Annotated in this window: 121 protein-coding genes (2 of these 121 running past the window's edge); 60 read left to right on the top strand and 61 right to left on the bottom strand. The window is 41.9% G+C overall.

Features of this window, described 5'->3' with window-relative positions; genetic code table 11:
* From DW125_RS04250 to DW125_RS04165, 18 genes are all read left to right on the top strand, one after another.
* Nucleotides 1-451: the 3' portion of a redox-sensing transcriptional repressor Rex gene (locus DW125_RS04250; RefSeq protein ID WP_021861098.1), read on the top strand. 206 nt of this gene lie to the left of the window's left edge; the window shows 451 of its 657 coding nt (coding positions 207-657); the start codon falls outside the window, past its left edge; it ends in the stop codon at nucleotides 449-451.
* A gap of 173 nt (nucleotides 452-624) precedes the next feature.
* A complete protein-coding gene (locus tag DW125_RS04245; RefSeq protein WP_117537214.1) occupies nucleotides 625-2,124 on the top strand; it encodes an NAD(P)H-hydrate dehydratase in 1,500 nt (499 codons plus the stop codon).
* A gap of 12 nt (nucleotides 2,125-2,136) precedes the next feature.
* Complete coding sequence (gene alr, locus DW125_RS04240; RefSeq protein ID WP_117537213.1) at nucleotides 2,137-3,303, top strand: alanine racemase; 1,167 nt, start codon at nucleotides 2,137-2,139, stop codon at nucleotides 3,301-3,303.
* Between the two features lie 76 nt (nucleotides 3,304-3,379).
* Nucleotides 3,380-3,727, top strand: coding sequence for a type II toxin-antitoxin system PemK/MazF family toxin (locus tag DW125_RS04235; RefSeq protein WP_021861095.1), 348 nt, complete (start codon nucleotides 3,380-3,382; stop codon nucleotides 3,725-3,727).
* Nucleotides 3,728-3,751: 24 nt separating this feature from the next.
* Nucleotides 3,752-4,543: a hemolysin family protein gene (locus DW125_RS04230; RefSeq protein ID WP_021861094.1), complete on the top strand. Its 792-nt coding sequence runs from the start codon at nucleotides 3,752-3,754 to the stop codon at nucleotides 4,541-4,543.
* A 57-nt stretch (nucleotides 4,544-4,600) separates the two neighbouring features.
* Complete coding sequence (locus DW125_RS04225; RefSeq protein ID WP_117537212.1) at nucleotides 4,601-5,332, top strand: YebC/PmpR family DNA-binding transcriptional regulator; 732 nt, start codon at nucleotides 4,601-4,603, stop codon at nucleotides 5,330-5,332.
* A gap of 27 nt (nucleotides 5,333-5,359) precedes the next feature.
* Nucleotides 5,360-6,118, top strand: a complete 759-nt coding sequence (locus tag DW125_RS04220; RefSeq protein WP_207722374.1) for a CFI-box-CTERM domain-containing protein — start codon at nucleotides 5,360-5,362, stop codon at nucleotides 6,116-6,118.
* Nucleotides 6,119-6,158: 40 nt separating this feature from the next.
* A complete protein-coding gene (locus DW125_RS04215; RefSeq protein ID WP_117537210.1) occupies nucleotides 6,159-7,439 on the top strand; it encodes an O-acetylhomoserine aminocarboxypropyltransferase/cysteine synthase family protein in 1,281 nt (426 codons plus the stop codon).
* Between the two features lie 71 nt (nucleotides 7,440-7,510).
* The gene (locus DW125_RS04210) at nucleotides 7,511-8,197 is read left to right on the top strand and encodes a ClpP family protease (RefSeq protein ID WP_021861035.1); all 687 of its coding nucleotides are present in this window, start codon (nucleotides 7,511-7,513) and stop codon (nucleotides 8,195-8,197) included.
* A 68-nt stretch (nucleotides 8,198-8,265) separates the two neighbouring features.
* On the top strand, nucleotides 8,266-10,695 hold the full coding sequence (locus DW125_RS04205; protein ID WP_021861034.1) for an FtsK/SpoIIIE family DNA translocase: 2,430 nt from the start codon (nucleotides 8,266-8,268) through the stop codon (nucleotides 10,693-10,695).
* Nucleotides 10,696-10,777: 82 nt separating this feature from the next.
* Nucleotides 10,778-12,319: a chitobiase/beta-hexosaminidase C-terminal domain-containing protein gene (locus tag DW125_RS04200; protein ID WP_021861033.1), complete on the top strand. Its 1,542-nt coding sequence runs from the start codon at nucleotides 10,778-10,780 to the stop codon at nucleotides 12,317-12,319.
* A gap of 348 nt (nucleotides 12,320-12,667) precedes the next feature.
* On the top strand, nucleotides 12,668-13,849 hold the full coding sequence (locus DW125_RS04195; RefSeq protein WP_021861032.1) for an iron-containing alcohol dehydrogenase: 1,182 nt from the start codon (nucleotides 12,668-12,670) through the stop codon (nucleotides 13,847-13,849).
* Nucleotides 13,850-14,131: 282 nt separating this feature from the next.
* Nucleotides 14,132-15,019, top strand: coding sequence for a sulfide/dihydroorotate dehydrogenase-like FAD/NAD-binding protein (locus DW125_RS04190; protein ID WP_021861031.1), 888 nt, complete (start codon nucleotides 14,132-14,134; stop codon nucleotides 15,017-15,019).
* Complete coding sequence (gene gltA, locus DW125_RS04185; protein ID WP_021861030.1) at nucleotides 15,019-16,404, top strand: NADPH-dependent glutamate synthase; 1,386 nt, start codon at nucleotides 15,019-15,021, stop codon at nucleotides 16,402-16,404. The genes DW125_RS04190 and gltA overlap by 1 nt, the downstream gene beginning before the upstream one ends.
* A 158-nt stretch (nucleotides 16,405-16,562) precedes the next feature.
* Nucleotides 16,563-17,336, top strand: coding sequence for a ZIP family metal transporter (locus tag DW125_RS04180; protein WP_021861029.1), 774 nt, complete (start codon nucleotides 16,563-16,565; stop codon nucleotides 17,334-17,336).
* 49 nt (nucleotides 17,337-17,385) lie between these two features.
* Nucleotides 17,386-19,425 (top strand): HelD family protein, encoded by a 2,040-nt coding sequence (locus DW125_RS04175; RefSeq protein ID WP_117537209.1) that lies wholly within the window; start codon nucleotides 17,386-17,388, stop codon nucleotides 19,423-19,425.
* Nucleotides 19,426-19,442: 17 nt separating this feature from the next.
* Nucleotides 19,443-19,922 (top strand): 23S rRNA (pseudouridine(1915)-N(3))-methyltransferase RlmH, encoded by a 480-nt coding sequence (rlmH, locus tag DW125_RS04170; RefSeq protein ID WP_021861027.1) that lies wholly within the window; start codon nucleotides 19,443-19,445, stop codon nucleotides 19,920-19,922.
* Nucleotides 19,923-20,024: 102 nt separating this feature from the next.
* Nucleotides 20,025-21,383 (top strand): MATE family efflux transporter, encoded by a 1,359-nt coding sequence (locus tag DW125_RS04165; RefSeq protein ID WP_117537208.1) that lies wholly within the window; start codon nucleotides 20,025-20,027, stop codon nucleotides 21,381-21,383.
* Between the two features lie 57 nt (nucleotides 21,384-21,440).
* Here the strand turns inward: DW125_RS04165 and DW125_RS04160 are convergent, their stop codons facing one another.
* Together DW125_RS04160 and DW125_RS04155 are read right to left on the bottom strand one after the other, a co-directional pair.
* Complete coding sequence (locus DW125_RS04160) at nucleotides 21,441-22,058, bottom strand: hypothetical protein (RefSeq protein WP_117537207.1); 618 nt, start codon at nucleotides 22,056-22,058, stop codon at nucleotides 21,441-21,443.
* A complete protein-coding gene (locus DW125_RS04155) occupies nucleotides 22,055-22,387 on the bottom strand; it encodes a PadR family transcriptional regulator (RefSeq protein WP_117537206.1) in 333 nt (110 codons plus the stop codon). Before DW125_RS04155 ends, DW125_RS04160 begins: the two co-directional genes overlap by 4 nt.
* 220 nt (nucleotides 22,388-22,607) lie before the next feature.
* Here DW125_RS04155 and DW125_RS04150 point away from each other — a divergent pair, with 220 nt between their 5' ends.
* On the top strand, nucleotides 22,608-23,927 hold the full coding sequence (locus DW125_RS04150; protein WP_021861023.1) for a M18 family aminopeptidase: 1,320 nt from the start codon (nucleotides 22,608-22,610) through the stop codon (nucleotides 23,925-23,927).
* 140 nt (nucleotides 23,928-24,067) lie between these two features.
* On the opposite strand, the gene DW125_RS04145 is transcribed toward DW125_RS04150, so the two are convergent.
* Nucleotides 24,068-24,346: a type II toxin-antitoxin system HicB family antitoxin gene (locus tag DW125_RS04145; protein WP_021861022.1), complete on the bottom strand. Its 279-nt coding sequence runs from the start codon at nucleotides 24,344-24,346 to the stop codon at nucleotides 24,068-24,070.
* Between the two features lie 325 nt (nucleotides 24,347-24,671).
* Between DW125_RS04145 and DW125_RS04140 the strand changes: the two genes are divergently transcribed.
* The 31 genes from DW125_RS04140 to DW125_RS03995 all read left to right on the top strand — a co-directional run bounded on the left by DW125_RS04140 (nucleotide 24,672) and on the right by DW125_RS03995 (nucleotide 54,823).
* Nucleotides 24,672-25,115, top strand: coding sequence for a GNAT family N-acetyltransferase (locus tag DW125_RS04140; RefSeq protein ID WP_021861021.1), 444 nt, complete (start codon nucleotides 24,672-24,674; stop codon nucleotides 25,113-25,115).
* A 94-nt stretch (nucleotides 25,116-25,209) separates the two neighbouring features.
* A complete protein-coding gene (locus tag DW125_RS04135; RefSeq protein ID WP_117537205.1) occupies nucleotides 25,210-25,896 on the top strand; it encodes a SanA/YdcF family protein in 687 nt (228 codons plus the stop codon).
* An 82-nt stretch (nucleotides 25,897-25,978) separates the two neighbouring features.
* The gene (locus DW125_RS04130; protein WP_021861019.1) at nucleotides 25,979-26,227 is read left to right on the top strand and encodes a YabP/YqfC family sporulation protein; all 249 of its coding nucleotides are present in this window, start codon (nucleotides 25,979-25,981) and stop codon (nucleotides 26,225-26,227) included.
* A gap of 16 nt (nucleotides 26,228-26,243) precedes the next feature.
* Nucleotides 26,244-27,551 carry a sporulation protein YqfD gene (locus DW125_RS04125; protein ID WP_117537204.1) on the top strand — a complete coding sequence of 436 codons (1,308 nt, stop codon included), beginning with the start codon at nucleotides 26,244-26,246 and terminating at the stop codon, nucleotides 27,549-27,551.
* Nucleotides 27,526-28,524 (top strand): PhoH family protein, encoded by a 999-nt coding sequence (locus DW125_RS04120; protein WP_021861017.1) that lies wholly within the window; start codon nucleotides 27,526-27,528, stop codon nucleotides 28,522-28,524. Before DW125_RS04125 ends, DW125_RS04120 begins: the two co-directional genes overlap by 26 nt.
* Nucleotides 28,524-29,018 carry an rRNA maturation RNase YbeY gene (ybeY, locus tag DW125_RS04115; protein WP_117537203.1) on the top strand — a complete coding sequence of 165 codons (495 nt, stop codon included), beginning with the start codon at nucleotides 28,524-28,526 and terminating at the stop codon, nucleotides 29,016-29,018. The genes DW125_RS04120 and ybeY overlap by 1 nt, the downstream gene beginning before the upstream one ends.
* A 13-nt stretch (nucleotides 29,019-29,031) precedes the next feature.
* Nucleotides 29,032-30,690 carry a putative polysaccharide biosynthesis protein gene (locus tag DW125_RS04110; RefSeq protein WP_021861015.1) on the top strand — a complete coding sequence of 553 codons (1,659 nt, stop codon included), beginning with the start codon at nucleotides 29,032-29,034 and terminating at the stop codon, nucleotides 30,688-30,690.
* Between the two features lie 58 nt (nucleotides 30,691-30,748).
* Nucleotides 30,749-31,099 (top strand): hypothetical protein, encoded by a 351-nt coding sequence (locus DW125_RS04105; RefSeq protein ID WP_021861014.1) that lies wholly within the window; start codon nucleotides 30,749-30,751, stop codon nucleotides 31,097-31,099.
* Nucleotides 31,100-31,160: 61 nt separating this feature from the next.
* Nucleotides 31,161-31,394 (top strand): DUF896 domain-containing protein, encoded by a 234-nt coding sequence (locus tag DW125_RS14195; RefSeq protein ID WP_021861013.1) that lies wholly within the window; start codon nucleotides 31,161-31,163, stop codon nucleotides 31,392-31,394.
* Nucleotides 31,372-31,929 carry a 5-formyltetrahydrofolate cyclo-ligase gene (locus DW125_RS04100; RefSeq protein WP_226976221.1) on the top strand — a complete coding sequence of 186 codons (558 nt, stop codon included), beginning with the start codon at nucleotides 31,372-31,374 and terminating at the stop codon, nucleotides 31,927-31,929. Before DW125_RS14195 ends, DW125_RS04100 begins: the two co-directional genes overlap by 23 nt.
* Nucleotides 31,929-32,105: a DUF4250 domain-containing protein gene (locus DW125_RS04095; protein ID WP_021861011.1), complete on the top strand. Its 177-nt coding sequence runs from the start codon at nucleotides 31,929-31,931 to the stop codon at nucleotides 32,103-32,105. The genes DW125_RS04100 and DW125_RS04095 overlap by 1 nt, the downstream gene beginning before the upstream one ends.
* Nucleotides 32,106-32,120: 15 nt before the next feature.
* The gene (miaB, locus tag DW125_RS04090) at nucleotides 32,121-33,566 is read left to right on the top strand and encodes a tRNA (N6-isopentenyl adenosine(37)-C2)-methylthiotransferase MiaB (protein ID WP_021861010.1); all 1,446 of its coding nucleotides are present in this window, start codon (nucleotides 32,121-32,123) and stop codon (nucleotides 33,564-33,566) included.
* An 82-nt stretch (nucleotides 33,567-33,648) separates the two neighbouring features.
* A complete protein-coding gene (locus DW125_RS04085) occupies nucleotides 33,649-34,068 on the top strand; it encodes a putative ABC transporter permease (RefSeq protein ID WP_021861009.1) in 420 nt (139 codons plus the stop codon).
* Between the two features lie 78 nt (nucleotides 34,069-34,146).
* Nucleotides 34,147-36,792 (top strand): DNA mismatch repair protein MutS, encoded by a 2,646-nt coding sequence (gene mutS, locus DW125_RS04080; RefSeq protein ID WP_021861008.1) that lies wholly within the window; start codon nucleotides 34,147-34,149, stop codon nucleotides 36,790-36,792.
* A gap of 3 nt (nucleotides 36,793-36,795) precedes the next feature.
* A complete protein-coding gene (gene mutL, locus DW125_RS04075) occupies nucleotides 36,796-38,916 on the top strand; it encodes a DNA mismatch repair endonuclease MutL (protein WP_021861007.1) in 2,121 nt (706 codons plus the stop codon).
* Nucleotides 38,916-39,866, top strand: coding sequence for a tRNA (adenosine(37)-N6)-dimethylallyltransferase MiaA (miaA, locus tag DW125_RS04070; protein WP_021861006.1), 951 nt, complete (start codon nucleotides 38,916-38,918; stop codon nucleotides 39,864-39,866). Before mutL ends, miaA begins: the two co-directional genes overlap by 1 nt.
* A 24-nt stretch (nucleotides 39,867-39,890) precedes the next feature.
* Nucleotides 39,891-41,174, top strand: a complete 1,284-nt coding sequence (locus DW125_RS04065) for a methionine gamma-lyase family protein (protein WP_021861005.1) — start codon at nucleotides 39,891-39,893, stop codon at nucleotides 41,172-41,174.
* A gap of 22 nt (nucleotides 41,175-41,196) precedes the next feature.
* Nucleotides 41,197-42,462: an NAD(P)/FAD-dependent oxidoreductase gene (locus tag DW125_RS04060; protein WP_021861004.1), complete on the top strand. Its 1,266-nt coding sequence runs from the start codon at nucleotides 41,197-41,199 to the stop codon at nucleotides 42,460-42,462.
* A 29-nt stretch (nucleotides 42,463-42,491) separates the two neighbouring features.
* Nucleotides 42,492-44,117, top strand: a complete 1,626-nt coding sequence (locus DW125_RS04055; RefSeq protein WP_117537201.1) for an NAD(P)/FAD-dependent oxidoreductase — start codon at nucleotides 42,492-42,494, stop codon at nucleotides 44,115-44,117.
* 96 nt (nucleotides 44,118-44,213) lie between these two features.
* Entirely contained in the window at nucleotides 44,214-44,474 is a 261-nt protein-coding gene (locus DW125_RS04050; RefSeq protein ID WP_021861002.1) for a DUF4321 domain-containing protein, read from the top strand.
* 42 nt (nucleotides 44,475-44,516) lie between these two features.
* Nucleotides 44,517-45,218 (top strand): RadC family protein, encoded by a 702-nt coding sequence (gene radC / locus DW125_RS04045; protein ID WP_117537200.1) that lies wholly within the window; start codon nucleotides 44,517-44,519, stop codon nucleotides 45,216-45,218.
* A gap of 17 nt (nucleotides 45,219-45,235) precedes the next feature.
* Nucleotides 45,236-46,258: a rod shape-determining protein gene (locus tag DW125_RS04040; RefSeq protein ID WP_021861000.1), complete on the top strand. Its 1,023-nt coding sequence runs from the start codon at nucleotides 45,236-45,238 to the stop codon at nucleotides 46,256-46,258.
* A 1-nt stretch (nucleotide 46,259) separates the two neighbouring features.
* Nucleotides 46,260-47,129 carry a rod shape-determining protein MreC gene (gene mreC, locus DW125_RS04035; protein WP_021860999.1) on the top strand — a complete coding sequence of 290 codons (870 nt, stop codon included), beginning with the start codon at nucleotides 46,260-46,262 and terminating at the stop codon, nucleotides 47,127-47,129.
* Between the two features lie 16 nt (nucleotides 47,130-47,145).
* Nucleotides 47,146-47,664, top strand: a complete 519-nt coding sequence (gene mreD / locus DW125_RS04030; RefSeq protein WP_021860998.1) for a rod shape-determining protein MreD — start codon at nucleotides 47,146-47,148, stop codon at nucleotides 47,662-47,664.
* The gene (locus DW125_RS04025) at nucleotides 47,657-50,596 is read left to right on the top strand and encodes a penicillin-binding transpeptidase domain-containing protein (protein ID WP_199537820.1); all 2,940 of its coding nucleotides are present in this window, start codon (nucleotides 47,657-47,659) and stop codon (nucleotides 50,594-50,596) included. Before mreD ends, DW125_RS04025 begins: the two co-directional genes overlap by 8 nt.
* A gap of 19 nt (nucleotides 50,597-50,615) precedes the next feature.
* The gene (locus tag DW125_RS04020) at nucleotides 50,616-51,278 is read left to right on the top strand and encodes a septum site-determining protein MinC (protein ID WP_021860996.1); all 663 of its coding nucleotides are present in this window, start codon (nucleotides 50,616-50,618) and stop codon (nucleotides 51,276-51,278) included.
* A complete protein-coding gene (gene minD / locus DW125_RS04015) occupies nucleotides 51,260-52,051 on the top strand; it encodes a septum site-determining protein MinD (protein WP_021860995.1) in 792 nt (263 codons plus the stop codon). Before DW125_RS04020 ends, minD begins: the two co-directional genes overlap by 19 nt.
* A gap of 12 nt (nucleotides 52,052-52,063) precedes the next feature.
* A complete protein-coding gene (locus DW125_RS04010) occupies nucleotides 52,064-52,276 on the top strand; it encodes a cell division topological specificity factor MinE (RefSeq protein ID WP_021860994.1) in 213 nt (70 codons plus the stop codon).
* A complete protein-coding gene (locus DW125_RS04005) occupies nucleotides 52,273-53,397 on the top strand; it encodes an FtsW/RodA/SpoVE family cell cycle protein (RefSeq protein ID WP_021860993.1) in 1,125 nt (374 codons plus the stop codon). Before DW125_RS04010 ends, DW125_RS04005 begins: the two co-directional genes overlap by 4 nt.
* Before the next feature lie 12 nt (nucleotides 53,398-53,409).
* Complete coding sequence (gene mgsA / locus DW125_RS04000) at nucleotides 53,410-53,805, top strand: methylglyoxal synthase (protein WP_021860992.1); 396 nt, start codon at nucleotides 53,410-53,412, stop codon at nucleotides 53,803-53,805.
* Nucleotides 53,789-54,823 carry a D-alanyl-D-alanine carboxypeptidase family protein gene (locus DW125_RS03995; protein WP_021860991.1) on the top strand — a complete coding sequence of 345 codons (1,035 nt, stop codon included), beginning with the start codon at nucleotides 53,789-53,791 and terminating at the stop codon, nucleotides 54,821-54,823. Before mgsA ends, DW125_RS03995 begins: the two co-directional genes overlap by 17 nt.
* A 51-nt stretch (nucleotides 54,824-54,874) precedes the next feature.
* On the opposite strand, the gene DW125_RS03990 is transcribed toward DW125_RS03995, so the two are convergent.
* Nucleotides 54,875-55,078, bottom strand: coding sequence for a DUF378 domain-containing protein (locus DW125_RS03990; protein ID WP_021860990.1), 204 nt, complete (start codon nucleotides 55,076-55,078; stop codon nucleotides 54,875-54,877).
* 94 nt (nucleotides 55,079-55,172) lie between these two features.
* On the opposite strand from DW125_RS03990, the gene DW125_RS03985 reads away from it, so the two are divergent.
* From DW125_RS03985 to DW125_RS03950, 8 genes are all read left to right on the top strand, one after another.
* Nucleotides 55,173-56,123 (top strand): TIGR01212 family radical SAM protein, encoded by a 951-nt coding sequence (locus tag DW125_RS03985; RefSeq protein WP_021860989.1) that lies wholly within the window; start codon nucleotides 55,173-55,175, stop codon nucleotides 56,121-56,123.
* A gap of 11 nt (nucleotides 56,124-56,134) precedes the next feature.
* A complete protein-coding gene (locus DW125_RS03980; protein WP_021860988.1) occupies nucleotides 56,135-57,514 on the top strand; it encodes an HlyD family efflux transporter periplasmic adaptor subunit in 1,380 nt (459 codons plus the stop codon).
* 12 nt (nucleotides 57,515-57,526) lie between these two features.
* Nucleotides 57,527-58,222, top strand: a complete 696-nt coding sequence (locus tag DW125_RS03975) for a YggS family pyridoxal phosphate-dependent enzyme (RefSeq protein ID WP_021860987.1) — start codon at nucleotides 57,527-57,529, stop codon at nucleotides 58,220-58,222.
* A 24-nt stretch (nucleotides 58,223-58,246) separates the two neighbouring features.
* Complete coding sequence (locus DW125_RS03970) at nucleotides 58,247-58,798, top strand: cell division protein SepF (protein WP_021860986.1); 552 nt, start codon at nucleotides 58,247-58,249, stop codon at nucleotides 58,796-58,798.
* A gap of 20 nt (nucleotides 58,799-58,818) precedes the next feature.
* On the top strand, nucleotides 58,819-59,574 hold the full coding sequence (locus DW125_RS03965) for a YlmH family RNA-binding protein (protein ID WP_117537199.1): 756 nt from the start codon (nucleotides 58,819-58,821) through the stop codon (nucleotides 59,572-59,574).
* 18 nt (nucleotides 59,575-59,592) lie between these two features.
* Nucleotides 59,593-60,114 carry a signal peptidase II gene (gene lspA, locus DW125_RS03960; RefSeq protein ID WP_021860984.1) on the top strand — a complete coding sequence of 174 codons (522 nt, stop codon included), beginning with the start codon at nucleotides 59,593-59,595 and terminating at the stop codon, nucleotides 60,112-60,114.
* Nucleotides 60,080-61,000, top strand: coding sequence for an RluA family pseudouridine synthase (locus tag DW125_RS03955; RefSeq protein ID WP_021860983.1), 921 nt, complete (start codon nucleotides 60,080-60,082; stop codon nucleotides 60,998-61,000). Before lspA ends, DW125_RS03955 begins: the two co-directional genes overlap by 35 nt.
* Nucleotides 61,001-61,117: 117 nt before the next feature.
* A complete protein-coding gene (locus DW125_RS03950; RefSeq protein WP_021860982.1) occupies nucleotides 61,118-61,762 on the top strand; it encodes a cytidylate kinase-like family protein in 645 nt (214 codons plus the stop codon).
* Nucleotides 61,763-61,833: 71 nt separating this feature from the next.
* On the opposite strand, the gene DW125_RS03945 is transcribed toward DW125_RS03950, so the two are convergent.
* From DW125_RS03945 to DW125_RS03935, 3 genes are all read right to left on the bottom strand, one after another.
* Nucleotides 61,834-62,889 carry a tyrosine-type recombinase/integrase gene (locus DW125_RS03945; RefSeq protein ID WP_021860981.1) on the bottom strand — a complete coding sequence of 352 codons (1,056 nt, stop codon included), beginning with the start codon at nucleotides 62,887-62,889 and terminating at the stop codon, nucleotides 61,834-61,836.
* 444 nt (nucleotides 62,890-63,333) lie between these two features.
* Complete coding sequence (locus tag DW125_RS03940; protein ID WP_021860980.1) at nucleotides 63,334-64,329, bottom strand: dipeptidase; 996 nt, start codon at nucleotides 64,327-64,329, stop codon at nucleotides 63,334-63,336.
* A gap of 344 nt (nucleotides 64,330-64,673) precedes the next feature.
* The gene (locus tag DW125_RS03935) at nucleotides 64,674-65,033 is read right to left on the bottom strand and encodes a LysM peptidoglycan-binding domain-containing protein (RefSeq protein ID WP_021860979.1); all 360 of its coding nucleotides are present in this window, start codon (nucleotides 65,031-65,033) and stop codon (nucleotides 64,674-64,676) included.
* A gap of 271 nt (nucleotides 65,034-65,304) precedes the next feature.
* Here DW125_RS03935 and lexA point away from each other — a divergent pair, with 271 nt between their 5' ends.
* Nucleotides 65,305-65,922: a transcriptional repressor LexA gene (gene lexA, locus DW125_RS03930; protein WP_021860978.1), complete on the top strand. Its 618-nt coding sequence runs from the start codon at nucleotides 65,305-65,307 to the stop codon at nucleotides 65,920-65,922.
* Nucleotides 65,923-66,126: 204 nt separating this feature from the next.
* On the opposite strand, the gene rsfS is transcribed toward lexA, so the two are convergent.
* From rsfS to DW125_RS03745, 37 genes are all read right to left on the bottom strand, one after another.
* Nucleotides 66,127-66,468, bottom strand: a complete 342-nt coding sequence (gene rsfS, locus DW125_RS03925) for a ribosome silencing factor (RefSeq protein ID WP_021860977.1) — start codon at nucleotides 66,466-66,468, stop codon at nucleotides 66,127-66,129.
* 2 nt (nucleotides 66,469-66,470) lie between these two features.
* Nucleotides 66,471-67,055 carry a bis(5'-nucleosyl)-tetraphosphatase (symmetrical) YqeK gene (yqeK, locus tag DW125_RS03920; protein WP_021860976.1) on the bottom strand — a complete coding sequence of 195 codons (585 nt, stop codon included), beginning with the start codon at nucleotides 67,053-67,055 and terminating at the stop codon, nucleotides 66,471-66,473.
* Complete coding sequence (gene nadD, locus DW125_RS03915) at nucleotides 67,045-67,653, bottom strand: nicotinate-nucleotide adenylyltransferase (protein WP_021860975.1); 609 nt, start codon at nucleotides 67,651-67,653, stop codon at nucleotides 67,045-67,047. Before nadD ends, yqeK begins: the two co-directional genes overlap by 11 nt.
* Nucleotides 67,654-67,699: 46 nt before the next feature.
* Nucleotides 67,700-67,990 (bottom strand): ribosome assembly RNA-binding protein YhbY, encoded by a 291-nt coding sequence (gene yhbY, locus DW125_RS03910; RefSeq protein WP_021860974.1) that lies wholly within the window; start codon nucleotides 67,988-67,990, stop codon nucleotides 67,700-67,702.
* A 25-nt stretch (nucleotides 67,991-68,015) separates the two neighbouring features.
* Nucleotides 68,016-69,299 carry a GTPase ObgE gene (gene obgE / locus DW125_RS03905; RefSeq protein WP_021860973.1) on the bottom strand — a complete coding sequence of 428 codons (1,284 nt, stop codon included), beginning with the start codon at nucleotides 69,297-69,299 and terminating at the stop codon, nucleotides 68,016-68,018.
* A gap of 126 nt (nucleotides 69,300-69,425) precedes the next feature.
* Nucleotides 69,426-69,710 (bottom strand): 50S ribosomal protein L27, encoded by a 285-nt coding sequence (gene rpmA / locus DW125_RS03900; RefSeq protein ID WP_021860972.1) that lies wholly within the window; start codon nucleotides 69,708-69,710, stop codon nucleotides 69,426-69,428.
* Nucleotides 69,711-69,715: 5 nt separating this feature from the next.
* Nucleotides 69,716-70,048: a ribosomal-processing cysteine protease Prp gene (locus DW125_RS03895; protein ID WP_021860971.1), complete on the bottom strand. Its 333-nt coding sequence runs from the start codon at nucleotides 70,046-70,048 to the stop codon at nucleotides 69,716-69,718.
* Between the two features lie 15 nt (nucleotides 70,049-70,063).
* Entirely contained in the window at nucleotides 70,064-70,372 is a 309-nt protein-coding gene (rplU, locus tag DW125_RS03890) for a 50S ribosomal protein L21 (RefSeq protein ID WP_021860970.1), read from the bottom strand.
* 95 nt (nucleotides 70,373-70,467) lie between these two features.
* Nucleotides 70,468-71,271, bottom strand: coding sequence for an amidohydrolase family protein (locus tag DW125_RS03885; protein ID WP_021860969.1), 804 nt, complete (start codon nucleotides 71,269-71,271; stop codon nucleotides 70,468-70,470).
* Nucleotides 71,261-71,683: a CBS domain-containing protein gene (locus tag DW125_RS03880; protein WP_021860968.1), complete on the bottom strand. Its 423-nt coding sequence runs from the start codon at nucleotides 71,681-71,683 to the stop codon at nucleotides 71,261-71,263. The genes DW125_RS03885 and DW125_RS03880 overlap by 11 nt, the downstream gene beginning before the upstream one ends.
* 15 nt (nucleotides 71,684-71,698) lie before the next feature.
* On the bottom strand, nucleotides 71,699-73,051 hold the full coding sequence (locus DW125_RS03875) for an aspartate kinase (protein ID WP_021860967.1): 1,353 nt from the start codon (nucleotides 73,049-73,051) through the stop codon (nucleotides 71,699-71,701).
* A 48-nt stretch (nucleotides 73,052-73,099) separates the two neighbouring features.
* On the bottom strand, nucleotides 73,100-73,708 hold the full coding sequence (locus DW125_RS03870; RefSeq protein WP_021860966.1) for an HAD-IA family hydrolase: 609 nt from the start codon (nucleotides 73,706-73,708) through the stop codon (nucleotides 73,100-73,102).
* 79 nt (nucleotides 73,709-73,787) lie between these two features.
* Nucleotides 73,788-74,273, bottom strand: a complete 486-nt coding sequence (gene ybaK, locus DW125_RS03865) for a Cys-tRNA(Pro) deacylase (protein WP_021860965.1) — start codon at nucleotides 74,271-74,273, stop codon at nucleotides 73,788-73,790.
* A gap of 54 nt (nucleotides 74,274-74,327) precedes the next feature.
* Nucleotides 74,328-75,074 carry a TIGR03936 family radical SAM-associated protein gene (locus DW125_RS03860; protein WP_021860964.1) on the bottom strand — a complete coding sequence of 249 codons (747 nt, stop codon included), beginning with the start codon at nucleotides 75,072-75,074 and terminating at the stop codon, nucleotides 74,328-74,330.
* Complete coding sequence (locus DW125_RS03855; protein ID WP_021860963.1) at nucleotides 75,058-76,923, bottom strand: TIGR03960 family B12-binding radical SAM protein; 1,866 nt, start codon at nucleotides 76,921-76,923, stop codon at nucleotides 75,058-75,060. Before DW125_RS03855 ends, DW125_RS03860 begins: the two co-directional genes overlap by 17 nt.
* A gap of 202 nt (nucleotides 76,924-77,125) precedes the next feature.
* A complete protein-coding gene (locus tag DW125_RS03850) occupies nucleotides 77,126-78,097 on the bottom strand; it encodes a dipeptidase (RefSeq protein ID WP_021860962.1) in 972 nt (323 codons plus the stop codon).
* A 140-nt stretch (nucleotides 78,098-78,237) separates the two neighbouring features.
* A complete protein-coding gene (locus tag DW125_RS03845; RefSeq protein ID WP_021860961.1) occupies nucleotides 78,238-79,497 on the bottom strand; it encodes a DUF819 family protein in 1,260 nt (419 codons plus the stop codon).
* Nucleotides 79,498-79,872: 375 nt separating this feature from the next.
* Nucleotides 79,873-80,433, bottom strand: coding sequence for a chromate transporter (locus tag DW125_RS03840; protein WP_021860960.1), 561 nt, complete (start codon nucleotides 80,431-80,433; stop codon nucleotides 79,873-79,875).
* Entirely contained in the window at nucleotides 80,430-80,996 is a 567-nt protein-coding gene (locus tag DW125_RS03835) for a chromate transporter (RefSeq protein WP_021860959.1), read from the bottom strand. Before DW125_RS03835 ends, DW125_RS03840 begins: the two co-directional genes overlap by 4 nt.
* A gap of 9 nt (nucleotides 80,997-81,005) precedes the next feature.
* Nucleotides 81,006-81,989: a biotin synthase BioB gene (bioB, locus tag DW125_RS03830; protein WP_021860958.1), complete on the bottom strand. Its 984-nt coding sequence runs from the start codon at nucleotides 81,987-81,989 to the stop codon at nucleotides 81,006-81,008.
* A gap of 21 nt (nucleotides 81,990-82,010) precedes the next feature.
* Nucleotides 82,011-83,300: a dicarboxylate/amino acid:cation symporter gene (locus DW125_RS03825; protein ID WP_021860957.1), complete on the bottom strand. Its 1,290-nt coding sequence runs from the start codon at nucleotides 83,298-83,300 to the stop codon at nucleotides 82,011-82,013.
* Nucleotides 83,293-84,150: a dTDP-4-dehydrorhamnose reductase gene (gene rfbD / locus DW125_RS03820; protein ID WP_117537198.1), complete on the bottom strand. Its 858-nt coding sequence runs from the start codon at nucleotides 84,148-84,150 to the stop codon at nucleotides 83,293-83,295. Before rfbD ends, DW125_RS03825 begins: the two co-directional genes overlap by 8 nt.
* A gap of 39 nt (nucleotides 84,151-84,189) precedes the next feature.
* Nucleotides 84,190-84,492, bottom strand: coding sequence for a hypothetical protein (locus DW125_RS03815; protein ID WP_117537197.1), 303 nt, complete (start codon nucleotides 84,490-84,492; stop codon nucleotides 84,190-84,192).
* Between the two features lie 75 nt (nucleotides 84,493-84,567).
* Nucleotides 84,568-85,851, bottom strand: a complete 1,284-nt coding sequence (gene hisIE, locus DW125_RS03810) for a bifunctional phosphoribosyl-AMP cyclohydrolase/phosphoribosyl-ATP diphosphatase HisIE (RefSeq protein ID WP_021860454.1) — start codon at nucleotides 85,849-85,851, stop codon at nucleotides 84,568-84,570.
* A gap of 18 nt (nucleotides 85,852-85,869) precedes the next feature.
* Nucleotides 85,870-86,457: an imidazoleglycerol-phosphate dehydratase HisB gene (gene hisB / locus DW125_RS03805; RefSeq protein WP_117537196.1), complete on the bottom strand. Its 588-nt coding sequence runs from the start codon at nucleotides 86,455-86,457 to the stop codon at nucleotides 85,870-85,872.
* Between the two features lie 14 nt (nucleotides 86,458-86,471).
* On the bottom strand, nucleotides 86,472-87,767 hold the full coding sequence (gene hisD / locus DW125_RS03800; protein WP_117537195.1) for a histidinol dehydrogenase: 1,296 nt from the start codon (nucleotides 87,765-87,767) through the stop codon (nucleotides 86,472-86,474).
* A 19-nt stretch (nucleotides 87,768-87,786) separates the two neighbouring features.
* Complete coding sequence (hisG, locus tag DW125_RS03795) at nucleotides 87,787-88,422, bottom strand: ATP phosphoribosyltransferase (protein ID WP_021860457.1); 636 nt, start codon at nucleotides 88,420-88,422, stop codon at nucleotides 87,787-87,789.
* Between the two features lie 25 nt (nucleotides 88,423-88,447).
* On the bottom strand, nucleotides 88,448-89,707 hold the full coding sequence (gene hisZ, locus DW125_RS03790) for an ATP phosphoribosyltransferase regulatory subunit (RefSeq protein ID WP_117537194.1): 1,260 nt from the start codon (nucleotides 89,705-89,707) through the stop codon (nucleotides 88,448-88,450).
* Nucleotides 89,708-89,813: 106 nt separating this feature from the next.
* Nucleotides 89,814-90,359 carry a Holliday junction resolvase RecU gene (locus DW125_RS03785; RefSeq protein ID WP_021860459.1) on the bottom strand — a complete coding sequence of 182 codons (546 nt, stop codon included), beginning with the start codon at nucleotides 90,357-90,359 and terminating at the stop codon, nucleotides 89,814-89,816.
* Nucleotides 90,317-91,339: an RluA family pseudouridine synthase gene (locus DW125_RS03780; RefSeq protein WP_117537193.1), complete on the bottom strand. Its 1,023-nt coding sequence runs from the start codon at nucleotides 91,337-91,339 to the stop codon at nucleotides 90,317-90,319. Before DW125_RS03780 ends, DW125_RS03785 begins: the two co-directional genes overlap by 43 nt.
* A gap of 23 nt (nucleotides 91,340-91,362) precedes the next feature.
* A complete protein-coding gene (locus tag DW125_RS03775) occupies nucleotides 91,363-91,938 on the bottom strand; it encodes a hypothetical protein (RefSeq protein ID WP_021860461.1) in 576 nt (191 codons plus the stop codon).
* A 63-nt stretch (nucleotides 91,939-92,001) separates the two neighbouring features.
* A complete protein-coding gene (locus DW125_RS03770) occupies nucleotides 92,002-92,763 on the bottom strand; it encodes an SDR family NAD(P)-dependent oxidoreductase (RefSeq protein ID WP_117537192.1) in 762 nt (253 codons plus the stop codon).
* Nucleotides 92,764-92,767: 4 nt separating this feature from the next.
* Nucleotides 92,768-94,729, bottom strand: coding sequence for a YgiQ family radical SAM protein (locus DW125_RS03765; protein ID WP_117537191.1), 1,962 nt, complete (start codon nucleotides 94,727-94,729; stop codon nucleotides 92,768-92,770).
* Between the two features lie 74 nt (nucleotides 94,730-94,803).
* Entirely contained in the window at nucleotides 94,804-95,517 is a 714-nt protein-coding gene (locus DW125_RS03760; RefSeq protein WP_117537190.1) for a pseudouridine synthase, read from the bottom strand.
* The gene (locus DW125_RS03755; protein ID WP_117537189.1) at nucleotides 95,517-96,902 is read right to left on the bottom strand and encodes an RsmF rRNA methyltransferase first C-terminal domain-containing protein; all 1,386 of its coding nucleotides are present in this window, start codon (nucleotides 96,900-96,902) and stop codon (nucleotides 95,517-95,519) included. Before DW125_RS03755 ends, DW125_RS03760 begins: the two co-directional genes overlap by 1 nt.
* A 128-nt stretch (nucleotides 96,903-97,030) precedes the next feature.
* Nucleotides 97,031-97,696: a M23 family metallopeptidase gene (locus tag DW125_RS03750; RefSeq protein ID WP_242992899.1), complete on the bottom strand. Its 666-nt coding sequence runs from the start codon at nucleotides 97,694-97,696 to the stop codon at nucleotides 97,031-97,033.
* A 337-nt stretch (nucleotides 97,697-98,033) separates the two neighbouring features.
* A complete protein-coding gene (locus DW125_RS03745) occupies nucleotides 98,034-99,482 on the bottom strand; it encodes an aminoacyl-histidine dipeptidase (protein WP_021860467.1) in 1,449 nt (482 codons plus the stop codon).
* Between the two features lie 111 nt (nucleotides 99,483-99,593).
* Between DW125_RS03745 and DW125_RS03740 the strand changes: the two genes are divergently transcribed.
* A complete protein-coding gene (locus DW125_RS03740) occupies nucleotides 99,594-100,511 on the top strand; it encodes a nucleoside recognition domain-containing protein (protein WP_021860468.1) in 918 nt (305 codons plus the stop codon).
* Nucleotides 100,512-100,547: 36 nt separating this feature from the next.
* On the opposite strand, the gene DW125_RS03735 is transcribed toward DW125_RS03740, so the two are convergent.
* The 17 genes from DW125_RS03735 to ruvB all read right to left on the bottom strand — a co-directional run.
* Nucleotides 100,548-101,192 carry a hypothetical protein gene (locus DW125_RS03735; protein ID WP_021860469.1) on the bottom strand — a complete coding sequence of 215 codons (645 nt, stop codon included), beginning with the start codon at nucleotides 101,190-101,192 and terminating at the stop codon, nucleotides 100,548-100,550.
* Complete coding sequence (gene coaD, locus DW125_RS03730; RefSeq protein WP_021860470.1) at nucleotides 101,192-101,686, bottom strand: pantetheine-phosphate adenylyltransferase; 495 nt, start codon at nucleotides 101,684-101,686, stop codon at nucleotides 101,192-101,194. The genes DW125_RS03735 and coaD overlap by 1 nt, the downstream gene beginning before the upstream one ends.
* On the bottom strand, nucleotides 101,680-102,246 hold the full coding sequence (gene rsmD / locus DW125_RS03725; RefSeq protein ID WP_021860471.1) for a 16S rRNA (guanine(966)-N(2))-methyltransferase RsmD: 567 nt from the start codon (nucleotides 102,244-102,246) through the stop codon (nucleotides 101,680-101,682). The genes coaD and rsmD overlap by 7 nt, the downstream gene beginning before the upstream one ends.
* A gap of 152 nt (nucleotides 102,247-102,398) precedes the next feature.
* Nucleotides 102,399-102,605, bottom strand: coding sequence for an alpha/beta-type small acid-soluble spore protein (locus DW125_RS03720; RefSeq protein ID WP_021860472.1), 207 nt, complete (start codon nucleotides 102,603-102,605; stop codon nucleotides 102,399-102,401).
* Between the two features lie 84 nt (nucleotides 102,606-102,689).
* Nucleotides 102,690-104,720 carry an ATP-dependent DNA helicase RecG gene (recG, locus tag DW125_RS03715; RefSeq protein WP_117537188.1) on the bottom strand — a complete coding sequence of 677 codons (2,031 nt, stop codon included), beginning with the start codon at nucleotides 104,718-104,720 and terminating at the stop codon, nucleotides 102,690-102,692.
* Between the two features lie 72 nt (nucleotides 104,721-104,792).
* Nucleotides 104,793-106,454, bottom strand: a complete 1,662-nt coding sequence (locus DW125_RS03710; protein ID WP_117537187.1) for a DAK2 domain-containing protein — start codon at nucleotides 106,452-106,454, stop codon at nucleotides 104,793-104,795.
* A 19-nt stretch (nucleotides 106,455-106,473) separates the two neighbouring features.
* Nucleotides 106,474-106,833 (bottom strand): Asp23/Gls24 family envelope stress response protein, encoded by a 360-nt coding sequence (locus DW125_RS03705; protein WP_021860475.1) that lies wholly within the window; start codon nucleotides 106,831-106,833, stop codon nucleotides 106,474-106,476.
* Between the two features lie 194 nt (nucleotides 106,834-107,027).
* Nucleotides 107,028-107,216 carry a 50S ribosomal protein L28 gene (rpmB, locus tag DW125_RS03700; RefSeq protein ID WP_021860476.1) on the bottom strand — a complete coding sequence of 63 codons (189 nt, stop codon included), beginning with the start codon at nucleotides 107,214-107,216 and terminating at the stop codon, nucleotides 107,028-107,030.
* 166 nt (nucleotides 107,217-107,382) lie between these two features.
* A complete protein-coding gene (locus tag DW125_RS14070; RefSeq protein WP_186855190.1) occupies nucleotides 107,383-107,520 on the bottom strand; it encodes a hypothetical protein in 138 nt (45 codons plus the stop codon).
* A gap of 80 nt (nucleotides 107,521-107,600) precedes the next feature.
* Nucleotides 107,601-107,984: a GerW family sporulation protein gene (locus DW125_RS03695; protein ID WP_021860477.1), complete on the bottom strand. Its 384-nt coding sequence runs from the start codon at nucleotides 107,982-107,984 to the stop codon at nucleotides 107,601-107,603.
* Nucleotides 107,985-108,001: 17 nt separating this feature from the next.
* A complete protein-coding gene (locus tag DW125_RS03690) occupies nucleotides 108,002-109,030 on the bottom strand; it encodes a DUF2953 domain-containing protein (RefSeq protein ID WP_117537186.1) in 1,029 nt (342 codons plus the stop codon).
* Between the two features lies 1 nt (nucleotide 109,031).
* Nucleotides 109,032-109,355 (bottom strand): hypothetical protein, encoded by a 324-nt coding sequence (locus tag DW125_RS03685; protein ID WP_021860479.1) that lies wholly within the window; start codon nucleotides 109,353-109,355, stop codon nucleotides 109,032-109,034.
* Nucleotides 109,356-109,371: 16 nt separating this feature from the next.
* Nucleotides 109,372-110,703 carry a peptidoglycan D,D-transpeptidase FtsI family protein gene (locus DW125_RS03680; protein ID WP_199537823.1) on the bottom strand — a complete coding sequence of 444 codons (1,332 nt, stop codon included), beginning with the start codon at nucleotides 110,701-110,703 and terminating at the stop codon, nucleotides 109,372-109,374.
* A gap of 37 nt (nucleotides 110,704-110,740) precedes the next feature.
* Entirely contained in the window at nucleotides 110,741-112,213 is a 1,473-nt protein-coding gene (locus DW125_RS03675; RefSeq protein WP_117537185.1) for an FtsW/RodA/SpoVE family cell cycle protein, read from the bottom strand.
* An 8-nt stretch (nucleotides 112,214-112,221) separates the two neighbouring features.
* Nucleotides 112,222-114,393 (bottom strand): peptidase U32 family protein, encoded by a 2,172-nt coding sequence (locus DW125_RS03670; protein ID WP_117537184.1) that lies wholly within the window; start codon nucleotides 114,391-114,393, stop codon nucleotides 112,222-112,224.
* Nucleotides 114,394-114,682: 289 nt separating this feature from the next.
* On the bottom strand, nucleotides 114,683-115,087 hold the full coding sequence (gene zapA, locus DW125_RS03665) for a cell division protein ZapA (protein ID WP_021860483.1): 405 nt from the start codon (nucleotides 115,085-115,087) through the stop codon (nucleotides 114,683-114,685).
* Between the two features lie 99 nt (nucleotides 115,088-115,186).
* Nucleotides 115,187-115,343 carry the final stretch of a Holliday junction branch migration DNA helicase RuvB gene (ruvB, locus tag DW125_RS03660; protein WP_117537183.1) on the bottom strand. 848 nt of this gene lie beyond the right edge of the window, so the window shows 157 of its 1,005 coding nt (coding positions 849-1,005); the start codon falls outside the window, past its right edge; its stop codon occupies nucleotides 115,187-115,189.

Genomic DNA, 115,343 nt, shown 5'->3' with positions numbered 1-115,343 from the left:
TCTATATACAGAGATCGGCAAAATCCTGGGACTGGAAGAAGATCATAAGATCATAATCATTGGTGCAGGTAATTTGGGACAGGCACTTGCAAATTATGCAGCGTTTGAAAAACGTGGATTTATCCTGACCGGAATTTTTGATGTAAATCCGCGTCTGGAGGGAGTTGCGATTCGTGGAGTGCCGATCCGCATGATGGACGAGTTGAAGTCCTTTGTCCAGAAGAATGATGTAGAGATTGCTGTACTTACAATTCCAAAAGAGAAGGCAATCGAAGTTGCGAATATGCTTGTGGAGAACGGCGTGCGCGCGATTTGGAACTTTGCACATACGGACCTCAATATGCCGGATAACATCATTGTTGAGAATGTGCATTTGTCAGAGAGTCTGATGCAGTTATCTTATAACATCAGTCGTTATAATGAAGACCAGCGCAAAAAAGGAAAGAACTAGTAAAAGCAGACGTATAGAAACAGGCATGTGTATACAGGCTTGTTTTTATACGTCCTTTTTATATGATACCAGAGCAGAAAAGCCTGCATTCATGTGAGCTTGTCAGTAAGCGGATGTAAGATTTTGTGACTCCGCAGGTGTCATAAGTACGATTATATTAGGGAGATGAGCATATGAGGTTTTTACCGGATGGAGACAGTATGAAGGCGGCAGATAAGGATACGATAGAGAATCTCGGTATCCCATCACTGGAACTGATGGAACGTGCGGCGAGGAGTTGTATTGATTCCATGAAAAAGGAAAAGCTGGATTTTACAGATGTTCTGATTGTCTGTGGATCGGGAAATAATGGCGGAGATGGTTTTGCTATTGCGAGACTTTTAAAAGAAGAAGGATGTGCGGTTACTGTTTTTATGGCGGGGAATCCGGCACATTTAAGTGCGGAATGCCGGTATCAGTGGAAGCTTTTTGAAAGCATTGGAGGATCGATCCGCGACCACTACCCGGATGGCACATACAGCCTGATCATTGATGCTATATTCGGTGTTGGTCTGAGTCGGGAAGTAACCGGGCATTACCGGGAAGTTATTGAGTGGATGAATGAAACGTCCGGAACAAAAGTTGCAGTGGATATTCCATCGGGAATCAATGCCGGAAATGGTTGTGTGCTTGGTATTGCATTCCGCGCAGATTATACAGTGACGTTTCAGGTTGAGAAGATCGGACTTATCTTTTATCCTGGAAAAGAATATGCAGGTAAAGTCACAGTGACAGATATCGGAATATCACTCCGGACGATGGAGAAGAACAAGAACATTGCATATCTGCCGGACAGAGAGGAATATATCAGAATGCTGCCGGACAGACCGGAAGATTCCAATAAGGGTACTTATGGAAGGCTGCTTGTGATCGCCGGAAGTAAAGGGATGAGCGGAGCTGCATTTCTTAATGCAATGGCAGCTTATCGGATGGGAGCCGGACTGGTGCAGATTTATACGGAGGAATCGAATCGGATCATTTTACAGGCACTCCTGCCGGAAGCAATCATCACAACCTATACAGAATTTGACAAGGAAGAAGTGAAACGGCTTTTAAGCCACGCAGATGCGGTATGCATTGGTTCCGGACTTAGCAGATCCAAGACTGCAAAGAAGATTTTAAAAACCGTATTGTCCAATGTGGAAGTAGCATGTGTGATCGATGCAGATGGACTGAATCTGCTTGCGGAGCATTTGAAATATACAGAATATCTTACAGAAGGAAGTTTTATCCTGACTCCGCATATGAAAGAGATGTCCAGACTGACCGGACTTTCTGTTCCTGAAATCAGAGCTAACAGACAGCAGGTGCTGGAATCGCTGACAGAAGAATGGAACGTTACCTGTGTCCTGAAAGATTCAAGAACGTTGATCGGAGAAGCCGGAAAACGGACCTGTGTCAATACAAGTGGCTGTCAGGCGCTGGCAAAAGGCGGTTCCGGAGATGTGCTTTGCGGTGTGATCGCCGGACTTCTGGCACAAGGAATCAGTACATTCGAGGCGGCAACTCTCGGAACTTATATACATGGATTAAGTGGTGAAACAGCTGCGAGAAAGAAAAACAGTTACAGTATTCTGGCAAGGGATCTGCTTGAGATCCTTGCAACAACGGACATTACAAATAGTAATTTATAAGGAGGAAGAACAATGAAAAATTATACAAGAGTGTGTGCAAGAATCAATCTGGATGCAATTGAATCAAACGTAGAGAATATGAAGAATAATTTACAGGAAAATGTTCCGATGATCGTTGTTATTAAGACAGATGCGTATGGACACGGTGCTGCTCAGGTAGCACATCTTCTGGAGCCAAAATCTTATGTATGGGGATTTGCAGTTGCTACATTAGATGAAGCAGTATTACTTCGTAAAGCAGATGTGACAAAACCGATCTTGATTCTTGGATGCGTCTTCCAGGATCAGAGAGAAGATCTTATCAATAACGAGATTCGAATGACAGTATATACAGAAGAGATGGCAAAAGAACTGTCTGATCTTGCCGTGAAACTTGGCAAAAAAGCTTATGTACATATCAAACTGGATACCGGTATGGGAAGAATCGGATTCAAAATCAATGACGAAAGCGCTGATACGATTGAAAGAATCAGCAAACTTCCGGGACTTGTACTGGAAGGAATGTTTACACATTTCTCCAAAGCTGATGAGACAGATAAGACATATACAAACAGTCAGTTTGAGAAATATATGCGGATGAAACATGCACTGGATGAAAAGAAAGTATATTTTACTTATTATCACTGCTGCAACAGTGCAGGAATCATTGACTGCAAAGAAGATAATCTGAGCCTTGTTCGTGCAGGTATTTCCACTTATGGTATGTATCCGTCTGAGGAAGTTCATAAGGAAAATGTTGCGTTGATGCCGGCATTGGAACTGATCAGTCACGTTGCATATGTAAAATGGGAAGATCCGGATGAGTTGATAAGTTATGGCGGAACTTATAGGACAACAAAAAGGACAAAGATTGTTACGGTTCCGGTCGGCTACGGAGACGGTTATCCGAGAAGTCTGTCCAACAAAGGTTATGTCCTGATCCACGGAAAGAAAGCACCGATCATCGGACGTGTCTGCATGGATCAGTTTATGGTGGATGCGACAGAGATTGATGACGTGAAATTTGGTGATAAGATCACACTTGTCGGACATGACGGAGACGAATTCCTGCCGGTAGAGACATTAAGTGAGCTGTCAGGAAGATTTAACTATGAATTTGTATGTGACCTCGGAAAGCGGATTCCGAGAGAATATATCCGTGACGGAAAAGTTGTAGAGCAGGCTGATTGTTTCGCATAATATAAAACAAAAGCATACATCCGAAAAATATGGGAATACTGAAAGTATCTTAATTTGAGCGGAGTGTGAAGAAGACGTGCAGGTAAGACGCGGTGATATATATTATGCGGATCTAAGTCCGGTTGTTGGATCAGAACAGGGAGGAATCCGGCCGGTTTTAATTATTCAGAATGACACAGGTAACAGGCACAGTCCGACTGTGATCTGTGCAGCGATCACGTCCAGGATGAATAAGGCAAAACTTCCTACGCATGTGGAGATTGATGCAAGGCAGTACCAGCTAGTGAAAAATTCAGTAATCCTTCTGGAACAGATTCGCACGATCGATAAGCAGCGGTTAAAAGATCTGGTATGCCACTTGGATAAAAATATTATGACAAAAGTTGATGAAGCACTGAAAATCAGTCTCAGTCTTCATACATAGAAAAGGAGTACAAGATAATTTACTATGGAAAAGAAAAGTTTATTTCAACGGATCAGGCAGAGTCTCAAACTCGATGACGAGATGGACGAAGCACAGATACGAAAGGCGGCAGGTCTGATCCGTAATATCTTCCGTTATATGGACAAAGATGCAAAGGATATTATGACACACCGGAAAAATATCGTTGCGATTGATGCGACAGAAACACTGGAAAATGCATTTCAGTTCATGCTGGGAGAGAGCTATTCCCGCTTCCCGATTTACGAGGAGGATATAGACCAGATCATCGGTTTTATCCATCTGCGGGAGGCGGCGACCTGTTATCTGGATGAATCGCTCAGAAAACGTCCGGTAAAAGAATTGGATACATATATAAGGTCGGTTTCCTTCATACCAGAGACGAAAAGTATTGATAAATTATTTAAAGAAATGCAGACAAAGAAAAATCACATTGTTATCGTTCTGGATGAATATGGACAGACTTCCGGTCTTGTTGCGATGGAAGATATTCTGGAAGAGATTGTTGGAAATATTCTGGACGAATACGACGAAGAAGAAGAGATGATCCATGCGCAGTTGGACGGAAGCTACCTTGTGGATGGGCTGACGGAACTGGAAGATCTGGAAGATATTCTGCAGATTTCTTTTGAGGAAGAGGAATGTGACACGTTAAATGGATTCCTGATCCGGCAACTTGAACGTATTCCCGGAGAGGATGAAAACTGCTCAGTTCTCTACAATTCCTACCGATTTACAATCTTATCCGTAGATAATAATACAATACAGAGAGTTAAGATTGAAAAAGTACTTGAATAGTGCTAGAATAAAACGATGTGAAATAATTAAGAATAGATACAAGGAGAGATAAGATTTATGTCTGGACATTCAAAATTTGCCAATATCAAACATAAGAAAGAGAAAAATGATGCAGCAAAGGGAAAGATTTTTACAAAAATCGGTAAAGAGCTTGCCGTTGCAGTAAAAGAAGGAGGAAGTTCAGATCCTGCTAACAACAGCAGACTTCGTGATGTTATTGCTAAAGCAAAAGCTAATAATATGCCGAATGATACAATCGACAGAAATATCAAGAAAGCATCCGGAGATGCCAATGCAGCGAATTATGAGCATATTACATATGAAGGATATGGACCAAACGGAACAGCTATTATTGTAGAGACACTGACAGATAACAGAAACCGTACAGCTACGAATGTTAAGAATGCATTTACTAAAGGAAACGGTAATGTCGGAACTCCTGGATGTGTATCCTTCATGTTTGACCGCAAAGGTCAGATTATCATTGATAAAGAGGAATACGAAGGGGATGCAGATGAGCTGATGATGCAGGCGCTGGATGCGGGTGCAGATGATTTTATAGAAGAGGAAGACAGCTATGAAGTTGTTACAGATCCGGATACATTCAGTGAAGTACGTCAGTCTCTTGAAGATGCAGGAATCGCTATGGCTTCCGCAGAAGTAACTATGATCCCGCAGACATATGTAGAACTGACAGATGCAAAAGATATTGCAAGCATTCAGAAGACACTGGATATGCTGGATGATGACGATGATGTACAGGATGTATATCACAACTGGGATGAATAGGATATCTGGAAACTTCGGAGGAGAAGCATGGACAATATAGAAAAGACACTGCAAGAGCTGTTTGACGAGATGTTGACACATGTCAAAGGCTTTCGCAGAAAAACATACAACGGAGTTTTTGAAAAAGGATATTTGAAATACCGCCCTGTACTTGTAAGTCTTGAGCAGCTTTTAGCTGAGACAGAAGATGAGGAGAAAGATGCGCTAATAGAAAAACTTTCGCAGGTGATTCCAGCTTATGCGTATGATAAGATGCAGAAAGAAGCGAAAAAAAACAGAGAGCGTCTGGGTGTAGATTATAATATGAATATGGCAGTATATGTTATTCCGTTTCTGAATTACTCCAGAAATGAAGACTGCGAGAAATTGTCCCGTCGCATTGTAGAAGTATGGAATGAGAAGAAGGTTACATCCTTAACACTTTCTCATTCTTCTTATGATGATATTGCGGAAGGATTTCGTAGCAAACTATGTTATATCACTACAGCAGTGTGTGAACATATGCAGAAAGAAGACGACTGCTATGAAATGCAAGTGATGCGCAGATTCCGAGATGAATATCTGATGCAGACGGATGAAGGACGTAGTATTATAAAGGACTACTATGAGGTCGCGCCGGGAATTGTGATGATTTTAAATATGCAGAAAGATGCAGCTGCCATCTATAAGCAACTGTATTGTAAATATTTGCTACCATGCGTGCAATTGATCGAGCAAGGGAAGAAAGCACAGTGCCAGGCATTATATATGCAGATGGTACAGAATCTTAAAATGCAGTATATCTAAATATCAGAATATTATAAGGTATAGTCAGGAGGAAAAGGAAATGAGTGATTACAAACTGGAAACCAAATGTATTCAGTCCGGTTATGAACCGGGAAATGGGGAACCGAGAGTGCTTCCGATTTATCAGAGCACAACATTTAAGTATAACAGCAGTGAGCAGATGGGCAGACTGTTTGATCTGGAGGAATCCGGATATTTTTATACACGTCTGCAGAATCCGACAAATGATGCTGTAGCAGCAAAGATCTGTGATCTGGAAGGCGGTGTTGCCGCAATGCTGACTTCATCCGGACAGGCTGCAAACTTTTACGCAATTATGAATATTGTAGAAGCAGGAGACCATATCGTATGCGCATCTGCGCTTTATGGAGGCACCTATAACCTGTATGCCCATACGATTAAGAAAATGGGTGTGGATGCAACATTTGTTGATCCGGAATGTTCCGAAGAGGAGTTAAATGCAGCATTCCAGGAGAATACAAAAGTTGTATTCGGTGAGACGATCGCCAATCCGGCGCTTGTTGTACTTGATCTGGAGAAATTTGCCAAAGCTGCACATTCACATGGAGTTCCATTTATCGTGGATAATACATTTGCAACTCCAGTCAACTGCCGCCCGTTTGAGTGGGGAGCAGATATCGTTACACATTCTACAACAAAGTACATGGATGGACATGCATCCTGCGTCGGTGGGGCAATCGTAGACAGTGGTAATTTTGACTGGGAAGCGCACAAAGACAAATTCCCGGGACTGACTGCGCCGGATGAGACGTATCATGGAATTGTCTATACAGAGAGATTTGGAAAAGGCGCCTATATTACAAAAGCAACGTCTCAGTTAATGCGTGACCTTGGTTCAATCCAGGCACCGCAGAATGCATTTCTTCTGAACATCGGACTGGAGACTTTACATCTGCGTGTACCGAGACATTGTGAGAATGCTTTAAAAGCAGCTGAATATCTGAAAAACCACGAAAAGGTTGCATGGGTTTGCTGCCCGTCCATGCCAGGTGACAAATACTACGATCTGGCATCCAAGTATATGCCGAACGGAACCTGTGGTGTAATCACATTCGGCTTAAAAGGCGGAAGAGATGCTGCTGTACGCATGATGGACAGCCTGAAGATGATTGCGATCGTGACACATGTAGCGGATGCGAGAAGTTGTGTACTGCATCCGGCAAGCCACACACATAGACAGATGAATGATGAGGAACTGAAAGAAGCTGGCGTACAGCCGGATCTGATCCGTTTCAGCGTTGGAATCGAGAATGCAGAAGATATTATTGCGGATCTTGCACAGGCTCTTGAGCAGGCTTAATTTTCTGATTTACGAATAAAAATAACAGGACACCTTCATACTAACAATAAAGAAGTATGGAGGTGTTTTTTATGGATCAGAAGCAGTCAGAAGAGAGAGAACAGATCAAAGAAATGGGGAGTCTTGATCTGGGAACAAATAAACAGAAAGACAGGATTAAATTACTGACGATTATTGGCGAGATCGAAGGTCATGAGGCAGTATCAGCCAATACAAAGGCAACGAAATATGAGCATCTTCTCCCGGTGCTTGCGGAAATAGAAGACAGCGAAGAGATTGATGGACTGCTTGTGCTTCTGCACACACTGGGCGGTGACGTGGAAGCGGGGCTTTCTATTGCAGAGATGATCGCATCGCTCAGCAAGCCTACCGTATCGCTTGTTCTTGGAGGCAGCCATTCTATCGGCGGACCGCTTGCAGTATCAGCCAGATATTCTTTTATTGTTCCAAGCGGCACGATGGTTGTTCATCCGGTGCGTACGAACGGCATGTTTATCGGCGTGGAACAGAGCCTTCGCAATATGCTGAAAACACAGGATCGGATCACCCGGTTTCTTTCAGATCATTCGAAAATGAGTCAGGAGAGAATTGAAAAATTAATGCTCAATCCTACAGAACTTGTAAAAGATGTCGGTACTTTGCTGGAAGGTGAAGATGCTGTGAGGGAAGGTCTGATCGATGCGGTTGGGGGACTTAAGGATGCACTTGGCAAACTGCATGAAATGATCGCGCAGGAGAAGCAAAAAAGAGCAAAATAACGTAATGACATCCCTTCTTAATAATGCTATACTAATAATAGTATTGCCAAGAATAAGGGGGAATATAAATGGCTGCAAAGTCAAGGAAAAAGAGGAGTACAAGGCAGACCAAAAAGAAAAAACAGGAACAGAGTTTCCTGCGGGATGAAGTGACAATCTGGCTGACACTGGCAGTCAGCATTCTGATCATGCTCAGTAATTTCGGCCTGGGCGGCTCGGCGGGAGCAAAGGCTTCCCACGGATTATATTATGCATTTGGAGCAGTTGCCTATGTAGTTCCGTTTCTATTATTTGGAATTGTTGCATTTCTTATCTCAAACAAAGGGAATGTAAATGCATATTTAAAGACAGCGGCAGGACTTATATTTGTTGTCCTGACCTGCGCACTTCTGGAATTGGTGGACAAGATCGGAGGTATCATCGGCGAAAAGATTACGAATGTACTGGCACCGGTTATCGGAGTCGCAGGTACATATGTTGTTGTTCTTATTTTCATGATCATTTGTTTTGTCATTATGACTGGAAAGTCTTTGCTTAAGGGAGTAAAAGAAAGTGGAGACCGAGCATACGGCAAAGCAAAAGAAGATTCTGCCAGAAGAAGGAAGATTGCAAAAGAGCGCCGGGAAGAACGCAGTAAAGAGCGGGAGCGACTGCGTGAACAGAAAGCAAAAGAAGTGCTAGAACAGAAGAAATTCCAGGCAGAGAAACCACCAAAGAGTGTCGGAAAAAGTAAGCGCAGTGAGAAGCATGTGGAAGGTGTTTCGTTTGATACAACACTTGGCGACGGACAAACACCGGCACACGAAGATATGCATGAAGTTTCAGCAGAACCACAGTTCGTGATCCACCGCGGGGATGATGCGTCTATGCCGGCTGATAAGAATGAGATGCCGTCAGTGGCAGACGCAGATGTTCAGGAAGAGAAACCGCGCAGACGCAAAACACGTGAAGCGGCTGCAGAACTGGCGAAGGAGACTGCACAGGTTGCGGCTACGGTTGCTTCAGGAGAGAGAAAATCAAAGAAAGCATATCAGTTCCCACCAATCTCACTTTTGAAACGAGGAAAGAATAAAGGTGGAGAATCTGATGCAAGCCTTAGAGAGACCGCAATGAAGTTACAGCAGACACTGCAGAATTTCGGAGTCCAGGTTACAGTGACGAATGTAAGCTGTGGCCCTGCGGTAACACGGTACGAGTTACAGCCGGAGATGGGGGTTAAAGTTAGCAAGATTGTTGGGCTTGCCGATGATATCAAACTGAATCTTGCAGCGGCAGACATTCGTATCGAGGCGCCGATTCCCGGAAAAGCGGCAGTCGGAATTGAAGTTCCGAATAAGGAAAATTCCGCAGTTATGCTCCGTGATTTGCTGGAGACAGGAGAGTTCCAGAACAGTCCGTCAAATATTTCATTTGCAGCTGGAAAAGATATCGGTGGCAAAGTTGTTGTGACGGATATTGCGAAGATGCCACATCTTCTGATCGCAGGTGCAACCGGTTCCGGTAAATCTGTCTGCATCAACACAATCATTATGAGTATTTTATATAAAGCAAGACCAGATGAAGTGAAGCTTATCATGATTGATCCGAAAGTTGTAGAGTTAAGTGTATATAACGGGATTCCGCATCTGATGATTCCGGTTGTGACTGATCCGAAGAAAGCAGCAGGTGCTCTTAACTGGGCGGTTGCAGAGATGACGCGAAGATATCAGGCATTCGCAGAATACAATGTACGTGATATGAAAGGCTACAATGCGAAAGTAGAAGCAATGCCGGAACCAGCTGAGGGTGAACCGGCAAAACCGGTTCTGATGCCACAGATTGTCATTATCGTAGATGAGCTTGCAGATCTGATGATGGTAGCGCCGGGAGATGTAGAAGAAGCAATCTGCCGTCTGGCGCAGCTTGCCCGTGCAGCCGGAATCCATCTGGTTGTTGCAACACAGCGTCCATCCGTAAATGTTATTACCGGACTGATCAAGGCAAATATGCCGTCAAGAATTGCATTTTCCGTATCATCCGGTGTTGATTCCAGAACAATCATCGATATGAACGGAGCAGAGAAACTGCTTGGAAAAGGTGATATGCTTTTCTACCCGTCCGGTTATCAGAAACCAGCCAGAGTACAGGGTGCGTTTGTAACAGATAAAGAAGTGCAGGATGTTGTGGAGTATCTGAAATCACATAATGATGATTCCGGATATGATGAAAACGTTGTAAACCATGTGAATACTTCGGAGATCGGAAGTGGAAGCATCGGAAGTGCAGATACCGGGGAGACGGATGTGCATTTTATAGAGGCCGGAAGACTGATCATTGAAAAGGACAAGGCGTCTATTGGTATGTTGCAGCGTACGTTTAAGATTGGATTTAATCGTGCAGCGCGCATTATGGATCAGCTTTGTGAAGCCGGAGTTGTAGGCGGCGAAGAAGGCACGAAACCACGAAAGATTTTGATGTCTGCGGAGGAATTTGAGCAGTATATTACAAAAAAATCATAAGTTTCCAGTTGCAAGCAGAAAAACTTTGAAGTATAATAGTGGAGTTTCGAGAAAATATACAGGGAGGAGGACATGATGAATCATGAAATGTAAATTCTGCGGACATGAGATACCGGATGGTGTGTTGTATTGTGATGCATGTGGGAATGAAGTCCGTATTGTTCCTGATTATAATCCTCTTGATGATATGTTAACCGAGCAGGTTCGGTTTTCGATAGATGAACAAAATGAAGGGAAAGAAGATCCGGATTATCTGGCATATGACCGTACCCGGGTGGATGTCCGAAGTAATACGGGTGGACGTACCAGCGGAAGATCTGGCGCAACCGGTAGAATAACAGGAGTATCTGCCCGCACGACAAGACGAACGATGAATACGCGTGTGACGGGCGATACATCTATCCGGGCAACCGGTAAAACTACGGTGCTTCGCCAGACCGGAAGAACAGGAAATACAGGCAGAACCGGACGTACCGGTCAGATCGCAGACCGTACCGGAGGCGGTAAAAGGTCTGTGAGTCGTAAGAAGAAAGAACAGAAGATGGCAAGACTTAGGAGAAAGCGCCGGATTGTCATTCTTGTTCTTATTCTTTGTATTGCTGCGATCGCTGGTATCAGTTATGCACTTTATATCAATTCCTATACGGGAATTGTAAGAAGTGGTAATAATGCACTTAAGAATCAGGAATATTCAAAAGCGGAAAGTTATTTTAAAAGAGCGATCAAAAAGAATAAGCAACGGCCGGAGGCTTATAGCGGTCTTGCAAAGACATATCTCGGTCAGGATGAAGATGACAAGGCAGAGAATGTATTCCTGGACGCGATTGATACGCAGTCAGGAAATGCGGATCTTTATGATGCCTGTTTCCAGTTTTATCTGGATACAGACCAGACACTTAAGATTCCGGAACTTCTCGATGACGCTGATGATTCTGTACAGGAACAGTTGTCAGAATATGATATTGACAGACCAACATACAGTCTGGATGATAAAAAGACATATGATGATGTACAGCAGGTGACACTTACCGCCGGTAAAGGAATGACGATTTATTATACAACCGATGGAACGGATCCGACATTTGACAGCGACAAATACAAGGAACCGATTCAGCTTGAAGAAGGGGAAAATGACGTGCGTGCAATTGCTGTCAATAAAAAAGGGATACCGAGCAGCACTGCACAGAAGGTGTATAAGATTGTGTTCCCGATTGAGGAAGCACCGGCTATTTCACCGTCTACCGGACAGTACGAAAGTAGTCAGACGATTGAAATTAAAGTACCGGATGGATATACGGCATACTATACGATGAATGGAAAGACACCGACAACATCCTCAAAGAAATATACCGGGCCGATTAAGATGCCGGAGGGCGAGACATTGTTTAAGGCGATTCTTGTAAACAGTGACGGACGTTCAAGTGGTGTTACAACACGTAATTACGTGCTGGATCTCAGCAGCTCGAAGGGCAATTCAGATACCTCATCCAATATATCCGGAAGTAACAGCGATTCTTCGGATATATCTACGTCCGACAGTAATACTGACGGATTGGGAACAGATACAACAACCGGAAGCCGTTCCAACCGTGTAATCACCGGAAAGGGAGGAGCTTCTGAGTAGGATCGATGTCAGAATAAAGCAAAAAGATAATATAAGAAATGAGCAGGGACACATGGAAAGTGAAGCTTATCATGTGTCCTTTTTTTGTGTAATAGTTTCGTTTCTACTACGTAAAAACTCTCCGGAAGGACGCGCACTCACGTGAAATGGCAGAGTGTAAAAGCAACAGCGCTCATCGTAAGAAAATGCCTTGGCACATTCTATTTTGTTATGACGATATGAAAAAAGATTGTACGAAAATAAGTGCAAAAAGTTATTAAAAAACTATTGCGTTATTTTTTTAACAGATATATAATTGCGTTAAAGAATTAACAAAATAATATATCTTAAGAAAAGGAGATGCGAACAATGGCAAGATTTACATTACCAAGAGACGTATATCACGGCAAAGGATGTTTGGAAGAACTTAAGAATTTAAAAGGTAAAAAAGCGATCCTCGTAGTAGGCGGCGGTTCTATGAAGCGACAGGGATTTCTGGACAAGGCAGTCGGTTATTTGAAAGAAGCTGGTATGGAAGTCCAGTTGTTTGAAGGTGTAGAACCTGATCCATCTGTAGAAACTGTAATGAAAGGTGCAAAAGCAATGCAGGAGTTCGAACCGGACTGGATCGTTGCTATGGGTGGAGGATCACCAATCGATGCTGCAAAAGCAATGTGGGCATTTTATGAATATCCGGACATTACATTTGAAGATCTGATCACACCGTTCAGTTTCCCGGAATTAAGACAGAAAGCAAAATTTGCAGCGATTCCGTCTACATCGGGAACGGCAACAGAGGTTACGGCATTCTCCGTTATCACAGATTATGCAAAAGGAATCAAATACCCTCTGGCAGATTTCAATATCACACCAGATGTAGCAATCGTTGATTCAGAACTGGTAGAAGGACTTCCGGCAAAACAGGTTGCATATACAGGAATGGATGCACTGACACATGCGATTGAAGCTTATGTATCTACTCTGAACTGTGTATATACAGATCCACTTGCAATCCAGGCAATTGAAATGGTATTCGATTACCTGCCGGCATCTTACAACGGAAATATGGAAGCAAGAGCACAGATGCATGACGCACAGTGTCTCGCAGGAATGGCATTTTCCAATGCATTACTTGGAATTGTCCACTCTATGGCACATAAGACGGGTGCAGTCTTCTCAACCGGTCATATCACACATGGTCTTGCGAATGCAATGTATCTGCCATATGTAATCAAATACAATGCAAAAGATCCGATCGCAGCAAAACGTTATGCGGAGATCGCACGTAAAGTAGGACTTCCGGGAGCTTCAGAAAAGGCACTGATCAATAGTTTGTGTGAGAAGATCCAGGCATTCAATGTAAAACTTAACATTCCGGCAACATTAAAAGAGTTCGGAATCAAAGAAGATGAATTCAAAGAGAAGATTGCTACAATCGCTGAAAATGCTGTTGGTGATGCCTGTACAGGATCTAACCCAAGAGCCATCGATCCGGCAACAATGGAAAAGTTATTTACATGCATTTATTACGGAACAGAAGTTGACTTTTAATTCGGCATTTTTCCAATTACCATACATAAGGAAGGAAGCGGAACCTGACTCCGCTTCCTTCTTTTATCGCCGTCAGGGCAATATAAAAAATATAACATTTATGTGTCCGTCAGGCTGCATTTGATGAATGTTAAATGTTTATCTATAAGTATATAATTATAATAAATAGTCAAAAGAAGAGAATTACTGCAAAACAATTGTACAAAAACAGGATGTATTGCTTGCTATTTTTCTAAAAATATTTTATTATGATAAAAGGATTATATTCGAGGAGGAAGAAAGATGTACAAGATATTGAAAGCTGAGAAATTGGCTGCGAACATTTATCTTATGGATGTCGAAGCTCCACGTGTTGCACGTCACTGTGAACCGGGACAGTTCGTTATCGTTAAGATGGATGAAAAAGGGGAACGTATTCCACTTACAATTTGTGATTATGACAGAGAAGCCGGAACGATTACAATTGTATTCCAGCCGGTAGGAGCATCTACAACAAAGATGACAGAGATGAAAGCCGGAGATTATTTCCGCGATTTCACAGGACCGCTTGGATGTCCATCTGAATTTATTCATGAAGATCTGGAAGAACTGAAAAAGAAGAAAATCTTATTTGTCGGTGGTGGTGTCGGAGCCGCACCGGTATACCCACAGGTAAAATGGATGAAAGAGCATGGAATCGATGTGGATGTTATCATCGGCTCCAAGACAAAAGACCTCTTAATTCTGGAAGACCAGATGGAGGCAGCTGCAGGAAATTATTATCCATGTACAGATGATGGATCTTATGGTCATGCAGGTATGGTTACAACAAAGATCGAACAGCTTGTAGAAGAAGGCAACAAATACGATGTCTGTATCGCAATCGGACCAATGATCATGATGAAATTCGTATGCCTGCTTACAAAGAAACTGGAGATCCCGACAGTTGTAAGTATGAATCCGATCATGGTAGACGGAACCGGTATGTGTGGAGCCTGTCGTCTGATCGTAGGCGGAGAAGTAAAATTCGCATGCGTAGACGGACCGGAATTTGACGGACATCTCGTTGATTTTGACAACGCTATGAAGAGACAGCAGATGTATAAGACACAGGAAGGTCGTGCGATGTTAAAATTACAGGAAGGTGACACCCATCACGGTGGATGTGGCCAGTGCGGAGGTGAGAACTAATGGCAGATGTATTAAAAAGAGTGCCTGTCAGAGAACAGGATCCAAAAGTAAGAGCTACGAATTTCGAAGAAGTTTGTTATGGATATAATCAGGAAGAGGCAATGGAAGAAGCTACACGTTGCCTGAACTGTAAGAATGCAAGATGTATCCAGGGATGTCCAGTATCGATCAACATTCCGGGATTTATCTCAAAAGTAAAAGAAGGAGATATCGAAGGCGCATATAAAGTAATCGGTGAGTCTTCTGCACTTCCTGCAATCTGCGGACGTGTATGTCCACAGGAATCACAGTGTGAGTGCAAATGTATTCGTGGAATCAAAGGCGACGCCGTATCTATAGGTAAACTGGAAAGATTCGTTGCAGATTATGCACTGGAACATGATATTAAACCTGAAAAAGCTGAGAAGACCAATGGTCACAAAGTTGCAGTGATCGGTTCCGGTCCGTCCGGACTTACCTGCGCAGGAGATCTTGCCAAATTAGGATATGAAGTAACTGTATTTGAGGCACTTCACGAACTCGGGGGTGTGCTTGTATATGGTATTCCTGAATTCCGTCTTCCAAAGCAGAAAGTTGTTAAGAAAGAGATTGAGAAAGTAAAAGAACTCGGTGTTAAGTTCGAGACAAACGTTGTAATCGGTAAATCTACAACGATTGACCAGTTAATGGAAGAAGAGAACTTCGAAGCAGTATTTATCGGATCAGGAGCCGGACTTCCAATGTTTATGGGTATTCCAGGAGAAACTGCAAATGGCGTATTCTCTGCAAATGAATATCTGACCAGAAGTAACCTGATGAAAGCATTTGATGATTCTTATGATACACCGATCGCAGCAGGCAAGAAAGTTGCAGTTGTCGGTGGTGGTAACGTAGCTATGGATGCTGCGAGAACGGCACTTCGTCTTGGCGCAGAAGTACATGTTGTATATCGTCGAAGCGAAGCAGAGCTTCCGGCAAGAGCAGAAGAAGTTCACCATGCAAAAGAAGAAGGTATCATCTTTGATCTTCTTACCAATCCGAAAGAGATTCTCGTTGATGAGAACGGTTGGGTGAAAGGTATGAAAGTTGTGAAGATGGAACTTGGTGAGCCTGATGCATCCGGAAGAAGACGTCCAGTTGAGATTCCTGGATCTGAGTATGATATTGACCTGGATACAGTGATCATGTCTCTTGGTACTTCTCCGAACCCACTGATTGCTTCTACAACAAAAGGTCTGGAGACAAACAAGAGAAGATGCATCGTTGCCGAAGAAGACAACGGACAGACTTCCAAAGCATTTGTATTTGCCGGCGGAGATGCCGTTACAGGAGCTGCTACAGTTATCCTTGCTATGGGAGCCGGTAAAGCAGGAGCAAAGGGTATCCACGAAGCATTATCCAAATAGAACATATAAAAATCTTAAAGTTTTATACAGACATTAATCATTAAGATTATGAAGACGAAAAGACAAGGACAGGTAATTCTGTGCCTTGTCTTTTTTTCTGGGTGTGGTATAATTTTGAAATATGACGTGATGGAAACAGCAAGCAGAAAGGAGTATTTATGACTGTATTTTTAGGACTTATCATTCCTTTTATCGGAACAACTCTTGGCGCAGTTTGCGTATTTTTTGTGAAAAATGAATTAAAACCGTTGATCCAGAAATCGCTGCTCGGATTCGCAGCGGGAGTAATGGTTGCAGCCTCTGTGTGGTCTCTTCTGATACCTGCAATGGAGATGAGCGGGTCAATGGGCAGGCTTGCATTTCTTCCGGCTGCGGTTGGATTCATTATCGGAATCCTGTTTTTGCTAATTCTGGACCGGGCTATTCCACATCTGCACATCGGATGCGAGGAGGCAGAGGGCCCGGCATGCAGTTTGAAAAAATCAACGATGCTGATTCTTGCTGTAACGATTCATAATATTCCGGAAGGAATATCCAGCGGTGCCATATTTGCCGGCATCGTCAGCGGCAATACCAATATAACTCTGGCGGGAGCATTTGCTCTGTCTATTGGTATTGCAATCCAGAATCTTCCGGAGGGATTTATTGTCTCTCTGCCAATAAGAAGTGAAAATGGACGTGGAAAGGCATTTTTCTATGGTATGCTTTCTGGAATCGTTGAACCGATCGCGGGTGGGATTACTGTATTATTTGCTTCTTTTATTACACCGGGATTGCCGTATCTGCTTGCATTTGCGGCAGGGGCGATGATCTATGTTGTCGTTGAGGAATTGATTCCGGAGGCAGCGGAAGGTGAACACAGTAATATTGGAACCATCGGATTTGCAGCAGGATTCGTATTAATGATGATTCTGGATGTGGCACTGGGATAAAAGTGCTGTATATCAGAAAGTTACAATAAATAAAAGGACATGAACAGCTATGGGACAGAACCTTGAGGATATCCGCTTTGACGGAGAACTTTTTTTAGAAGACGTATTAGAAAAATTACATAAAAAGATGGATGAACTGAAAGAGGATCTGACTGCCGGGGAACAGGAGATCCGCCAGATGCATGACTATTACTGGGAAAATTATACCGAGATGGACCAGTATGGATATGAAGATTATGATAATCAGCAGGCACTTTTGCATCAGGTGAATGCAAATCAGGAAAAACTGCGCATGCAGCAGAGAATTGCAAGGCTCATGGATGCCCCTTTTTTTGGACGAGTGGATTTCATCTATGATGGAGAAGACGAATCGGAGCCATTTTATATTGGAATCGGAAATTTTGCGCCGGAAGCGGGTATGTGTCCGCTGATCTATGACTGGCGTGCGCCGGTCTGTGGACTTTTCTATGATTATGATGCCGGAGAAGCTTCCTATGAGGCGCCATCCGGTACGATCACAGGAAAGATTGCATCCAAGTGGCAGTATAAGATCCGTAAGGGAAAAATGATCTATGCCTTTGAGAGCGATACGAAGATTGATGATGAGATTTTAAAACAGGAGCTTGGAAGCAACAGCGATGTACAGTTAAAGAATATTGTGCGCACGATCCAGAAGGAACAGAACGCAATCATCCGTAACCGCAAAGACCAGATCCTTGTGATCCAGGGTGTGGCAGGAAGTGGCAAGACATCGGTAGCGCTTCATCGTGTGGCATATCTTCTGTATCATGACAGAGAACATCTGAAAGCGTCAAATGTGCTGATCTTATCGCCGAACAGTGTGTTTTCGGATTATATTTCACATATTCTGCCGGAACTTGGAGAAGAAAACATCCGGGAGATGAGCTTTGATCTTTTTGCATACAAAGAACTGCATAGTATTGTAAATGACTGTGAAGACCGCTATGACGAACTGGAACATCAGATGCAGTTCCCGGACGCAGCTGCAAAGAAGCAGTATGAATTGAAACAGTCACCGGAGATCATCGGAATGATGGAGGCATTTCTTGCACTTTTGGAAGAAGAGCTGGTTGATCTGAAAGAGATCTCTTATAAAGGATATACTAAGTCAGAGAGTGAAATTATCTCTCTCTTTTATTTCAAATTCCAGAATACACCGCTGCTCGCAAGAATGGATGCAGTCATGGATTATTTTAAAGATGAATTTGTGACTTTAAGAGGCAGGGAACTCTCCGAGGAAGAAGAGGAATATCTGAAAGAAAAGGCAGGGCAGATGTATATGGAACGTGATATTTATCATATTTATAACCGCTTTCTGGAGTTTGCAGGTTATGAAACATTACCAGATCTGCCATATGAAAAAAGGATCCTTTCTTATGAAGATGTCTATCCGATGTTATATTTAAAATACCGCCTGTGCGGAGCCACACAGCATAAAAATGTCAAACATCTTGTCATCGATGAGATGCAGGATTATTCTTATCTGCAGTACAGTATTCTTGCCATGTTATTCCCGTGCAGAATGACGATCCTCGGCGACCGCATGCAGACAATGGATGAAAAGCAACAGGATGTCACCCGGTTTCTTCCGAAGATTTTTGACCGGAAAGTAAGGAAACTGGAGATGAATAAAAGTTATCGTAATACTGTCGAGATCGCAGAGTATGCAAGAGCACTGAGCGGCGATCAGGAGCTGGAACTTCTGATGCGTCATGGACAGGGTGTTACAGAACAGACATTTGCTTCAAAAGAAGCGTTGCTGGATCAGGTTCTTATAGATGTAAATCTGGAAAAATACGAGACTGCTGCCATTTTAACACTGACAGAAGAAGATGCTTTAACCGTCTGTCAGATTTTGAAGGACAGGGGAGAAAATTATCATTATATTGATCGCAATACATCTGCGTTTGAAAAAGGGCTTACCGTGACAACCTTTTATCTGGCAAAAGGGCTGGAATTTGACCAGGTATTCACTGCATTTTTCCATCGTGACAATCCACTTTACAAGCAGGCGGCTTACATCAGTGCGACAAGGGCGCTGCATGAACTTTTTGTCTATCAGATATAAGGAGAGATAAGAAATCTATGAAAATAACAGTGATAACCGTAGGGAAAATAAAAGAAAAATATCTGAAAGATGCAATTGCAGAATACAGCAAACGGCTCAGCCGTTACTGCAAACTGGAAATTCTGGAAGTTGCTGATGAGAAGACACCGGATGGTGCAAGTGAGATAGTAGAAGAGAATATCCGCGAAAAAGAAGGCGAACGGATTTTAAAGCTGATCAAAGAGGACGCATATGTCATCACGCTGGAAATCAGCGGAAAGATGTTAACTTCCGAGGAACTGGCAGACCGGATCGAGACACTTGGAATCCAGGGGAAAAGCCACCTGGTATTCGTGATCGGCGGATCGATCGGACTTGGAAGAGAAGTGTTAAGGCGTTCCGACTATGCACTCAGTTTTTCCAAAATGACATTTCCGCATCAGCTTATGCGCGTCATTTTGCTGGAGCAGATTTACAGAAGTTATCGCATTATCAATGGAGAGCCGTATCATAAATAAGATGATATCAGATAAGGTGTGGTGAAAGTGCATAGTACGTAATTATCTGCAGACATCGCAACATCAACATTATATAGATTATATAGAACAGAAGGTTAGAACATGAACGAAGATAAAGAATTTTTAGGAACAGAACCAATTGGAAAATTATTATTAAGACTGGCGCTTCCAACCCTAGCGGCTCAGATTATCAATATGCTGTACAATATTGTGGACCGTATTTATATCGGGCATATCCCACATGTAGGTGCGGCGGCACTGACAGGAGTCGGTGTCTGCATGCCACTGATTATGATCGTGTCTGCATTTGCAGCACTGGTCGGATATGGAGGCTCGCCGAGAGCATCCATTTATCTCGGAAAGAAAGATGCTGAATCGGCAGAGAAGATTTTAGGAAACTGCTTTACAATGCAGATTCTTGTATCGCTGATACTGACAGCAGTTTTGATTATCTGGAATCGGGATCTTCTGCTTGCATTCGGTGCCAGTGAAAATACAATTCCCTATGCGAACAGCTATATGAATCTTTATGCACTTGGAACGCTGTTTGTAGAACTGACACTTGGTATGAACGCATTTATTACGACACAGGGATTTGCTAAGACTGGAATGTATTCCGTTTTGATTGGTGCAGTTGCCAATATCATCCTGGATCCTGTGTTTATCTTTTTACTGGGTATGGGAGTGAGAGGAGCGGCGCTTGCTACAATACTTTCGCAGGCTCTTTCCTGCATCTGGGTCGTGAGTTTTCTGTGTGGGAAGAAGACATTTATCCGTATCCGGAAAGAGAATCTGAAACTGATACCGAAAGTAATTTTACCGTGTCTTGCACTTGGATCTGCAACATTTATTATGCAGGCAAGTGAGAGCGTTATTTCGGTATGCTTCAATTTTTCGCTTCAGAAATACGGCGGAGATATGGCAGTTGGAGCTATGACAATCCTTACAAGCGTCATGCAGTTTGCAATGCTTCCGCTTCAGGGATTCGGCCAGGGGGCACAGCCAATCATGAGTTACAATTACGGCGCAAAAAATGTAAAGCGTGTAAAAGCCGCCTTTTTATTACTATTAAAGATCAGTATGATCTATGCAGTTATTTTATGGGGCTGCGTCATGTTCTTCCCGCAGATTTTTGCCGGAATCTTCACAACAGATACGGCACTGGTTGCATTTACAGCAAAAGCGCTCCGTGTATATCTTGCAGTGATGTTCCTGTTCGGTATCCAGATTTCCTGCCAGATGGCGTTTAATTCACTTGGAAGAGCTGTGGAATCCATTATCGTTGCAGTTGTACGTAAGTTCGTGCTTCTGATTCCGCTTATCTATATTATTCCGCAGATCTTCCGCGCGGATCAGACAACAGCGGTTTATATGGCAGAGCCGGTCGCAGATTTGATCGCAGTTACATTTACGGCAATTTTATTTTCTGTTCGATTCAAAAAGGCGCTTAGAGCAATCTAGGCGCCTTTTTGAATCGGATGCATAATCTGTCATTAGCAGATTATACGTTGCAGTATATTAAATTTCATTTGGAGAGTGTGCTCGGTTACGTCTGGCTCCGATGATATAGATAAGCGTCATCGGATAATCTAATATCAACCCGAAAAGGAAAATAATACAATCACCCGTTTCAATCGGGCTGTCAATACTCATAATGGCATTATAAATGTCATTTCCGGCTATGAATATGAGGAAAATAAGTCCAAGTGCAAGGATTTTATTTCCCTTTTCTGGTGTATTACAGCCATGTTCGGCATAATATCCCATAAAGAAAGCATAAGCTGCAAATATATTATAATAAATAATTTCCGTCGCAGAAAGACCACCAAATACAGCCACCAGTCCCATTGAGATTGGGAGAAGTCCATAAAGCTGAAAATAGATTCCGCTGATTCGCAATAATTTTCTGCCGCCAAGTGCCTGCATTCCGCCGATGGAATATACAAGATCTTCACAGAATTCCCGAATCGGTTTTCCGATAACCTCCATAAAATCTTCCCCTCGTTCCTGTGATTCTAATGCCATTCCAGTAATGTCCTCTTCAATCTGACGAATCTCTTCAGTAGAAAGAGGGAACGTACGGATATATCGTTTTGCTTTTCTCATAATTTTTTCATTTTCCTTTGTTAGTTTCATAATGATTCCTCCATATTTAAGATTTCATTTACTGATTTCTGCACCTGATTCCAACAGTTTATAAATCCATGCAGATAGGTAAGTCCTTCGTCGGTAATGGAATAGTATTTGCGCCTTGGTCCAAGAGGAGACGGACGCAGAGTTGAACTAATATAATTCTTCTTCTCCAATCTGACGAGAAGTGGATAAATCGTTCCTTCTTTAATATCCTCAAAACCATACTCTGTAAGGCTGGTTACAATCTGGTAGCCGTAAGTGGTTTCCCGATACAGAATCTGTAAAATACAACCTTCCAGTGTCCCGCGCATAAGCTGTGACTTGTCATACATATTGTAATCACCATCCTTTTTTCAAATTCTTTATTTACTACCTTACAATACATAGTAGCTATTGACTATATTGTAACACATAGTAGTGAGATGTCAAGTGAAACATAAAAATGATTTACAGATAAGGAAAGCATATATTGCGTCTGGGAATAGTCCTTGTGAGAAAATGCGATCTGCTGTATGATGTGTATATAATAAAAATTAGAGAGGGCATAATAAAATGGAAATAAACAGGATAACTGAATTAACGGATTTTATAGAGCAGTCACCGACCGCTTTCCATGCGGTACAAAATTTGAAAACCATGCTGGATAAAGATGGATTCCAGGAATTAAAGGAAGCTGAAAAATGGCATCTGGAACCAGACGGAAAATACTATGTCACAAGAAATAATTCCAGCATTATTGCATTGAAAATAGGAAATGCTTTGGATGAATACAGCTTTCATGTGACGGCATCCCACAGCGATTCACCGACATTCAAATTAAAAGAAAATATCGAGATAAATGTCGCTGGAAAGTATACCGTGCTCAACACAGAAGGATACGGCGGTATGATCTGTTCTACATGGTTCGACAGACCGCTTTCGTTGGCAGGCCGTGTTATGGTAAAAGATGGAAACAGTATTGAAACAAAATTAGTGAAAATCAATCGTGATCTGCTTATGATCCCAAGTCTTGCCATTCATATGGACCGCAAAGTAAACGATGGAAAATCCTACAACAAACAGATCGACATGCTTCCGGTTCTGTCCGGCAGTGTAAAAGAATCCGGCGAGATAAAAGCGATCATTGCAAAAGAACTGGATGTAGAAACAGAGGATATTTATGGAATGGATCTTTTCTTATATAACCGTATGAAAGCGGTACGCTGGGGAAGTGAAGAAGAATTTATTGGATGTCCGAGACTGGATGATTTAGAGTGTGCATTTACTTCTGCAAAAGCATTCCTGACAGCCGGTAATCAGAAAAATATCAATGTCTTTGCCTGCTTTGATAATGAAGAAGTCGGTTCCGGAACGAAACAAGGAGCCAAGTCTACCTTCCTTTTTGATGTATTGTGGCGCACAAATCAAGCACTGGGATACAGCGAAGAAGATTTTTACCGTGCACTTGCAGGAAGCTTTCTGTTAAGCTGCGACAATGCACATGCTGTGCATCCGAATTACAGGCAGAAAACAGATACGACGAACTGTACTTATATGAACGAAGGAATTGTTGTGAAATCACATGCCGGTCAGAAATATACAAGTGATGCGGTCAGTATTGCGGTATTTAAGATGATCTGTGAAAAAGCAGGTGTTCCGGTACAGTTTTTCGCAAACCGTTCGGATGAAGCAGGTGGCAGTACGCTTGGTAATCTTGCTATGGCTCAGGTGTCCATGAACACAGTTGATATCGGGCTGCCACAGCTTGGCATGCATTCCGCATATGAGACAGCCGGTGTCAAAGATGTGGATTCTATGATACGTGCCATACAGGAATTTTATCAAACGCACATAAAAGCAAACGCGGATGGAAATTACATTCTCAAAGAATAAAATCAGAAATAAATTTACAAAACATTGTGTGAAAGAGTTCGCTGAACGAAATAATAATAAAAGAAAATCTCTGGGAAAACAGGAGCAGTCACGCTCTTTATTTCCAGAGATTTTTATCTTACATGCTTTCTGTTATCTCTTTATTCATCCCATCCTTCATAAAAACGGATGTTCATGGAAATGTTGCGGACAATATCGCCTTCTTCCAAAGTCAGATCTTCCAGATCACTGACATATGGGATGAGTGGTTCGTCTTCGGATAATTCCAGTGTCAACCAGTCTTTTCCGGCATCGTTGATACTGTCGATGGCGTCATCCAGAGTCTCCCCTTCTCCGTAACAATATTCCAGGTCCGGGAAATAACCTTTGTAGCTGCCTTCTTCAGTCTGACGGAAGATGGCAGGATATATAAATTTCATAAAATAGTTCCTCCTTCATTCGGTAAATGCATATCTTGTACTATTATAGCATCCAGAAATCAGAATGCAAGGTCTAAGAGACTATACAGGCGGAATAAACTCATGTATAATGTTAGATGCCAGGGGCAAAAGCCTAAAACTACGATGTGCTTGCACATGAGTAGTTTTATGGCTTAATGCCCCGCCCCGATATGAGCATAAAAGTGGAGCGTAAGCTTCACGATATGCGAATATTGGGTAGAATTGTGGGAGTACGAAGTGCGAAACAATTCGTATGGAATCTGTATATAACAGATGTGAAATAAGAAAAGTATCGGAGGTTTTTATGTTTACAATCAGAGATGTTAAAGAGACAGACAGAGAAGTCCTTTTTGCGATGGAGAAGGAATTTTATGAAGGACCGGCGTGTGACCACACAGTTCCGGAAGAGAATTTTGAGGCAACACTTAAGGAATGCCTGCGCAGCCGACAGTATGCGAGAATGTTGATGCTGGAAGATGAAACCGGCGTTGTCGGATATTTTAATATGTCTCTTACCTGGAGCAACGAGGCGGGAGGACAGACAGTTCTCTTAGAAGAACTTTTCTTCAAACCGGAAGCGAGAGGCAAAGGTTATGGAACAAAAGTATTTGCATGGGTAGAAGAAGAATACCCGGATGCTAAGAGATACCGCCTGGAGGCAACACCGTGCAATGAAAAAGCAATCGCGTTATACAAAAGGCTTGGATATGAAGGACTTGATTATTATCAAATGATTAAGGAACGTTAAAATACAGCACATGCAAAATTTGCTATTGGCAGTTTTCTTCAGATGCTATGGCGACAAAGAATTGTAGTTAAGTAAAAAAGAAATGGGGAAGTATATGAAAAGACAAAAGAAAAAAAGATTGATACTGCGTATTTTCAGAAATCTGATCTGTATCGGATTGTTTGTTATTCTTGCAGCACTTCTTGGAAATGCATGGGTGATCGGAAGCACGAAAGGTCTGATCAAAAAGGAATCTGAAGTGAAATCTTCAAAAGCAGACTGTATCCTTGTACTTGGAGCAGGCGTACACAAGGACAATTCACCGTCGCTTATGTTACGGGACCGTCTGGAGACGGCATGCAGACTTTATGAAGAAGGAGCAGCATCCAAGATCATTATGAGTGGCGATCATGGTAGAAAAGACTATGACGAAGTACAGGTTATGAAAGATTATGCCATAGACAAAGGGATTCCGTCTTCAGATATTTTTATGGATCATGCCGGATTTTCCACTTATGAGAGTATGTATCGTGCAAAGGCGGTTTTTCAGGTAAAGAATATGATCGTTGTGTCACAGAAATATCATCTGTATCGTGCACTGTACAGTGGCAAGGGGCTTGGAATGAAGGTGACCGGAGTTCCGGCAAAGGAAACGCGCTATGCAGGACAGATGTACCGGGATCTGCGGGAACTTCTGGCAAGAGATAAAGACGTTGTATCGGTATTGCGCAAGACAAAACCGACGTATCTTGGAGAAGCGATCCCGGTGAGCGGAGACGGGGATGTAACCAACGATCAGTAAAGTTTTTTGCGTGGATGTGAGCATATTGATATAAAGATCTGCATAGATTACAATAACATCCATAAGAAGGCAGTCGGTGTGTATGGAGTTTGCAGAGATACCGAAAGATGTACTTCCGGGGCTGTCGGTTCTGACAGTAACCGGTAATGTGGAGCTTACGCTGGAGAACTACCGTGGGATTCTGGAATATACAGGCGAACTTGTCCGGGTGCAGGTAAAAGGCGGTCAGTTAAAAGTTACCGGAGAGCATCTGATGATCTCCTATTATACGAATGATGAGATGAAAATGACCGGATGGATCCGGGATATCGAATATCATTGCAGTGAATAAGGAGGTGTCGGAAAAGATGCTGATCCGTTTGTGGAGATATACCCGGGGATATTTAAGAATCCGTATTACAGGCTCCGGAACCGAGCGTTTTATTAATGGCTGTCGTCACAGGAACATCCGTCTCTGGAATCTGCAGGTGGTAAATGGCGCATATGAAGTAAATATGTTCGTATGCGATTTCAAAAAACTAAAAACGATTCTTCGAAAGACCGGTACGAAAGTCACGATCGTGAAGCGTATTGGTCTTCCTTTTTTTCTGCTCCGCTACCACAGGAGAAAATTATTTTTTGCTGGATGTGTACTGTGTTTTGCATTACTGGTCATGCTGACACGTTTTATCTGGGATATTGATCTGTCGGGAAATCAGATCTATACGAGAGAGCAGATTCTTCATTATCTGGAAAATAATAAGGTACATACCGGAATGGTGAAATCGAAAGTAAACTGCGACAAAATTGCAGCAGATCTTAGAAGGAATTATAAAAATATCATATGGGTTTCAGCGAGCATTGACGGCAATCGGCTCTGTATCCGTGTCCGGGAAAATATGGATGCATACAGAAGTAAAACAAAGAAACTGACGGAAAATAGAAAAGAGAAAGCCGTGTCCCCTTATGATCTTGTCGCAGATACAGATGGTGTGATCACAGAAATTGTTCCAAGGGAAGGTATTCCCAGAATCCGGAAAGGAAAGAAGGTCAGAAAGGGACAGGTGCTTGTGTCCGGTCAGGTTCCGGTAAAGGACGACAGTCAGACAGTGATCGATTACCAGTATCACAGGGCAGATGCGGATATCAAAGCGGAAGTAAAGATTCCATATAAAGAGGTTTTAGCAAACAGTTATGCGAAAAAAGTTTATGGAACAATAAAGAAGAAAGAAGACTATATAAGGATTGCAGACTGGCAGTTTCAGACCGGAGATATTTTCCCCGAAAAACAGACGGAACAGACGAAAAAACAGGAAATTTATATCACAAATCATCCACTCTGCCTTTTTGACCGCATCAAACTGCCGGTTTCTTATGGCACGAAAACAACAGTTTTTTACAGAATAAGTCAGAAAAATCATACAACAAAGGAAAAACAGCAGCTTTTAAGCCATACATTTTCACAATATTGCCGTGATTTGGAGAAAAAAGGGGTAGAAATTCTGGAGAATGATGTTAAAATATACACAGGGTCAGGAAACGCCAGTGCGAGAGGCACGATCACTGCAGTCAGGAGTATCGGTGTTTTAAGACCGTCGAAGATAAAAAAGATTCCGCGAAATTCAAAATCGCAACAAGGAGAGAATATAGATGGGAATGATGGAAACAGTCATTGAGATTCCGACCGAGCATGAGCAGAATGTGTTCGGTCAGTTCGATGTTTATGCGAAAAAAATTGAAAGATCTTTACATGTCACACTTATAGCAAGAGATGAACATGTAAAGATCATGGGTGAAGCTGCCCGCGTTGAGAAAGCAAAAAGCGTACTTGCGAATCTGGTAAAACTGTCCGAACGTGGTGGTGGTATCACAGAACAGCAGGTAGATTATACACTTTCACTTGCAATGGAAGACAGCGAAGACAGTGTATTGGAGATTGATAAAGATATTATCTGTCATACGATCCAGGGTAAGCCGATCAAGCCAAAGACGCTGGGACAAAAAAAATACGTCGATGCGATCCGTAAGCAGATGATTACCTTCGGTCTCGGACCAGCAGGAACGGGAAAGACCTACCTTGCAATGGCGATGGCGATCACGGCATTTAAAAATAATGAAGTAGGACGTATCATTCTTACAAGACCGGCAATTGAAGCAGGAGAAAAACTTGGATTTCTTCCCGGAGATCTGCAGAGCAAGATCGATCCTTATTTAAGGCCACTGTATGATGCACTGTATCAGATCATGGGGGCGGAGAGTTTTCTGAAAAATTCTGAAAAAGGTCTGATCGAGGTGGCGCCACTTGCTTACATGCGCGGTCGTACACTGGACAATGCATTTATTATTCTGGATGAAGCGCAGAATACAACTCCGGCACAGATGAAGATGTTCCTTACCCGTATCGGTTTTGGTTCCAAAGTCATTATCACCGGAGATGAGACGCAGAAAGACCTGCCGTCCGGTCAGATTTCCGGTCTGGATACAGCTGTAAAAGTTGTAAAAAACATTAATGATATCAGCATCTGCCGCTTGTCAAGCAAGGATGTTGTGCGTCATCCACTTGTACAGAAGATTGTAAAAGCTTATGAAGAATATGAAAATAAAGCAAATGCCGCCAAGGTACGCGGACGTGAAAAAAGGAGAAAATAATGACGGTTTACTTTGAAGAAGAGGGTGCCCTCACATTGCCTGTAAATGCAAAAGAGATTGCCGAAGAAGTCGTGGAAGGAGCACTGGATTATATCGGATGTCCTTATGAAGCGGAGGTGAATCTGCTTCTTACCATGAATGAACAAATCCATGAGATGAATCTTGAATTCCGAGAGATTGACAGACCGACGGATGTCCTGTCATTTCCGATGCTTGATTATGAAGAGGCAGGTAATTTTGATTTCCTTGAAAACTGTGAGGAAGCTTTTGATCCGGAAAGCGGAGAGCTTGTTCTTGGAGATATTGTCATATCAAAGGAAAAAGTTCTCGCACAGGCTGAAGAATACGGACATTCTCCCCGTAGAGAATATGCTTTTTTAATTGCACATTCTGTGTTACACTTATGTGGATATGACCATATGGAGGAAGAAGAACGCCTCGTTATGGAACAGAAGCAAAGAGAGATTTTAGAAAAATTAGAAATATTACGTTAAGATGGAGTAGAACATGTCGGAAAAACAACAAAGCGAAAAAAATCTGCTGATCCAGGGGACAATTCTGGCAGCCGCAGGAGTGATTACCAAGATTATCGGTGCGGTATACAGAGTTCCGCTGGTTGGTATTCTTGGTGATAAAGGACTGGGATATTACGGTGTTGCGTTCCAGATCTATGCGATTGCGCTGACACTGACTTCGTACAGTCTCCCAGTTGCTGTTTCCAAACTGGTATCCGCCAGAGTTGCAGTCGGCGAATATAAAAATGCATATAAAGTATTCCGTGGTGCGCTTGCATTTGCAATCACAGTAGGAGGAACGGCAGCACTGATTATATTCTTCGGCGCGGGAGTCATTGCCAAAAATATTATGGCGATGAGCATGAGTGTCTATGCACTTCGCGTACTTGCACCCTGTATTCTGATTGTAGCGATTCTTGGTGTATTCCGTGGTTTCTTTCAGGGCAACGGCTCTATGATGCCGACGGCAATCTCGCAGATCTTAGAGCAGATCATCAATGCGGTTGTCAGCATCGGTGGCGCTTATGTCTTATTAAAAGCAGGACGTGCGGTTGGAAAGACAAGAGGTGATTCCTCTTACGGAGAAGCTTATGGTGCGGCCGGTGGTACATTAGGAACAGTTGCCGGTGCAGCCGCAGCACTTGTGCTTGTAGTCTTTATCTTTCTCGTTTACCAGAGAGTTGTAAAGAAAAAAATGAAAAAAGACAGAAGCAGGCACAAGGAAACTTATGAAGAGATATTCCGGGTTCTGCTTTTGACGATCGCACCGGTTATTTTAAGTGCGACGGTATATAATATCTGTGGTGTTATTGACAATGCAATGTTTGGCAAGATCATGGCAGCACAGGGGCACAAGGAGAGTGAATACGCAGCACTTCTTGGAATCATCAGTGGTAAGTACGATACGCTGATCAACGTTCCACTTGCCTTTTCCAGTGCGATCGCATCTGCGATGATGCCGAGTATTGTAGCGGCAGTTAAGAACAGAAGCCGCAAACAGTTACATAATAAGATTGAACTTTTCAGCCGTTTTACAATGGTTGTGGCACTTCCAAGTGCAGTAGGATTTATCGTGCTGGCAAAACCGCTTCTGGATCTTATTTTCTTTACAGAAGATAACCGGATTGCAGCCGTGACACTGCAGTTTGGAGCATTGTCAGTTATTTTCTACTGTTTGTCAACAATCACAAATGCGGCGTTACAGGGCATGGATCGTATGATGACACCGGTATACAGTGCAGCGGCAGCACTTGTTGTACATATTATTTCATTGTTTATTATGATGGTTGTATTTAAGTGGGGCATTTATGCTGTTGTATTAAGTAAGATTGTATTCTCTGTTACTGCTTGTATTTTCAATGCACATGCCTTAAGAGAATATGCTGGCTTTGTACAGGAACGCAAGAAGACATTTATTATACCTGCGATTGCCTCTGTGATCATGGGTGTTGTGGCATTAGTTGTACACCTGTTCTTTGAGTTGTTCCTTGGAACACATATTGCTACAATTCTGGCACTTCTTGCGGCGGTAGCTGTTTATGGTACAGCAATCATCCTGCTTGGCGGTCTTACCGAAGCAGAAATGCGGCAGATGCCGATGGGAACAAAACTGGTTGCCGTTTGTAAAAAATGCCGTCTGTTTCCGTCTTAGGAGCGTATAAAAAAGATTTTACATGCCAATACTATACTAAAAAGGAGTTGTCCTTATTATGAATAAGTATGGTATTGGTTTTTTCACGACAGCAGTTCTGGCAGTGCTGATCCTGACATTTGCCTATCAGTTCAGTTTCCAGAAGGCAAGAGAACATGCACAGGAAGAAGCGGAAGTAAAAAGAGAGACGCAGACAGTTCCTGCGGATGCAAATAAAAAAGAAGGATATTATCTGATAGAGGAAGGCGGATTCCTGGTTGTATATGCCAGTGATCGTAAAACTGTATATGAATATACAGATATTGCTTATGATGATCTGCCGGAGAATGTCCGCAATGAGATCCGCTATGGAAAATATATCCGTTCCCAGGCAGATCTGTACGGATTTCTGGAAAATTATTCCAGCTGAAACCATAGAAAATGAAAAGATTTAAACGAATACAGATAAATGACGGAAAGGACAAAAGAAAATGGACGAGAAGAAAATCGCAAGAATTAACGAATTATATCATAAATCAAAAGAAGGAACACTTACTGAAGAAGAGAGAAAGGAACAGCAGATCCTGCGCCGCGAATATATTGATTCTGTCCGGATGAACCTGCGCGGTCAGCTTAATAATATTTCTATCAAAGAACATGACGGAAGTGTTACAGATCTGGGAAAAAGACATGCAGAAAAATATGGAAACAAAAAAGGAAATTAGATCCTGCATTTTAAAACAGCGGAGAGCACAGTCCAAAGAGACATGCGAGAAATCAAGCATGGTGATCGCCGAAAAACTGCTTGCCCTGCCGGAATACCGGAAAGCGAAGAATATTTACGCATATATGGATTTTTCGGGGGAAGTAAAGACAGAAATGATACTGAAAGAATCTCTCCGACTTGGCAAGAATCTCTGGCTTCCGAGAGTGAACGGTGATATTATGGATTTCTTCCGGGTCAGATCGAAAGATGACTTCGAGATCGGAGCATACGGAATCCTGGAGCCAAAAGGCGAGAGTAAAGCCGGGAAAGAAGAAGCAAGAGATGGCTTCATGGTTGTGCCGGGTGTTGCTTTTGATGCAGACAGAAACCGCATCGGCTTCGGCGGTGGTTACTATGATAAATATCTGGAACTATATCCGGAGCTTTTTACGGCTGCGGTTGCATTCGGATTTCAGATTGTGGAAGGTGTGCCGACAGAGGCGAATGATATCCGTCCACAGAAACTGATCACAGAAGAAAGGATATATGAATAATGAATTTACCAAAAGATCCGATGCTGCTTTTAAGCGTCGTGAATACAAAACTGCGCGACCAGTATACATCTCTTGATGCGTTGTGTGAGGATATGCAGGCAGACAGAGAAAAGATGGAAACTAAATTACAGAACATTGATTACACTTACGACGAAAATACCAATCAATTTGTATAGAAGAAAGGAAACAATATGTCAAATCATATGAAATACAACATCGATCTTATGCAAACTCCACCAGAGGAAGATACTGCGAGACAGTATTATTACATAGAAAAAGCAAAAAAATATGTACAGAAAGAGTCTGAGGAAGCAGGACGTCCACTGACTGCATGTATTACTACTTTTGGATGTCAGATGAACGCAAGAGATTCTGAAAAATTAAGGGGAATCTTACTGGATATCGGATATATGGAAGCACCTGAAGACGAAGCAGATTTTGTAATCTTCAATACATGTACCGTGCGTGAAAATGCCAATACCCGTGTGTACGGAAGACTGGGACAGTTAAAGCCTCATAAGAAGAAAAATTCACATATGAAGATTGGACTCTGTGGCTGTATGATGCAGGAGCCGGAAGTTATTGAAAAATTAAAGAAGAGCTATTCATTTGTGGATCTTGTATTTGGAACGCACAATATTTACAAATTTGCAGAGCTTATATGCCAGCGCTATGAAAGCGGTAAGATGGTTGTCGATATTTGGAAAGATACCGATAAAATCGTAGAAGATCTTCCGAATAAGAGAAAATATTCATTCAAATCAGGAATCAATATTATGTTCGGTTGTAATAACTTCTGTAGCTACTGCATTGTACCATATGTAAGAGGCCGTGAGCGAAGCAGAAAGCCGGAAGATATTATCCGGGAGATTGAGCGCCTTGTTTCAGACGGTGTCACGGAAGTTATGCTTCTCGGACAGAATGTCAATTCCTATGGAAAGACACTGGATGAACCGATAAGTTTTGCGCAGTTATTGCAGAAAATTCAAAAGATTGAAGGACTTAAACGTATCCGATTTATGACTTCCCATCCAAAGGATCTTTCCGATGAACTGATCGATGTAATGGCAACTTCAAAGAAAATCTGTAAGCATTTGCACCTTCCGGTACAGTCAGGAAGTACAGAAATCTTAAAGAAAATGAACCGTCATTATACGAAAGAATCTTATCTGGAACTGGTAGAAAAGCTGCGTGCGAAAGTGCCGGATATTTCTCTTACCACAGATATTATCGTCGGATTTCCGGGGGAGACAGAAGAAGATTTTGAAGAGACGCTGGACGTTGTAAGAAAAGTCCGCTATGACAGCGCATTTACATTTATTTATTCCAAACGTACCGGAACACCTGCCGCAAAAATGGAAAACCAGGTACCGGCAGATGTTGTGAAAAAGAGATTTGACCGCCTTCTTCATGAAGTTCAATCCATCGCAGCTGAAGTATGTGCGGTTCATGAAGGAACAACACAGGAAGTATTGATTGAGTCTGTCAGCGATCATGATTCGACTATGGTGACCGGACGTATGAGTAATAACCTGCTTGTACATTTAAAAGGAGAGGCCTCCATGATCGGAAGCTATGTCAATGCACACCTGACAGAATGTAAAGGATTCTATTATCTGGGAGAACTTGCAGAATAAAATCATTTGCAATATCTTCCACCTATAAAGAGATACAAAAACGCTCAAACTATCTGGTAAGAAGGATAGTGAGGGCGTTTTTATGGGTAGAACCGGAAAATATCTCTGCCTCATCGGAATCGGAGGCAGTCTGTATTATGTATTTGAACAATTGTTTCGTGGATTTTCGCACTGGAGCATGTTTCTGCTTGGTGGAATTTGTTTCCTGTTTATTTATCTGCAGGGCAGCAAGATTGGATGGGATGAACCACTGTGGAAACAGATCTTGAGATGCGATATTTTTGTAGTTTCCATGGAATTTATGACAGGAATCGTTGTAAACTGTATGTGGCATATGAATGTATGGGATTATACAGATATGCCATTTCAGATCTTAGGGCAGATCTGTCTTCCTTTTGCAATCATTTTTGCAGGACTCTGTGCGGTTGGAATTTTTCTTTCCAGCTACCTTGCCTGTTACCTGTTCGGCGAAGAAAAACCTGTTTTTCATGTTCTGAGATGAGAAATTCTATCTTTTCCCACCGGAAAAATAATGTTATAATAAAATGTAAACTTAGAATCGATACAAAGGAGAATAGATGTGGCTGAATTAACACCAATGATGCAGCAATACATGAAAACAAAAGAAGAATACAAAGACTGTATCTTGTTTTATAGACTGGGAGATTTTTATGAAATGTTCTTTGACGATGCAATCACAGCATCAAAAGAACTGGAGATCACCCTGACAGGGAAGAACTGCGGGCTGGAGGAACGGGCACCAATGTGTGGAGTACCTTATCACGCTGTGGACAGTTACCTGAACCGGCTTGTGTCCAAAGGATATAAAGTTGCAATCTGTGAACAGGTGGAAGATCCTGCGACAGCGAAAGGAATTGTAAAGAGAGAAGTTGTCAGGATCGCAACACCGGGTACGAATCTGGATACCCAGGCATTGGATGAGACGAAGAACAATTATCTTATGTGTGTCGCATACATTGCAGACCGGTATGGTGTATCGGTTGCGGATGTGACAACCGGAGATTATTTTGTGACCGAGATAGAAGACAGTGAAAAGTTATTTGATGAAATTTACAAATTTATGCCCTCAGAGCTTATTTGCAATGAGGCTTTTTATATGAGTGGCATGGATTTTGATGATTTAAGAGAACGTCTTGGTATCACCGTTTACTCGCTGGATGCATGGTATTTTGATGATGAAATCTGCACGAAGACGCTGGAAGAACATTTCCACTGTGCAACACTGGAAGGGCTTGGACTTGCGGATTATGACTGCGGTATTGTAGCGGCAGGTGCACTGTTCCAGTATCTGAAGGAGACGCAGAAGAATGCACTGACACATATGTCCAGACTGATACCGTATACGAATGGCAAATATATGCTTCTCGACAGTTCTACAAGACGGAATCTGGAACTTTGTGAAACAATGCGTGAGAAGCAGAAAAGAGGTTCCCTACTCTGGGTTCTCGATAAGACGAAAACTGCGATGGGAGCGCGGACACTGCGCAAGTATATTGAACAGCCATTGTTACATAAAAAAGAAATTGATGAGAGACTGGATGCGGTAGAGGAATTTAAAAACAATGCGATCGCAAGAGAAGAGATCCGAGAATACCTGACACCGGTCTATGACCTGGAACGTCTCGTCAGCAAGATTACATACCAGTCTGCCAATCCAAGAGATCTGACTGCTTTTGAGAGTTCCCTCTCCATGTTGCCACATGTAAAGACGATCTTAAGTGATATGCAAAGTACCCTGAACCGGGAACTGTACGATGCGTTAGATCCACTGGAAGATCTGTGTACACTGGTGAAAAAGGCAATTAAGGATGAGCCACCGCTTGCCATGAAAGAGGGTGGCATCATCCGGGATGGTTACAATGCAGAAGTAGACAAGTTAAGACATGCCAAGTCTGACGGAAAAGAATGGCTTGCCAAGTTGGAAGAAGACGAGCGGGAAAAGACCGGAATCAAGAATCTCAAAATCAAATATAATAAAGTATTCGGCTATTATCTGGAAGTAACTAATTCTTTCAAGAATCTGGTGCCGGAGTACTATACAAGGAAACAGACACTTGCCAATGCGGAACGCTACATTATTCCAGAATTAAAAGAACTGGAAGACACGATCCTCGGTGCAGAAGATAAGCTGTATGCGTTGGAATATCAGCTCTACTGTGAGGTGCGTGACACGATTGCAAAAGAAGTTGTGCGTATCCAGACAACAGCGAAAGCGGTTGCGAAGATTGATACTCTGGCTTCTCTGGCACTGGTTGCTGAACGTAATAATTATGTGCGTCCGAAGATCAATGAGAAAGGTGTCATTGATATCAAAGACGGCAGACATCCGGTCGTAGAGAAGATGATTCCGAATGATATGTTCATTACAAATGATACTTATCTGAATGATAAGAAGAAAAGAATTTCTATTATCACCGGACCGAACATGGCTGGAAAGTCAACTTATATGCGCCAGACAGCCTTGATCGTACTGATGGCGCAGATTGGATCCTACGTTCCGGCATCTTCGGCAAATATCGGACTTGTTGACCGTATTTTCACCCGAGTGGGAGCATCGGATGATCTGGCTTCCGGACAGAGTACCTTTATGGTAGAGATGACAGAAGTCGCGAATATTTTACGAAATGCGACAAGCAAGAGTCTCCTAATCCTTGATGAGATCGGGCGTGGAACAAGTACCTTTGACGGACTGAGTATTGCGTGGGCAGTGATTGAGCATATCAGCAACAGTAAACTGCTGGGAGCAAAGACATTATTTGCAACGCATTATCATGAGCTGACGGAACTGGAAGGAAAGATTGATAACGTGAATAATTACTGCATTGCCGTGAAAGAAAAAGGCGATGACATTATCTTCCTTCGTAAAATCGTAAGCGGTGGTGCGGACAAAAGTTATGGTATTCAGGTGGCGCGTCTTGCCGGTGTCCCAGCTTCTGTTACAGACCGTGCAAAAGAAATTGTAGAAGAACTGGTGCAGGCAGACATCACGTCACGGATCAAAGATATTGCAGTGGCAGGAAGTGAGTCGAAACACAAAGCAAAGAAGTATGATGATGTGGATCTGGCACAGATGTCATTGTTTGATACCGTCAAAGATGATGATGTACTTCAGGAGCTCAAAAACCTGGATGTAACGAATCTGACGCCGATTGACGCACTGAATACACTGTATCAGTTGCAGAACAAGTTAAAAAACAGGTGGTAGTTTATGTCAAACATACATGTATTAGATCAGATAACAATCGATAAGATCGCAGCCGGAGAAGTGATTGAACGTCCGGCTTCTGTCGTAAAAGAGCTGGTAGAAAATGCCATTGATGCCGGTTCCGGTTCTGTGACTGTAGAGATCAAAGAAGGCGGCATTTCTTATATGCGCATTGCTGACAACGGCTGCGGAATTGCACGGGACGATGTTCAGAATGCATTTCTCAGACATTCTACGAGCAAGATCCGCGCTGCCGAAGATCTGGAACATATTGCATCTTTAGGCTTTCGTGGTGAAGCGTTGTCCAGTATTGCGGCTGTCTCACAGGTCGAGATGATTACAAAAACAAAGGAACAGCTTCTTGGAACGCGTTACCAGATCGCCGGTGGAAAAGAAGAAGGACTGGAAGATACCGGAGCTTCGGATGGAACAACATTTCTGATCCGTCAGCTTTTTTATAATGTACCGGCAAGACGGAAATTTTTGAAGACACCGATCACCGAAGCAAGCCATGTCGGCGATCTGATGACGAGACTTGCACTGTCGCACCCGGAGATTTCTTTCCAGTTCATCAATAACGGGCAGTCCAGACTGCATACATCCGGAAATGGAAATTTAAAAGATGTCATTTATCACGTATATGGAAGAGAGATTACTGCTAATCTCATTCCTCTGGAATATAAGAATAACGGGCTTTCCTTAAGCGGCTACATTGGAGCGCCGCTCATTTCCAGAGGAAACCGTAATTTTGAAAATTATTTTATTAATGGCCGCTACGTGAAAAGTAATATTATTTACCGTGCCATTGAAGATGCATATAAAGATTTTTCCATGCAGCATAAGTTCCCATTTACTGTCTTTCACATTACGATTGATGGAGAACATGTAGATGTGAATGTCCATCCAACAAAGATGGAGCTTCGGTTTAACAATCAGCAGGAAGTGTATAATACACTCTATGAAGCAATCGACTCGGCACTTCACGGAAGAGAACTGATTCCGAAGGTGACACTAGATGAGCCGAAAGTGCCGAGGGCAGAGGTTGTGCCGGTAACGAAGGAAAAGCAAAATTTCCGTACAACCGGATCTTCGGTCAGCTTTGCATCAACTGCCGGGAATATGACAAAACAGGCAGCGCAATCAGAAATGTGGGCTGGGGTGCAGACACCGGTGAAACAAAAATCGAAAATACCGCCGAAAGAAGAGAGGAATCTGGATTATTTCATGGAACAGATGAAAAAGCGTGTAACATCTTATCACCAGCAGAATTCATCTGCGGAAGTAAAGAGCCGGTCAGATATTTTTAAGCCTGAACGGCAGGCAGACCGGATAAGAGAAGCGGTTTCGCAGTACAAAGCGACTGCAAGGGATGCGAAAAAACAAGAGTTTCCTAAAAAGACAGATGTAACACCAGAAATACCGGGAACTGCTAAAACAACGACTGAAAAGACAACAGCAAATGAACAAGGTATTGACATCAAAGCAAATGAAAAACCGGAACAGATGGATCTCTTTGAAGATCGTTTTCTTGACAAAGAACGAAAAGCAGATTATACGTTGATTGGGCAGATTTTCGATACCTACTGGCTTGTCCAGTTCGAAAATAGTCTGTATATTATCGACCAGCATGCAGCACATGAAAGAGTTCTGTATGAACGGACATTGCGGGAAATGAAAAACCGGGAATTCACATCCCAGATGATCAGCCCGCCGATCATTCTGAACCTGACGATGCAAGAGGCGGAGCTGCTCAGACAGTACATGGATCGCTTTACAAGAATTGGATTTGAGTTTGAAGAATTCGGGCAGGATTCTTTTGCGGTAAGAAGTGTTCCGGATAATCTGTTCAGCATTGCCAAAAAAGATCTGCTTCTGGAAATGATTGACCATTTATCGGATGAGCTTAACAGAAACCAGCCGTCCGACCTGATTGATGAGAAGATTGCGTCTATGTCCTGCAAAGCGGCTGTAAAAGGCAATATGAGTCTTTCTGCTGCAGAAGTCGACACCTTGATCGGCGAACTGCTTCTTCTGGATAATCCGTATCATTGTCCACACGGAAGACCGACGATTATTTCCATGACTAAACGGGAGTTAGAAAAGAAATTTAAGAGGATTGTATAATGAAGAAAAAACCATTGATCATTCTTACCGGTCCGACGGCCGTTGGCAAGACAAAGGCCTCCATCGGACTTGCAAAAGCAGTTGACGGCGAGATTATTTCTGCTGACTCGATGCAGGTTTACCGGCATATGGATATCGGTTCTGCGAAGATAAAACCAGAAGAGATGGAAGGCATACCGCATCACCTGATTGATGTACTGGAGCCGGATGATGAATTTCATGTTGTAAAATTTCAGCAGCTTGCCAAAAAAGCGATGCGGGAAATCTGGGAACGCGGGCATATCCCGATCGTTACCGGTGGAACCGGCTTCTATATCCAGGCATTGCTTTATGATATTGATTTTGATGAAAATGAAAAAGAAGATGCATGCCGGAAAGAACTGGAAGCTTATGCCAGAGAACATGGAGCAGAAGCTTTGCATGAGAAGCTTGCTTTGGTTGATCCGGCATCTGCTGAAATGATTCATCCAAATAACATCAAGCGTGTGATACGTGCGCTGGAATTTTATGAGCAGACCGGAAAACGAATTTCCGAACACAACGAGACACAGCGTCAAAGGGAGTCCCCGTATGCATTTGCCTATTTTGTGCTGACAGATGACAGAGCACATCTGTACGAACGTATTAACCGACGTGTCGATCAAATGATTGAGGAAGGTCTGGTAAATGAAGTACAGGCTTTAAAAGACAAGGGCTACACAAAGCAGCTTGTTTCCATGCAGGGACTTGGCTACAAAGAAATTCTGGATTATCTGGATGGCAATTGTACGCTGGAAGAAGCTATTTATACAATTAAGCGGGATACAAGGCATTTCGCCAAACGTCAGCTCACCTGGTTTAAGAGAGAGCGGGATGTAATCTGGATCAACAAACAGTCATTTGGTTATGATGCGGAGCAGATTTTAGACGAAATGCTTTCAAAACTCCCGTGGAAAGCAGAAAAAAAATAATATATATAATGCGAGGATAAGAACATGTCAGAGATTACAAATATGTATGAAAAAATGGGTATTCGCCCGGAAGTACTGAAATTTGGAAATACTATTGAAAAAGATTTAAAAGAACGTTTTGGCGAGATTGATCAGCGTGCCGAGTACAATCAGTTAAAAGTATTGCACGCTATGCAGAAAAATCACGTAAGTGCAGACTGCTTTAACTATGTCAGCGGATATGGATATGACGATCATGGAAGAGATACACTGGAGAAAATTTACGCAGATGTCTTCCATACAGAAAGTGCACTGGTTCGCCCACAGATTACCTGTGGAACACATGCGCTGGCACTTTCTCTTGCAGCGAATTTACGCCCGGGAGACGAGCTTTTGGCGGCTGGCGGCAAGCCTTACGACACACTGGAGGAAGTAATCGGTATCCGCCCTTCCAAAGGATCGCTTGCAGAATATGGGATTTCTTACAGACAGGTAGACCTTCTGGAAGATGGGACATTTGATTTTGATTCCATCCGTGAAGCAATCAATGAAAAAACAAAGATGGTTACGGTACAACGTTCCAAAGGTTACCAGACGCGTCCGAGCTTTTCTGTTGCACAGATCGGGGAAGTGATCCGTTTTGTCAAAGAGATCAAACCAGGAGTGATCTGCATGGTTGATAACTGCTACGGAGAATTTGTAGAAGAAATCGAGCCAAGTGATGTAGGTGCGGATATGGTTGTCGGTTCTCTGATCAAAAATCCGGGAGGCGGACTTGCGCCGATCGGCGGCTATATTGCCGGTAAAGAAGAACTGATTGAAAACTGTGCATATCGTCTGACTTCTCCAGGACTTGGAAAAGAAGTCGGCGCATCTCTCGGAATCATGCAGTCATTCTATCAGGGACTGTTCCTTGCCCCGACAGTTGTAGCAAGTGCATTAAAGGGTGCTATTCTTGCGGCAAAAATTTATGAAAAACTGGGGTACCCGGTTGTACCAAACGGAACGGAAAGCCGTCATGATATTATCCAGGCAGTAGAACTTGGCTCTGCCGAGGCAATGATTGCCTTTTGTCATGGTATCCAGGCGGCCGCACCGGTAGATTCCTATGTTGCTCCGGAACCGTGGGCAATGCCGGGATATGACAGTGATGTAATTATGGCGGCGGGTACATTTGTACAGGGCTCTTCGATTGAGCTGAGCGCAGACGGACCAATCAAACCGCCGTATGCGGTTTATTTCCAGGGCGGTTTAACATGGCCAAGCGCAAAACTTGGAATCCTGATGTCTCTGGAACATCTTGTAAGAGCCGGTATTGTAAAATTATAAGCAATAAATATAAGGAGTATTTATGGCAAAGATCGTAATCATCGGAGGCGGTGCGGCAGGCATGACGGCAGCGATCGCAGCAGCCTGGGCAGATCCGTCTCATGAGATTCTTATATTAGAACATAAAAATCAATTAGGAAAGAAATTATTATCTACCGGAAACGGTCGCTGTAATTTCACAAATGCTTATATGGAAAAAGAATGTTTTTACAGTGATTCAAAAGATGTGATACCATGTGTTCTTGATAAATTCGGAACAGATGAGACGCTGGATTTCTTTCGAAAATTAGGTGTATATCCGAAAGACCGGAACGGTTATTACTATCCGAGATCGGATCAGGCACAGACAATCCAGCAGCTGTTGATTCTTGAATTAAAAGCACTGGGCGTAACATATAAGACAGACATTCATGTAACCGAAGTGCAGCGAAATAAAAAAGGATTCCGCATTTTTACAGATACACCGGGAATGAGTATTCATGCCGATCGGTTGATTCTCGCATGTGGTGGACGCGCAGCGGCTGTTCTTGGTTCAGACGGAAGCGGATATACACTTGCAAAGATGCTTGGACATTCGCTTGTTCCGGTTGTTCCGGCACTTGTGCAGTTAAAAGTAAAATCGCATCCACTGGCAAAGGCTTCCGGTGTGCGCACAGAAACAAAAGTTGAAATCTTTGATGGAAGCGATATGAACAATCACCCCGTAATTCTCGGAAGCGACACCGGAGAAGTTCAGATCACTGCTTATGGCATTTCCGGTATACCGGTATTTCAGATCAGCCGTCTGGCGGCAAAACTTTTGTATGAGAAAAAGACGCCGGTTGTACGGATAGATTTCTTTCCTGGAATGTCTGAAGAAGAATTAAAATCCTATTTACAGAAACGTACACAGAACCGTGAAACTTATATGGTTTCCGAATTTCTACTCGGTCTTCTGAATCAGAAACTAATCACAGTGCTTTTAAAAACGGCCGGAATACCGGAAAAACTGTATGTGAAAAAGTTGAAAACACCGGATTGGGATAGACTTATTTCTACATTAAAGAGGTTGGAACTTGTCATTTCTGACACGAATGGGTTTGACAATGCACAGGTTTGCGCCGGAGGTGTAAATCTTACAGAGATTGCATCTGATACAATGGAGTCGCGTATCTGTAAGGACCTGTATCTTGCCGGAGAGCTGCTGGATGTTGACGGCATCTGCGGAGGCTACAATCTGCAATGGGCATGGGCAAGTGGGTATCTTGCCGGATGTGCTGCCGCAGGTAAGAAAAACACCGGAAAATAAAAGTAATAAAATAACAGGAGTTAAAACGGATGATCCAAATTTCAAATCTGAAACTACAGATTCCACATACAACAAAGCGTCTTAAGGAAAAAGCTTTGAAACAACTGCACATCCGCGAGCAGGACCTTATCGGATTCCGGATTGCAAAACGTTCTCTGGATGCACGGAAAAAGCCGGTGTTGTATTATGTCTATACACTGGAACTGTCAGTAAAAAACGAAGCAGGATTACAGAAGAAAAATCTGCCGAAAAATGTAAACGTCTGCAAAGCAAAGCCGATATATGCACCGGTTCCAACCGGCACAGAAACACTTGCACATGCGCCGATAATCGCCGGAAGCGGACCGGCAGGATTATTCTGTGCATATAGCCTGGCAAAAATGGGCTATGCACCGGTTCTTGTAGAGCGGGGAGAAGATGTGGATACACGAATGCAGGATGTAGAAGCGTTCTGGAACGGAGGCTCTTTAAAGCCCAATTCCAATGTCCAGTTCGGAGAAGGTGGAGCCGGAACGTTTTCAGACGGAAAACTGAATACGTTGGTTCACGATAAAGAGGGCAGAGGCAGAGCTGTTCTGGAAACATTTGTAAAATTCGGAGCGCCTAAAAAAATTCTTTATGATAATAAACCACATGTAGGGACAGATATTCTTGCTGTTGTTGTAAAACGTATGAGAGAAGAAATCTGCCGTCTGGGCGGACAAGTCCATTTTCATACACAGGTAACAGAACTTTTAACAGAAGAGGGAAAGCTTACCGGAATAAAACTTCAGGATACACATAGTGGCGAAGTGACAGACAAGCCAACGCAGGCACTTGTCCTTGCAATCGGACACAGTGCAAGAGATACATTTGAAATGCTGAAAAGAAAAGAAATTCCGATGACAACAAAGGCTTTTGCGGTTGGTGTCCGTGTGGAACATAAACAGTCCATGATCAATGAAAATCAGTATGGAAGCGCACAGCCGGATGGACTTCCGGCAGCTCCATATAAATTGACTGTCAATCTGGAAAATGGAAGAGGCGTCTATACTTTCTGTATGTGTCCGGGCGGATATGTCGTGAATGCATCTTCGGAAGCCGGAAGACTTGCCGTAAATGGAATGAGTTACAGTGGCAGAGATGGTCAAAATGCGAACAGTGCAGTTATTGTCACGGTAACACCGGAAGATTACGGCACGGATGATGTACTTGCAGGAATGGCATTTCAGCGGAAACTCGAGGAAGCCGCATACAGAGCAGGAGAAGGGAAAATCCCGGTGCAGTTATTCGGAGATTTCTGTGAAGACAAAGCTTCTGAAGCAGAAGGCAGAGTTACCCCACAGATGAAAGGTGCATATCACTGGACAAACCTGCGTCCGGTATTCCCGGAAGTGATCGCTGATTCACTGGAAGAGGGGATACGCTCGTTTGATCAGAAGATAAAGGGATATGCGGATGCGGACACGGTGCTTTCAGGAGTGGAGAGCAGGACATCCTCTCCGGTACGCATTCTGCGGGATGAGACACTGCAGAGCAGCGTACGCGGACTTTACCCTTGCGGAGAGGGCGCAGGGTATGTCGGAGGAATTACTTCCGCTGCAATGGACGGGCTTAAGACAGCCGAAGCAATCAGCCGGGTTTACCGTCCTTTCGACATATCTGGTACATGTTAAGAAAAAATTAATGGGATAACTCTATACACTTTTTCGGAAATATGATAAAATGTATTGAGTTTTTCGAAGAGATAAACACGAGGAGGAGTACATATTATGAAGGGAAAAGGAGGCAAAAACGCCTGGGCTTTATTTCTGCTATTACTGGCAGGGATTGTTCTTGGTGGTTTTATCGGCATGCTGGCAGACGGTGTATCTTCACTGAACTGGCTCAGCTATGGACAGACGTTCGGACTGGATGATCCGGTGGTTCTGAATCTGGGACTGCTTGTTGTGACATTCGGACTTACAATTAAAATTACCATTGCAAGCATCATTGGCGTGATTGTAGCAATTTTCATTTATCGTTTCCTTTAATTTAAGATTTTAAAGGGATCGTCGTACGAATCTAAAGATGAGATGAATCAATCAAATACCATGAAAGAAATTCCAAGTGTGGAACGGCCTTATGAGAAATGTGTGGAGATGGGACCGGAGAGTTTGACAGATATCGAACTTCTGGCAGTGTTTCTCCGTACGGGGACCAAAGGTGAGAATGCTGTTGAACTGGCGAAAAGGATCTTATATGATTCCGGTCAGAACGGGATTCTGGGTATTCACCATTTTTCCTTACCCAGGCTTCTTAAGCTTAAGGGAATAGGGAAAGTGAAAGCCATACAGATTCTGTGTCTGTCAGAGCTGGCAAAACGATTGGCAAAAGCGTCTGCGAAAGAGCATCTCAGATTTTCATCCCCCACATCAATAGCTGATTATTATATGGAAGATTTACGGCATGAGAGTCAGGAAGTTATGAAACTTCTGATGCTGAATACAAAAGCGGAACTGATCTGTGAACGAAACATTTCAAAAGGAACAGTGAAAGCATCGATCATTACGCCGCGAGAGCTTTTTGTGGAAGCTTTGAAACAGGAAGCTGTATCCATTGTGCTGTTACATAATCATCCGAGCGGAGATCCGACTCCGAGCGCGGATGACCGACTGATCACAGGTCGTATCGCACAGGCAGGAGCGCTGGTTGGAATTGATTTGTTAGATCATATTATTATTGGCAATCATTGTTATATGAGCTTTCGCGAAGAAGGACTATTAGAAAATGCTTGAGAAAGGATAAATATCAGATGGCAAGAAATACTTACGGACTGGATCTTGGATCTTATGAGATCAAGGTATATGATAAGAAAAAAGATACGATCTGGAAAGAAAAAGATGTAATTGCGATCAAAGACGGTACGGAGATTTTCGCTGTCGGAGATGATGCATATGGCATGTATGAGAAAGCACCGGACAACATTAATGTTGTATTTCCAATGAAGGAGGGTGTAATTTCCCATTTTAATGATATGCAGTTTTTGCTCCAGAATCTGTTGAAGAAAGGAAGACAGTTCGCCAGAGGTTCGGAATATGTAATCGCAGTTCCGACGGATGTGACAGAAGTTGAGAAAAAGGCATTCTTTGACCTGGTGATCCATTCTACTGCAAAGGCAAAAGAAGTAAACATCGTGGAGCGTTCCATTGCAGATGCAGTCGGGCTCGGACTTGATGTCAAAGAGACAAAGGGTGTGCTTATCGTGAATTTTGGCGGTGAGACGACAGAACTATCGGTTCTTGCAGAAGGCGGTATGGTTTTGAACCGGCTGTTAAAGCTCGGCGGAACAGCCTATGACCAGGCAATCGTTAATCTGGTGCGGCACAGCCATGATTTCCTGATCGGTCATCATACAGCTGAGATCTTAAGAAAACGTTTCGGCGTTTTTACCGGCGAGAAAGATGCAGCACTGTCTGTTGCAGGACGTGATCTAATCACAGGACTTCCAATGCGTAAGACAATTTCTTATACATTGATCCGTGCAGCGCTTCGTGATCCTTTGCTGGACTGCGTACGCGCCATTCATTCCTTACTTGACAGGACACCACCGGAAGTACGCAAAGCGATTCATGAGAACGGGATCTACCTGACTGGTGGCATGGCATATATGCCGGGACTTGAGACCTATATCGAGAAGGCAACCGGTATCCATACATCGACGTCGTCGGAACCGGACATTTGTGTCGTAAACGGATTGGAGAAGATCATTAAATCAAAAGAATTAAGCAAACTTGCATACTCAATGTTAGATCAAAATTATAGGTGGATGAGATAATATGAAGATAAAGAATCAATCGTCACTTCCAAGCAAATACTGGCTTCTGATCATAGCGGTTGTCTGTATACTTCTGATGGGAATTGAACATTTTACCGGCCATGCCGGTCCGGTTACTTTTGTTGCCAACTATACGGTTATTCCAATGGAAAAAGGGATCAGCTATGCCGGTACATGGATGAGTGACGTATCCAAAAACTTTCAGACAATGAAAGATATGACGAAGGAAAATAAAAAATTACAGAAAAAAGTAGATGAGCTTACAACCGATAATACAAGGCTCCGTCAGGAACAGTATGAACTGGACAGGCTCAAGCAGTTATACAAACTGGATGAAAACTACTCTGATTATAAGAAGATCGGAGCGCATGTCATTGCCGATAATGGCACGAACTGGTTCAGTGATTTTATAATTGATAAGGGAAGCAAAGACGGTATCAAAAAGAACTGCAACGTTCTTGCCGGAAGCGGTCTGGTCGGTATTGTCACAGAAGTCGGACCACATTATGCAAGAGTTCGTGCATTGATTGATGATGCAAGCAATGTCAGTGCAATGATGCTTTCTACTTCAGATACCTGTATTGTCCGCGGAGATTTAAAACTTGCCTCTGACGGACGACTTCGTTTTGAAAAACTTGCCAATAACGACAATAAGATTGAAGTGGGAGAGCAGGTTGTCACATCCCACGTCAGTGACCGCTACTTACAGGGACTGTTTATCGGATATGTCAGTGAAGTGAAGGTAGATTCCAACAATCTGACGCGTTCTGGTTATATTACACCAGCTGTTGATTACAGCAAGATCCAGGAAGTGCTTGTCATTACAAAAACCAAGCAGGAGATGATCAGCAGCCGGTCAAAAAAGAAGTAAGAAGGAGTAAGGATTCATGAAAAGAAAAGTAATTACTTTTTTCATCATATTAATCAGTTTCCTTTTGCAAAGTACGCTATTTGTCAAACTGAAATTCGGTGCAGTAAGTCCGAATCTTATGCTCGTAGTAACGTCCTCCTTCGGATTTATGAGAGGACGCAAATCCGGAATAGCTGTCGGTGCCATATCCGGACTTTTAGTAGATATATTCTGGGGACAGCTCCTTGGATTTCATACACTGCTATATACCGTGATCGGATATCTGAACGGTTCGTTTGAGCGCCTTTTTTACGATGAAGATATCAAACTTCCGATCGTACTGATCTCCGCAAGCGAATTCTTATATGGAATCTGTATCTATGTATTTGTATATATGCTGCAGGGAGACTTTGCATTTGGAACATACCTGTTTAGTATTATTATACCGGAACTTGTATACACCATACTGGTAACCCTGATCCTTTATCAGGTGATCCTTCATATTAACCGAAAACTTGAATCAGAAGAACAAAGGAGTGCTAGTAAATTTGTCTAATTTATTCGAACGATTGAGAGATCGTATTGCAGAAATATTTAAATCCAGAATATTTGTTGCCGTTGTTGTATTCTGTATTATGTCTGCGGTTTTGGTACAGCGTGTCTTTTATTTGCAGATTGTAAAAGGGCAGGAATATCTGGATAACTATAAACTGCAAATCCAGAAAACAAAAGATGTTGAAGGTACCCGCGGGAATATTTATGACCGTAACGGAAAGCTGCTTGCTTATAATGAACTGGCATATTCTGTTACGATTGAAGATAACGGAGAGTATGATACTTTAAAAGAAAAGAACAAAGCTCTGAACAAGATCATCACAACGGTAATCAAGATGGTTGAATCAAATGGTGATACGGTGATCAATAATTTTGGTATTATTCTTGACAAGGATAAAGAATATGTATTTGCCGCAGAATCAGATACACAGAGACTTCGTTTTGTTGCCGATGTTTACGGCAAGAGGACGATCGATGAGCTCAGCAAAGAGCAGAAAAATGAATCTGCTGCAGATATTATCCATTACCTCTGCACAGACAAGCGGAGTGGTTACGGAATCAATGAGAAGAAGCTGGATAAGCAGAGTGTTCTTAAGCTGATCAATATTCGCTATGCGATCGCTTTGAACAGTTATCAGAAATACATTGCAACAACGATTGCAGAAGATGTCAGCGATGATACCGTTGCAGATGTAATGGAAAATATGGATCATTTACAGGGAGTCAATATCGATGAGAAATCACTCCGTAAATATACGAACAGCAAATGTTTCGCCAATCTGATCGGTTATACCGGACAGATTTCTACGGAAGAATACGATGCGTTGAGCCAAAAAAAACAGAAAGAATACGATAAGACCGATACCGTTGGTAAAGCCGGTATTGAAAAAACAATGGATACAACCTTAAAAGGTAAAAAAGGAACAGTCAAGCTGTATGTTAATAACGTAGGTAAAGTTCTGGATACTGTTCAGGGCAAGAAGGCAAAAGCAGGAAACGACCTTTATCTTACAATTGATGCGGATCTGCAGGTTGCAGCTTATAATATTCTGGAACAGGAACTTGCCGGAATTATATTAAGTAAATTGCAGAATACTTTGAATTATGACCGTACGAAGGTATCCGACGGAAGTGATGTGATCATTCCGGTTGGTGATGTATATAATTCCTTCATTTCCAATGATATTCTGGATATGACACATTTTTCGGATGATGATGCCAAGTCTACAGAAAAGGCAGTTCACAAAACATTTTCATCCAATAAAAAAGCCGTGCTTAAAAAGCTCAAAAAAATGTTAAACAGTTCAGGTGCTGCCGCATATAAAGATCAGTCAAAGGAATATCAGGCATACTTGAGTTACCTTGTTAATGATATGCTGACAAGCAATAATAAAGTACTGCTTTCAGGAAAAATCGATTCCAGTGACAAAACTTACAAAGCATGGCATGATTCTGAGACAATCAACATTAAAAAGTATCTGAACTATGCGATTTCCAAGAACTGGATTGATACTTCAAAATTAACAAATTATATGCCGAAGAGCGGAAAATATTCGGATTCTACAGAGCTATACAAAGCACTTGTTTCGTATATCATGGACGGACTGAAATCAAACAGCAGTTTTGATAAGATGATATACAAGTACATGATCAAAGCCGGTACAATCACCGGACGCCAGATTTGTCTGATGTTATATGAGCAGAATGTGCTGAAGAAGAGTGATGCACAGTATGCACAGTTAAAAGCCGGTAGTCTTGGCTCTTATGATTTTATCCGTGCAAAGATCAAGAAACTGGAAATCACGCCGGGCGAGCTGGGACTGGAACCATCTACAGGCTCACTTGTCATGACGGATCCAAATAATGGAGATGTGCTGGCATGTGTATCTTATCCGGGATATGACAATAACAAGCTGGCAAATACAATGGATTCCAATTATTACAGCAAGCTGTTAAATGACAGTTCCAGACCGTTATATAACAGTGCAACGCAGGAAAAGACAGCGCCCGGTTCCACATACAAGCCACTGTCTGCAATTGCCGGATTATCGGAAGGTGTTATTACAACATCATCTATTATTAATTGTTCCGGTATTTATAAGAAAGTAACACCGAATCCAAAATGCTGGGCTTATCCGAGTGCGCATGGAAGTCTGAACGTCTCACAGGCAATCCAGCATTCCTGCAACAGCTTCTTCTATGAAGTCGGATACCGTCTGAGTCTGAAACAGAATGGACTGAATCAGATACAGTCAGACAATGCAGAAGGAAAAGCAACTTCTTCTTATTATTCCAGCGACCGTGGACTTAATGTACTGAAGAAATATGCGAAAAAATTCGGACTTGGAAGTACTTCCGGTATTGAGATTCCGGAGGCGCAGCCACAGATTTCTGATGATTCTTCTGTTCCGTCAGCAATTGGACAAGGTACAAATAACTACACGACCAGCCAGCTTGCAAGATATATTACAACTGTTGCAAATAAAGGAACTGTATACAATTTGACAGTTCTTGATAAAGTAACCAATGTTAAAGGAAAGAGGATCAAATCTTACAAAGCCAAAGTAAAGAATAAGATCACAGATGTTCCGGATTCCACTTGGAGTGCAGTACACACAGGTATGCGTAATGTGGTACTTCTGGAACATAATGATATTTTCTCGAGCCTGAATCATACAAATCTCGCAATTTCCGGTAAAACCGGTACTGCACAGCAGGGAAAGACACATCCGGATCATGGATTGTTTGTCGGATTTGCGCCAAGCAATTCTCCGGAAGTCGCATGGGCAATCCGTATTGCAAACGGATACAGCTCTTCCCGTGCGGCCGAAGTCGGAAGAGATGTTATGAAATACTATTACAACAAAGGCGACAAGAAGAAGATCATCACCGGAGAAGCTGCAACGATTGGAAGCGGTTCCGGAGGCGACTAAAAGAAAGAGGTGGTTCTATGTGAAAGATCCTGTTCTGATCAAAAGTAACAGATATGGTATGACTCTTCGTTTTGATCCGGAACTTCCGTTTGATCTGTTAAGAGAACGGGTTCACGAAAAACTGCATGCATTTACTCATTTTTTTAATCATGCATGTATGGTAGTAACTTTTGAAGGGCGTACGTTTACGAAAGAGGAAGAACAGGCAATGGCAGAGACAATTGAAGAATCTGCCGGGATTCAGATTCTGTGCCTGACAGACACGGAAGATAATACACAGGAAACACATACTATAACAGATACTCCGGTGTCTGGCAGACATCTGTGCCGTAAGACAAGAGACAATACTTCTAATGATACAGCAGGTGAAGCTTATGACTCCGCAGAGACAATACACACAGAGTATGGACTGTTCTACAGAGGCAATCTGAGAGGACGTGCCATCCTTGAAGCGGATAAAAGCATTGTAATTGTTGGAGATATTGAGACAGGCGCAACTGTCATATGTAAGGGCAGCGTTACAGTGACCGGGACGATATACGGAACAGTCATTGCAGGCGCAACTGGAGATTATAATGCGATGATCGCAGCAATTGATATGAAGCCAGAATTGCTTCGAATCGGTGAGATCGAAGTAAAACCAGTAATAGGAGGAAGTTATTCATGGGCGAGGTTATTGTAATTACTTCAGGAAAAGGCGGTGTAGGTAAAACAACTACAACAGCAAATATCGGTGCCGGCTTATCAGAAGCCGGCAAGAAGGTTGTCGTGATCGATACCGATCTCGGCCTTCGGAACCTGGATGTAGTCATGGGACTGGAAAATCTCATCGTATACAACCTGGTAGATGTGATCGAAGGCTCCTGCCGCTTAAAACAGGCGCTTATAAGAGATAAACGATATGAGAATCTATATCTTCTGCCTTCTGCACAGACGAAGGACAAGTCGGCAATATCACCGGGACAAATGAAAAAGCTGACTTCTGAATTAAAAGAAGATTTTGATTATATCCTGCTGGATTGCCCGGCGGGAATTGAGCAGGGCTTCCATAATGCGATCGCAGGTGCTGACCGCGCACTTGTAGTCACAACTCCGGAAGTGTCTGCGATCCGTGACGCAGACCGTATCATCGGACTGCTGGAAAAAAGCGGTCTCAGGGATAACGCATTGATCATTAACCGGATCCGCATGGATATGGTCAGACGCGGCGATATGATGTCCGTGGATGATGTGACAGAGATTCTGTCGATCCCTCTGATCGGTGCATTGCCGGATGATGAACACGTCGTCATTGGCACAAACCAGGGAGAACCCGTCATCGGAATTGACTCTCTGGCTGGAAAAGCGTATCGTAATATCAGCAGAAGAATTATGGGTGAAGATGTTCCATTTATGGATCTTAACAGCAGCCACAAATTCTTTTCAAAGCTTTCTGGAATTTTCCGGAAAGGGTAGGAGGCAGAGCCTATGTTAAAAAAATCTTCTGTTTTTGTTGCAAAAAACCGTTTAAAAGCACTGGTTACCAGCGACAGGGTGAAATGCACACCAGATTCTTATGATAAAATATGTCGGGAATTGTATGAGACGCTTTCCAAGTATGTGGAATTTACAGAAGAGGATTTTAAAGTAGAAATATTCAGAACACAAATTTTAATTAGTTTTTCAGGAGAAGAAGAGTGAAATTACCAAAATTTACGAAACCGTATCGGTTAAGAGATTACAATTTTACATTAGTTACACTTGTTTTTATCTTATCTGTAATTGGAATACTTGTTGTAGGAAGTGCCAAGCAGGTATATCAGAGTCGTCAGGTACTGGGGGTCGTGATCGGAATTGTCTTTATGATGATCGTCACATTCATTGATTATGTCTGGCTGCTTGATTTTTACTGGTTTTTCTATGGCTTTTCTATTTTTATACTGGGGCTGGTACTTGTTGCAGGTAAAAAGGTCGGCGGAGCGACTAGATGGATCGATCTGGGATTTACTACCTTCCAGCCATCTGAGATGGCAAAGATCCTGCTGATACTTTTTTTCGCAAAGTTCCTGATGGAACATGAACGGGATGTAAACGACCGTAACACACTTTGCAAATATGCGATTCTTGCGGGATTACCGTTGGCGCTTATCATTATGGAGCCAAACCTTTCCACAACGATCTGTACAGCTGTAGTAATCTGTTTTCTGATTTATATTGCAGGACTCAGTTACCGCTTTATCGGAACTGTTTTGATAATCCTGATTCCGACAGCAATTATCTTTTTGAGCATTGTTGTGCAGCCGAACCAGCCATTCCTGAAAGATTACCAGCAGGAACGTATTCTTTCCTTCCTTGAACCGGATAAATATGCAGATGATGGAGCCTATCAGCAGAACAACTCTGTTATGGCAATTGGTTCCGGACAGCTTTCCGGAAAAGGACTGAATAATAATACAACAACCTCTGTAAAAAATGGTAACTTTATTCTGGAGCCACAGACTGATTTTATTTTTGCGATCATTGGTGAAGAATTAGGTTTCATTGGAAGTTGCGTTGTTATTGCTTTATTATTATTAATTGTGCTACAATGTATTCTGATAGGAATTCGAGCGAAGGACCTCGCAGGGAGGATCATCTGCTGCGGGGTAGGCGGACTCATAGGAGTCCAGAGCTTTATCAATATCGGTGTTGCAACAGGATTGATTCCGAACACAGGAGTTCCACTTCCGTTTGTCAGTTACGGAATGACTTCTCTTGTCAGTCTGTACATTGGTATCGGAATTGTATTGAATGTTGGTTTACAGCCGAAAAAATACAAATAAGGAGAGAATACAATGAACATAGGTCTAATTGCACACGATTCAAAGAAAACATTAATGCAGAATTTTTGTATCGCATACAGAGGTATTTTAAGCAGACATCATTTATATGCAACCGGGACGACCGGACGTTTGATCGAGGAAGTGACGAATCTTAATATTCACAAATATCTTGCAGGTTCCCTGGGGGGACAGCAGCAGTTAGGAGCACAGATCGCACAGAATGATATCGATGCACTGATTTTCTTAAGAGAACCATATGCACCGAAGCCAAACGATCCGGATCTTAATGATGTGATTCGGATGTGCGATACTTATAATATTCCGTTAGCAACGAATCTTGCTACGGCTGAACTTATTATTTTATCAATTGACAGAGGAGATCTTGACTGGCGTGAAATGTACCGATAATAACAGAAAAAAGAAATCATATTCCAGAAGGAGAAGACAACGTCAGCGGACACTGCGCCTGATGACAGGAATCTTTCTTGTGTTATGTGTTGTTGCCGGCTATCTTATCATTTCCGGCGGAATGGGAACGAAACAGCTTGTCTATGCCTATGAAAAGAAGCAGTATAATAAAGCAATATATACCGGTGAATTATTTGCAAAGGATCTGTGTCTTGTGAATGGCGATACAGAGATGTCCGGTGCTCCGGACAGTTCCACGTATAAAGCTGCGGCGCTGTTTGATGTGAACAATTCTAAGACCACGTATGCATATAATGCAACTGCAAAGATGTATCCTGCAAGTATTACGAAGATTATGACGGCTCTTGTTGCAATAGAGAGTGCTGATCTATCCGAAGAGGTCACCGTAGAAGTAGATTCCTCAGATTTTGCAGCCGATGAACAGACCTGCGGAATCCACAAAGGAGATAAACTGACACTGGAAGCGTTGTTAAACGGATTACTTCTGTATTCCGGCAATGACAATGCAGAGGCAATCGCTTATTACATTGGCGGAAGTATCGAAGGCTTCGCAGATATGATGAATAAGAAAGCACAGGAATTAATGGCTACTAACACTCATTTTGCAAATCCAAGCGGATTACATGATGAGAACCATTATACGACTGCCTATGATATTTATCTGATCTTCAATGAATGTGTCAAACACAAAGAGTTTACAGATATCATCGGAAGATCATCTTATACTGCGGACATTCAGAGTGCCAATGGAACAACACGAAAAGTAACCTGGAAACCGACGAACTACTATGCAACCGGAGAAGCTAAACGCCCATCAGGAGCGACTGTAGTAGGCGGTAAGACCGGAACTACCGCAAAAGCTGGAAACTGCCTTGTTCTTCTTGACCAGACAGATGAGAAGGCACCATATATATCGATTATAATGGGGGCTACATCAAAAGAATTGTTATATAAAGATATGTCATCCATTATTGATCAGATACCAAATACAAATTAGAATTTATATGTAAGGGGCAGCCAGAAATGATTGCCCCTTTTGTGTGTATGATTAATCGGACATGGAACCGATTCTTCCATACAGACTGATCAGATACAGCCCGCAGAGACCTACCAGTGTATAGATAATTCTGGAAAGCCATGTCAGATTTCCAAAAAGAAATGCCACAAAGTCAAAGCGAAAAATACCGATCAGAAGCCAATTGACGGCGCCAATAATGACAAGTGTTAATGATGTATTGTCAAACCATTTCATATTAGAAATACCTCCTTTTTGCTAGTATTACTAATATAACGAAAAATATACAGGATCTGTCATTTTATTCTATTTTAGAGGGACGAAATTCAAAATGGTAAAAGAATCACCGTTATACTATCCTTATTCGGATTATTTAAAAAATAAATATGGAGAGAAAGTATACAAGCTTCCGATTAATCTGCCAATCACCTGTCCAAACCGTTTAAACGGCAAACGTGGCTGCAGCTTCTGCGCAGAATGTGGAACCGGATTTGAATCTTTAGATGCAGTTTATACCGTTACCGAACAGCTTGCAAAAAATCAGGAACATATTGCAAAAAAATACAAAGCGAAGAAGTATATCGCTTATTTCCAAAATTATACAAATACATTTCTTCCACTTAATGATTTCCGGAAATATATGGAAGAAGCAGCACAGTTTCCAGATATTACAGAGCTTGCGGTCTCTACAAGACCGGATTGTATCAAAGAGGAATATCTTGATGCTTTACGTAGTGTTTCTGAACAATACCACTGCAATATCACGATTGAACTAGGACTGCAGACCGCAAATTATCATACACTTTTGAAGATTGACCGTGGACATACACTTGCAGAATATATCGATGCCGCAATACAGATAAAACGATACGGTTTTGATCTTTGCACACATGTAATACTAAATCTGCCGGGAGATACGATCACAGACAGCATTGAAACCGCAAAAATCTTAAGTGCTCTTTCTAATGATTGCGTGAAGGTACATTCCCTTTACATTGCAAAAAACACGCGGTTGTGTGAAGAATACGAAAATGGTACAATAACTTTGTGTTCCAAAGAAGAATATTTCCGGCGTGTAACGGTATTTCTTGAGTATCTGAAACCACGCATTGCAGTAGAGCGGCTTTTCAGCCGTATTCCGGAAAAGGATGCTGTATTCTGCAACTGGCAGACAAGCTGGTGGAAATTAAAAGACGAACTTGAAGCACACATGATAGCCGGAGAGCATTATCAGGGAAGATTATCCGGATATCTTGACGGTGCTGCACTAAATGAAAAATAGGGGGCTGTATTTTGGCAGATAACAAAATGACAAATATTGCGGTTTACCGCAAAAAAACACATATAAATATCGGGATCATTATATTTGGTGCTGTTTTCATTTACCTGTTTGCAACGGTACTGATGTATCTGACCAATAAGCATGTTTCTGCTTATGAAGTAAGAGAGGGATCCATTGTAAAAGATAATACTTATACCGGATTTGTAATTCGTGAGGAGAGTACCATCACCGCAGACCGGGATGGCTACGTAAATTATTTTGCTCCGGAGGAGAGCAAAGTCGGTGCAAGAACCAGTGTTTATACATCATCTGCGAAGAAATTAAATCTAAATAACAGTACTTCCACTGAAACAAATGAACTGAGCAGTGAAGAAGAAGAGGCGATGCTTGTAAAGATTCAGAATTTCAGCGAGAATTTCAAAGAAGATTCTTTTCGGGATGTATATTCCGTAAAGGATTCTGTAAAATCCGTACTGGACAACAAATCCAGTCAGAATCGTCAGGCACAGTTGTCGGATATTCTGACTTCCAATACCGGAACCGTGAGTGTATATAAGGGAACGAAGGACGGCGTTGTTTTTTATTCTTATGACGGATATGAAAGCACGGCGGCGAACCAGGTCACGGAGCAGATGATTTCCGGTAAATCTTATGAAAAAAAGATTTTATCTAATAACCAGTATGTAAAAGCGCAGAATCCGGTATACCGTCTTGTTACAGGAGATTCCTGGACAGTGATCATTCCGCTGGATTCCAAAACTGCAGATTCTCTGAAAAAGCAGTCCATGGTCAAAGTGCGGTTTCTGAAAGATAATGAAACAGCTTCCGCAGGTCTCACGATCAAAGAGAAAGATGGAGGCTATCTTGCATATTTAAGTTTCCGGAATGGGATGATCCGTTATGCAGATGAACGATTCCTTGACCTGGAACTTATACTGGAAGACGAATCAGGACTTAAGATTCCAAAATCCTCTGTTGTTTCCAAAGATTTTTATGCAGTTCCGGAAGATTACCTGACACAGGGCGGCAACAGCAAGAGTACGGGCGTCCTGCTGGATAATGGATCGGAGAATGCGGAATTTCAGGTCGAAACGATTTATTACCGCGATTCGAAAAAGGGACTTGTTTATCTGAATCCAGCTGATTTTAAAGAAGGGGCTGTACTGATCAAGCCGGATTCTACACAGAAATATACATTAAGTGAGACAAAATCGCTGAAAGGCGTTTATAATATTAACAAAGGTTATGCTGTATTCAAACAGATCAATATTTTATGTAAGAGCGATGAATATTACATTGTGGAAGAGGGAAACGATTATGGTCTGTCTAATTATGACCATATTGCATTAGACGGTAAATCTGTTCAGGATAATGATATCGTCTTTGAATAAAGGAGGTACAACATGTTAAAAGAAAATCTGGAAAGCGTAGAAGAAAAAATTCAGGAAGCATGTAAAAAAAGTGGTCGTAACAGAGAAGATGTAACACTGATCGCGGTCAGTAAAACAAAACCTGTAGAGACACTTCAGGAAGCTTATGATCTTGGTGTCCGTGTCTTCGGAGAGAACAAAGTACAGGAACTGACAGAAAAATACGACTCACTTCCAAAAGATATACACTGGCATATGATCGGTCATCTGCAGCGCAATAAAGTCAAATATATTATTGATAAAGTAGATCTGATCCACTCTGTAGATTCCATCCGTCTTGCTGAGACAATTGACAAAGAAGCGCAGAAACATGATCTGATCGCAAACATTCTTGTAGAAGTCAATGTTGCAAAAGAAGAAAGCAAATTCGGACTTATGCCGGAAGAAGTAGACGGCTTCATTGATGAAATTGCAAACTTAAAACATATTCAGGTAAAAGGACTTATGACAATTGCTCCATTTGTAGAAAATCCAGAAAAAAATCGTACAGTTTTCGCTGATTTACGTAAATTATCTGTTGACATTGCAAAGAAAAACGTTGATAATGTTAATGTGAGTATACTTTCTATGGGTATGACGAATGATTATCAAGTAGCCGTAGAAGAGGGGGCAACAATGGTTCGTGTCGGAACAGGTATTTTCGGTGCGCGCAATTATGCTCAAGTATAAACGGAAGATAGGAGATTATTGAAAATGGGAGTATTAGATAAGTTTTTAGACATCATGAAGTTAAGCGATGACGAAGATTACGATGATGACTTTTATGATGATGAGTATGATGACGATTTTGAAGAAAAACCGAAAAAGAGCTTTTTCAAAAAAAATAATAAGGGAAAAGATTTTGATGATGAAGAAGCAGAAGAGGACTTTGATCTTCCGGAAAAATCTACAAAACCGGTTCATTCAAGCAATAAAGTTACTCCGATGCGTCAGCCTGCAAGAAGAAGCAATGTTAATATGGAAGTTTGTGTTATCAAACCAAATTCCGTAGAAGATGCACGCGAGATTACAGAGACACTTCTGAGTGGAAGAACTGTAATTCTGAATCTGGAAGGATTGGATCTGGAAGTGGCTCAGCGTATTATCGACTTTACTTCCGGAGCTGCGTTTGCAATCAGCGGTAATCTTCAGAAGATTTCAAATTACATATTCCTGGTAACACCGACAGATGTAGATATTTCCGGTGATCTTCAGGATCTTTTAAATACTTCTTTTGATGCTTCTTCCATGCGATCAAGATTTTAAGGATCTTTAACAGCGAAGCTATGAACAAAGAAGAACTTATGTTAAGAAAACGTCTGATTGAATTATCGAATCAGGCTTATCAGAGAGATATCGTAACATTTTCAGATTTTCTGAATCTGAATGAATTAAATATACTTCATACTACGCCAAAGGATCAGTTTCCGGTTGCCTACGAAACTTACGGTGGGTATGACACAGCAGAGCGTCAGATGGTTGCATTTCTACCTGATGCTCTTTGTTATGAATATTTTTATCCAATGAAAACAGTGATAATCGAACCGTTAAATCTGAATTTTTCAGAATCACTGACACATCGAGATTACCTTGGCGCTTTAATGAATCTTGGTATTGAAAGAAGCCGTATGGGCGATATTCTCATTGACGGCCAGAGAGCAATCGTATTTGTTAAACCGGAGATTGCTGACTTTATCGCCGATAATCTGACACGTATCCGTCACACTACAGTACAGACTAAGATTCAGGAACCAGGAGACATTTCCTATGAACCCAAATACCAACAGATAAAGGGGACGGTTCCGTCGGTAAGACTGGATACGATCCTTTCTGTGGCATATCCATTGTCCCGCAGCAAGCTGACCGCTTATATTCAAGCTGGGAAAGTATTTGTAAATGGAAAGCTTATCACAAGCAACGGATGCCATCTGAAAGAGGAAGATTTTATTTCCGTACGCGGGCTCGGCAGGATCATGTATGAAGAAACAATTGCTGCTACGAAAAAAGGGCGTTATATGGTAACTGTCAGAAAATATATTTAAAAGAAAAAGAGGAAAATTATGAAGAAAAAACAATCACGTCCGGTACATTATTTCATTGCAATTATCGCAGTTGTTGCCGGAGTTTTATTTGATCAGTGGACCAAATTGCTGGTACTTACGCATCTTAAAGGACACGATTCTTATATTGTTATAAAAAATGTATTTGAACTTGAATATCTGGAAAACAGAGGCGCTGCTTTTGGGATGCTGCAGGGCAAACAGTTTTTCTTTATTTTCTGTGTCGCTCTTATTGCGTTTTTTTCCATATATTTTTACAGGACAGTTCCGATGACGAAACATTTTTTGCCACTTCGTATCTGTGCGGTATTTATATTAGCAGGGGCGTTCGGTAATATGATCGACCGTGTGATCCGGCATTATGTAGTGGATTTCTTTTATTTTTCTCTCATTGATTTCCCTATATTTAATGTTGCTGATATTTATGTAACGTTTTCGGCATTTGGACTGATTATTTTATTATTATTTTATTATAAGGAGGAAGACCTTGAGCAGATCTTTCATAATCGAAAAGGAAAATAACGGGGCTCGGATTGACCGTTTTCTCGCTGATGCAACACCGGAGCTTTCCCGATCCCGGATTCAGAAGTTAATAAAAGATGCACATATTACTGTCAATGAGAAGCCTGTAAAATCCAATTACAGGCTTCTTACAGATGATGTAATATCTTTGTCCATTCCGGAGCTAAAAGAGCCGGATATCCTCCCTGAGGCGCTTCCACTGGATATTTTGTATGAAGACAGGGATGTTATCGTTGTAAATAAACCAAAGGGGATGGTTGTCCATCCGGCTCCAGGCCATTATACAGGTACGCTGGTAAACGCATTGTTGTATCATTGCAAAGATCAGTTGTCCGGAATCAATGGTGATTTAAGGCCTGGTATTGTCCATCGTATCGATATGGATACGACAGGCTCTCTGATCGTCTGTAAAAACGATCTGGCACACCAGAACCTGTCTGAACAGCTTAAAGAACATTCAATCCACCGGATTTATATTGCAATTGTACACGGCAATATAAAAGAAGACGAAGGCACCGTAAATGCTCCGATCGGCAGACATCCCATTGACCGGAAAAAAATGAGTACGCATGCAAAGCAAAGCAGGCATGCAGTAACGCATTATAAAGTACTGGAACGTTTCGGCAATTATACTTATATCCAATGTAAGCTGGAGACCGGACGTACACATCAAATCCGCGTGCATATGTCCAGTATCGGACATCCACTGTTAGGGGATCAGGTGTACGGACCGAAAAAATGTCCATTTCCAGGACTTACCGGTCAGACACTTCATGCAAAAACGCTTGGTTTCATTCATCCGCGCTCCGGTGAATATATTGAAGTAGATGCGCCAATTCCAGAGTATTTTAACAATCTTCTCGATATACTTAGAAAAAAAGCATAAATTATCTAAAAATTATATACATTCCACTTGAATTATTGTATAATAACAGATATACAGAGAACCTGTTATCTTCAGCTTCTCTTGTATACGCAGGTATAAAAAAGGAGCGTGATGGATATGGAAAAAACAAATACAATCATTACAATAGGAAGACAATTTGGAAGTGCCGGACGTGAGATCGGATATAAAGTTGCAAAAGATCTTGGAATTAAGCTGTACGATAAAGAAATGCTTGCGAGAGCAGCAAAAGAAAGTGGGCTCTGCGAAGAATTATTTGAGACACATGATGAGAAACCAACGAACAGTTTCCTTTATTCTCTTGTAATGGATACTTATTCTCTTGGATATTCATCCGGAAGTTATGCAGATATGCCAATCAACCATAAAGTATTTCTTGCACAGTTTGATGCGATCAAGAAGATTGCTTCTGAAGGACCGTGTATTCTTGTAGGAAGATGTGCAGATTACGCATTGGAAGATAATGAGAATTTATTGAGTGTATTTATTCATGCCGATCTGGATGCAAGGATCCGCAGAATTGCCAGAATCTATGATCTGACAGATGCAAAAGCAAAAGATATGATCATGAAAACAGATAAAAAGCGTGCAAGCTATTATAATTACTACAGCAATAAGAAATGGGGATCTGCAGAAAGTTATCATATGAGCCTGGACAGCTCCGTGCTTGGCATCGATGGAACTGCAGAGGCTATTGAGAAACTTGTAGAACTGAAAGAACGCGACAGTAATAAGAAGCTGTAATATCGGAATTTAATTATAGAACCACGCGACTATCGCGTGGTTTTCTTAATACAAGAAAAAGAGAAAGCCGGTCAGCTCTCTCTTAATTTTACAGCAGAAGCGGCAAGACGACGCCGGTTTTCGTCAATTGCGGCATAATGCTTCTTTGTCGTATTTACATCTTTGTGTCCTAGAACATCCGCAACAAGATAAATATCACCGGTTTCTTTATAGAGCGCCGTACCATAAGTGCTGCGCAGCTTATGCGGTGTTATTTTTTTGTTCGGTGTCACCTGTCTGGCATATTTTTTCACCATATTTTCTATAGCCTGAACACCCATACGTGTGCGCCTAGTAGATAAAAAAAGTGCATTTTCATGACCGGAGAGAGGTGTGGCTGCTTTTCTGTCTCCACAGATGTAAGTATCCAATGCATTCGCAACCTCTGACCCAAAATAAACAACCATCTGATTACCACCTTTTCGTGTAACTGTAATTCCATTATTTTTAAAATCTACATCTGTAAGATCCAGTCCCACGCACTCTGAAACACGGATTCCAGTGCCAAGAAGCAATGTCAGGATTGCCAGATCACGATCTCTTGTTTTCCTGTAATATGTTAGTGATTGACCGGTTAAATGTTCGCCTGCATGTTCTACATAGTCAAGCAAGAGCGCTACCTCGTCCGTATCCAGACGAATAATCGCTTTTTCATGTAATTTGGGCATATCAACCAGCAATGTCGGATTTTTCTCAATCATCTGATGTTTGAAATAATACTGGTAAAAGCTACGCAGAGCCGACATCTTCCTGGAAAGCCCTTTTTCACTGTTCGTGATCCGTTCGCCTTCACGGTTATATACTTTCAAATATTCCATATATTCTTCGATATCTACCGGTTTTAAACGCTCCAGATCACTGACTTTAAACTGATCGATTGTGTAATTCTTATAAAACGAATTATTTTCCATCAGGAAATGAAAGAAAACCCGGATATCATATGCATAATTCATTCTTGTTTTTGCGGAAGATCTGGGCTCTATGGCACGAAAATAATCTTTGGCAAATGGCGGCAGTGTCTGCAGGATTTCTCTTAATCGTATCGTTTCATCAATCTGAATCTGTTCGTGGTATGTTTTGGTCTGCATATATCTTGTGACTCCTTATTATACAATTTATTTACTATTTGAACTTATTTACACAATATAGATATACTTAACTTAAAAGCTAACTAACATCAATATGAAAAGACTTTGTATCAAGATTAATTTTAATTGCCGTGTATTATATTGACAACCGTATTATACCATATTTTTGATTTTCGTGTCTATATCTTTTTGAAAAATCGGTATTTGTCGTATAGATATATTATGAACCATATTCTCTTTTTGATAACAAACTACGAGATATAATATTATGAATATGGAAAATAAAAACTTTTATTTTATAATAAGAGAAAAGATGGATGTTTGATACAGCAGGAAGGTCAGTTGATAGAGAATCACCTGACCTTCCTGCTAAAAAATATTATGAAGAGATTATGCGTTTATTCATAAATTAAATTATAATAAAATATTTTTTATCTGCGTCTCTTATTTTAATACCTGTTTGTATACTCTGTAGAAGTTCTTATAAGCAATCTTTTCAAGATCTTCATCACTGTAGCCTTTTTTCTTCAATGTCTCAATGAAGTTCCACGCATCTGCTGCAGATAACAGGCCTTTTGTTCCAAGCGGATTCTCGTCCGGTGCACCATTCTTAGAAAGTGCATCTGAACTCAGATAATCTTCAAAATCAAATCCGCATCCAACATGATCAATACCTACCAGATTGACGATATAATCTACATGTTCTGCCAGACCTTCTACGGACTGTTTTGCTTTATCAGGACTGATAAATGCATCCAGACGGTTCATTCCCATTACACCGCCGGTTGCAGCTAAAGCTTTGATCATTTCATCACTTAAGTTTCGTCCATGTGCAGATAATGCTCTTGCGTTACTGTGGGATGCAATAACCGGATGTCCGTCTGATAATTCAATAATATCCCAGAAACCTTTGTCATTCAGATGAGAAACATCCAGAACAATACCAAGTTCATTCATACGTTTGATTGCTTCTTTCCCTTTTGGAGTTAAGCCTCTGTTCTTGTCTCCCGGCCATCCGGAACCAAGAGCATTCTCTTCATTCCATGTTACCATGATATCACGTACACCAAATTCGTCATAATAATAATTGATCTGATCAATATCTTCGCCTATGTAAGATAAACCTTCCAGTCCCATCAATACATTAATCTTACCCTCCGCTGTACCTTTCTCAAAATCCTCATACTTTTTAACGATATTCAGAATATCTTTTGAGTCTTCAATCTCCTGACGTACGGCAGCTTCAATTTGTTTGATACGTTTCTTTGGATCTTCATCATATGGTGGATCAATCCACATTACAAACGTACCACCAAAAACATTACCTTTTTTGAACTTATCCAAATGGTACTTCCTGAAAATATCGCGTTCTCCTTTCAGACTGTGAATTGTAACATCTGACCAGATATCCCCATGTGCATCAAAAAGTTGTTTTTTCATTGTAACATTCCTCCTCTTTTATATTAACGTCTTTTTTCATTGACGTTTTGTATATTTATAATCTCTATATCCGTATTGAAATTCTAAATTCATTATACATCTTTTTGCGAAAATAAACAACATTTTGAAAAATTAAAATAAAAAAGAACAAATTCAGATAACGAAATACCATTATCAAAATCTGTTCTTTTGGTGAGTATAATATATATAAGATAGGGTTTCCCTTATATATCAAAATAGATTACTAATTATTAATCCTTTGAAATCCACGGGATTAATAACTTACAAGACTTGCAACTGACAACTTTCTCAAGATGCTATGACAATTAAACATCCTTACCTGATTACTGGAAATTCGCCTCATAATATGATACTGTCAAATACTGTCCTGCATGAATATCATCCGAATCCAGATGATTCATCTGCTTTAATTCATCTATATAATCGTAAATGGAATCATAGTCCTGACTCATATATTCTTTTGCAATGCTCCATAAACTGTCTCCTCTGGAAACTTCAATGCTCTTGTAGTACTTATATTCAACAGATTCCTTCGCTGCGTTATCATGTGCTGATACAAGCCGGCTTCCACCGACAATACTACCGGTTAATACAATACCTGCCAGTGCAAGCGTAATACATATTTTTTTCAAAAACACTTCTCTTCTTCTCTTTACTGTTCTATGATTACTTCCCTTACGCATAACTGATTCCCCCTCTGTACAGTTTCGAATATATGTTCCTGAACATTTGTTCTAAATGCATTATACAAAACAAATGTTCGGTTGTCAATAGATTTATTTCAAATAATCGAACATATTTTCTAAACATTTGTTTGCTTTTTAAATATCTCTATGATAAAATATTTTTAGGTATTAGAAAGTTCCTGACATATAACGAACTACAGGTATCACTGCGGAGGATTTTGCTTTGATATCTTATATAATATATTATAGAATACGGAGGCAATGACATATGGCACAGGGAAAGATAAGCGCAAAACAACAGGAGATTCTGGATTACATTAAGTCACAGATTCTGGAACGTGGTTTTCCACCTGCCGTTCGTGATATCTGCGAGGCTGTTCATTTAAAATCTACTTCTTCTGTACACTCCCACTTAGAAACACTGGAGAAGAACGGATATATCCGCCGTGATTCGACAAAGCCTCGTGCGATTGAGATTTTAGATGAAGCATTTAACTTTACAAGACGTGAGATGGTCAACGTCCCGATCGTAGGGCGTGTCGCAGCCGGAGAACCACTTCTCGCAGAACAGAATATTGAAGAATACTTTCCTATCCCAATGGAATTTATGCCGAATAAGCAAACATTTCTTCTAAAAGTCTGTGGTGAAAGTATGATTAATGCCGGAATTCTGAATGGGGATTATGTTCTTGCTCAGGAAGAGAATACTGCACACAACGGTGATATGGTTGTTGCTATGATTGAAGATGGTGCTACAGTTAAAACCTTTTATAAAGAGGAAGGTGTCATTCGTCTGCAGCCGGAGAATGATTTTATGGATCCAATCATTGTTCCGGACTGTACGATCTTAGGTAAAGTTATCGGTGTGTTCCGCTTTATGCGCTAAGATTAATAATTTTATCATTGATTCGCTGGCGGTTGGAGGCTGCATCTGTACGAGTGCATGCATTTATTTTAAGCGTCGTCATAACAAAAAAGCCTGCAAGCGCTGACTTTAACAGACGCACTTGCAGGCCTTTTATCATTTCTATTTTTTATTCTATAATTATTTTCACAAACGCCTTTTAAATCCTTTAAAAGAATTGTTATTTTACATCTCTACCTCTGTCCCATCGCTCCAGGTGCGCTCCAGATTGTAGAAAGAACGGTTCTCTTTATCAAATACATGTACGATAATATCACCATAATCCAGCAGTACCCAAGTTCCGCTTCTATTTCCTTCTGTCTGCTTTGGATGATGACCGACTCTTGCCAGTTTTTCCTGTACATTTTCGACCAGTGCCTTCACCTGACTGTCACTGGTACCGTTTGTGATGATAAAGTAATCAGCAATTACAGATATCTGTGAGATATCGATTACTTTGATCGCCTCGCCTTTTTTTTCGTCAAGTGCTTCATAAGCGATTTTAGCCATGTCTAATGCCTGATCCATCGTCAACTCTCCTTTCCGAGTTTTTCTTTATAATATAAATATGTCTTTTCCGTCATTGGATCCAGTGGAAGATTCCGGCTGTTTAAATATACCAGCGAATCTTTTAAAATTCTGTAGAGACATTCATCAAGATCCTGAAATGCCATTTTCCGCACATCCGCCATATTCGGCAATTCCCTGCGCCCAGGCTCAATGTAGTCGGCAATATACAAAATCTTATCCAGACGGGACATATGCGGTCTTCCTGTCGTATGACAGGCAATTGCATCTACAATCTCCCGATTCTCAACATGATAATTTCTGGCAGCCAGAAAGGCGCCCAGTTTCGCATGGAGGAGACTTGGATTCTTCATCTCTACTTCAGATATGCTCAGGTGATATTTGTCACAGAGACGGATCTTGGTTTCTGAAGGAATGCATTTGGCGCAATCATGCAGGAGTCCAGCAAGCAATGCCTTCTCAATATCTTCGCCATGGCACATAGCGAGCGATGAAGCTGTATACATAACGCCCAATGTATGTTCATAACGGTCTGTGTCCAGTTCTGACTTTAATTTTTTGCGTATTTTACGTACTTTATGATTCATACAAACCTTCCTTTGCAATAAATGCTTCCACTTCCGCAGGAACAAGCCCGGTAATAGACTCTCCTGCTCTTATCTTTGCACGCAATTCGTGAGAAGATATTGCAATCAGCGGAGACTGTAAAAGCTTGATACGTGCATGGTATTTATCATTCAGGTAAGAAATATGTTCCAGCATTGTCTGTCTGGTATTCCACTCATCCCTGTAAGCAGCCAGCACGTGGCAGACCGCAAGCAACCGCTCTGGATGCACCCATTTTTCAATATCACGAAGAGAGTCCGCACCAATAATAAAATAAAATTCATCTTCCGGATATACTGCATGAAAATATTCCAGTGTCTCATACGAATAGGAGACTTCTTTTCTTTTTAGTTCATAATCCTGTAATTCAAATGATTTGTGATCTTTGATAGCCAGTGCCACCATCTTTGCACGCATATCTGTGTCTGATCCTATAGAATCCAATGCCTTGTGCGGAGGACGTCCGTTTGGCATAAACCATATAACGTCCAGACCGAACTGATCTCTTGCCGTATCTCCGAGCATTAAATGTCCGTTATGGATCGGATCAAACGTACCACCCATAATACCTATTTTCATGGTTGCCTCTCTCCTGCTTACTTTGTTCCGCTGTTTTTCAATTTCACTATGGAAGCTGTATTTTTTTGTTTTTATCTTTTCCTTCTTTGTAAAGGACTATCTTCTTGCCGATCACCTGTACAACCTGGGAGCGTGTACGCTCAGCAAGCAGTGACGCCAGTTCTTTCGGATCATCTGCACAGTTTTTCAGCACACTGATCTTAATTAGTTCGCGTGCTTCCAAAGCTTCAGCAATTGCTTTTGTAAATTCCGGTGTCATGCTGTTTTTCCCGACCTGGAAGATCGGATCCATTGTCATGGCAAGACTTTTTAAATAAGCTCTCTGTTTCGTTGTCATGCTTTCTCTCCTATTTTGTTATCATTTATTTATAATAATCAAACTGCAATCCATACATTCTTACTGTATCACCTTCCTGGATACCGGCTTCTTCCAGTTCATCTAAAATACCGGTGTCTTTCAGGAATTTCTGGAAGAATGCAAATCCCTTCTCAGAATCCAGGTTTGTATAACCAAGCATCTTCTCAATCTTTGGTCCTTCTACAACATATACATTGTCTTCCTTTTCAACGGTATATGGAAGATCGATATATAAAAGTTCTTCCTCAGGGAAATATTCCTGTTCAAATACAATCGGTGTATCATCCAGCTTGGCAATTTCGCCGGATACATAATATAAAAGCTCTGAAATACCGACTCCGGTTGCACCTGAGATTGGAAATACACGAATTCCTTTTGGTTCAAATTCGGCCTTTAATCTTGCAACCGGATCTTCGTCTTCGCTGTATATCAAATCCGTCTTATTTGCAGCAATAACCTGCGGACGGGCTGCAATCTCAGGATTGTAAGCTTCAAGTTCGGCATTGATCTTATGAATATCATCAACCGGATCACGTCCTTCACTTCCGGCAGCGTCTACTACATGGATCATCATCTTTGTTCTCTCGATGTGGCGAAGGAATTCATGTCCAAGACCGACTCCTTCAGAAGCGCCTTCGATCAATCCTGGAATATCTGCGATTACAAAACCGCTTGCTCCTTCCAGATCGACAACACCAAGATTTGGATTTAGTGTTGTGAAATGATAATTTGCAATTTTCGGTTGCGCATTTGTTACTCTGGATAACAATGTAGATTTGCCTACATTTGGAAATCCGACAAGTCCCACATCAGCAATTACTTTCAGCTCCAGATTCACCCAGAGCTCCTGTGCAGGCTGACCAGGCTGTGCATACTTTGGAATCTGCATTGTAGCTGTTGCAAAATGCTGATTTCCCAGACCGCCTTTGCCACCTTTTAAAACAATCTGTCTGCGATTATCTCCGGACATATCTGCGATTACTTTTCCGGACTCAGACTCTTTGATCACAGTACCTTCCGGTACTCTTAAAATGATATCTTCAGCATCTTTTCCATGGCAGCGTCTCTTGCCGCCCTGTTCTCCGTCTTTTGCTGAGAATTTTTTGCGATGTCTGAAATCCTGAAGTGTGTTAAGACCTTCATCAACTTCAAAGATGACATCGCCACCGCGGCCGCCATCACCGCCATCCGGACCGCCGTTCGGGACATAGAGCTCCCGGCGGAAGCTGACATGTCCGTCTCCGCCTTTTCCTGATCTGATAAATATCTTTGCTCTGTCTGCAAACATAAATCTTTCTCCTTAAATATATAAAAACCTGTCTAATCGGTTACAATGCAATTTTCTGTTATTTAAAAAGAGTGCTGCCTCATAACTGTGATCAGTTATATCGCAACACTCTCCTCTGATTCTTAATTATTGAGCAACTGGATAGATAGAAACCTGTTTCTTATCTCTTCCTTTTCTCTCAAATTTAACTACACCATCAACAAGTGCGAATAATGTATCATCACCACCGCGTCCAACGTTAACACCTGGGTGAATCTTTGTTCCGCGCTGTCTGTAAAGGATGTTACCAGCTTTTACAAACTGTCCGTCAGCTCTCTTGGCGCCAAGTCTTTTAGACTCAGAATCTCTACCGTTCTTTGTAGAACCAACACCTTTCTTATGAGCGAAAAACTGAAGGTTTAATTTCATCATGGTTGTTACACCTCCTCGAATGTTAGATCAATATATTGTGCATAGTCTTCATCATGTGACATCTCTGTCAATCCGAGAACCATCGACTTAAGAAGAAGTTCCGCATCCGCAGACACTTTTCCGTCAATCCGGTAGGAAATGTATCCTTCCGTCTGTTCTGCCTCAAGTATTGCACGATCACCTGTAAACTGATCAATCGCATTTATTGTATTAATCGTGAGAACCGACGCTGCTGCACAGACAATGTCCTGTCCCTCCGGTGCATATCCTGCATGACCTGATGTCTGAAAACCGATGTATTCTTTTGCTGAATTCACATATACTGTTACATGAAACATGGATATTCTCCAATATTAAGCATTGATTTTTTCAATCTTTACTGCTGTGTACTGCTGTCTGTGACCATTTTTCTTGTGGTATCCTGTTTTTCTCTTGTACTTGTAAACGATTACTTTTTTAGCTTTTCCGTTTTCAACTACAGAAGCTTCAACAGTTGCACCTTCAACTGTAGGATTACCGATCTTTAATCCGTTGTCACTTACTGCAAGCACCTGGTCAAATGTAAAAGTCTCTCCGGCTTCTACACCAAGCTTTTCTACTTTAATGATATCGCCTTCGGCTACTTTGTACTGTTTACCACCTGTTGCTATAATTGCGTACATATGGCACCTCCTATTATCATTACTCGCCAATTACGGTGTCTGTCACATGAATTATGGCAGAACTTCAACCTCATTGTGCGGCATACTATTGTATATTAGCACATGTTTCCCTGAAAATCAAGCAGTTTACAAGCATTTTTATAAAAAATCTTATTTTTTTCTTCCTGTGTAAGTTTAGAATCATTTAACAGATGTACAAATGCCCCCTGATCCCGCCACGGAACATCGGTTCCGAAAAGGATCTTATCAGCACCGTGATTACGCACGATCCGAAGAAACTGATCTTCTTTTATCACATCAAGTACCACGGCAGTGTCCAAATATACATCTTTTCCGACCAGGTATTTTTCTACATCATCCCACATCTCATTGCCGCCGAGATGGGCAAGGACAAGGTTCACAGGGTGAACCTCATCTATAACTTCTGCAGCCATCTCCGGTGTACAGTGAACGTCATCCGGGCATTTCGGGTCAAGTCCCGCATGGACGACAATGATAAGTCCAAGCTCTGTGGCATAATCTACCAGTCTTTTATAACGGATATCATTAAAATACATGTCCTGATAATCCGGATGTAATTTGATCCCTTTAAGTCCCAGTTCTTTTATATGCCGGAGTTCTTCTCGGTAATGTTCTGTCGCCGGATGGATGCCTCCGAAAGAGATGACATTTCCTTCCTGATGTGCAGCGGCAAATGTATTGACCGAATCAAACTGAGAAGGCTTTGTCATAGCCGGAAGTGCAATACTTAAGTCTACACCACCCTTTTTCGCAGACTCTGAAAGTCCCGTGTATGTTCCATCTGTCTGCGGTGGTATCTGACAGACCTCTGCCAGAAATGTAATCGTTTTGTCAGCGATCTTATCTGGAAACATATGTGTATGAAAATCAATTACCATTTTTTTCATACTCCTGTACCTTGTCGTAACAATATTTGATAATATCACGTCTTGTGATCATTCCGATAAAATGTTCCTGATCATCCACAACCGGCACAAAGTTCTGCTCCATTGCACGTCCGATCAGGTCTTCCATCTTAGATTCGGCATTGACACACTGGTAATCATTCCTTCTGTCAATTTTCATGATACTGATATTCTCAGCATCTTTAAGATTCAATAGTTTTAATTTTTTGACAGCCCACAAAAGATCACCTTCTGTGATACTGCCGACATATTTTCCCTCTTTATTCAAAATCGGGACACATGTATATCTGTAGTGTTCCATAATTTCCAAAGCCTGTCTGAGTGTATGATAATCATAAATAAATGCAAGTTCACTCTTTGGCTTCAGGAAAAATAAAATATTCATCTTTTGAACAGCCTCCTAAATTTGTGTAGTTACAAAAATATCATAAATTGCTTTGATCGCACCTTCAAAATCATGGTTGCTGACACCAATGATAATATTCAGCTCACTGGAACCCTGGTCGATCATACGGACGTTAATATTTGCATGTGCAAGCGCAGAGAAAATACGTCCGGAAGTACCTCTGGTTGCTCTCATTCCACGTCCTACAACTGCGATCAGTGCAAGGTCAGATTCCAGTTCCAGATAATCCGGTTCCACTTCTCTGTGAATGCCTGCGATCACTTTCTGCTCTTTTTCTTCAAATTCTTCCTGGTGAACAAAAATTGTCATCGTATCAATTCCGGATGGCATATGTTCGATAGAAACATGGTTCTCTTCAAAAACTTCCAACACTTTACGGCAGAACCCAACCTGAGAGTTCATCATCGCTTTCTCCACAGTTACAGAAGCGAAATCCTTCTTACCTGCAATACCGGTAATAACAAAACGTGGTTTCTGACATGTTGCTTCCACAATCAGAGTTCCTTTATCCTCCGGTGCATTCGTATTGCGGATATTGATCGGGATACCTTCCTTGCGCACCGGGAAAATGGCATCTTCGTGAAGAACCGTAGCGCCCATATAGGACAGCTCACGAAGTTCGCGGTATGTGATCACATCGATCGGTTTCGGATTCGGAATGATTCTTGGATCCGTAATCAGGAATCCGGATACATCTGTCCAGTTTTCATACATCTCTGCATGAACCGCTTTTGCAACGATAGATCCGGTAATATCCGATCCACCACGGGAAAATGTTTTCACACTTCCATCCGGTTCAGAACCGTAAAATCCCGGAATTACCGCACGTTCTATATCTGCAAGTTTTGCAGTCAACACCTCATCGGTCTTTTCTGCATCAAAATTACCTTCTTCATCAAAGAAAACAACTTCGGCTGCGTCAATGAATGTATATCCGAGATATTCAGCCATAATCTTACCATTCAGAAATTCACCGCGGGATGCCGCATAATCTCTTCCAATCTTGGCAAGAAAATTCTTACGGATGATCTTGAAATCTTCCTCCAGCGAAATTTTAAGTCCAAGTCCGTCAATAATTGACTGATAACGTGCTTTGATCGCAGTCAGAAGATTCTCAAAATTCTCCATGTGTTCTTCTTTTTCTTCGTCGTCATATGCAAGGATTGCCTGTCCATAACAACTGTACAGCATATCCGTTACTTTTGTATCGTCAGAGGTACGTTTTCCCGGCGCAGACGGAATCACATAACGTCTGCTGGAATCTTTTCTGATGATCGCACCGACTTTTTCAAACTGTTCGGCGCTTGCCAGTGAACTTCCTCCGAATTTAACAACTTTAATTAACATTTTTGTATTCCTCCAGGTTGCCTTTTCTTTTGCTGCTACTATATTACCTTATTTTCCCATCATCTGCAATGGAATATCTGTATGAAACAGGATGCCCTGTATGCCGAATTTCTCGGCAGCTTCCACATTCGCGACACGGTCATCAAAAAATACTGTATGTTTTGGATCTATGTTATATCGGTCTAATAATATCTGATAAATCTTTGAATCCGGTTTCATACATTTTTCTTGCCATGAAAACACACCGCCGTAAAAACTCTTTAAAAACGCAAGCTTTTCTTCTGACTGACGGAACATTTCATCCGAATAATTAGACAGATAATAAAGCTTCATTCCTTTTTCGCGAAAATATGCAAACCATTCTTCAATAAAAGGAAATGGTACGATAGATGCTCCGAATCCAGCAAAGGTTGTCCGTATCTCTTTCTCATACGCCGGATCATTTTCTATAAAAAGTTCCAGCCATTCTTCGGTTGTTACCAGACCGGAATCTCCTGCATCCCAGTCTTTATTACAAAACATAGCATCCGCCACATGCTTGGTCGTCTCTTCTGAAAATCCTAATGATTCCAGATATTCTTTCCACGCAAAATAAATTAATACATTTCCAATATCAAAAATAACTGTATTGGTATTCTCCCTTAATTCAGGTATCATTTTTTCTTCCTTCTCTTCTTGATTGTACTTTGTTTCCAAAAACTGTATACGGAAATATTTCCCATATATCCGCAGATTTTTAATGATCGCGGATAACGTCTGCAAACTGTGCTTTTGCTGCCTTCTTAAGATCCGCCGGAGCAAGTTTTAACTGCATTCCTAATTTACCGCCACTGACATGCATCTGCGTAAGTTCTTCCGCATCTTTTTGTATGACTGTCGGAAACTGTTTTTTCATTCCAATTGCCGTACAGCCGCCACGCACATATCCGGTTACTTTTGTCAGATTTTTTAAATGCAGCATCTCCAGCGATTTCTCACCGACCGCTTTTGCTGCCTTCTTAAAATCAATCTCTGCTTCGATTGGAATGACAAACACATAATGTTCACCGCTCTTGCCGGTCGTCACAAGCGTCTTGTATACAAGCGCATGGTCATATCCAAGTTTATCTGCAGTTTCAATACCATCCGTGAAGTCTTCACATTCATAAGTTTCATATTCATAAGGAATCTTCATGCGGTCCAGCATACGCATGGCATTTGTCTTTAATTCCTTCTTGCTCATAAGAAGTTCACTCCTTTATATCATTCATGTTTATATCTGTATAAGCACACATATTTAAGTGGTTACAATGTCTTTTCCCAGGTCTTCCAACGAAATGAAATCGTTTTTTGTTGTTCCACCTGCTGATTCCGGATTCTTCGCATATACTTCCAGGCGGTGGAAATGAAGCGGTACTTCCTCCGGATTTTCACCGATGAAGCGCAGGAACGCTTCCATTACGAGATCCGGTTTCAAATTCTGCTCACTACCTGTTGCAAGGAACAGAAAAATGCCGTCATCCTCTGCATGCATATCGTAAATCATCGGTTTGATATCGACTTCTTTCTCACTTCGTTTTGTTTTCTTCCATACGATGATCTGCGGTTCTTTCATAAATGCACACACACTGTCTTTCCATTTTGCCGAAAGTACTCTTATATCTTCCGCATGTTGAAAAGTCTGTGGCTGAGTCACTTTGTAATCTGCCGCAGCTACGATCGTCATACCGCTCGCTTTTTTATCCGAAGAGATCTCACGGAAACCGGTAACTTCAATTCCCTCGACCATCACAGCATTTAACTGTGCAACTGCCTGCTCTGAGGCGATTGCTTCTGTCAACTCAATATCAAAATATTCTCCGTCACTTGTCACACCGACACCAAGTGGCTGCGCAAACGACATGATCATATGTGGGCTGTATCCACTCGTAAATGCAATCGGGATCTCTGCCCTGCGGATCGCTTTCTGAAAGAAACGCATCACATCCAGGTGTCCAATAAAACGCATTACTCCATATTTACGGAATTTAATTCTTGCTTTCAATACAGACACCTCCTTTCCATTTTGCCACACCACAACCGGAACATTTCATCCGGCAATTCGGTGTAACTTCTGCGTTCATTGCATGATTCCATTCCCGTTTCAGAAAATCTTTCGTCACGCCAATGTCTATGAAATCCCACGGGAACACTTCATCAAGTGAACGCTCTCTGTGATTATAAAATGCAATATCCAGTCCTGTATTTTCAAACGCTTGCATCCATTTATTATTATCAAACTGATCGCTCCAGGAATCATACAGACATCCCAGACGATAAGCTTCTTCGATAACTGCGGAAGTCTTACGGTCTCCTCTGGCAAAAACACCTTCCAATACCGTTACTTCTGCATCATGCCAGTTATATTTCAGACTCTTCCGGTTCAACTGATCGTTAAATGCGTGTTTTACAATCGCAGCTCTGGAGATGTATTCTTCATTCGTATACATTCTCGCCCACTGGAACGGAGTAAACGGTTTCGGTATAAAGAACGATGTACTTGTCGTAATCTGGCATTTTCCGTTCCGCTGATCCTTCGGGATCTCGTAATAACGTCTTGCAATTTTATCTGCCAGCTCTGGAATAGCACGCATATCATCTTCGGTCTCTGTCGGTAATCCCAGCATGAAATAAAGTTTTACCTTATTCCAGCCTCCTTCAAAAGCCTGTCCTGCGCCATCTAAAATAATCTCCTCTGTCAGTCCTTTGTTGATGACATCACGCATACGCTGGGACCCAGCCTCCGGCGCAAATGTCAGGCTGCTCTTGCGGATATCCTGCACCTGTCCCATCACATCCAGCGAAAATGCATCTATTCGAAGCGATGGCAGACTGATATTAATTCCCTTGGACTTAAACTCATCAATCAGAAATGTGACCAGCTCTTTTAAATGACTATAATCACTGGAACTTAAAGAACTTAGAGAGATTTCTTCGTGTCCTGTATTTTTCAGCATCTTATATGCATAATCTTTTAAAACTTCTACGTCTTTTTCTCTTGTCGGGCGATATAGCATTCCTGCCTGGCAGAAGCGGCAGCCACGGATACAACCGCGCTGGATCTCCAGTACAACACGATCCTGTGTTGCTTTAATAAAAGGTACTACCGGTTTTTCCGGATATGGCGCACTGGACATATCCATTACAACCTGCTTCTTAATATTCTCTTTTGCATGAACATTGTTCGGTGTAAAAGAGAGGATGGTACCATCTTCCTTATATTCTACATCATAAAAAGACGGAATGTATATTCCTTCTACTTCTGCAGCCATCTCAAGGAAATCCCATCTGGAGCCTCCTGCTGCTTTATTCTTCTTGTAAAGATCCAGTAATTCATCATAAACGGTTTCGCCTTCACCCATATAAAACAGGTCAAAGAAATCTGCCAGTGGCTCCGGATTGTACGTGCATGGACCACCACCGATCACGATCGGATCTTCTTCTGTTCTGTCTTTTGTTTTTATCGGGATCCCGGACAGATCCAGAATCTGTAAAATGTTCGTATAACACATCTCATACTGGATCGTAATGCCTAAGAAATCAAAATTTTTGATCGGATCCTGCGATTCCAGCGCAAACAACGGAATCTTCTTCTCGCGCATAACCGCATCCAGATCTGTCCACGGTGAATAAACTCTCTCACACCAGACATCCTCTCTGCGGTTAAACATATCATAGAGAATCTGGATTCCAAGATGTGACATTCCAATCTCGTACACATCCGGGAAACACATGGCAAACCGGATATCGACTTTCGTCTTATCTTTCATGACCGAATTCACTTCGTTTCCGATATAGCGCGCCGGCTTCTCGATCTTCATCAATATATCATCAGTTAATGCTAATTTTCTCATGGTTACTCCTTGGTTTTTAAATGTTCTCTTTGCATACACTCGTTTAATTGTACCACAAATTGAACACATTGGTAAATAGGAAGTATTTTTTCCCAAATCACTTCATAACCTGTCACCGGCAGCTTTCACTGGTTATTATGGTAACCTAAAAAGGGCTCCCTCAAAAGGGAGCCTTCGAATTGCATGTTTTTAAATTTTTTTATTATCCAATTGTCCGTTTAACAAGATTCTGGAAATTAACTCTGGCAATCTTATCCATCTCTTCTTTGGTCATTCCCATCTTCTCGAAACAGCTAAAGAGATTCGGAATCTCTGAAGCATCCTTCATACCGTGTGCTGCCGGGCTGGAATCTTCTGTCATAGTTCCCATCGCCTCATCATTGATAAACTCAAAGAAATCAAATCCACAGCCAACATGATCGATGCCCATTACATTGATCATATGATCTGCATGTCTTGCAAGATTCTCAACGGTCTGTTCCGGTCCTCTCGGATCAATGAAGTCTTTGAAAGAATTAAGTCCGACAACACCGTCTACATCACGGATGGCACGAAGCTGATCATCTGTCAGGTTACGCGGCACATCACAGAGCGCACGGCAGTTTGAATGAGAAGCAATGATTGGCTTCGTAGCAAGCTTCATGCAGTCCCAGAAACCAGCTTCATTCAGATGTGACATATCAAGGATCATGCCCTTATCCTGTACTTTTCTGGCAGCTTTCTTACCTGTTTCCGTAAGTCCGTAGGATTCGCCGGAGTTTGCGCCTGCGCCAAGTGCATTTGCTTCATTCCACGTAAGGATTGCATGCCTGCAGCCAAAATCATAATATTCATCGATCTTAGAAATATCTTCCCCGATTGCTGCGAGTCCTTCAATTCCATGAAATACATAAATCTTGCCATCAGCTTTCGCCTGCATCATCTCTGCGTAGTTATGTACAATACGGATTTCATCACATTCCTCAGCCTCCGCTTTTGCACATTGCATAATCTCTTTTGTTCTCTTTACATAATCTACATCATACGGCGGATCTACCCAGATTACAAAAATGCTTCCTTCTACGCCGCCTTTTCTAAGCCTTTCCAGATGACGTCTGCGTAATACATCGGTTTCGCCCTTTAATCTACGTGCGGTTACATCACACCAAATATCCGAATGTGCGTCAAAATACATAATCTACCATCCTTTCTTACATTGTCTAATCCATTCTGCTTTCAGTTCCGACATTTATAAAATCCCATTTTTATAATCGGCGCGTCCCCTTTTACGGGAACGCGCCGTTTACCAGTCGCTTTCAATATATTATGTAATTCTTATGCTCCTAAGAGAACTCCAATCATAGTTCCAAGGTAGTTACCGATTACATATCCGAGAGTACCTACTAACATTGCAGGTCCAACCAGACGGCTCCATCCCTGTGAAATAGCCATACCGGCAGCTGTTGTCGGTCCACCGATATTTGCATTGGAGGCAATAATCGCATCTTCCAAATCGCATTTGAAGATCTTTGCTCCGATGAAACAGAATAACATGTTTACACAAACCATGATAGCTGTAAGTACAAGAAGCAGAGGTGACTTTGTAACTACTGTGATAATGTTTGCTGGAACACCGATTACAAACAGGAATAAGTAGATTAAAAAAGTACCAATCTCCTGTGATCCATGCAGATTCTCTTCTACCTGTTTATGGAAGAATGTTGCAACGATTACTGAGAATGTTGTGATCCATACATACTGGCTTCCGAAGAATTTACCGATGAAATCCATAAATCCAGTTGCATTCTCACCAACAGCTCCGCTGATCGTTCCAGCGATAAACTGTGAAACCCATACGATTGTTACAGAATATGCAACATTGTAAGCGATATCCTTCAAAGAGATATCTTTACGGCTCCAAAATGCTGCAGCCTGTGTCTGAGCAGCGTCTTTTGAAATTCCCGCTTCTACTTCGTCAATATGTGGATGTGCGAAGTGTGAACGGAAGAATTTCATACCTGCAAATGCAATCAATACGAAGAAATATGCAGCCATCAAAAGGTTATCTGCAACTGTTGCTGCCGCTGTTAAATCTTCACCTGCCGCATACTGTGATGCCATTGCTGCAAAGTTTACACCACCACCGATATAAGAACCGGTCATCATACTTGCTACTTTTGCGAGTCCGCTTGCATCACCGAATGGTCCACGCAGTGCAAAGAATGCAATAATTGCACCACATACTGTACCAACTGCACCGATCAGGAATACGATCAACATCTTACCGGTATCTCTCCATACACGGGAAAGGTTACACTGAAGAAGCAATAACGGAATACCCATTGGTACGATCATACCCCAGACAATATCGTCATACAGTACACTGTGAATAGGAATGATACTTAAGTTTGCAAGTACCATTGCAATGATCAGTGCCAGGATCGCACCGGAAACTTTCGATGCCCAATTGTACTTTTGCTCTAAGTAGATAGAAAAAGCAACACCAAGACACATGATTGCGAGTAATGCCCATGTATCTTCTGCTGCGATGAGCGATTCCCGCCCGACTAGATTTTGAAATACTGAACTTAACATAGAATACCCTCCTTCGTTCTCATTGTTTCACGACTGTTATAGATGAACCTTATATATTCATCTGATTTATCCCTATTATACATACATTTTTCAACAATAACAATAGTTTATTGAAATTTTGGTCAATATGCTGAAAAATATTTTCAATTCACTGTAGCATTGTGAAAGCTGTTTGATATTATCTTATTTGTATAAAAATTAGATAGTTTTTTCATCTTTTCCACAATTCATACACTTTAAGTTGATCTATTTTAATTTGATTGTACATAAAAAAAACACCTTTTTGTATATTTTGCAAAAAGGTGTTTTAAATCGTATATGCAAATGAATAAAATCTGTACCTTAGTCTTTGGTAAAATCCCCAAAAATTCTTCACTATTTGACATAACAAAATATGACATTTAGTATGCCTGCCAGTAGCATGACTATAATCGGGTTCCATTTTTTCCAGCATAATAATATCAGACAAATCAGAAAAATTACGAAAAGCGGTATATTTATACCAGTGACAGACAGTACACTGCCTGCTTCCAAGAAAGCATTTTTTAAAATACTGACTCCTGCGGAGGCAATTAGTGCGACTACTGCCGGGCGCAGGGATTTCAAAACTCCCTGCAACAAATCTAATTTCCGGTATTTTAAGTATAGTTTCGCAATAGCTGTCACAATAATACAGGACGGAAGGATATTCCCAAGTGTTGCTGCAAGCGCTCCCGGCACTCCTGCTACTTTAATTCCGACAAATGTTGCCGAATTGATGGCGATCGGTCCGGGTGTCATCTGTGATAATGTAATAAGATCTGTAAATTCTTTAACATCCAGCCATCTGTGCGCATCGACGATTTGGCTCTGAATAAGCGGAAGCGCTGCATAACCACCGCCAAAGCTGAATAATCCAACCTGAAGGAAACTAAGGAAAAGCTGGATATAAATCATTTCCGCACCTTCCTTTCAAGCATAGTCCGTATGACACCAAGGATTCCGCATCCGAGAATAATCCAGACGATATTAATTTCCCCGCTGCATGCAAGAAGAAATGAAAGAATCAGAACAAGCACGGATATCACATCTTTCTCCTTTATAACCGAACATCCCATTCCAAAAGTAACAGAAGCAATTACAGCTCCCACACCCGCCTGCATACCTTCCAGCATCCGTGCAACCAGAAGGTTGGAGCGGAATGCCTGATAGCAGACAGATAATATCGATATAATGACAAAAGGAGGGATAACTGTTCCGAAAATAGCAACGAATGCGCCTAGAATTCCTGCCAGTTTATATCCGACAACAATCGCGCCGTTGACAGCAATTGCCCCCGGCGCTGACTGGGCGATTGCCACAAGATCCAGCATCTCCTCCTCATCGATCCAGTGTCTGGCATCGACAAAATCTTTTTTCATTAATGACACAATGACATATCCACCTCCAAAGGTGAATGTGCTTAAATATAAAGTTGATAAAAATAAAGTCCGAAGTATTTTACTATTCTTTTTTTTCATTGTATTATCCTACTCTTCGTCTGTAGACTCTATTTCACCATCAAATCCGGCATCTCGAATCATCTGCATTGTGGCATCAATCCCCTGACCGTCTGCGGTCAGATATCCGGATGCGAAAATCGAATCAACAACTTTGAAAAGCGTCGGCTCTATTCCTTTAAAATATACTTCTCTTCCGGCCGCACAACGGATATCAGAAGTCGGGATCATAAGTCTTGCAAGGCATAAAACTTTCATGCAGTATTCTGGTGTAAGTCCGGAAATATCCCTGTCTGCAAGTCGTGTCCCCGGAATCGGAAGCAGGAAATTGATTGGTACAGATTCCGGATGAATTTCACGAAGATCCAGAAGCATGTCCACAACATCTTCTTTTCTCTCTCCCATTCCGATAATACCACCGCTGCAGATCTCAAAGCCGATATCCTGAAGCATATGTATATTTGCCACACGCTGCTCGTAAGTGTGCGTCGTACAAATCTCCGGGTAAAATCTCCGGCTGCTGTTCAGATTATGATTGATCCTGTCCAGTCCGGCATCTTTTAAAAGTCTCGCCTGCTTCTCCGTCAGAAATCCAATAGAACAGCAGATCTGCGTTCCTTTCTTCTTCATTTCCCGGATACGTTCTGCAAGATCTTCAATCTCTGCATCTGAAAACTGAATTCCGCTCAGACCGATACAGTGTCTTGCCAGATGCTTGTCATCTACCAGATCGTTATCCCCGTAAAGTTTTTCATCCGAAACACGACGATATTTTTCAATGGCCGCATGCGACTCGCAGGACTGTGCACAATATGCACAGTTCTGCGAACAGTTTCCGCTGCGGACATTAGTCAGAAGCTGTACGCTTACTTTCTTGCCTTTATACTTTGTACGGAGCGCATAGGCACATGCGATCAGATCATCCATGTCTTCCTTTGGAAGATTTAAAATTTTAATTGCTTCCTCTCTCGTAAGTCTCTTTGTCTCATCCCAGTGTTTCAACCATTCTTTCATAGAAACATCTCTCCTTTTATCTTAAGCTTTTTCTTCCTTTTTATTAAATATCTCACGATCCAGCGCCTTGTTCTGATGTGCAACGATTGTTGTACATACAGCATCACCTGTAATATTAACGGCTGTTCGTGTCATGTCAAGAATACGGTCAATACCCATGATCAGTCCGATTGCCTCAACCGGGAGTCCTACAGAATTAAATACCATTGTAAGTGTAACAAGACCTACACTTGGTACTCCGGCCGTTCCGATAGATGCAAGTGTCGCTGTCCCGATAACCGTAACATAATCGGTAAGAGAAAGATGGATTCCAAATGCCTGTGCCGCAAACACAACAGCTACACCCTGCATAATCGCTGTTCCATCCATATTGATCGTCGCACCAAGCGGGATCGTAAAGGACGAAATTTTCTTGGATACACCCATTTTTTTAGACAGCGTATCGATGGAAAGCGGAATGGTCGCATTGGATGTTGCTGTTGAAAATGCAAACGCCATAACCGGGAAGAATTTTTTAATAAATTTGAATGGATTCAGTCCTGTAAATCCTTTTAAAAGTCCCAGATATACAACAAAACACTGCAGGGCAAGTGCAAGCAGGACACCGATCATGTATTTTGCAAGCGGAATGAACGCGCTGAAACCGATATTAGCAAAAGTGCGTGCGATCAGGCAGAACACTCCGATCGGAGCAAGTCCCATAACCATCATTGTCATTTCCATCATGATGTCATTGAACTGACTGAAGAAATTGCTGACTGTCTCTGTACGCTCTCCTAGTTTTGCCAGAATAACACCGACGATCAGTGCAAATACAATAATCTGAAGCATTGTTCCGTTTGCCAGCGCATTCAGCGGATTGTCCGGAATGATATTCAGAAGCGTTTCTGTCAGTGTAGTTGCTTTCATGGACTCCACTTCCGCAGCATTCTGCTGAATACTGCTCATATCCAGTCCTTTGCCAGGATTAATTAGATTACCGACAGATAACGCAACTGTAACTGCAACGGCTGTTGTAAACAGATAAAAAACGAGTGTACGCACGCCGACTGTTCCGAGTTTTTTTGTATCTCCAATCGACATACTTCCACATACGATCGAACAAAATACAAGTGGAACAACAAGCATCTTCATCAAACGGATGAATCCTTGTCCGATTACATATAAAATTCCTTCTACGATTACATCATCTTTGATACTGCTTTTCGGGACAAGATAACATAAAATCACACCAAACAGCGCTCCTGCAAGAAGGGAAATGAATATTTTCGTAGTAAGTCCCATCTTTTTCTTTTCTTTTGTATTACTCATGAGTCTCCTCCTTCCACTCGGCAATGTATTCCTCAAGAGACTGTTTCCATTTCGGCATTTCATATACATCAATGATCCGTAAAATAAAATTATCCAGAACCGCATATGCTGGCCGTACCAGATGTTCTTTAGAATCTGCAATTGAAATCTCTTTTACTTCTGCATGAAGACCTGCCAGAGATAGAATCTCTCTTGCAAAATCATATCGACTGCAAAGTCCTTTACATGTTGCATGATAGGTTCCATATTCATTTGTTGTAATAAGATACAAAATAATACGTGCCAAATCCTTCGCACTGGTCGGACATCCGGTCTCATCTATTGCAGCCTCGATCAACTCTCCATTTCCCGCCTTCCGCAATACACGTGTCACAAAATTATCGCCATGTCCAAAAATCCAGCTGCTCCGAATCACAAAATGTTTGTGTGTAAATTCCCGCACATAATTTTCACCGGCTCTCTTAGAGCGTCCGTACACGGTCTTCGGATTCGTATCATCAAATTCACTGTAAGGCGTATTTTTGTTACCATCGAAGACATCATCTGTAGATATCTGGACGATTTTAGCACCGATCTTACGTGCGACGATACTTAAATTTCTTGCACCGAGTGCATTAACACGGTACGCCAGTTCCGGTTCTTTTTCACAAAGATCCATATCTGTGATTCCGGCACAGTTGATGATCACATCCGGACGGTTGATCTCACCAAAGCTTAATACTTCATCTGTCTGTGTGATATCCAACTCATCTTTATCTGTGTTAAAAACTTCCATCTCCAGTGGATCTAACACTTCGTTAATAGCAGTTCCGATCTGTCCTGCCGATCCTGCAATCCATATTTTTAACATGTTTCATCCTCCTCTTTCGTTCCTCATTTACTCATGAAATTACCGGTGTTCCAGAATCGGAAACGCCGATGTATCTTCAGAGATCATTTGAATGATTTCTGAGCTGTTCACACTCATAAACTCATCCTTTTTGTAATCCATTGCAACAAATGCAGCAAACAGCAGAAAGCTTATGAAAAGCCGGAGCCCCAGTGTACCGCTCTTAAATTCCTGCGGCTCTTCATAAAGCAAACGGTATGCCGCTCCATATCTCGGGTGTACCGCCGGAGAGTCATAAGAATCCCGGTACAGTTCCCGTGTCCGCATTAATAATTTCTGCCTTCGTCTTTCTGCTTCATTCAATCCCGGTCACATCCTTTCCACTCTAGGATATGCATGGATATTCGGTTCTATACCTGAAAAGACAGTGCACGCGCATTAGCGGCTTGCCAGTTCTTTTACAATATCTTCCCAGTTCAGTCCTTTTTCAACCATTAATACAATCATATGATAAAGGAAATCCGAGATCTCATACTTCGTCTCTTCTGCACTTGGATTCTTGGCAGCGATCACAATCTCCGTTGCCTCTTCGCCGATTTTTTTCAAAATCTTATCAATTCCTTTATCAAATAAATAATTCGTATAAGAACCCTCTTTTGGATTCTCTTTTCTGTCTACAACGGTATTATAGATGATTTCAAAAACTTCCAGCGGATTTGCTTCGTTATATTCCGTTCCTGCAAGGTGCTGGAAAAAACAGGTCGGATTACCGGTGTGACATGCCGCACCAACCTGATCTACTTTTGCAAGTAACGTATCATAATCACAGTCAATTGTCAGCGACTTGACATACTGGAAATGCCCGCTTGTCTCACCTTTCACCCAGAGCTTCTGGCGGCTTCTGCTGAAGTAAGTCATTTTTCCTGTTTTGATCGTCTGATCAAATGATTCTTCATTCATATAGGCTAACATCAATACTTCTCTCGTCTTATAATGCTGTACAATAACCGGGATCAGCCCCTGCTCATTTGTCTTAAACTGTGAAAATTCCATAATACTTTCAAAAGAAGTCATCTGGATGCCTTCCTCTGAACACTCTTTCTTAAATTCCACAAAATCCATATCCGGCTGACTGACATATTTTCCTGAAAGCCCTTTCACTCCCGGACATTTAAGTATCTTGAATAACTCCGGTTTTTCCAGCGTATCTGTTACGATTACACATGGAATATCCGTTACGTCCATAACCGAATTAAGATCCAGACGATGCATGAACACAATCTCACTGGAATATTCATCAATCAGATGCTGATGTTTGAAAAGCGCATCAAAATCATTCAGCGATACTGCAATTTTCTCTTTTCCAAAACGTTTTGCCGCCTCTTCCACTGCCTTCGCACTGTCCGGTTTGGAAAAATTCAGCATTGCACGCTTTGCTCCGGCATACAAAATCTTCTTTACATCCTCCTGCCGTTTGATATTACCACCCGCTACCATTGGGATACGGATCAAGCGATTAATACGGCGCATCAAGTCAATGGCTTCTTCGTGCTCATCATCAGATGTAGAAAGATCGAACACAAGCAACTCATCTGCCCCGTGATCGCTGTAGTATTTTGCAAGTGCGATCACATCGTCCTGTAACACGCTCTTATCATTAAACCATTTTACAGCCTTCCCACCTGCAATAAAAATGCAGGGAATCAATCTTTTATAACTCATATATGTTCAAAAACTCCTTTAAAGACTTCCTTTTGTCGTCCACGCTTCTTTGATCCGTGGTTCATCCATAGTTGCCATATCAAGCGCTTTTCCAAAACTTTTGAAAAGTGCTTCAGCCATGTGATGATTGTTCTCACCATCCATGATCTTAAGATGGATGTTCATTCCTGCGCTGTAAGAAACAGCGTAGAAAAATTCTTTCACCATCTCTGTGTCCATGTCACCAATCTTTGGAACTGTAAATTCTGCATCATAGCGAAGGTATGGACGACCGGACAGATCTACCGCGCAAAGTGCTAGCGTCTCATCCATCGGAAGGATCATATCCCCAAAGCGTTTGATACCGGCTTTATCTCCGATGGCTTTTAAAATGGCATTTCCTAGCACAATTCCTGTATCTTCGATCGTATGATGACTGTCTACATCCAGATCGCCATTTAGTCGAACAGTCAGGTCGAACAGTCCATGTCTTGCAAATCCGTCCAACATATGGTCAAAAAATCCAATCCCCGTATGAATATCGTTATTTCCGGTTCCATCCAGATTCAGCGTAATGGAAATGTCGGTTTCTTTTGTTTTTCTTTCACAAGTAACGATTCTGCTCATTTTTTACATCCTCCTTACTTCTTCTCAAAACGTACTTTGATGGAATTTGCATGTGCTGTCAGATGTTCTGCTTCTGCAAATTTCTCAATATCGGTATGGATCGCACCAAGTGCTTCCTGTGAGTAGGCAATAATGCTTGATTTTTTAATAAAATCATCAACAGAAAGCGGTGAGAAGAATTTTGCTGTTCCGTTTGTCGGAAGGACATGGTTCGGTCCTGCAAAATAATCTCCAAGCGGTTCACTGGAATATTCGCCAATGAAAATAGCGCCTGCGTTGCGGATGCGTGTCATAATGTCATACGGATTCTTTGTCTGGATCTCCAGATGTTCCGAAGCAATCTCATTCGCAATGTCAATCACTTCTTCCATGGTATCTGCTACCAGTATGTATCCATAATTATCCAGTGATTTGCGGATGATCTCACTTCTGGAAAGTTCATTTAAAAATCCGTCTACTTCTTCAGATACCTTCTCTGCAAGCTCCTGGCTGGTTGTCACTAAAATTGCAGAAGCGAGCTCGTCATGTTCTGCCTGGGACAGAAGATCCGCAGCTACATAGCGTGGATTTGCTGTCTCATCAGCGATTACAAGAATTTCACTTGGTCCTGCTATCGCATCAATGCTTACATGTCCGTATACAGCACGCTTTGCAAGTGCAACATAAATATTTCCAGGTCCTACAATTTTGTCAACCTTCGGGATACTCTCCGTTCCATAAGCAAGTGCAGCGATCGCCTGTGCGCCGCCGACTTTATATACAACATCAGCACCTGCTTCATGTGCTGCAACCAGTGTTGTCGGTGTGACTTTTCCGTCTTTTCCCGGAGGTGTTACCATTACGATTTCGTCAACTCCTGCAGCTTTCGCTGGTGCAATATTCATAAGGACAGAAGACGGATAAGCAGCTTTTCCGCCTGGCACATAGACGCCGACTCTCTGAAGAGGTGTAACTTTCTGTCCAAGCATTGTTCCATTCGGTTTGCTCTCAAACCAGCTGTTCTGACGCTGTCTCTCGTGATAATCACGGATATTAAATAATGCCTTGCGGATAATACCTGTTAACTCTTCGCCGACTAATTCGTAAGCTTCTTTAATCTCTTCTTCTGTTACTTTAATATTCGATGCATCAATCTTTGCTCCGTCAAATTTTTCTGTATATGCAAATACAGCCGCATCTTTTTCGCTGCGTACATGATCCAGGATTTCTGCAACACCCTGCTCATATTTGCCATAGTTATTCGGACTTCTCTTTAAAAGATCCTCCAGCAGATTCATTTTTGTATTCTTATCGAGATGCTGTATTCTCATTTTTATCACTCCTATATTCCTATATCTGTGCGCGTAATTTCATTAATAATGCCTTAATTCTGTCACTCTCCATACGCATGCTTACCGGATTGACGATCATACGCGCAGACAGTGGGCAAACTTCCTCCAACACTTCCAGACCGTTTTCACGCAGTGTGGAACCCGTTTCTACAATATCCACGATCACTTCAGAGAGACCAACGATCGGTGCCAGTTCAATCGAACCGTTTAATTTTACAATCTCTACAGTCTGGTGTTTTGTGTTGTAGAAATAGTCTTTTGCAATATTCGGATATTTTGTTGCGACACGGATCAGCTCATGATGTTTCAATAACGGTATTGCATCTTTATAACCGCACACACACATTTTACATTTCCCATAACCAAGATCCAGAACTTCATGAACCTTACGTCCCTCTTCAAGGATCGTGTCTTTTCCGACAACTCCGATGTCCGCTGCACCATATTCTACATAAGTCGGTACATCCGGTCCTTTTGCAAGGAAGAAGCGAAGCTTCAACTCTTCATTTGTAAAGATCAGTTTTCTGGAATCTTTGTCTTTCATCTCTTCACAGGTTATACCAATTTTCTCAAACAGTTCCAGCGTCTGTCTTGCCAGACGCCCTTTTCCAAGGGCAAATGTAAGATATCTCATAGTAAAAACTCCATTCTCTTATATATTATGATGTGGTCTTCTTTCCGTTTCCGGCAATCTTGTGTTCACCTGTCACAAGATTGATCATGACCACTTCTCCATCTTCTCTTATATATACAAGGTTTCCTGCATAATACTCTTTTCCATAAGTAATATATTCTTCCAGGATCTTGTCATCCGCTTTCTTGATCAGTTCCACATTCTTTGCTTTGTTACGGAAATCTTTTGCAAGCATAACCGCCTGTTTTGTCTTCCCTTCATCATATAAAATGATCGTATTCTTTCTTGTATATACGATACGGAGTTTCTGTCGGTTCATCGCATTCATCAGCTCATCAATGACAATTGCAAATCCAATAGAAGGTGATTTCTTACCAAACTTCTCCAACAGATGGTCGTAACGTCCACCTTTTACGATCGCATCTCCGGTTCCAAAAGTATAACCGCGGAAAACAATACCGGTATAATATCCGTAAGTTCCTGTCATGCTCAGATCAAATGTTACAAATTTTTCCATTCCATATAATTTTAAAATGTCATATATATGTTCCAGACGTCTGATTGCCATAATACCGGCAGAGTTAGGTGCAAGATCTTTTGCCTGGGAAAGGATCTCTACTCCGCCAACCATTTCTCCAAGTGCTGCAAAAGCTTCCTTGGAGCTTCTCTTTACAAGAATACTGTCCAGATATTCTTCCACACCGAAATAATTCCGGTTATTGATTAGTTCAATGACGCGTTCTCTTGCATCCTCATCCAGCGATGCATCTTCAATCAGGCTCTGGAAGAAATCAACATTCCCCACGCTGATTTGAAATTCCTTCACGCCAATTGTAAGCATCGATTCAATCACAAGTGCAAGCATCTCTGCATCTGCTTCCACGGAATCATCACCAATCAGCTCTGCGCCCATCTGTGTGACTTCTCTTAATCTCCCCTGATAGTTGGAATGATTAATAAATGTATTACCTGTATAGCAAAGCCGGATCGGCACTTCTTCCTCACCAAACAGTGTTGCTGCTGCTCTTGCAACGGACGGTGTGATATCTGACCTCAGTGCAAGTGTATTTCCATCTTTATCAAAAAACTTATATAAATCTTTGGATGCCGTTGTTCCGATTTCTTTACGAAACACATCAAAATATTCAAACATCGGTGTCTGGATATCATGATAACCATATAAATGGAACGTCTTCTTTAAACGGCTCTCCAGTGCAAGTTTCTTTCCGCATTCTACATTATATATATCCCGGACTCCTTCCGGTGTATGCAATACTTTCTTCATATGACCTCCTGTTAGCTCTTTCACTTTAGCGTGCTAATACGTTAAAACCCTTTCCGTATTATATACATTTTCTGATTCTTTGTCAAGTATATGACAAAGCCTGCCATTACTTCTGTTTCTGCTCCCGGACATCCAGGTCTTTATTAATCCCGTCCAGATACGGAACAAGACTTCCACGCCTTAATTCCATAAAAAATTCCGGATCCAGTTCTTCCAGACGGAAGCTTTTTCTGCCGCCTTTTTTTGCACGGTTCCAGAACTTCATCATTTCTTCATAGCGCATATAATACAGTATATTTTTTGCTGAATAATAAAGCAAAAAAAATGCAATTCCTTCCTGTTTTTCAAATCTGCCCATAAACTCTATCTGATGCTCATGGATATTCTGTAATGGAAAGGTATCTGCCACACATTCTTTTGCATCAAAGCAAACCGGAATGCCCTGCACAACACCGATATAATCAACCGTACTTCTCTGTTCAAAATATGCCAGTGTGATCTGCCGGTGTTCCTTATCCATGCGGACCGGCGTGATCGGTGTCGGGATCTTCTGGATCAGCGCCAGATTTTTTTCCATATAATATTCATTGGTCCGGTTTACGAAATCCTCTAATGTTGAACCTCTAAGACCTCTTGAGTTCCATGTTCCCATGTTGTCTCCTTTATGATTTTATAGAAATCTTCCGGAACCGGAGCTGTAAACGTTCGCCCGGAAAGTTTCTTTAATGTCTTATTCATCTCCGGCATTACAAGTTCATATGCATGCAGCATCTGTCTTGTCTGTGCTGTCTTCATTCTTCCGTTCCATTTCCGGTTCCACTTTGGATCACCATACTTCGGATCACCAAGAAGCGGATGTCCCTGCCATGCCAGATGTGCGCGGATCTGATGCGTCCGTCCGGTGATCAGATGCACTTTCAAAAGTGTTATTTCCTGATTCCATGCAACCGGAACATATTCTGTCTCGATTGGAACTGCATCAGCGTCGGCCTGTTTTGAAATTCGCACCTGGTTGGTCGCTTTGTCTTTCTGTAAATAGCCGCAGATATGTGCTCTTTTATCGATTGTTCCTTTCACAAGACAGAGGTAATATTTTTTCAGTGTTCTGTCTTTGAAAAGTTCTGAAAGCTTCTGTAATCCCGCCAGACTTTTTCCGGCAGTAATAAGGCCGCTCGTATTCCGGTCCAACCGGTTGCAGATGGATGGTCTGAATGTCTTAAAATCATCTTGCCTCAAAGCTTTCGTTTCAAGCAAATGTTCCATTAAATATTCGACAACCGATACATCCGAAGGCTTTGCTTTCTGGGATAGCACCCCGGCCGGTTTGTTATAAAAAACAACATCTTCATCTTCGTACACAACAGGCATCTGGATCTTTGGAAGCTTTTTCTTACTATGTGCAGTTTCCTGCTTTCCGGTAAATTTCTCCAGTGTTTCATCAGCAAGAAACAGTTTCACCTGATCCCCTTTTTTTAACTTTTCACTACCTGTTGCCTTTCTGCCGTTCAGCACAATATTCTTCTTACGCAGCATTTTATACAGGAAACTTCCCGGAGCTTCACTTAAATATTTCTTTAAAAATTTATCGAACCGCTGTCCGGATTCATTTTCCTTAATATATATTTCTCTCATACACGATTCCTTATATAAATATTTTACATGGATGTTGTCAGAAGGAGATGCCGTATCCGCCGTTCTCTTCTCCGGTTATCCGGCTTCTCGATTGCCGCAATACTGTTCATTCCCTCCGCACGTGATAAAAATGCAACATAATCATGAAAAACTTTTACAGTAACTTTCTCATATTTATGGTTGTGAAGCATTTCCTTAATATATCTTGCCGCCTTTGTCTCATCCGTTTTTTCATTGCTGGTGTAGCCGCACACCGTATGTCCGGAAATGACGATTGCATCTACCTGCATGACTTTTTCCGGACTTGTAATGACAAGATCATAGACTCTTGTCAGAAGCGGTGCTTTTTCTTCAATCTCTTTGCACTTGTCCGACGCAATGCTCTGATAAGGAGCCATTGTAATATACTCAACAAGCATCTTTGCAGCCGGAAGACATCCGACAACTGCTACTACAGTGAGCAAGTTCATGCGGGAACCACTCTGTACAATACCGATCACAACAAGCGCTATGACCACTGCAAATTCAATGACCGCCCAGAGCAGATATTTTGTTTTGCGGAAACGGATATATCCCGGACGTCCTTTTTCAATCTTCATTTATTATTATCCTTCTTTCCTGTTATTCTATCCTCTTTTATCAATCAGCATGCCTGATACGAATCAGATTCCATTTAACTTACGCATCAAATATGCGCTAAGAACATCCGGCAGCAATTTTCCTGCAATTCTGGCAACTTTCATAGATGTGCCGTATACAGAAACACATCTATGGTCCACCGCATCCAGCAATGCTTTTCTGGCAACCGCTTTTGGATCCACTTTTGTAACTTTGTTACTTTTTCCAAGAAGTTCACCGCTGTGTGCAAAAAATTCCGTGTCCACAGGACCCGGGCACACCACTGTTACAGATATCTCCGCCGGTTTCCATTCCTCGCGGATCGCCATGGACAGACGGTAAACATATGATTTTGACGCAGCATATATTGCAAATCCCGGCTGTGGTGCGAATGCCGCTGCACTCGCCAGATTGATCACACGGCTTCCTCTGCCAAGAAACGGCCGGCAGAGCAGAAGCATTCTTGTAAGACTCTGACAATTCAGTTTTACCATGCGAAGTTCTGTATCCTGCTCTCCTTCTCCGAAACAGCCGGACAACCCGCAGCCCGCGCTGTTAACAAGTATCCGGATCTCTGCATTTTTACGTTCCAGCTCTTTTTCGATTCTTTCATAAATATAATCTCGGTTCAGATCTCCGTCAAAGATCCGTACCGGAACAGTAAATTCCTTTTCCAGTTCCTGCAGGCGCTCTGTTCTTCTTGCCACAAGCCAGATCTCATCCAGATTCCGGTACAGTTTTACAATCTGTCTTGCAAATTCTCTGCCAATGCCAGAAGAAGCTCCTGTTACTAATGCAATTTTCATAGGATCATCTGCCTTTCTTTTTGTGTACGTTACGGATTGCTTTCTTTTTATACGGGCGCTTTCCGCCAGAAGCATTTCCACTACTAGATGTATTTCTGTGACCGGAATCATTTCCCCGCTCCGGCGCACGGCTCTTACTATAGGATGTTCCCTGATTCTTCCCACCGTGCCGTTTTGGACGCAGCAAACAGTGTTTATCATAGCCTACCAGATCCATACGTCCCGCTTTCTTAAGCGCTTCCAGCACGATATCATAATTCTGCGGATTGCGATACTGGATCAAAGCACGCTGCATCGCCTTTTCGTGCGGATTCTTCGGAACATACACCGGTTTCATCGTCCTTGGATCCACACCTGTATAATACATACAGGTAGAAATCGTTGACGGTGTCGGATAAAAATCCTGTACCTGTTCCGGCATATACCCAAGATCTCTCAGATATTCCGCAAGCTCAACAGCTTCTTTTAATGTCGATCCCGGATGGGAAGACATCAGATAGGGCACAAGGTACTGCTTCATACCAAGCTGTTCATTGATTTTTTTATATTTCTCAGTAAATTTCTGATAAACTTCATTCCGCGGCTTACCCATACAGGTAAGTACCGCATCTGAAACATGCTCCGGCGCTACCTTAAGCTGACCGCTCACATGATATTTACACAGCTCTTTAAAAAATGTATCATCCTTATCTGCAAGCACATAATCAAATCGGATTCCCGAACGGATAAAGACTTTTTTTACTTTGGGAATCTTCCGCAGTTTCCTGAGAAGCGATACATAATCTTTGTGATCCGCTTTAAGGTTCTTGCAAGGTGTCGGGAACAAACACTGCCTGTTCTTGCAGACTCCATATTTTAACTGTTTCTCACAGGATGGATGTCTGAAATCAGCCGTTGGTCCGCCCACATCATGGATATAACCTTTAAAATCCTTATCCTGTGTGATATGTTCTGCTTCTTCCAGCAGGGATTCATGACTTCTCGTCTGTATGATGCGTCCCTGATGGAACGTAAGCGCACAGAAATTGCAGCCGCCAAAACATCCTCTGTTGCTGATCAGGCTGAATTTGACTTCCGAAATAGCCGGGACGCCACCATCTTTCTCGTAAGACGGATGATAAGTCCGCATGTAAGGATAGCTGTATGTCTCGTCCATCTCCTGTTGGGAAAGAGGCTTTGAAGGCGGATTCTGTACGATATACATATGTTCGCCGTACGGCTCTACCAGTCTCTTTCCGGTAAATGGATCTGTATTACAATACTGCGTATAAAAACTTCTGGCATAGTTGAGCTTGTCCGCTTTTAAATCCTCAAAAGCCGGCAGCATAACTGCATCATACACACTGTCCAGACTCTTTACTCTGCAGACTGTTCCATCAATAAAAGTAATATCTTTCACATCGATCCCACTGTCCAGAGCCTCAGCGATCTCGATGATCGAACGCTCTCCCATTCCATAAGAAATAAGATCTGCGCCGGAATCTAAGAGTACGGATCGTTTTAATTTATCTGACCAGTAATCATAATGCGCCATACGTCTGAGACTCGCTTCAATTCCCCCCAAAATGATCGGCGTCTTCTTATAGACCTGCCGGATCAGATTACTGTAAACGATTGTCGCATAATCCGGTCTTTTTCCCATTATGCCGCCCGGAGTAAAGGAATCTTTGCTTCTTCGTTTTTTTGATACAGAATAATGATTGACCATCGAATCCATATTGCCCGCAGACACAAGGAAACCAAGCCTTGGTTCTCCATATATCATTATACTGTTTTTATCTTTCCAGTCCGGCTGTGCAATGATCCCGACTTTGTAACCAAAAGCTTCCAGTTCTCTCGTAATAATTGCATGTCCGAAAGACGGATGATCTACGTAAGCATCACCGGAAATATATACAAAATCCACCTGCTCCCATCCACGGTCGATCATGTCTTGTCTGCAGATTGGCAAAAATTGCTGTTTCATTAATCGTTATACCTCTTATCTATCTCTTCTGAGATTCATGTTTTCTCATATTAATTACTAGTTATCTTACTAAATTATAGAATACTCTTCAATTCGCTGTCTGTAAGTTTCCGGTATTCTCCCGGAGCAAGCTCTTCATCCAGTACAAGTGCACCCATACGTTCCCGTTTCAGATAGACAACTTCCTTACCAACAGCCAGAAACATACGTTTTACCTGATGAAATTTTCCCTCCCGGATTGTCAGCCGGATACGTGAAACCGTGCCTTTTTCCAGAATCTTCAGTTCCGCAGGCATTGTCCACTCTGGTTCTTCCTGAGTACCAATATTGATTCTCTCTTTGAATACACGGACATCATCCTCTGTCACGCCACCTCTGATCTTCGCATAATAGCACTTATCGACATGTTTTTTGGGCGATAACAGTCTATGTGCCAGTGCTCCATCATTTGTTATAAGAAGAAGCCCCTCTGTATCTTTATCCAGACGACCGACCGGAAATAAATCTTTACGTTTTTTCTCTTTTATGAGATTCAGAACTGTTATATCTCTTTTGTCTTCTGTTGCAGATATCACACCAGCCGGCTTATTCAGCATATAATATTCAAATGTTTCATAAGCAACCGGTGCACCGTCAAACGTAATTTTATCTTCGTCTTCCCGGATCTTATATTCCGGCTTCTTTATAATATCTTCATTTATCTTCACGCGTCCCTGACGGATATATTTCTTTACTTCCTGGCGTGTACCGATACTCATATCTGCCAGATATTTATCCAGTCTGATCATTAGCAAAGCCTCCATCCCGGAAGATATTTATTTTTCAGCGTCTGTCCTGATAATTTACCAAATCCAAGCGGATAGCCGTCTACGCAAACCAGATACCAGCCTTTTTCCTTTGATCCGGTCATATCTTCTACATCCAGTGTCTCCCCTTTCAGATAACGTTTCACGCGCTCATCTGATACCGGGAAATCTAATACTTTTTTGTACTCGTCCTTTTTCAGGCACATGGCAAGCGCCTGACTTGGTTCAAACCGTTTTTTCTTAAGTTCGCCAAGCAACAGCCCTGTCCGCAGGAAACGAATGCCACATACATCCGGCAGATCTTCCGGCATGTAGTAAACCCGTTCTCCATGAACATCCAGCCTTGCAGCATCCAGTTCCCACGTAGTATCTTCAAGGAACACTTCCAGATCTTCCGGTAATTTCTTTTTGCTTTTCTTGCCAGGAAGCAATTTCTTATCGGTTGCAGGGAGTGGCTTTCCTTTTCTCAGAAGCGCAAGGTAGTGTCCTTCCCCTTTCATCTTATGAGGAAAGATACGGACTGTTTTTGCAAATTCTTCAGACTTTGAAGCTGTAAGCTCCGGCATCCCTTTTTCAAATCCTTCGTAGCCTTTTATATCTAATATCTCAAATTCCGGATATTTTTTCAATAAATATTCAATTGTCCCTTCATTCTCCCTGCCATCAAAGGTACAGGTAGAATAGAGCAGCATGCCACCAGGTTTTAACATTCTCGCTGCCTGCGTAATAATACTTTTCTGGATATTAGCAAAAAATTCAGGGCCATGTTCTTCCCATGCCTTCACCATCTTTTTATCCTTCCGGAACATACCTTCGCCGGAGCACGGTGCATCGATCAAAATTTTATCAAAATATTCTGCAAAATAATCTTCCAGCTTTCCAGGCTCTTCGCTCAGCACCAGAACATTGCCAATACCAAATACTTCTATATTTTTCAACAATCCTTTTGCTCTGGAATTGCTGATATCATTGGCTATCAGAACCCCCTCTCCTTTTAGCTTTGCACCTAATTCTGTCGCCTTGCCACCCGGAGCTGCACAAACGTCCAGCACCTTATCGCCCGGTTCTACCGGCAGACGATTGGCAGGTGTCATGGCACTTGGTTCCTGAAGGTAATACAATCCAGCAAAATAATATGGGTGTCTGGATGGTGTTACCTTGTCTCCATCGTAATAAAACCCATTTTCAATCCACGGAATCGGCGTGATCTCAAATGGACAGATCTTCTTAAAATCTTCTACAGATATTTTATTTGTATTTACACGCAAGCCGTAATATCTCGGCTCATCATAGCAGGACAAATACTCCGGAAATTCATCTCCTAAAAGTGCCTGCATCTTTTCTTCAAATTTATCGGGCAGTTTCATGTCTTACCTTCCTTATGTTCTTTGCAAAATATACGCATAACATATCGCTGATTCATCATCCGTTTCGCAAATGCCTATACGCTTTTTTAGTATAACATATAACAATACTGATTGCAAAATCGGCACCGTCAAAAATGATATTTAAGCTTTTGTCGTTTGCATTTTTGTAAAATGTAATATGGATTTACACTGATTTCCATTCCTTTATCGTATTTATAAATTCCGACATGCAGATGTACTGGGAATTTTCCTGTTTTCCCCTCTTCCCCATAACCGGAATCCCCCATAAACCCAATCACCTCTCCCGCTATAACTGTATCCCCTCTTTTCTTATTGCCAAAGCTATGCAAATGTGCGTAGTAGTAATAAGTACCACTGTCAGAAGTTACGCCGATTCTATATCCGCCTTTTTCTGTCCACCCAAGATTCGTAATCGTCCCATCCGTCATACTTACAACCGGACACGTTCCCGCTTTACTGTTCGCAACCATAAGGTCGCAGCCTTCGTGTCCTCTTTTCCCACCATAAGTGCGTTCCAACATCCAGGAGTTTTCAAAAGTGATTTTAAATTTTGCATTATCTACCGGTTCGGGCAGTGGAAAATACACCACTTCTTTTTTTACCTGTTTCGTCCACCTGTGGTATTTTTGCAGGACATCTGTATTTTTGCTACTGGATTTTTCAAGTTTTTCCGACGCGAATCCCGCGCGTATTTCTTCAACAAGCATATTCTTTTCTATGCTTTTATTCGCGCTATTATCATAGGTGGTTTTAATTAGAACCACTATCAGCATTATCAAAATATACATTCCCACTTTTCGGCAGTTATTTCTTTTTGTTTTGAATCTTCGTTTCATTTCGCATTTATTATTAGTTCTTTTTAATACCACTATATGTATTTTAAGCATATCATTATGCCCTGGCGTATCATACAACATAATTCTTTATATAATCTTCTGTTATAGCGACTCTGCTTTCGATTAATGATTGAAAAAGCAAAACACAGGCACTACAGATCGTTATGATCCACAGTACCCGTGTTTTATTTTTCTTATTCAATTATTAAACTTATTAAACTGCTAATTAAACATCCTTCAGCGTTCTGTATTATTACTCTTCAGATACTGCGTATTATTTTAATTTCGCAAGAATTGCTTTCAGATAATCCCATGTTCTCTCTGTAGAAGCAATATCCAGTTTTTCATTGAAAGAGTGTACATCCAGCATATCCGGTCCCATAGATACGCAATCCAATCCCGGACACTTATCCATGAAGAAACCACATTCCAGCCCACTGTGCGTAGCAAATACAACCGCTTTCTTTCCATACATATCTTCGTATATATCAGACATCAATTTCTGTAATTTAGATTCCGGATTGTACTGCCATGCCGGATACTCTCCGTTGATAACAGCTTCCGCTCCGACTGCTTTACAGCACCGTTCGATTTCTGCACGCATCTCCTGCTTCTTGGATTCGAAAGAGCTTCGCATCTGGTATCTTACTTTTACATGATCTTCATCCGTGCTGACAACACCCATATTCAGGGAAGTCTCTACAAGACCTTTCAGGGAACGGCTGAATTCAACCAATCCGTTTGGCGAAATTATAATATATGTAATAATATGATCTGTTGCTTCATCATCAAAAGCATCCATCGTTGTCTGACCTTTGACTTCTACATCCAGTTCCAATGTTGGTTCTTCACCGACAAATTCAGCTGTCCAGATTTCTCTCATCTGATCTGTACATTTTTTTACTTTCTCAATATCACTCTCAGCTACAAGTAAAACTGCCTCACAATTCCGAGCAATAACATTATCCTTGGATCCTCCATTGATGGATACCATATGGAATTTAACTTCTTTGGAAACGGCATCCAGAAGACGTCCCATCATCTTATTTGCATTACCGCGCTGTTTGTCAATCTCCATACCGGAGTGTCCCCCAAGCAGTCCGTGAACTTTCACCAACACCTCTGTTCCATCCATCTTTTCTCTGTGGAATGGAATTCTTGCTTCAATGTTAATTCCACCTGCACATCCAGTTGTCAGAATGCCTTCAATCTCAGAATCCACATTGATCAGTGTCTTGCCTTTTAAGTTACTGAAATCTAAAGCAATCGCACCATACATGCCTGTTTCTTCATCAATTGTAAAAACTGCTTCGATCGGTGGATGTGGAATATCGTCACTGTCTAATAATGCCATTGCCATCGCAACCGCAATACCATCATCAGCACCAAGCGTTGTATCTTTGGCTTTTACAAAACCATCTTCTACATAAAGCTCCAGTCCATCTTTTTTGAAATCATGTGTACTTCCCGGTCTCTTCTCGCAGACCATATCCAGATGTCCCTGAATGATCACCGGATCGCTGTTCTCATATCCTGCTGTTCCCGGTTTCTTGATAATTACATTGTTCGTGTCGTCCTGAATGTACTCAAGATTTCTTTCTTTTGCAAACTCAACGCAAAAGTCACTGATCTTCTTCGTATCAAATGTTCCCCTCGGAACTTTGCTGATTTCCTCAAAAAAGTGAAATACTTTCTTAGGTTCTAAATTTTCTAATACTGCCATTTTTCTTACCTCTCTTTTCGACAAATTCTATCTATATTATGGTATACAAATCATAAAAAATCAACTTAATTCATAAAATAAATTAAGAATCTTCTTACGAAAGTCTGAATTATGGATTGTTATTTTTTTATCGTAGTTACAATTATCATTTTTTTCCTGATGCTGTTTTTTCCGCAGACTGCGATCTGTGGGGCAAGCCTTGGTCTGATGCTCTGGTTTCAGACAGTCCTTCCTGTATTGCTGCCATTTTTAATACTGACAGCCCTGCTTTTAAAAAGCAACGGATTCTTCTTGATCTCCAGACTTGTCCGTCCCATACTCCGTCCTCTGTTCGGTATCTCCGACTATGGTTCTTTCGCACTGCTTGTCGGTTTCTTATGCGGCTATCCGATGGGAAGTAAAGTCACGGCTGATTTAAAAAGAGAAGGTAAAATCACAGTAAACGAAGCCTCTTATCTGCTTTCTTTCTGCAACCAGACAAGTCCAATGTTTCTGATCAGTTACATTTTCTACATTCATTTAAAGCGTCCGGATCTTCTGTTCCCCGGTATGCTCCTGATCGAGGGCGTTCCTATCCTTATGAGTATTCCGTTCCGCAAAATATACTGCCCCGCTGTCACATCCAGCGCTTCTTCTCCTTCACCTCATTTTACCTGGAATATGCTGGATGACTGCATCATGCAGTCTTTTGAGACAATCACAAAAATTGGCGGTTATATTATTATCTTTTCCGTTTTTCTGCAGTTTGGTAAAGAATTGCCATTTACACATCCGTTGTTGACCTTCCTATTTCTTCCTTCCCTTGAAATTACAAATGGTATTGCTTTAATCTGTAATTCGGGAGTTCCGACAGACCTGGCTTTTGTACTTGCAACCGGACTGGCTTCGTTTGGAGGCTGGTGTTCCGTGGCACAGACGTACAGCATGATCCGTGGAAGCGGTCTTTCTATTGGCGATTACATAGCAAAAAAGCTGATCATCACAGGGATAACCAGCTTGCTTGCTTACATATATATCTTTTGTTTTTAAAACAGGATCTATATTATATTCTGTTTTATACAGAAATTATTCCTTGTATTCAACATTCTCTGCCTCTTCATAGACCGGTTCTTCTACTTCCGGAATCTCTTCCGCCTCTTCGTAGACCGGTTCTTCTTGAACCATATTCTGATCCGGAACTTCTAATTCTTGACGATTGTTATGTACGCGGTCATAACACTCCTGCAGAGAATTGACAAGCCCATCGTATTTTGTAGTGTAGCTGTCCAGTGTATGTCCAATAATGCTCTCTGCATTGGCAAGCAGATCATCAGTATAACGGATCGCTCCGATACGGATATCATTCGCATCTCTTGTCGCATTATCCAGAATCTCCTGTGCCTGGTCAGTTGCTGCGGTTACGATTTCATTTGCCTGGGCATATGCCTGCTGCATGATCTCGTGCTCACTGACAAGTTCATTCGTCTGAATGTGCGCTTCCTCGATCATATTGTCTGCTTTGTTCTGTGCATCAGCAAGGATTGCATCTTTATTTGCAATAATCTTCTGATAACGCTTGATCTCTTCCGGCGTACGCATACGCAGTTCACGAAGAAGCTCGTCCATCTGGTCTTTATTTACAATAATCTTCGTTGTAGATAACGGCTGAAATTTACAACTGTCGATATACTCCTCAATTTCTTCAATAATCTGCTCAATACGGCTGCTCATTATTCACACTCTCCTTTTTTCGTGATCTTCGATTTTATTTTCTCCTCAACATGTTCTGGAACAAATTGAGATATATCCCCTCCAAAAGCTGCCACTTCCTTTACTATCGTGGAACTGAGATAAGAATATTCCAGACTTGTTGTTAAAAACACTGTCTCAATATCCTCTGCCAGCTTGTGATTCGTCTGTGCCATCTGCAATTCATATTCAAAATCTGTCACAGCACGCAAGCCACGCACGACCATCTTCGCTGACATCTCTTTCGCAAAATCGATCAGAAGTCCTTCAAATGGTACAATCTTCACTCCCGGCAGTTCTTTTGTAACTTCTTTTAACATTTTAACACGTTCTTCTACGGAAAACAACGGGGTTTTTGCCTTATTATTCAGCACTCCGACAATGAGTTCGTCAACAAGTCCGCTTGCTCTTCTGATCACATCCAGATGTCCGTTCGTCACCGGATCAAAACTTCCCGGATAAATTGCTCTTAACATACCGTTCCTCCTGTTTTCTCCAAAAATACATGTTTATTTGTCTTATATAATTTCTCCTTGATAATCGAATAACCGAGTGCTTCTACATCGTCAAACGTTGTCTCTTTGGACGCTTCTACGATCAGCAGTGTATCTTCATCCACCAGATTTGAATCATTCAGACTCGCAAGTACTTGTTTCTCCAGATTATGGTTATACGGCGGATCCATGAAAATAATGCCAAACGCACTGGTTCCGCGAAGTCTTGCCAGTGCACTTAATACATCTGTTGCCACTACCTGTGCATTGGAATCCAGTTTTGTATATTTTAAATTCTCTTTGATACATGAAACTGCTTTCGGATTTTTCTCAACAAACACGGCTTCCTTCGCGCCACGGCTTAAAGCCTCGATTCCGATACCGCCGCTTCCGGCAAACAGATCCAGAAACCGGCAGTCATAAAGGCTCGGTGTAATCATATTAAATAATGTCTCTTTGATCCGGTCGGTTGTCGGACGTGTGTCCATTCCTTCAATCGTTTTCAGTTGTAATCTTTTGGCAGATCCTGCTATTACTCTCATAACATCCTCACTTGCTTCGCTTATTATATAGTTCTTCTATTAATATTTCTTCTTTCAGCAAAATATCTTTTTCCCGTTCATTATACGTATTTACTATATAAAAGTCAAATCGGCACACAGCATTTTCTGCCATGCGCCGATTTTTCTTTTCCTTATTTACCGGACATCTGTTTTTCCTGTTCTTCGATCATTTTCTTAACCATATAACCACCAACAGATCCGTTCTGTTTTGATGTCAGGTCTCCGTTGTACCCGTCTGATAATGGTACACCAAGTTCGCTTGCTACCTCGTATTTGAATTTGTCTAATGCTCCTTTTGCCTCCGGTACGGCGGCTCTGTTTGATGAACGATTTGCCATTTTATACTCCTCCTTTTAATCTCTGTGTTGTTCTGTAACCTTTTGTAATATTTGTTTTGGTTACGATCCTAGTATATGGAGGAATTAAATTATTACACTAGAAGTTCTTTCATAATCTGGAATTTTTTTCAACCATTCCGGATATTCTTCTAAAATCCAGTCTGCCGCTTCATTTGCCATTTGCAAGATTGCCGCATCCTGATAAATATCTCCGATTTTAAAATCCATAAGACCGCTTTGACGGATGCCAAACAGATCACCCGGACCACGAAGCTTCAGATCTTCACTTGCGATTTTGAAACCATCGTTGGAATGATTCAGAATATCCAGTCTTTTTTTCGTCTCTTTTGCATCAGAACCGGTCATAAAAATGCAATAAGACTGATATGCACCTCTTCCGACACGTCCCCGGAGCTGATGGAGCTGGGCAAGACCAAAACGTTCCGCGTTTTCAATCAGCATGACTGTCGCATTCGGCACATCGATTCCGACTTCAATTACCGTAGTGGATACAAGGATCTGAATCTGATTTTCTGCAAATTGCTGCATGATCTCATCTTTGTATACCTGTTTCATCTTTCCATGCAGGCAGCCCACCTGCACATCTGCGCCCATCTCATCCTGAAGCATCTTGCTGTAGTCCGTGACATTTTCTGCTTCCATGTTTTCACTCTCTTCGACCATCGGACAGATAACATAACACTGTCTTCCTTCTGCGATCTGTTTTTTCATAAACTGATAAGCAGTCTGCCTGTATCCGGTATCTACGACGCAGTTTTTGATCGGGATACGATTTGCCGGAAGCTCATCAATCACCGATATGTCCAGTTCACCGTATAAAATGATTGCAAGCGTGCGCGGAATCGGTGTCGCACTCATAACAAGCACATGCGGTGTACCGCCTTTCTGCGCGAAACTCTCTCTCTGCTTCACGCCAAAACGATGCTGTTCATCGGTCACAACAAGCGCCAGATTATCATAATTTACCGCATCCTGTATAAGCGCATGGGTTCCGATGATAATCTTCGCAAATCCGCACTCTATCCGGTCATAGGCACGCCGTTTTTCCTTTGCGGTCATGGAACCTGTCAGGAGCACTGCTTTCACTGGAATATCATAGGTTTCCAGCATATTACATATTGACGCGTAGTGTTGTCTTGCAAGAACTTCTGTCGGAGCCATCATTGCGCCCTGGCATCCTGAAAGTGCTGTATTAAAAAGCGCCAGAACTGCAACGATCGTTTTTCCGGAACCGACATCCCCCTGCACCAGACGTGACATGGTCATCTCTCCCGCCATATCTGTTGCAATCTCTTTCCAGACTTTCTTCTGTGCATTTGTCAGTTTATATGGAAGCTTCGCTATAAATGCATCTATATCCGGGTGTACCGGGATCACATATTCATTTTCCAGTTTTTCATTCTTATCTTTTAATTTTCGGATTGCAAGAATAAACTGAAGAAATTCTTCAAATACAAGACGCTTTCTTGCATGCATGAAAACAGCTTTGTCCTCTGGAAAATGAATTCCCCGGACCGCATAATTGTACTCTGCAAGTTCATAACGCATACGCAGTTCCTTCGGCAGACGTTCTCTGGTCAGATCCATCCCGTCAAGCACCTGATGCATTGCTTTCATAATGGCATGATTGGAAAGTCCGGCTGTCAGACCATAGATTGGCTGCAGCGTATTTTTTTTCCCGTCATACTGTTCCGGCGGATAAAAGACCTCCGGATGTTCCATGACAAGTTCGTTTCGTTTTCGCACAATCTTACCGCGAAGCGTAACTGCACCGCCTTTTTGAAATGTATTACGAAGATACGGCATCCGGAACCAGATAACCTTAAGCGTTCCGGTCAGATCTTTCACATGCATCGTCGTCACCTGCAGGCTGCGGTTCCCGGATACCTGCACGCGGCCAAAAATCATGCCGTTTACTGCCACTACCTGCCCTTCTCTTACATCGCTTATTGACACCGGCTCTTCATATATATCATAGCCTCTCGGATAATAACGGAGCATATCTCCTACCGTAGAAATACCAATCTTCGCAAACAGTTTTTCTGTTTTCTCTCCGATTCCTTTTAATTCTTTAATACTTGTTTCTTTGATCATAACTGCTCCTGCGTAGTAACATCAATAACAAAAAGGGGACCGCTTAAAGTCCCCTTTTATCCTGCTTTTTTTCTATTCAACTGCCAATACGTAATAATAGATCGGCTGTCCACCAAACTGCGCATCAACGTCTACATCCGGATATTTCTCCGTCACTTTCTCTGTAAATGCATCTGCATCTTCTTCTGATACATCAGCTCCATAATACAGGCTGATCAGTGCTGAATCATCATCTACAAGCTGCTCCAGCATATCCAGCGCTGTTGCCTCCACTTCCGTTCCAACAGAAAGGATTCCGCTGTCACCGATTCCCATGATATCTCCTTCATGGATCTCTTTCTCATCAATCTTCGTATCACGGACTGCATATGTGATCTGTCCGGTCTTAACATTCTTAATCTCTTCCAGCATCGTCTCTTCGTTGCTCTTCGCATCTGCGTCCGGCACAAAATTGATCAGTGCTGTGATTCCCTGTGGTACTGTCTTTGTCGGAATTACAATGATCTCTTTATCTTCCACAAGCGCTTTTGCCTGATTTGCAGCAAGGACAATATTCTTATTGTTCGGAAGGATAAATACACTGTCTGCATTCACTGCATCAATTGCCTTGAGCATATCTTCCGTACTCGGATTCATTGTCTGACCGCCTTCGATAATATAATCAGCTCCAAGTTCTTTGAAAATGGAATTCAGTCCTTCACCAATTGATACCGTAATAAATCCCATTGGTTTTCTAGGCTCTTTAGCCTTCTCTTCTTCCTGTGCTGCCGCAAGTTTCTCGGCATCACGGATCAGTTTTTCCTGATGCTCCTCGCGCATATTGTCAATTTTCATGCGGGAAAGCTGTCCGTAAGTCAACGCTCTCTGAATCGCAAGTCCCGGATCATTTGTATGCACATGGATCTTCACAACATCGTCATCTGCAACACATACGATAGAATCGCCGATGGATGACAGATATGCTTTAAAATCATGTTCATCTGCTTCTGTAAATTCTTTCTCTGTAAGGATAATGAACTCTGTACAATATCCGAACTTGATATCTGCCGTATCTTCTGCATTCACTTTCGTTACAGTCACACCGCCGGCAGGCTGGATCGCACTGTAATCTACTTCTTTTCCAAGGAATGCATCATATGCTCCTGAAATCACTTCCAGAAGTCCCTGTCCGCCGGAATCTACAACGCCGGCTTCTTTAAGAACCGGAAGCATCTCCGGAGTCTTTGCAAGCACTTCTTTTGCATGTTCGATCACTGCCGGGATGAACTCTTCGAGATCATCTGTCTCCTGTGCCAGCTCAGAAGCCTTCTCAGCAATACCGCTGGCAACTGTAAGAATTGTTCCTTCCTTCGGCTTCATAACTGCTTTATAAGCTGTATCACGCGCTCTTGTGCATGCTGCTGCAAGTGCGATCACGTCAATCTCTTTCTCTTCGCGGATTGACTTGGTAAATCCTCTTAAAAGCTGTGACAGGATAACACCGGAGTTACCTCTTGCGCCACGCAGGGAACCGGATGAGATTGCTTTTGCAAGCTCTTTCATACCCGGATTCTCAAGTGCTGTTACTTCCTTTGCTGCAGACATAATTGTCAGTGACATGTTCGTTCCTGTGTCTCCATCCGGAACCGGAAAAACATTCAGCTCATTGATAAATTCTTTCTTTGCCTCTATATTCTGTGCACCTGCAAGAAACATCTTTGCAAGCATGTCCACATTAATTGTCTTTGTAGCCACTTCTTATGTTCCTCCTTAACTAATCGATGACTCTTACACCTTCGATATAGATATTGATCTTATCAACCGGCATACCTGAAAATTCTTCTACTTTATACTGTACATTGCTGATCAGGTTCTCTGTTACTGCAGAGATACTGACACCATATGCGACGATCGCATGAAAATCAAGACTGATGTGATTGTCATCAGAAATGTGAACCTGAATACCACGTGTCAGGCTCTCTCTTTTAAGCAAATGTACAAAACCATCCTTCATATTAACAGCAGCCATACCAACGATACCAAAGCATTCTACTGCAACGGTTCCGGCATATTTTGCAATAACCTCAGGATCAATTGTAATAATTCCAAGATCTGTACTAACGCATCCCTTCATACTGCAACCTCCACTTCTTCTATTTATCATTTTAAGTATAGTCTAATCTTCTATATTATACCCTGTTTGCTCATTTATTACAAGTCACGCATAGCAGACAGCGCCTGTTCTGTCATAAAAATATAATTTTTTGTCATATAAAAAACTCAGATTCCAAATCGAACCTGAGTTTTTAATTCCAATCACATTCTTGATTAAGCACGTTCAACTTTGCCTGATTTTAAGCAAGAAGTACAAACATACATTTTCTTTGTAGCTCCGCCTTCTGTCTTAACACGAACTGATTTTACGTTTGATTTCCACATCTTTGGTGATCTTCTATGTGAGTGACTTACATTGTTACCAAAGTGAGCACCCTTTTCACAAATAGCACATTTAGCCATGACTGCACCTCCTAACGCTCATAATAAGTCTGTTCTCCAGACTCGCAACATTGACATTGTAACAGACTTGTTATCTAATTGCAAGTATTTTTTATAAAAATGTAATCTTAAGATGAAAATATGTTTTCAAGGCGGCAAAAGTGTTCTCTCCTGTCTGCACCGCCTGCTAGCAGCAGAACAGATTATACCCTGCCAGTATACATAAAATAATACAGATCACTTCTATAAAAGCATTCGGTAAGATCATAGACAGAATAAGCCCGACAGCAACCCAGAACAAAGCAAATCCGATTACTTTCTTCATAATTCTCACTGCCTTTATCAATTCTTTTCATATTATTTTATGCAAATTTGCCGGAAAACATTACAAAGTTCTCTGCCTGGTTATTCCTCGTCAAGAATATCCATAACATCTTTCTCCGTCATCTTGTCATCTTTATCGCCGGTAAACTTGTCGATGGCATCCGGAATCATATCCAGGATCTTCGTCATCGTATCCTGATTCTTGATATTTACAAGTTTTGTTTTACCATTCTGGATCACAAGCACCGCACACGGAGACATCTTACCGCCGACACCTCCTGCCCCTTTTTCCTTCTTATCGCCGCTGAATGCGCCGGCTCCGATACCAAAAGAGACATCTACAAGTGGAAGAATGATCGTATCTCCGATGTGAATTGCATCTCCGACAACTGTCTTTGATGAAACAACACTATCCATTCCCCGGAACAATGCTTCTACTGTTCCTTTAAAATTATTGTCTGCCATATTATTTCCTCCTGACTTTATCTTTCATAATTTTTTATATCCCGATAGGTCGTTCTGATATTCCGGTTCCAGAACAATACCCATGCAAGTCTCGCAAGATGATTTAACCGTAAGTTTCCTTTGCAGAGAAGGCTTCCTCCAAATACTGCCTGTTCAAAATCCGGATGCACTTCAAATGCCGACCCAAAGAGCGGATAAAATACACTTAATACAGCCAGCACTTCACCGGTATAAGCCGGATCTTCAAATCCAAATCTTATCTTTCCTTCCAGCTTCTTTGGTTTCCACGCTTTCAGAAAACGGAAAAGCTCTTTTTTAGCTTTTTCAAATGCAGCTTTATGCGTCTCGTCCCGAAGAAAGGACATCAATTGCTCTTTCTTATCCACAACTGTCTGCTTCTGCTCACGCATCTTATCGCGCGTTCTCTTTATCTTCTTTACAATCCTCTGAATGTAAGATTCTTTTTTATCCGGATTCTTCCGTTTAGATTTTTTCTTTTCAGTTTTTTCAGGATCTTCTGAAACTTGTCCAGATTTTTCTTTATCTTCTTCACACTGTACCGTCTGCGGAAGTTTCTTAACATCTTGTGCTTTTTCAGCCACCTGTAATTCTTCTTCCACTTCTGGCTCTTCATACGCTTCAACAGACCTCTTTTTCTCTGGCTCTTCATGCGTTTCATCAGTTTCTTCCACTGTTGTATCCGGTTCTTCGTTAACAGACCGTTCTTTTTCGTCATCTTTCTCATCGGCTTTCTCCTCCTTTATTTCTGCGCTTCGCTTCTTTGCAGATCTTCGTTTCCAGAACACAATCCGTAATTTCCATATCAGATGGCTGTCCTTATACAGCAGATCGATTCTGAACAAATGTAAAAGCCACGTTATGCACACCTTTCCTTTCAAGCTGTCTGTAGTCCCTCTGCATACGCCCTGTGCTTTGTAACGAACAGGAACAAACAGCAGGATCAGAATCAGCAATAGCAGTATTCCCAGTATCACTGCGATTATGATTCCTATTATTTTCAAGATCAACAACAATATATGTAGCATCTTAACCTTCCCGTTCTTTTTCTAAAATATAGGAACGGATATCCGCACCTTTGGTTTCATTATACACTTCCTGTGTGATTCCTTCCACTATTTCCAGCGCATCCTCAAAATCTTTTGTAAGACCCACGACAAGCGGCAGCTCCTCCGGATAATTTTTCTGCCTGCGGATACATGCCGGGAAAATATCCAGCTGGTTCTGATCTGTCGATGCAAGTGTGATCAGATAAACTCCGGGTAATAATTTCCCGTTTTTCAGTTTTTTAATCAGATTTTCTTTTTTCTTCTGCAGGCCTTCCGGCACATATAAATATTTATAAATATGCATATGCCGCCCTCTTTCTTTAATAATAGGCATCAAAAACTTTCCTTGCCACATTAACTGCTTTCGCATTACCGTCTGCTGCTTCGATCACAACGCTGACAACAAGATCCGGATCATCCACGTTCGACATACCGATAAACCAGGAGTGGTCTTTGTTCTTATCCGAACTGTACTCTGCTGTTCCGGTCTTTCCTGCTGTTGTATAACTTGTTCCGCTCATTGCTGATGCTGCTGTTCCGTATTTTGTTACACTGGACATATAATCCTTTAACATGGAAGCTTCTTTCGCTGTCATCAGTTCTGCATATTTTTCCGGTTTCGTCGAGCTTATCACAGCGCCTTTGTAATTTGTCACAGAATCCACAAGGTACGGCTTCATCAATGTTCCACCATTTGCAATTGCCGAAGTAATGAGTGCCATATGATATGGACTTACCTGTGTCTTTCCCTGTCCGATCGCTGTCATCATACGTTCCGCGATTCCTGCCTGGTCACTTAATGCAAAATGACTTTCTTTATAAGAAATATTCCCCGGAAGTTTTGAATCAAACAGCAGCTTCTTTGTAGTCTTCTTAAAATCCGGGATCTTCAGTCCTTGTCCGATATTACTGAAAGAGGTATTGCAGGAATAAGCAAGGCTGTCTCTGAAACTTACCTGTCCGTGCACTTTTCCGCCAAAGCAGTGGATCGTATTCGATCCAGCTTCGATCTGTCCCTGGCACACATAAGAATAATCATCCGGATTGCCATGTTCTCTTATATACTCCAGTGCTGTTATCACTTTAAATGTAGATCCCGGCGGATACTGTCCCTGTGTTGCACGGTTTAACAGTCTTGCCGATGAATCCGTATTGAGTGTCTGCCATTTGTCTTCCACTGTCTCCGGATTGAAGTCCGGCTTTGATACCATGGCAAGAACTTTGCCTGTCTTCGGATCCATGGCAACAACCGCACCCTTTCGGTCTCCCAGCGCATCATACGCTGCTCTCTGTAATTTCACATCCAGTGTTGTGACAACATTGTCTCCCGGATTCTTCTTATCCTGAAATTCATTCGTTAGCTTCTCCAAAAAAAATGCATTTGACGACAGAAGTTCGGAATTCATTCTGGATTCCAGACCGTATTTCCCTTTTGCCGTATACCCGACTACATGGGCAAATTCTCTTCCATACGGATATTCCCTCGTCTCGCTTCCATCTGCGGAAGTTGTCGTCTGAGCAAGTACTTTCCCTCTTTTGTCCAGAATCTTACCTCTTGTAACACGTTTGGCAAGCGTATCTGATCTCCGGTTGTACGGACTGCTTATGAAATCTTTACTTTTTACAACATTAAAATAGGATATATATCCCATCATGACTAAGAAAAGTGTGACAAAAACATATGTTACTCTAGCGAACTCTTTGTTGCGGGCGCGTTTGCGCTTTGCGCGGCGCTTTTCTTCCCTGCGGGCGCGCCTGCGGTCTCTGGCGGTCATATGCCGGCGTTCTTCTCTGCGGCGCATGTTCCTGTCTGCTTCTCTTTGCTCGTAACCGTTCCTTCTTCTTTCTTTCAATGTCCTCTTCCTCGTCTTCTCTTAAAATATAAAGTCCCTGAATAATCGCAAACATGATCACTGTACTGAACAGTGAACTACCACCATAGCTGACCAGAGGAATGGTCACACCGGTGGATGGAATAAACTTGGTCACACCTCCGATGGCAAGAAACACCTGGAAAATATAACAGGTTCCAAGCCCCAGCGCTACCAGCTTGTAAAATCCGTTGTGAAGCTGCATTGCAATATTTAAAAACATAATATAACAGCTCACACAGATCAGTATCATACAAAGTCCGTAGATCAGTCCCATCTCTTCACCGATCGCTGCAAAAATGAAATCGGATACTGCAACCGGGATCGTATTCGGCACTCCCTCAAATAAACCAAGTCCGAACCAACTTCCGGTGCCGATTGCAAATAAAGACTGTGCTACCTGCTGTCCGCCGTTCGCGTATACAGCAAGCGGATCTTTCCATACGATGACACGCACACGCACATGGTTGAACAGATAATATGCCGCCACGGACGCCAGACTCCCGGCACCCAGTCCGGCAAATATATACAGAGGCTGTCTCGTTGCCACATAGAGCATAACGAGATATACAACAAATATGATGAGTGCCGCACCAAGGTCTTTGGATACAACCAGGATCAGCACATGGAATGCCGCCAGCGCTGTCGTGATCACAATATTCTTAAATTCCAGTGACAGCTTAAAACTGGAGGCAACAAAGAATACAAAAACAATCTTCACAAGCTCTGACGGCTGGATATTTGCAACCTTTGTTGAAAAGCTAAGCTTTGCACCTCCGGTAACTCCACCCCAGATAACAACTGCCGCCAGCGAAAAGATACCGATTACTGCGTAAAATTTTCTCCATTCTGCCAGAAACTTGAATTTCCGGATGATCACCGGTACAACCAGACTGCATGCAATACCTGCCGCCGCGATCATAAACTGCTTGATCGCGTAAGAATAATTCAGCCTCGTCAGCATGATAAATCCAATGCATAACAGCATACACATATTATTGACGACCAGTCTGGACACCTTTGGATATAACAATGTGTACAAAATGATCGTAGCTCCAAACAATACTACCTGCATCAGATAAAACGCCAGCATTTTGATGTCATCCGTCTGTAAATACATCACTGCAAATGCGATCGCATGCATCAGAAACATTAATATATTCTGTCGGCGCAGAAGATAACGTTTTCTGTCCGGGTCCTGATAACCAAATATGCTGAAACATAAGAATGTGTACATAATGATCAGCAGAATCATCACATATTTGGATAGTTGTACGATTATATTTACCAAACTCTCACCTACTTCACTCCTCGTTTAAAATGTCCTTTTGTATAGGAGGCTTCCGGAAGCTGTGCATTTCTTCCCCGTAAAAATACATCTCCATATACATTTATAATATCCCGCGTTTCTTTTCCGGATTCCATCGTGAAATCCAGCCGCAGTGCCGATGGCTGTAAATTCCGGATCTCTTTATGCTGTTTCATAAGCATAAGCGGAACCGGGTTATAAATAATATTATAGCAGAAACTGCACTCATTCCTTACCGGAAATCTGTTCTGATAACGGTCCGTCAAATATAAAAGTGACGGCTTTCTCTCACAGCTCCTCGTATTCTTCTGTATACAGTTTGCCGTGATCATCACCGGCTGGTATCCGTAAATACTCAGCATACCGCCCAAAAGACCGCAGTCTTTTAATTCTCTGCCATTGAGTTCAACAGATGCCGTAAACCGGGAAATGCCTTCCTGCTTCAGAAAAGCTTTTCCACTGTGGTTAAATACATACATATTGTAATCTGTCAGAATCTCATCCGTGTAATTTTTCTCTTTCAACCATGCAAGGCTCTCGAAATTGCGGATCATCACGCCATCAAAACTCTTCTTAAGTTCTGCATAGTACTGTTCAAACAGCTTAACTGCACGTTTCCGGAAAATATATGGCATAGCAAGATATAGTTTCTGATCATCAGAGAGCTTCTCTCTGAGATTTTTCCATTCTTTCGCCTCACAAAGTGTACTTTCTGCCAGGATCACTGCAACATCTTCTCTGCCTGCTGCGGCTTCAAACTGTTCCGGTGTGCATACGCGCACTGTAAATCTCTCATCCGCCGGAACATTATTATATTCGTGGCAGATCTCATCCTGTCTCTCAAAAAATGTTTCAACACATTCCGACGACTCTGAAGTTCTACGATATGGTTCTAATAATTTTTCTTCTAATAATCCCAGACTTTCCCGTCGCAGTTCATTGATTGCCTGCATTGGTAGAAAAATACTGCCTTCCGTATGGATTTCCAACTCATCAAATGTAAATGGCGTCTGACCTGTCTTGCGCATCTGCTTATCAATACGCTTCTCATCTAACGGCTGCTTCAGTGCTTTCTGCACTTCAGCGCCTTCACAAGAAACAGATACCTCCCGACAGCATAAGTCTATTTTAGCACGACTTCCTTCGGAAAGTGTGAAGACTCCCTTAATTTTTTCTTGCTTTTTTGAAAATTCCGGAAGCGTCTCTACCTGTTCTTCTCCTTTTGGCCGTTTTAGTGATAACATCGATCTGCCATTTTCGCATTGATAATAACCCTTCATATAGCCTCTTCTTCTGTAGGCATTCTCCAGAGTTTTAAGATCTTCCGGCTTCACACGGAAACCATCGCGCCCTTTCTGCAAATAAAGATTCACGTATTTGCGGTACATCCGTACAACCGTATAGACATATTCCGGCTGCTTCATCCTGCCTTCAATCTTAAAAGAGTCAATTCCAGCTTCGATCAGATCCGGGATCATCTCTATTGTGCACAGATCCTTAAGGCTCATCAGATCCTGCGGTTTCTTTCCCTCTACGGAATATGGAAGACGGCACGGCTGTGCACACTGTCCCCGGTTACCACTTCTTCCGCCAATCATACTGCTCATCAGACACTGGCCAGAATAACAGTAACACATTGCACCGTGAACAAAGCATTCCATCTCCAGACCTGTTCGTTCTTTCATCCGACGCACTTCCTCAAGACTGATCTCTCTTGCCGGAACAATACGCGTTGCACCCTTTCTGCCGAAAAATTCTGCTCCGTACTCGCCTGTCACTGTCATCTGCGTGCTGACATGCACCGGCAGATCCGGAAAAACCTCACGGATAAACGAAAAAACACCCAAATCCTGAACAATTACGGCATCCAGCCCTTGACGGTAATATGGCAACAGATACTCATACAATTCTGCAAGTTCATAATCCTTCAGCAGCGTATTCACCGTCATATAAATCTTCCTCTGCTGTAAATGTACCTCATCAATGGCACGCAGATACTGCTCTTCATCCAGATTGCCTGCATATGCCCTTGCGCCAAAACGCATCCCGCCGGCATAAATCGCATCCGCTCCGGCGGCAAGTGCCGCAGTCAGACTTTCATAGGAACCTGCCGGTGCCAGTATCTCTATATGATTGTGCCTATTCTCCGCCTCTCTGTTCATCCAACTACTCCTTGTTCTATAATATCTACCCTGCCAGATACTTCACATCTCATCTGAATATCTCTGGCAGCGAAGTTTCCTTTTAAACAAATAAATTGTGTCCTAGCATATTTCCGCACCGAGCGCGTTGCTGAGCGCCTGCGACGCTCATTTAGCAACTACCGGAGTGAAACGTAGACAGTTTACAACAATCTACCTCTTCGTGCGAGTGCGCATCCCGCCGGAGATTTTTCATGTAACAGAAAATGCACTTTCCTGTTACATGAAAAAGGCTGTCACTCGACAGCCCTTACTTATTTTTATTCTCTGTCTCCAACTGAACGATCTTAAGCTGAAGTTCTTTGTTCTCTTCTTTTAACTTATCCATCGCTTTCTCAGCATTCTCAAGCTTGATCTGCACGGATATCAAGTCATGTTTCAGTTCGTACATGTCCTTGTCTTTCTCCTCGATATCGTTTTCCAGTGAAGTCCCCTGCTTCTTTGCTTTGAAATAATCATCCGCAATATTAAGTGCCAGAAGGATACTTCTTGTCTCAGCGTTCTGCTTGCGATATCCGTCGCTTGCTCCGAGCTCGTCCAGTTTATGATTCAGATAAGTAGATACTTTCTGCAGATAGTCTTCGCTCTCAAATCCGCTCAGTGTAAATACCTTTCCTCCGATTAATACTTCTGTAAAATTCTTTGATGATGCCATAAATGCCTCCCGCATACATTCATAATCTTTTTACCATTATAAACTAATCTGTGCAAAAAACCAACCTTTTTTTCATCTGCTGATTTTTCTGCCGATTTTTCAGACTTCCATATTCATCTCAATGCCAAGATGTATATATGCTTTTTCTGTGACAATTCTTCCCTTCGGAGTACGCTGGATAAATCCATTTTTCAGCAGATACGGTTCGTATACATCCTCGATCGTTCCTGCATCTTCTCCGACAGAAGCTGCCAGT

It is taken from the genome of Dorea sp. AM10-31, from assembly GCF_003435815.1.
Taxonomy (GTDB): Bacteria; Bacillota; Clostridia; order Lachnospirales; family Lachnospiraceae; genus Dorea_D; species Dorea_D hominis.
This window is presented reverse-complemented; position numbering and strand designations above follow the sequence as displayed.

Excerpts from the sequence above, each read along its gene's own strand:
- mutL (WP_021861007.1), top strand. The coding sequence starts at position 36,796 with ATGTCAAACATACATGTATTAGATCAGATAACAATCGATAAGATCGCA.
- ybeY (WP_117537203.1), top strand. The coding sequence starts at position 28,524 with ATGACGGTTTACTTTGAAGAAGAGGGTGCCCTCACATTGCCTGTAAAT.
- rsfS (WP_021860977.1), bottom strand. The coding sequence starts at position 66,468 with ATGGATCAGGCATTAGACATGGCTAAAATCGCTTATGAAGCACTTGAC.
- hisD (WP_117537195.1), bottom strand. The coding sequence starts at position 87,767 with ATGAGAATACAGCATCTCGATAAGAATACAAAAATGAATCTGCTGGAG.
- DW125_RS04135 (WP_117537205.1), top strand. The coding sequence starts at position 25,210 with ATGAAAAGACAAAAGAAAAAAAGATTGATACTGCGTATTTTCAGAAAT.
- DW125_RS03745 (WP_021860467.1), bottom strand. The coding sequence starts at position 99,482 with ATGGCAGTATTAGAAAATTTAGAACCTAAGAAAGTATTTCACTTTTTT.
- DW125_RS03685 (WP_021860479.1), bottom strand. The coding sequence starts at position 109,355 with ATGCATATTTATAAATATTTATATGTGCCGGAAGGCCTGCAGAAGAAA.
- DW125_RS03985 (WP_021860989.1), top strand. The coding sequence starts at position 55,173 with ATGGTAAAAGAATCACCGTTATACTATCCTTATTCGGATTATTTAAAA.
- DW125_RS03845 (WP_021860961.1), bottom strand. The coding sequence starts at position 79,497 with ATGTTAAGTTCAGTATTTCAAAATCTAGTCGGGCGGGAATCGCTCATC.
- DW125_RS04105 (WP_021861014.1), top strand. The coding sequence starts at position 30,749 with ATGAATAAGTATGGTATTGGTTTTTTCACGACAGCAGTTCTGGCAGTG.
- DW125_RS04200 (WP_021861033.1), top strand. The coding sequence starts at position 10,778 with ATGAAATGTAAATTCTGCGGACATGAGATACCGGATGGTGTGTTGTAT.
- rplU (WP_021860970.1), bottom strand. The coding sequence starts at position 70,372 with ATGTACGCAATTATAGCAACAGGTGGTAAACAGTACAAAGTAGCCGAA.
- DW125_RS03935 (WP_021860979.1), bottom strand. The coding sequence starts at position 65,033 with ATGCGTAAGGGAAGTAATCATAGAACAGTAAAGAGAAGAAGAGAAGTG.
- DW125_RS14195 (WP_021861013.1), top strand. The coding sequence starts at position 31,161 with ATGGACGAGAAGAAAATCGCAAGAATTAACGAATTATATCATAAATCA.
- rfbD (WP_117537198.1), bottom strand. The coding sequence starts at position 84,150 with ATGTTAAAAATATGGATTGCAGGATCGGCAGGACAGATCGGAACTGCT.
- DW125_RS04155 (WP_117537206.1), bottom strand. The coding sequence starts at position 22,387 with ATGTATGACAAGTCACAGCTTATGCGCGGGACACTGGAAGGTTGTATT.
- DW125_RS04140 (WP_021861021.1), top strand. The coding sequence starts at position 24,672 with ATGTTTACAATCAGAGATGTTAAAGAGACAGACAGAGAAGTCCTTTTT.
- DW125_RS04110 (WP_021861015.1), top strand. The coding sequence starts at position 29,032 with ATGTCGGAAAAACAACAAAGCGAAAAAAATCTGCTGATCCAGGGGACA.
- DW125_RS03970 (WP_021860986.1), top strand. The coding sequence starts at position 58,247 with ATGGGAGTATTAGATAAGTTTTTAGACATCATGAAGTTAAGCGATGAC.
- nadD (WP_021860975.1), bottom strand. The coding sequence starts at position 67,653 with ATGAAAATAGGTATTATGGGTGGTACGTTTGATCCGATCCATAACGGA.
- miaA (WP_021861006.1), top strand. The coding sequence starts at position 38,916 with ATGAAGAAAAAACCATTGATCATTCTTACCGGTCCGACGGCCGTTGGC.
- alr (WP_117537213.1), top strand. The coding sequence starts at position 2,137 with ATGAAAAATTATACAAGAGTGTGTGCAAGAATCAATCTGGATGCAATT.
- DW125_RS03670 (WP_117537184.1), bottom strand. The coding sequence starts at position 114,393 with ATGAACAGAGAGGCGGAGAATAGGCACAATCATATAGAGATACTGGCA.
- DW125_RS04245 (WP_117537214.1), top strand. The coding sequence starts at position 625 with ATGAGGTTTTTACCGGATGGAGACAGTATGAAGGCGGCAGATAAGGAT.
- DW125_RS03835 (WP_021860959.1), bottom strand. The coding sequence starts at position 80,996 with ATGAAAAAAAAGAATAGTAAAATACTTCGGACTTTATTTTTATCAACT.
- recG (WP_117537188.1), bottom strand. The coding sequence starts at position 104,720 with ATGATCAAAGAAACAAGTATTAAAGAATTAAAAGGAATCGGAGAGAAA.
- DW125_RS04145 (WP_021861022.1), bottom strand. The coding sequence starts at position 24,346 with ATGAAATTTATATATCCTGCCATCTTCCGTCAGACTGAAGAAGGCAGC.
- DW125_RS04060 (WP_021861004.1), top strand. The coding sequence starts at position 41,197 with ATGGCAAAGATCGTAATCATCGGAGGCGGTGCGGCAGGCATGACGGCA.
- DW125_RS04180 (WP_021861029.1), top strand. The coding sequence starts at position 16,563 with ATGACTGTATTTTTAGGACTTATCATTCCTTTTATCGGAACAACTCTT.
- DW125_RS04210 (WP_021861035.1), top strand. The coding sequence starts at position 7,511 with ATGGATCAGAAGCAGTCAGAAGAGAGAGAACAGATCAAAGAAATGGGG.
- minD (WP_021860995.1), top strand. The coding sequence starts at position 51,260 with ATGGGCGAGGTTATTGTAATTACTTCAGGAAAAGGCGGTGTAGGTAAA.
- DW125_RS03740 (WP_021860468.1), top strand. The coding sequence starts at position 99,594 with ATGGATTGTTATTTTTTTATCGTAGTTACAATTATCATTTTTTTCCTG.
- rsmD (WP_021860471.1), bottom strand. The coding sequence starts at position 102,246 with ATGAGAGTAATAGCAGGATCTGCCAAAAGATTACAACTGAAAACGATT.
- yhbY (WP_021860974.1), bottom strand. The coding sequence starts at position 67,990 with ATGACAACGAAACAGAGAGCTTATTTAAAAAGTCTTGCCATGACAATG.
- gltA (WP_021861030.1), top strand. The coding sequence starts at position 15,019 with ATGGCAGATGTATTAAAAAGAGTGCCTGTCAGAGAACAGGATCCAAAA.
- lspA (WP_021860984.1), top strand. The coding sequence starts at position 59,593 with ATGAAGAAAAAACAATCACGTCCGGTACATTATTTCATTGCAATTATC.
- DW125_RS03950 (WP_021860982.1), top strand. The coding sequence starts at position 61,118 with ATGGAAAAAACAAATACAATCATTACAATAGGAAGACAATTTGGAAGT.
- DW125_RS03775 (WP_021860461.1), bottom strand. The coding sequence starts at position 91,938 with ATGAAGATTGAAAAAGGACGTCCGGGATATATCCGTTTCCGCAAAACA.
- DW125_RS03750 (WP_242992899.1), bottom strand. The coding sequence starts at position 97,696 with ATGCTGATAGTGGTTCTAATTAAAACCACCTATGATAATAGCGCGAAT.
- DW125_RS03690 (WP_117537186.1), bottom strand. The coding sequence starts at position 109,030 with ATGCTACATATATTGTTGTTGATCTTGAAAATAATAGGAATCATAATC.
- DW125_RS04095 (WP_021861011.1), top strand. The coding sequence starts at position 31,929 with ATGAATTTACCAAAAGATCCGATGCTGCTTTTAAGCGTCGTGAATACA.
- DW125_RS03825 (WP_021860957.1), bottom strand. The coding sequence starts at position 83,300 with ATGAGTAATACAAAAGAAAAGAAAAAGATGGGACTTACTACGAAAATA.
- hisG (WP_021860457.1), bottom strand. The coding sequence starts at position 88,422 with ATGAGATATCTTACATTTGCCCTTGGAAAAGGGCGTCTGGCAAGACAG.
- DW125_RS04215 (WP_117537210.1), top strand. The coding sequence starts at position 6,159 with ATGAGTGATTACAAACTGGAAACCAAATGTATTCAGTCCGGTTATGAA.
- DW125_RS03895 (WP_021860971.1), bottom strand. The coding sequence starts at position 70,048 with ATGTTTCATGTAACAGTATATGTGAATTCAGCAAAAGAATACATCGGT.
- DW125_RS03940 (WP_021860980.1), bottom strand. The coding sequence starts at position 64,329 with ATGAAAAAACAACTTTTTGATGCACATGGGGATATCTGGTCAGATGTT.
- DW125_RS04190 (WP_021861031.1), top strand. The coding sequence starts at position 14,132 with ATGTACAAGATATTGAAAGCTGAGAAATTGGCTGCGAACATTTATCTT.
- DW125_RS03855 (WP_021860963.1), bottom strand. The coding sequence starts at position 76,923 with ATGAGAAAATTAGCATTAACTGATGATATATTGATGAAGATCGAGAAG.
- DW125_RS03785 (WP_021860459.1), bottom strand. The coding sequence starts at position 90,359 with ATGGGAACATGGAACTCAAGAGGTCTTAGAGGTTCAACATTAGAGGAT.
- coaD (WP_021860470.1), bottom strand. The coding sequence starts at position 101,686 with ATGTTAAGAGCAATTTATCCGGGAAGTTTTGATCCGGTGACGAACGGA.
- DW125_RS03975 (WP_021860987.1), top strand. The coding sequence starts at position 57,527 with ATGTTAAAAGAAAATCTGGAAAGCGTAGAAGAAAAAATTCAGGAAGCA.
- DW125_RS04195 (WP_021861032.1), top strand. The coding sequence starts at position 12,668 with ATGGCAAGATTTACATTACCAAGAGACGTATATCACGGCAAAGGATGT.
- DW125_RS03990 (WP_021860990.1), bottom strand. The coding sequence starts at position 55,078 with ATGAAATGGTTTGACAATACATCATTAACACTTGTCATTATTGGCGCC.
- hisZ (WP_117537194.1), bottom strand. The coding sequence starts at position 89,707 with ATGAAGAAAGTATTGCATACACCGGAAGGAGTCCGGGATATATATAAT.
- DW125_RS04100 (WP_226976221.1), top strand. The coding sequence starts at position 31,372 with ATGGAAACAAAAAAGGAAATTAGATCCTGCATTTTAAAACAGCGGAGA.
- DW125_RS03875 (WP_021860967.1), bottom strand. The coding sequence starts at position 73,051 with ATGTTAATTAAAGTTGTTAAATTCGGAGGAAGTTCACTGGCAAGCGCC.
- DW125_RS03885 (WP_021860969.1), bottom strand. The coding sequence starts at position 71,271 with ATGGTAATTGATTTTCATACACATATGTTTCCAGATAAGATCGCTGAC.
- DW125_RS03735 (WP_021860469.1), bottom strand. The coding sequence starts at position 101,192 with ATGAGCAGCCGTATTGAGCAGATTATTGAAGAAATTGAGGAGTATATC.
- miaB (WP_021861010.1), top strand. The coding sequence starts at position 32,121 with ATGTCAAATCATATGAAATACAACATCGATCTTATGCAAACTCCACCA.
- rpmB (WP_021860476.1), bottom strand. The coding sequence starts at position 107,216 with ATGGCTAAATGTGCTATTTGTGAAAAGGGTGCTCACTTTGGTAACAAT.
- hisIE (WP_021860454.1), bottom strand. The coding sequence starts at position 85,851 with ATGAGTTATAAAAGATTGATTCCCTGCATTTTTATTGCAGGTGGGAAG.
- rlmH (WP_021861027.1), top strand. The coding sequence starts at position 19,443 with ATGAAAATAACAGTGATAACCGTAGGGAAAATAAAAGAAAAATATCTG.
- DW125_RS03945 (WP_021860981.1), bottom strand. The coding sequence starts at position 62,889 with ATGCAGACCAAAACATACCACGAACAGATTCAGATTGATGAAACGATA.
- DW125_RS04125 (WP_117537204.1), top strand. The coding sequence starts at position 26,244 with ATGCTGATCCGTTTGTGGAGATATACCCGGGGATATTTAAGAATCCGT.
- mreC (WP_021860999.1), top strand. The coding sequence starts at position 46,260 with ATGAAGATAAAGAATCAATCGTCACTTCCAAGCAAATACTGGCTTCTG.
- DW125_RS04010 (WP_021860994.1), top strand. The coding sequence starts at position 52,064 with ATGTTAAAAAAATCTTCTGTTTTTGTTGCAAAAAACCGTTTAAAAGCA.
- DW125_RS04130 (WP_021861019.1), top strand. The coding sequence starts at position 25,979 with ATGGAGTTTGCAGAGATACCGAAAGATGTACTTCCGGGGCTGTCGGTT.
- DW125_RS03870 (WP_021860966.1), bottom strand. The coding sequence starts at position 73,708 with ATGATACCTGAATTAAGGGAGAATACCAATACAGTTATTTTTGATATT.
- DW125_RS04065 (WP_021861005.1), top strand. The coding sequence starts at position 39,891 with ATGTCAGAGATTACAAATATGTATGAAAAAATGGGTATTCGCCCGGAA.
- DW125_RS03965 (WP_117537199.1), top strand. The coding sequence starts at position 58,819 with ATGAACAAAGAAGAACTTATGTTAAGAAAACGTCTGATTGAATTATCG.
- DW125_RS04085 (WP_021861009.1), top strand. The coding sequence starts at position 33,649 with ATGGGTAGAACCGGAAAATATCTCTGCCTCATCGGAATCGGAGGCAGT.
- DW125_RS03850 (WP_021860962.1), bottom strand. The coding sequence starts at position 78,097 with ATGTATTTTGACGCACATTCGGATATTTGGTGTGATGTAACCGCACGT.
- DW125_RS04225 (WP_117537212.1), top strand. The coding sequence starts at position 4,601 with ATGTCTGGACATTCAAAATTTGCCAATATCAAACATAAGAAAGAGAAA.
- DW125_RS04205 (WP_021861034.1), top strand. The coding sequence starts at position 8,266 with ATGGCTGCAAAGTCAAGGAAAAAGAGGAGTACAAGGCAGACCAAAAAG.
- radC (WP_117537200.1), top strand. The coding sequence starts at position 44,517 with ATGAATCAATCAAATACCATGAAAGAAATTCCAAGTGTGGAACGGCCT.
- DW125_RS04120 (WP_021861017.1), top strand. The coding sequence starts at position 27,526 with ATGGGAATGATGGAAACAGTCATTGAGATTCCGACCGAGCATGAGCAG.
- DW125_RS03840 (WP_021860960.1), bottom strand. The coding sequence starts at position 80,433 with ATGATTTATATCCAGCTTTTCCTTAGTTTCCTTCAGGTTGGATTATTC.
- hisB (WP_117537196.1), bottom strand. The coding sequence starts at position 86,457 with ATGAGCAGAATCGTTACTTGTGAAAGAAAAACAAAAGAAACCGACATT.
- DW125_RS04050 (WP_021861002.1), top strand. The coding sequence starts at position 44,214 with ATGAAGGGAAAAGGAGGCAAAAACGCCTGGGCTTTATTTCTGCTATTA.
- DW125_RS03720 (WP_021860472.1), bottom strand. The coding sequence starts at position 102,605 with ATGGCAAATCGTTCATCAAACAGAGCCGCCGTACCGGAGGCAAAAGGA.
- DW125_RS04220 (WP_207722374.1), top strand. The coding sequence starts at position 5,360 with ATGGACAATATAGAAAAGACACTGCAAGAGCTGTTTGACGAGATGTTG.
- DW125_RS03770 (WP_117537192.1), bottom strand. The coding sequence starts at position 92,763 with ATGAAAATTGCATTAGTAACAGGAGCTTCTTCTGGCATTGGCAGAGAA.
- DW125_RS04175 (WP_117537209.1), top strand. The coding sequence starts at position 17,386 with ATGGGACAGAACCTTGAGGATATCCGCTTTGACGGAGAACTTTTTTTA.
- mgsA (WP_021860992.1), top strand. The coding sequence starts at position 53,410 with ATGAACATAGGTCTAATTGCACACGATTCAAAGAAAACATTAATGCAG.
- DW125_RS04230 (WP_021861094.1), top strand. The coding sequence starts at position 3,752 with ATGGAAAAGAAAAGTTTATTTCAACGGATCAGGCAGAGTCTCAAACTC.
- zapA (WP_021860483.1), bottom strand. The coding sequence starts at position 115,087 with ATGGCATCATCAAAGAATTTTACAGAAGTATTAATCGGAGGAAAGGTA.
- DW125_RS14070 (WP_186855190.1), bottom strand. The coding sequence starts at position 107,520 with ATGAAGAAAGTAATCGGATTTGCTTTGTTCTGGGTTGCTGTCGGGCTT.
- DW125_RS04040 (WP_021861000.1), top strand. The coding sequence starts at position 45,236 with ATGGCAAGAAATACTTACGGACTGGATCTTGGATCTTATGAGATCAAG.
- ybaK (WP_021860965.1), bottom strand. The coding sequence starts at position 74,273 with ATGAGCAAGAAGGAATTAAAGACAAATGCCATGCGTATGCTGGACCGC.
- DW125_RS04165 (WP_117537208.1), top strand. The coding sequence starts at position 20,025 with ATGAACGAAGATAAAGAATTTTTAGGAACAGAACCAATTGGAAAATTA.
- DW125_RS04055 (WP_117537201.1), top strand. The coding sequence starts at position 42,492 with ATGATCCAAATTTCAAATCTGAAACTACAGATTCCACATACAACAAAG.
- mreD (WP_021860998.1), top strand. The coding sequence starts at position 47,146 with ATGAAAAGAAAAGTAATTACTTTTTTCATCATATTAATCAGTTTCCTT.
- yqeK (WP_021860976.1), bottom strand. The coding sequence starts at position 67,055 with ATGAATCATAAAGTACGTAAAATACGCAAAAAATTAAAGTCAGAACTG.
- obgE (WP_021860973.1), bottom strand. The coding sequence starts at position 69,299 with ATGTTTGCAGACAGAGCAAAGATATTTATCAGATCAGGAAAAGGCGGA.
- DW125_RS03880 (WP_021860968.1), bottom strand. The coding sequence starts at position 71,683 with ATGAATATTTTATTTTTCCTGAAGCCAAAGAGTGAACTTGCATTTATT.
- DW125_RS03695 (WP_021860477.1), bottom strand. The coding sequence starts at position 107,984 with ATGGCAGACAATAATTTTAAAGGAACAGTAGAAGCATTGTTCCGGGGA.
- DW125_RS04160 (WP_117537207.1), bottom strand. The coding sequence starts at position 22,058 with ATGAAACTAACAAAGGAAAATGAAAAAATTATGAGAAAAGCAAAACGA.
- DW125_RS03780 (WP_117537193.1), bottom strand. The coding sequence starts at position 91,339 with ATGAGAGAAATATATATTAAGGAAAATGAATCCGGACAGCGGTTCGAT.
- DW125_RS03760 (WP_117537190.1), bottom strand. The coding sequence starts at position 95,517 with ATGATCAGACTGGATAAATATCTGGCAGATATGAGTATCGGTACACGC.
- DW125_RS04150 (WP_021861023.1), top strand. The coding sequence starts at position 22,608 with ATGGAAATAAACAGGATAACTGAATTAACGGATTTTATAGAGCAGTCA.
- DW125_RS03705 (WP_021860475.1), bottom strand. The coding sequence starts at position 106,833 with ATGAAGGGATGCGTTAGTACAGATCTTGGAATTATTACAATTGATCCT.
- bioB (WP_021860958.1), bottom strand. The coding sequence starts at position 81,989 with ATGAAAGAATGGTTGAAACACTGGGATGAGACAAAGAGACTTACGAGA.
- rpmA (WP_021860972.1), bottom strand. The coding sequence starts at position 69,710 with ATGATGAAATTAAACCTTCAGTTTTTCGCTCATAAGAAAGGTGTTGGT.
- DW125_RS03765 (WP_117537191.1), bottom strand. The coding sequence starts at position 94,729 with ATGAAACAGCAATTTTTGCCAATCTGCAGACAAGACATGATCGACCGT.
- DW125_RS03755 (WP_117537189.1), bottom strand. The coding sequence starts at position 96,902 with ATGAAACTGCCCGATAAATTTGAAGAAAAGATGCAGGCACTTTTAGGA.
- DW125_RS03680 (WP_199537823.1), bottom strand. The coding sequence starts at position 110,703 with ATGGGATATATATCCTATTTTAATGTTGTAAAAAGTAAAGATTTCATA.
- lexA (WP_021860978.1), top strand. The coding sequence starts at position 65,305 with ATGGCACAGGGAAAGATAAGCGCAAAACAACAGGAGATTCTGGATTAC.